General features: G+C 60.6%; 111 protein-coding genes and 2 tRNA genes. 60 read left to right on the top strand and 53 right to left on the bottom strand.

Annotated features, from left to right (window positions below):
• Nucleotides 1–541: 541 nt before the first annotated feature.
• A complete protein-coding gene (locus C8264_RS18375) occupies nt 542–979 on the top strand; it encodes a hypothetical protein (protein WP_108462440.1) in 438 nt (145 codons plus the stop codon).
• Between the two features lie 356 nt (nt 980–1,335).
• On the opposite strand, the gene C8264_RS18370 is transcribed toward C8264_RS18375, so the two are convergent.
• The 6 genes from C8264_RS18370 to C8264_RS18345 all read right to left on the bottom strand — a co-directional run bounded on the left by C8264_RS18370 (nt 1,336) and on the right by C8264_RS18345 (nt 6,312).
• Nucleotides 1,336–1,707, bottom strand: coding sequence for a vWA domain-containing protein (locus tag C8264_RS18370; RefSeq protein WP_108462439.1), 372 nt, complete (start codon nt 1,705–1,707; stop codon nt 1,336–1,338).
• 199 nt (nt 1,708–1,906) lie between these two features.
• Complete coding sequence (locus C8264_RS18365) at nt 1,907–2,548, bottom strand: helix-turn-helix domain-containing protein (protein WP_108462438.1); 642 nt, start codon at nt 2,546–2,548, stop codon at nt 1,907–1,909.
• A gap of 474 nt (nt 2,549–3,022) precedes the next feature.
• Entirely contained in the window at nt 3,023–3,655 is a 633-nt protein-coding gene (fixJ, locus tag C8264_RS18360) for a response regulator FixJ (protein WP_108462437.1), read from the bottom strand.
• A gap of 2 nt (nt 3,656–3,657) precedes the next feature.
• Nucleotides 3,658–5,109 (bottom strand): PAS domain-containing sensor histidine kinase, encoded by a 1,452-nt coding sequence (locus C8264_RS18355; protein WP_162783758.1) that lies wholly within the window; start codon nt 5,107–5,109, stop codon nt 3,658–3,660.
• Nucleotides 5,110–5,173: 64 nt separating this feature from the next.
• Nucleotides 5,174–5,998 carry a universal stress protein gene (locus C8264_RS18350; RefSeq protein WP_108462435.1) on the bottom strand — a complete coding sequence of 275 codons (825 nt, stop codon included), beginning with the start codon at nt 5,996–5,998 and terminating at the stop codon, nt 5,174–5,176.
• A complete protein-coding gene (locus tag C8264_RS18345) occupies nt 5,995–6,312 on the bottom strand; it encodes a DUF4342 domain-containing protein (protein ID WP_108462434.1) in 318 nt (105 codons plus the stop codon). Before C8264_RS18345 ends, C8264_RS18350 begins: the two co-directional genes overlap by 4 nt.
• Nucleotides 6,313–6,522: 210 nt before the next feature.
• Here C8264_RS18345 and C8264_RS18340 point away from each other — a divergent pair, with 210 nt between their 5' ends.
• Nucleotides 6,523–7,278: an SDR family NAD(P)-dependent oxidoreductase gene (locus tag C8264_RS18340; RefSeq protein WP_108462433.1), complete on the top strand. Its 756-nt coding sequence runs from the start codon at nt 6,523–6,525 to the stop codon at nt 7,276–7,278.
• Nucleotides 7,279–7,352: 74 nt separating this feature from the next.
• Here the strand turns inward: C8264_RS18340 and C8264_RS18335 are convergent, their stop codons facing one another.
• Nucleotides 7,353–8,942: an MBL fold metallo-hydrolase gene (locus C8264_RS18335; RefSeq protein ID WP_108462432.1), complete on the bottom strand. Its 1,590-nt coding sequence runs from the start codon at nt 8,940–8,942 to the stop codon at nt 7,353–7,355.
• 365 nt (nt 8,943–9,307) lie between these two features.
• On the opposite strand from C8264_RS18335, the gene C8264_RS18330 reads away from it, so the two are divergent.
• Nucleotides 9,308–10,309 (top strand): universal stress protein, encoded by a 1,002-nt coding sequence (locus C8264_RS18330; protein WP_108462431.1) that lies wholly within the window; start codon nt 9,308–9,310, stop codon nt 10,307–10,309.
• A gap of 30 nt (nt 10,310–10,339) precedes the next feature.
• Here the strand turns inward: C8264_RS18330 and C8264_RS18325 are convergent, their stop codons facing one another.
• Complete coding sequence (locus tag C8264_RS18325; RefSeq protein WP_108462430.1) at nt 10,340–11,176, bottom strand: DUF6544 family protein; 837 nt, start codon at nt 11,174–11,176, stop codon at nt 10,340–10,342.
• Between the two features lie 159 nt (nt 11,177–11,335).
• Between C8264_RS18325 and C8264_RS22990 the strand changes: the two genes are divergently transcribed.
• Nucleotides 11,336–12,157 carry a VIT1/CCC1 transporter family protein gene (locus C8264_RS22990; RefSeq protein WP_425430697.1) on the top strand — a complete coding sequence of 274 codons (822 nt, stop codon included), beginning with the start codon at nt 11,336–11,338 and terminating at the stop codon, nt 12,155–12,157.
• Here the strand turns inward: C8264_RS22990 and C8264_RS18315 are convergent.
• From C8264_RS18315 to C8264_RS18280, 8 genes are all read right to left on the bottom strand, one after another.
• Nucleotides 12,154–14,013 carry a heavy metal translocating P-type ATPase gene (locus C8264_RS18315; protein WP_108462429.1) on the bottom strand — a complete coding sequence of 620 codons (1,860 nt, stop codon included), beginning with the start codon at nt 14,011–14,013 and terminating at the stop codon, nt 12,154–12,156. The two genes, C8264_RS22990 and C8264_RS18315, sit on opposite strands and share 4 nt — an antisense overlap.
• A 109-nt stretch (nt 14,014–14,122) precedes the next feature.
• Nucleotides 14,123–15,169, bottom strand: a complete 1,047-nt coding sequence (locus C8264_RS18310) for an ArsO family NAD(P)H-dependent flavin-containing monooxygenase (protein ID WP_108462428.1) — start codon at nt 15,167–15,169, stop codon at nt 14,123–14,125.
• 19 nt (nt 15,170–15,188) lie between these two features.
• On the bottom strand, nt 15,189–15,914 hold the full coding sequence (arsH, locus tag C8264_RS18305) for an arsenical resistance protein ArsH (protein ID WP_108462427.1): 726 nt from the start codon (nt 15,912–15,914) through the stop codon (nt 15,189–15,191).
• Nucleotides 15,889–16,311, bottom strand: coding sequence for an arsenate reductase (glutaredoxin) (gene arsC / locus C8264_RS18300; RefSeq protein WP_108462426.1), 423 nt, complete (start codon nt 16,309–16,311; stop codon nt 15,889–15,891). The genes arsH and arsC overlap by 26 nt, the downstream gene beginning before the upstream one ends.
• Nucleotides 16,308–17,369 carry an ACR3 family arsenite efflux transporter gene (arsB, locus tag C8264_RS18295; protein ID WP_108462425.1) on the bottom strand — a complete coding sequence of 354 codons (1,062 nt, stop codon included), beginning with the start codon at nt 17,367–17,369 and terminating at the stop codon, nt 16,308–16,310. The genes arsC and arsB overlap by 4 nt, the downstream gene beginning before the upstream one ends.
• Nucleotides 17,370–17,374: 5 nt before the next feature.
• A complete protein-coding gene (locus C8264_RS18290; RefSeq protein WP_108462424.1) occupies nt 17,375–17,902 on the bottom strand; it encodes an arsenate reductase ArsC in 528 nt (175 codons plus the stop codon).
• Nucleotides 17,895–18,251: an ArsR/SmtB family transcription factor gene (locus C8264_RS18285; RefSeq protein WP_108462423.1), complete on the bottom strand. Its 357-nt coding sequence runs from the start codon at nt 18,249–18,251 to the stop codon at nt 17,895–17,897. The genes C8264_RS18290 and C8264_RS18285 overlap by 8 nt, the downstream gene beginning before the upstream one ends.
• A 56-nt stretch (nt 18,252–18,307) precedes the next feature.
• Nucleotides 18,308–18,616, bottom strand: coding sequence for an ArsR/SmtB family transcription factor (locus C8264_RS18280; protein WP_245893366.1), 309 nt, complete (start codon nt 18,614–18,616; stop codon nt 18,308–18,310).
• A 111-nt stretch (nt 18,617–18,727) separates the two neighbouring features.
• Between C8264_RS18280 and C8264_RS18275 the strand changes: the two genes are divergently transcribed.
• The 7 genes from C8264_RS18275 (at nt 18,728) to C8264_RS18245 (ending at nt 25,093) form a co-directional block, all read left to right on the top strand.
• The gene (locus tag C8264_RS18275) at nt 18,728–19,156 is read left to right on the top strand and encodes a YeeE/YedE family protein (protein WP_108462422.1); all 429 of its coding nucleotides are present in this window, start codon (nt 18,728–18,730) and stop codon (nt 19,154–19,156) included.
• Nucleotides 19,156–19,593 carry a DUF6691 family protein gene (locus C8264_RS18270; RefSeq protein WP_108462421.1) on the top strand — a complete coding sequence of 146 codons (438 nt, stop codon included), beginning with the start codon at nt 19,156–19,158 and terminating at the stop codon, nt 19,591–19,593. The genes C8264_RS18275 and C8264_RS18270 overlap by 1 nt, the downstream gene beginning before the upstream one ends.
• A gap of 25 nt (nt 19,594–19,618) precedes the next feature.
• Complete coding sequence (locus C8264_RS18265; protein ID WP_108462420.1) at nt 19,619–20,533, top strand: MBL fold metallo-hydrolase; 915 nt, start codon at nt 19,619–19,621, stop codon at nt 20,531–20,533.
• A gap of 4 nt (nt 20,534–20,537) precedes the next feature.
• Nucleotides 20,538–20,861 (top strand): protein tyrosine phosphatase family protein, encoded by a 324-nt coding sequence (locus C8264_RS18260; RefSeq protein WP_108462419.1) that lies wholly within the window; start codon nt 20,538–20,540, stop codon nt 20,859–20,861.
• Nucleotides 20,862–20,874: 13 nt separating this feature from the next.
• Nucleotides 20,875–21,660 (top strand): sulfite exporter TauE/SafE family protein, encoded by a 786-nt coding sequence (locus C8264_RS18255; protein WP_108462448.1) that lies wholly within the window; start codon nt 20,875–20,877, stop codon nt 21,658–21,660.
• A 14-nt stretch (nt 21,661–21,674) separates the two neighbouring features.
• A complete protein-coding gene (locus tag C8264_RS18250; protein ID WP_108462418.1) occupies nt 21,675–22,061 on the top strand; it encodes a DUF302 domain-containing protein in 387 nt (128 codons plus the stop codon).
• Nucleotides 22,062–22,315: 254 nt separating this feature from the next.
• Nucleotides 22,316–25,093 (top strand): cation-translocating P-type ATPase, encoded by a 2,778-nt coding sequence (locus C8264_RS18245; RefSeq protein ID WP_245893364.1) that lies wholly within the window; start codon nt 22,316–22,318, stop codon nt 25,091–25,093.
• Here C8264_RS18245 and C8264_RS18240 read toward each other — a convergent pair.
• Together C8264_RS18240 and C8264_RS18235 are read right to left on the bottom strand one after the other, a co-directional pair.
• A complete protein-coding gene (locus C8264_RS18240) occupies nt 25,090–26,286 on the bottom strand; it encodes an acetate/propionate family kinase (protein WP_108462416.1) in 1,197 nt (398 codons plus the stop codon). The two genes, C8264_RS18245 and C8264_RS18240, sit on opposite strands and share 4 nt — an antisense overlap.
• On the bottom strand, nt 26,286–28,688 hold the full coding sequence (locus C8264_RS18235) for a phosphoketolase family protein (protein WP_245893363.1): 2,403 nt from the start codon (nt 28,686–28,688) through the stop codon (nt 26,286–26,288). Before C8264_RS18235 ends, C8264_RS18240 begins: the two co-directional genes overlap by 1 nt.
• Before the next feature lie 179 nt (nt 28,689–28,867).
• Between C8264_RS18235 and C8264_RS18230 the strand changes: the two genes are divergently transcribed.
• From C8264_RS18230 to C8264_RS18215, 4 genes are all read left to right on the top strand, one after another.
• The gene (locus C8264_RS18230; RefSeq protein ID WP_245893361.1) at nt 28,868–29,533 is read left to right on the top strand and encodes a CBS domain-containing protein; all 666 of its coding nucleotides are present in this window, start codon (nt 28,868–28,870) and stop codon (nt 29,531–29,533) included.
• Between the two features lie 65 nt (nt 29,534–29,598).
• A complete protein-coding gene (locus C8264_RS18225; protein ID WP_425430696.1) occupies nt 29,599–29,928 on the top strand; it encodes a c-type cytochrome in 330 nt (109 codons plus the stop codon).
• Between the two features lie 150 nt (nt 29,929–30,078).
• On the top strand, nt 30,079–31,257 hold the full coding sequence (locus C8264_RS18220) for a bactofilin family protein (RefSeq protein ID WP_108462413.1): 1,179 nt from the start codon (nt 30,079–30,081) through the stop codon (nt 31,255–31,257).
• Nucleotides 31,258–31,268: 11 nt separating this feature from the next.
• The gene (locus C8264_RS18215; protein ID WP_108462412.1) at nt 31,269–32,123 is read left to right on the top strand and encodes a universal stress protein; all 855 of its coding nucleotides are present in this window, start codon (nt 31,269–31,271) and stop codon (nt 32,121–32,123) included.
• A gap of 376 nt (nt 32,124–32,499) precedes the next feature.
• Here the strand turns inward: C8264_RS18215 and C8264_RS18210 are convergent, their stop codons facing one another.
• Together C8264_RS18210 and C8264_RS18205 are read right to left on the bottom strand one after the other, a co-directional pair.
• Nucleotides 32,500–33,312, bottom strand: a complete 813-nt coding sequence (locus tag C8264_RS18210) for a universal stress protein (protein ID WP_108462411.1) — start codon at nt 33,310–33,312, stop codon at nt 32,500–32,502.
• A gap of 37 nt (nt 33,313–33,349) precedes the next feature.
• Nucleotides 33,350–33,871 carry a GNAT family N-acetyltransferase gene (locus C8264_RS18205; RefSeq protein ID WP_108462410.1) on the bottom strand — a complete coding sequence of 174 codons (522 nt, stop codon included), beginning with the start codon at nt 33,869–33,871 and terminating at the stop codon, nt 33,350–33,352.
• 127 nt (nt 33,872–33,998) lie between these two features.
• Between C8264_RS18205 and scpC the strand changes: the two genes are divergently transcribed.
• Nucleotides 33,999–35,522 (top strand): succinyl-CoA:acetate CoA-transferase ScpC, encoded by a 1,524-nt coding sequence (gene scpC, locus C8264_RS18200; RefSeq protein ID WP_108462409.1) that lies wholly within the window; start codon nt 33,999–34,001, stop codon nt 35,520–35,522.
• 118 nt (nt 35,523–35,640) lie between these two features.
• Here scpC and C8264_RS18195 read toward each other — a convergent pair whose 3' ends face one another.
• Complete coding sequence (locus tag C8264_RS18195) at nt 35,641–36,981, bottom strand: amidohydrolase family protein (protein ID WP_162783757.1); 1,341 nt, start codon at nt 36,979–36,981, stop codon at nt 35,641–35,643.
• A gap of 362 nt (nt 36,982–37,343) precedes the next feature.
• Between C8264_RS18195 and C8264_RS18190 the strand changes: the two genes are divergently transcribed.
• The 3 genes from C8264_RS18190 to C8264_RS18180 all read left to right on the top strand — a co-directional run bounded on the left by C8264_RS18190 (nt 37,344) and on the right by C8264_RS18180 (nt 39,731).
• Nucleotides 37,344–38,249: an alpha/beta fold hydrolase gene (locus C8264_RS18190; protein ID WP_162783756.1), complete on the top strand. Its 906-nt coding sequence runs from the start codon at nt 37,344–37,346 to the stop codon at nt 38,247–38,249.
• 55 nt (nt 38,250–38,304) lie between these two features.
• On the top strand, nt 38,305–39,183 hold the full coding sequence (locus tag C8264_RS18185; protein ID WP_108462406.1) for a hypothetical protein: 879 nt from the start codon (nt 38,305–38,307) through the stop codon (nt 39,181–39,183).
• A gap of 107 nt (nt 39,184–39,290) precedes the next feature.
• The gene (locus C8264_RS18180) at nt 39,291–39,731 is read left to right on the top strand and encodes a potassium channel family protein (protein ID WP_108462405.1); all 441 of its coding nucleotides are present in this window, start codon (nt 39,291–39,293) and stop codon (nt 39,729–39,731) included.
• A 159-nt stretch (nt 39,732–39,890) separates the two neighbouring features.
• Here the strand turns inward: C8264_RS18180 and C8264_RS18175 are convergent, their stop codons facing one another.
• Nucleotides 39,891–40,124 (bottom strand): helix-turn-helix domain-containing protein, encoded by a 234-nt coding sequence (locus C8264_RS18175; RefSeq protein WP_281261465.1) that lies wholly within the window; start codon nt 40,122–40,124, stop codon nt 39,891–39,893.
• Between the two features lie 242 nt (nt 40,125–40,366).
• Here C8264_RS18175 and C8264_RS18170 point away from each other — a divergent pair, with 242 nt between their 5' ends.
• From C8264_RS18170 to C8264_RS18150, 5 genes are all read left to right on the top strand, one after another.
• Complete coding sequence (locus tag C8264_RS18170; RefSeq protein ID WP_108462404.1) at nt 40,367–40,867, top strand: hypothetical protein; 501 nt, start codon at nt 40,367–40,369, stop codon at nt 40,865–40,867.
• A 192-nt stretch (nt 40,868–41,059) separates the two neighbouring features.
• Nucleotides 41,060–41,611 (top strand): hypothetical protein, encoded by a 552-nt coding sequence (locus tag C8264_RS18165; protein WP_162783755.1) that lies wholly within the window; start codon nt 41,060–41,062, stop codon nt 41,609–41,611.
• Between the two features lie 3 nt (nt 41,612–41,614).
• The gene (locus C8264_RS22855) at nt 41,615–41,944 is read left to right on the top strand and encodes a DUF6634 family protein (protein WP_108462402.1); all 330 of its coding nucleotides are present in this window, start codon (nt 41,615–41,617) and stop codon (nt 41,942–41,944) included.
• 80 nt (nt 41,945–42,024) lie between these two features.
• Complete coding sequence (locus C8264_RS18155; RefSeq protein ID WP_162783754.1) at nt 42,025–43,959, top strand: AAA family ATPase; 1,935 nt, start codon at nt 42,025–42,027, stop codon at nt 43,957–43,959.
• Nucleotides 43,952–44,179 carry a hypothetical protein gene (locus C8264_RS18150; protein WP_108462400.1) on the top strand — a complete coding sequence of 76 codons (228 nt, stop codon included), beginning with the start codon at nt 43,952–43,954 and terminating at the stop codon, nt 44,177–44,179. The genes C8264_RS18155 and C8264_RS18150 overlap by 8 nt, the downstream gene beginning before the upstream one ends.
• Nucleotides 44,180–44,353: 174 nt before the next feature.
• Here C8264_RS18150 and C8264_RS18145 read toward each other — a convergent pair whose 3' ends face one another.
• Entirely contained in the window at nt 44,354–45,073 is a 720-nt protein-coding gene (locus C8264_RS18145; RefSeq protein WP_162783753.1) for a hypothetical protein, read from the bottom strand.
• Between the two features lie 100 nt (nt 45,074–45,173).
• Nucleotides 45,174–45,521, bottom strand: coding sequence for a hypothetical protein (locus C8264_RS18140; protein ID WP_162783752.1), 348 nt, complete (start codon nt 45,519–45,521; stop codon nt 45,174–45,176).
• Nucleotides 45,522–45,864: 343 nt separating this feature from the next.
• Here C8264_RS18140 and C8264_RS18135 point away from each other — a divergent pair, with 343 nt between their 5' ends.
• The 11 genes from C8264_RS18135 to C8264_RS18090 all read left to right on the top strand — a co-directional run bounded on the left by C8264_RS18135 (nt 45,865) and on the right by C8264_RS18090 (nt 58,539).
• Nucleotides 45,865–46,491 (top strand): hypothetical protein, encoded by a 627-nt coding sequence (locus tag C8264_RS18135; protein ID WP_108462397.1) that lies wholly within the window; start codon nt 45,865–45,867, stop codon nt 46,489–46,491.
• A gap of 209 nt (nt 46,492–46,700) precedes the next feature.
• Nucleotides 46,701–47,534 carry a hypothetical protein gene (locus tag C8264_RS18130; RefSeq protein ID WP_108462396.1) on the top strand — a complete coding sequence of 278 codons (834 nt, stop codon included), beginning with the start codon at nt 46,701–46,703 and terminating at the stop codon, nt 47,532–47,534.
• Nucleotides 47,531–49,747 (top strand): Mu transposase C-terminal domain-containing protein, encoded by a 2,217-nt coding sequence (locus C8264_RS18125; RefSeq protein WP_108462395.1) that lies wholly within the window; start codon nt 47,531–47,533, stop codon nt 49,745–49,747. Before C8264_RS18130 ends, C8264_RS18125 begins: the two co-directional genes overlap by 4 nt.
• A complete protein-coding gene (locus C8264_RS18120; RefSeq protein WP_108462394.1) occupies nt 49,744–50,778 on the top strand; it encodes an ATP-binding protein in 1,035 nt (344 codons plus the stop codon). Before C8264_RS18125 ends, C8264_RS18120 begins: the two co-directional genes overlap by 4 nt.
• Nucleotides 50,775–52,619, top strand: a complete 1,845-nt coding sequence (locus C8264_RS18115; protein ID WP_162783751.1) for a TniQ family protein — start codon at nt 50,775–50,777, stop codon at nt 52,617–52,619. Before C8264_RS18120 ends, C8264_RS18115 begins: the two co-directional genes overlap by 4 nt.
• Nucleotides 52,620–54,200: 1,581 nt before the next feature.
• Nucleotides 54,201–54,989: a helix-turn-helix transcriptional regulator gene (locus tag C8264_RS18110; protein WP_162783750.1), complete on the top strand. Its 789-nt coding sequence runs from the start codon at nt 54,201–54,203 to the stop codon at nt 54,987–54,989.
• On the top strand, nt 54,986–56,032 hold the full coding sequence (locus C8264_RS18105) for a tyrosine-type recombinase/integrase (RefSeq protein WP_162783749.1): 1,047 nt from the start codon (nt 54,986–54,988) through the stop codon (nt 56,030–56,032). The genes C8264_RS18110 and C8264_RS18105 overlap by 4 nt, the downstream gene beginning before the upstream one ends.
• 192 nt (nt 56,033–56,224) lie before the next feature.
• On the top strand, nt 56,225–56,980 hold the full coding sequence (locus C8264_RS18100) for an adenylate/guanylate cyclase domain-containing protein (protein WP_108462390.1): 756 nt from the start codon (nt 56,225–56,227) through the stop codon (nt 56,978–56,980).
• Complete coding sequence (locus C8264_RS22985) at nt 56,949–57,467, top strand: Pycsar system effector family protein (protein WP_425430695.1); 519 nt, start codon at nt 56,949–56,951, stop codon at nt 57,465–57,467. Before C8264_RS18100 ends, C8264_RS22985 begins: the two co-directional genes overlap by 32 nt.
• Before the next feature lie 97 nt (nt 57,468–57,564).
• The gene (locus tag C8264_RS18095) at nt 57,565–57,849 is read left to right on the top strand and encodes a hypothetical protein (RefSeq protein WP_162783748.1); all 285 of its coding nucleotides are present in this window, start codon (nt 57,565–57,567) and stop codon (nt 57,847–57,849) included.
• Nucleotides 57,850–58,539, top strand: coding sequence for an SOS response-associated peptidase (locus tag C8264_RS18090; RefSeq protein WP_108462388.1), 690 nt, complete (start codon nt 57,850–57,852; stop codon nt 58,537–58,539). It begins immediately after the preceding gene.
• Here the strand turns inward: C8264_RS18090 and C8264_RS18085 are convergent.
• The gene (locus tag C8264_RS18085) at nt 58,526–58,855 is read right to left on the bottom strand and encodes a hypothetical protein (protein WP_108462387.1); all 330 of its coding nucleotides are present in this window, start codon (nt 58,853–58,855) and stop codon (nt 58,526–58,528) included. The genes C8264_RS18090 and C8264_RS18085 overlap by 14 nt on opposite strands.
• Before the next feature lie 70 nt (nt 58,856–58,925).
• Here C8264_RS18085 and C8264_RS18080 point away from each other — a divergent pair, with 70 nt between their 5' ends.
• A complete protein-coding gene (locus C8264_RS18080) occupies nt 58,926–59,396 on the top strand; it encodes a BBE domain-containing protein (RefSeq protein ID WP_108462386.1) in 471 nt (156 codons plus the stop codon).
• Nucleotides 59,397–59,612: 216 nt separating this feature from the next.
• On the opposite strand, the gene C8264_RS18075 is transcribed toward C8264_RS18080, so the two are convergent.
• The 9 genes from C8264_RS18075 to C8264_RS18030 all read right to left on the bottom strand — a co-directional run bounded on the left by C8264_RS18075 (nt 59,613) and on the right by C8264_RS18030 (nt 69,138).
• Nucleotides 59,613–61,361, bottom strand: coding sequence for an ABC transporter substrate-binding protein (locus C8264_RS18075; RefSeq protein WP_108462385.1), 1,749 nt, complete (start codon nt 61,359–61,361; stop codon nt 59,613–59,615).
• Nucleotides 61,362–61,442: 81 nt separating this feature from the next.
• Nucleotides 61,443–61,724, bottom strand: a complete 282-nt coding sequence (locus tag C8264_RS18070; protein ID WP_108462384.1) for a DUF2160 domain-containing protein — start codon at nt 61,722–61,724, stop codon at nt 61,443–61,445.
• 12 nt (nt 61,725–61,736) lie between these two features.
• Nucleotides 61,737–62,606, bottom strand: a complete 870-nt coding sequence (locus C8264_RS18065) for a carbohydrate ABC transporter permease (protein ID WP_245893369.1) — start codon at nt 62,604–62,606, stop codon at nt 61,737–61,739.
• Nucleotides 62,607–62,629: 23 nt separating this feature from the next.
• Nucleotides 62,630–63,502 carry a carbohydrate ABC transporter permease gene (locus C8264_RS18060; RefSeq protein WP_108462383.1) on the bottom strand — a complete coding sequence of 291 codons (873 nt, stop codon included), beginning with the start codon at nt 63,500–63,502 and terminating at the stop codon, nt 62,630–62,632.
• A gap of 2 nt (nt 63,503–63,504) precedes the next feature.
• Nucleotides 63,505–64,575, bottom strand: coding sequence for an ABC transporter ATP-binding protein (locus C8264_RS18055; RefSeq protein WP_108462382.1), 1,071 nt, complete (start codon nt 64,573–64,575; stop codon nt 63,505–63,507).
• 10 nt (nt 64,576–64,585) lie between these two features.
• Complete coding sequence (locus tag C8264_RS18050) at nt 64,586–65,659, bottom strand: ABC transporter ATP-binding protein (RefSeq protein ID WP_108462381.1); 1,074 nt, start codon at nt 65,657–65,659, stop codon at nt 64,586–64,588.
• Nucleotides 65,660–66,256: 597 nt separating this feature from the next.
• Nucleotides 66,257–67,111 (bottom strand): sucrase ferredoxin, encoded by an 855-nt coding sequence (locus C8264_RS18040; protein ID WP_108462379.1) that lies wholly within the window; start codon nt 67,109–67,111, stop codon nt 66,257–66,259.
• A complete protein-coding gene (locus C8264_RS18035) occupies nt 67,108–68,019 on the bottom strand; it encodes an ABC transporter substrate-binding protein (RefSeq protein WP_108462378.1) in 912 nt (303 codons plus the stop codon). The genes C8264_RS18040 and C8264_RS18035 overlap by 4 nt, the downstream gene beginning before the upstream one ends.
• 204 nt (nt 68,020–68,223) lie before the next feature.
• Nucleotides 68,224–69,138: an ABC transporter substrate-binding protein gene (locus tag C8264_RS18030; protein WP_108462377.1), complete on the bottom strand. Its 915-nt coding sequence runs from the start codon at nt 69,136–69,138 to the stop codon at nt 68,224–68,226.
• A gap of 149 nt (nt 69,139–69,287) precedes the next feature.
• On the opposite strand from C8264_RS18030, the gene C8264_RS18025 reads away from it, so the two are divergent.
• The 3 genes from C8264_RS18025 to C8264_RS18015 are packed head-to-tail and all read left to right on the top strand — an operon-like array spanning nt 69,288 to nt 72,083.
• The gene (locus tag C8264_RS18025) at nt 69,288–70,256 is read left to right on the top strand and encodes a FecCD family ABC transporter permease (protein WP_245893351.1); all 969 of its coding nucleotides are present in this window, start codon (nt 69,288–69,290) and stop codon (nt 70,254–70,256) included.
• Nucleotides 70,253–71,287: a FecCD family ABC transporter permease gene (locus C8264_RS18020; RefSeq protein ID WP_108462376.1), complete on the top strand. Its 1,035-nt coding sequence runs from the start codon at nt 70,253–70,255 to the stop codon at nt 71,285–71,287. Before C8264_RS18025 ends, C8264_RS18020 begins: the two co-directional genes overlap by 4 nt.
• Nucleotides 71,277–72,083, top strand: coding sequence for an ABC transporter ATP-binding protein (locus C8264_RS18015; RefSeq protein WP_108462375.1), 807 nt, complete (start codon nt 71,277–71,279; stop codon nt 72,081–72,083). The genes C8264_RS18020 and C8264_RS18015 overlap by 11 nt, the downstream gene beginning before the upstream one ends.
• Here C8264_RS18015 and nadE read toward each other — a convergent pair.
• The gene (gene nadE / locus C8264_RS18010; RefSeq protein WP_108462374.1) at nt 72,080–72,898 is read right to left on the bottom strand and encodes an ammonia-dependent NAD(+) synthetase; all 819 of its coding nucleotides are present in this window, start codon (nt 72,896–72,898) and stop codon (nt 72,080–72,082) included. The genes C8264_RS18015 and nadE overlap by 4 nt on opposite strands.
• A gap of 163 nt (nt 72,899–73,061) precedes the next feature.
• Nucleotides 73,062–73,451: an ArsR/SmtB family transcription factor gene (locus C8264_RS18005; RefSeq protein WP_108462373.1), complete on the bottom strand. Its 390-nt coding sequence runs from the start codon at nt 73,449–73,451 to the stop codon at nt 73,062–73,064.
• Between the two features lie 156 nt (nt 73,452–73,607).
• Between C8264_RS18005 and trhA the strand changes: the two genes are divergently transcribed.
• Entirely contained in the window at nt 73,608–74,291 is a 684-nt protein-coding gene (gene trhA, locus C8264_RS18000; protein WP_245893349.1) for a PAQR family membrane homeostasis protein TrhA, read from the top strand.
• On the opposite strand, the gene C8264_RS17995 is transcribed toward trhA, so the two are convergent.
• On the bottom strand, nt 74,275–74,766 hold the full coding sequence (locus C8264_RS17995) for a DUF192 domain-containing protein (RefSeq protein ID WP_108462371.1): 492 nt from the start codon (nt 74,764–74,766) through the stop codon (nt 74,275–74,277). The two genes, trhA and C8264_RS17995, sit on opposite strands and share 17 nt — an antisense overlap.
• Before the next feature lie 9 nt (nt 74,767–74,775).
• Nucleotides 74,776–75,354, bottom strand: a complete 579-nt coding sequence (locus tag C8264_RS17990) for a cold-shock protein (protein ID WP_425430698.1) — start codon at nt 75,352–75,354, stop codon at nt 74,776–74,778.
• A 213-nt stretch (nt 75,355–75,567) separates the two neighbouring features.
• Between C8264_RS17990 and C8264_RS17985 the strand changes: the two genes are divergently transcribed.
• From C8264_RS17985 to C8264_RS17965, 5 genes are all read left to right on the top strand, one after another.
• Nucleotides 75,568–75,984: a VOC family protein gene (locus C8264_RS17985; protein ID WP_108462369.1), complete on the top strand. Its 417-nt coding sequence runs from the start codon at nt 75,568–75,570 to the stop codon at nt 75,982–75,984.
• 208 nt (nt 75,985–76,192) lie between these two features.
• Nucleotides 76,193–76,600 (top strand): YcbK family protein, encoded by a 408-nt coding sequence (locus C8264_RS17980; protein ID WP_162783746.1) that lies wholly within the window; start codon nt 76,193–76,195, stop codon nt 76,598–76,600.
• 72 nt (nt 76,601–76,672) lie between these two features.
• Nucleotides 76,673–76,747: transfer RNA gene (locus C8264_RS17975), tRNA-Glu, on the top strand.
• Between the two features lie 50 nt (nt 76,748–76,797).
• Nucleotides 76,798–76,872, top strand: a tRNA-Glu gene (locus tag C8264_RS17970).
• Nucleotides 76,873–76,974: 102 nt separating this feature from the next.
• Complete coding sequence (locus C8264_RS17965; RefSeq protein ID WP_108462367.1) at nt 76,975–77,736, top strand: SDR family NAD(P)-dependent oxidoreductase; 762 nt, start codon at nt 76,975–76,977, stop codon at nt 77,734–77,736.
• Nucleotides 77,737–77,742: 6 nt separating this feature from the next.
• On the opposite strand, the gene C8264_RS17960 is transcribed toward C8264_RS17965, so the two are convergent.
• From C8264_RS17960 to C8264_RS17940, 5 genes are all read right to left on the bottom strand, one after another.
• Nucleotides 77,743–78,978 (bottom strand): SAM-dependent methyltransferase, encoded by a 1,236-nt coding sequence (locus C8264_RS17960; RefSeq protein WP_108462366.1) that lies wholly within the window; start codon nt 78,976–78,978, stop codon nt 77,743–77,745.
• Nucleotides 78,975–79,265, bottom strand: a complete 291-nt coding sequence (locus C8264_RS22980; RefSeq protein WP_162783745.1) for a DUF1365 family protein — start codon at nt 79,263–79,265, stop codon at nt 78,975–78,977. The genes C8264_RS17960 and C8264_RS22980 overlap by 4 nt, the downstream gene beginning before the upstream one ends.
• 371 nt (nt 79,266–79,636) lie before the next feature.
• Nucleotides 79,637–81,427, bottom strand: coding sequence for a single-stranded-DNA-specific exonuclease RecJ (gene recJ, locus C8264_RS17950; RefSeq protein ID WP_108462443.1), 1,791 nt, complete (start codon nt 81,425–81,427; stop codon nt 79,637–79,639).
• 180 nt (nt 81,428–81,607) lie between these two features.
• A complete protein-coding gene (gene glpX, locus C8264_RS17945) occupies nt 81,608–82,594 on the bottom strand; it encodes a class II fructose-bisphosphatase (protein ID WP_108462364.1) in 987 nt (328 codons plus the stop codon).
• Nucleotides 82,595–82,631: 37 nt separating this feature from the next.
• Nucleotides 82,632–83,972 (bottom strand): homoserine dehydrogenase, encoded by a 1,341-nt coding sequence (locus tag C8264_RS17940; RefSeq protein ID WP_245893367.1) that lies wholly within the window; start codon nt 83,970–83,972, stop codon nt 82,632–82,634.
• A 311-nt stretch (nt 83,973–84,283) separates the two neighbouring features.
• Here C8264_RS17940 and C8264_RS17935 point away from each other — a divergent pair, with 311 nt between their 5' ends.
• Entirely contained in the window at nt 84,284–84,790 is a 507-nt protein-coding gene (locus tag C8264_RS17935) for an RDD family protein (RefSeq protein WP_108462362.1), read from the top strand.
• Nucleotides 84,791–84,849: 59 nt separating this feature from the next.
• Nucleotides 84,850–85,575: an arginyltransferase gene (locus C8264_RS17930; RefSeq protein ID WP_108462361.1), complete on the top strand. Its 726-nt coding sequence runs from the start codon at nt 84,850–84,852 to the stop codon at nt 85,573–85,575.
• Nucleotides 85,576–86,013: 438 nt separating this feature from the next.
• Here the strand turns inward: C8264_RS17930 and C8264_RS17925 are convergent, their stop codons facing one another.
• On the bottom strand, nt 86,014–86,322 hold the full coding sequence (locus C8264_RS17925; protein WP_108462360.1) for a Dabb family protein: 309 nt from the start codon (nt 86,320–86,322) through the stop codon (nt 86,014–86,016).
• A 10-nt stretch (nt 86,323–86,332) separates the two neighbouring features.
• A complete protein-coding gene (gene parC, locus C8264_RS17920) occupies nt 86,333–88,603 on the bottom strand; it encodes a DNA topoisomerase IV subunit A (RefSeq protein ID WP_108462359.1) in 2,271 nt (756 codons plus the stop codon).
• Nucleotides 88,604–89,084: 481 nt separating this feature from the next.
• On the opposite strand from parC, the gene C8264_RS17915 reads away from it, so the two are divergent.
• From C8264_RS17915 to recO, 7 genes are all read left to right on the top strand, one after another.
• Nucleotides 89,085–91,373, top strand: a complete 2,289-nt coding sequence (locus C8264_RS17915) for a RelA/SpoT family protein (RefSeq protein WP_108462358.1) — start codon at nt 89,085–89,087, stop codon at nt 91,371–91,373.
• The gene (gene pyrE / locus C8264_RS17910) at nt 91,360–91,953 is read left to right on the top strand and encodes an orotate phosphoribosyltransferase (protein ID WP_108462357.1); all 594 of its coding nucleotides are present in this window, start codon (nt 91,360–91,362) and stop codon (nt 91,951–91,953) included. The genes C8264_RS17915 and pyrE overlap by 14 nt, the downstream gene beginning before the upstream one ends.
• The gene (gene acpS, locus C8264_RS17905; protein WP_108462356.1) at nt 91,950–92,369 is read left to right on the top strand and encodes a holo-ACP synthase; all 420 of its coding nucleotides are present in this window, start codon (nt 91,950–91,952) and stop codon (nt 92,367–92,369) included. Before pyrE ends, acpS begins: the two co-directional genes overlap by 4 nt.
• 28 nt (nt 92,370–92,397) lie before the next feature.
• On the top strand, nt 92,398–93,189 hold the full coding sequence (gene lepB, locus C8264_RS17900) for a signal peptidase I (protein WP_108462355.1): 792 nt from the start codon (nt 92,398–92,400) through the stop codon (nt 93,187–93,189).
• Nucleotides 93,189–93,896 (top strand): ribonuclease III, encoded by a 708-nt coding sequence (rnc, locus tag C8264_RS17895; protein ID WP_108462354.1) that lies wholly within the window; start codon nt 93,189–93,191, stop codon nt 93,894–93,896. The genes lepB and rnc overlap by 1 nt, the downstream gene beginning before the upstream one ends.
• Nucleotides 93,893–94,816 carry a GTPase Era gene (gene era, locus C8264_RS17890; RefSeq protein ID WP_108462353.1) on the top strand — a complete coding sequence of 308 codons (924 nt, stop codon included), beginning with the start codon at nt 93,893–93,895 and terminating at the stop codon, nt 94,814–94,816. Before rnc ends, era begins: the two co-directional genes overlap by 4 nt.
• 143 nt (nt 94,817–94,959) lie before the next feature.
• Nucleotides 94,960–95,667: a DNA repair protein RecO gene (recO, locus tag C8264_RS17885; RefSeq protein WP_108462352.1), complete on the top strand. Its 708-nt coding sequence runs from the start codon at nt 94,960–94,962 to the stop codon at nt 95,665–95,667.
• Nucleotides 95,668–95,854: 187 nt separating this feature from the next.
• On the opposite strand, the gene rpoZ is transcribed toward recO, so the two are convergent.
• The 3 genes from rpoZ to dapA all read right to left on the bottom strand — a co-directional run bounded on the left by rpoZ (nt 95,855) and on the right by dapA (nt 97,712).
• Nucleotides 95,855–96,223, bottom strand: coding sequence for a DNA-directed RNA polymerase subunit omega (rpoZ, locus tag C8264_RS17880; RefSeq protein ID WP_108462351.1), 369 nt, complete (start codon nt 96,221–96,223; stop codon nt 95,855–95,857).
• Between the two features lie 110 nt (nt 96,224–96,333).
• Nucleotides 96,334–96,831 (bottom strand): SsrA-binding protein SmpB, encoded by a 498-nt coding sequence (smpB, locus tag C8264_RS17875; RefSeq protein ID WP_108462350.1) that lies wholly within the window; start codon nt 96,829–96,831, stop codon nt 96,334–96,336.
• A 5-nt stretch (nt 96,832–96,836) separates the two neighbouring features.
• Nucleotides 96,837–97,712, bottom strand: a complete 876-nt coding sequence (dapA, locus tag C8264_RS17870) for a 4-hydroxy-tetrahydrodipicolinate synthase (RefSeq protein ID WP_108462349.1) — start codon at nt 97,710–97,712, stop codon at nt 96,837–96,839.
• A 253-nt stretch (nt 97,713–97,965) separates the two neighbouring features.
• Here dapA and C8264_RS17865 point away from each other — a divergent pair, with 253 nt between their 5' ends.
• Together C8264_RS17865 and C8264_RS17860 are read left to right on the top strand one after the other, a co-directional pair.
• Entirely contained in the window at nt 97,966–99,990 is a 2,025-nt protein-coding gene (locus C8264_RS17865) for a lytic transglycosylase domain-containing protein (protein WP_108462348.1), read from the top strand.
• Between the two features lie 39 nt (nt 99,991–100,029).
• A complete protein-coding gene (locus C8264_RS17860; protein ID WP_108462347.1) occupies nt 100,030–100,968 on the top strand; it encodes an alpha/beta fold hydrolase in 939 nt (312 codons plus the stop codon).
• Here C8264_RS17860 and C8264_RS17855 read toward each other — a convergent pair.
• The 5 genes from C8264_RS17855 to C8264_RS17835 all read right to left on the bottom strand — a co-directional run bounded on the left by C8264_RS17855 (nt 100,946) and on the right by C8264_RS17835 (nt 107,758).
• Nucleotides 100,946–102,604, bottom strand: a complete 1,659-nt coding sequence (locus tag C8264_RS17855; protein WP_162783744.1) for an OmpA family protein — start codon at nt 102,602–102,604, stop codon at nt 100,946–100,948. The genes C8264_RS17860 and C8264_RS17855 overlap by 23 nt on opposite strands.
• A 385-nt stretch (nt 102,605–102,989) precedes the next feature.
• Nucleotides 102,990–104,363, bottom strand: coding sequence for a porin family protein (locus C8264_RS17850; RefSeq protein WP_108462345.1), 1,374 nt, complete (start codon nt 104,361–104,363; stop codon nt 102,990–102,992).
• 428 nt (nt 104,364–104,791) lie between these two features.
• A complete protein-coding gene (nagA, locus tag C8264_RS17845; protein ID WP_108462344.1) occupies nt 104,792–105,952 on the bottom strand; it encodes an N-acetylglucosamine-6-phosphate deacetylase in 1,161 nt (386 codons plus the stop codon).
• A complete protein-coding gene (locus C8264_RS17840; RefSeq protein ID WP_108462343.1) occupies nt 105,949–106,977 on the bottom strand; it encodes an SIS domain-containing protein in 1,029 nt (342 codons plus the stop codon). Before C8264_RS17840 ends, nagA begins: the two co-directional genes overlap by 4 nt.
• Entirely contained in the window at nt 106,970–107,758 is a 789-nt protein-coding gene (locus tag C8264_RS17835; RefSeq protein ID WP_162783743.1) for a GntR family transcriptional regulator, read from the bottom strand. The genes C8264_RS17840 and C8264_RS17835 overlap by 8 nt, the downstream gene beginning before the upstream one ends.
• Nucleotides 107,759–107,794: 36 nt before the next feature.
• On the opposite strand from C8264_RS17835, the gene C8264_RS22280 reads away from it, so the two are divergent.
• The 4 genes from C8264_RS22280 to C8264_RS22975 all read left to right on the top strand — a co-directional run.
• Entirely contained in the window at nt 107,795–107,971 is a 177-nt protein-coding gene (locus C8264_RS22280) for a hypothetical protein (RefSeq protein ID WP_162783742.1), read from the top strand.
• Nucleotides 107,972–107,985: 14 nt separating this feature from the next.
• Nucleotides 107,986–108,882 (top strand): N-acetylmuramic acid 6-phosphate etherase, encoded by an 897-nt coding sequence (locus C8264_RS17830; protein WP_108462342.1) that lies wholly within the window; start codon nt 107,986–107,988, stop codon nt 108,880–108,882.
• A 156-nt stretch (nt 108,883–109,038) separates the two neighbouring features.
• Nucleotides 109,039–109,521: an SRPBCC family protein gene (locus C8264_RS17825; RefSeq protein ID WP_108462441.1), complete on the top strand. Its 483-nt coding sequence runs from the start codon at nt 109,039–109,041 to the stop codon at nt 109,519–109,521.
• 115 nt (nt 109,522–109,636) lie between these two features.
• Nucleotides 109,637–109,796, top strand: a 160-nt coding sequence (locus C8264_RS22975; protein WP_162783666.1) for a helix-turn-helix domain-containing protein, incomplete at its 3' end; no start/stop codon positions are given.

The following is a 109,796-nucleotide window of genomic DNA, read 5'->3' as shown; positions in this document are numbered from 1 at the left end:
TTTTTGGCCAAGTCCAACCCAATGATGCTAACCTCGTTCATGGACGCCTCCTCTGTAGCGGTTCTCGACACCGCAACTCTGGCACATAAATGCCGTCGGGGGGCGTCCACCCCATCGGCGTCGGATAGGGCCCCCTATCGGCGTCCAACCTTTTGGAAGCCGGTTACTCCGAAAACCTGGGCCTCATTCCACGCCTAATCACATGCAACAGGGGTCAACGATTTATGCCCTTCGGCCTGAGTTCTCCGAACATGATGATTGTTTGGGACCTACTCGGCTTTGGCATGACCGACATCAGTGCACCAGCAAGCTGGCTGATACGAGCCGAGCTCGAGGGAAGATGCGTTTTCGAGATTGCCGGCGGCACCACCAGCAGCGTTAAGTAATGGCCGCTGCTTTCGGGAACGGCCATCGTAATACCGAGCGGCGGAATGGGGGTCGATCGCAGACCGGCACCTCGGAAGTGGCTGGCGGACTGAACAGCTTCCAAGGAATACGGCTAGATACACAACATTCGTTCGAACGCCGGAAGGAGCTAGAGATGACTATCACAAAAGAGAATGTGGAGGAGTTTTTTTATCGATATGCCATGTCCTTCAAGGATGGCTTGGAGGGCTCGCTGGATATGGAAGCTCTCCGCTCCCTCTACTCTTCCCACTTCATTGCCGCGGGGCCTCAAGGGGTCATGACAGGCGACAACGATCATGCCTTCGGCGAAAAGGTATCGAAAGGGTATGAACAATATCGCCAGATCGGAACAAAGGCGATGACCGTCACCGCGGTCGAGGTGCATCCAATCGACCAGACGCACTGTCTCGCTCACGTAGGCTGGAATAGTGAGTTCGAGAAGGATGGCAGGCGTATCGATGTCCCGTTCACCAACGCCTATCTCCTTGAGCAGAACCACGGCAAGCTGAAGGTGTTTGGCTGGATCACTGGCGATGAAGTCCAAGTGCTCAAGGACAAGGGGCTGATGTGACACCCGGGTGGCCGACTGCGTCGCAAGCTCCGTGCCCCAAGCTCTGGAGTACACGGAACACAGCACCTTGGAGTGCCGCGACATCCAAGAACTCACGCCGTACTTTTGCTGTGACCGAGGAAGCCTACAAAGCCGAGTCGCCGTGTGGCCGCCGCAACCCGGTTCCCATTACGTGGAAGGGCAATGGGTTGCTTGGCTGACGGCCAACACCGCCTAGAGTGGGGGCCGGAGTGAACCAATTGGCACTCCCACTAGCCCAGATCTCATGCCTGCGCAGGCTATTCCGGCCTGTCAGGCAATGAGTCCGGTTTGCCTCGGTTCCCGCACGCGACCCAGAGGGTCCGTCAGTGCGCCATTCAAAGAATACCCAATCCTTGTACCCGATAGGTGTGAGTTTCCTTGGCCGGTCCACGCACCGAAATGTATTCGCCGAGCACGAACGACTCGTCGCCTAGGTGGATGCCCCATTGATCCTTGAAATTAGCATTGTCGTCGTAGTCGAATTCCCATCGGCCTCCGGGTCCGTGCCGGATAAGACCCGTCGTGGTCTCGCCGTTCCGCTTGAACTTGCGAACCACGCATTGGTCGCGACTGCGACGCCAGGCTTTTGGGTCGATGCGCCCGCTTTCGTCCAGCGGGACAAACAGGTCGTAGCCTGTCGCCTGGTCCCCCTCAGGATGCGCGGCCTCGCGAGCGAGTTCGAGTCGGATATGCGTCATCTTCGGCATTGATCGCTCCTTTATGGCCGCCCCACCGGCGCCTTCACTTCAAACGACTGGGGAACATCTGATTTACCCTGACGCCGCCCAGATTTTCCATTTGCGGCAAGCGGCCAAGGGATAAACCAGGCTCTCAACGAGAAGCCTATGTTCTCGTCGCCAGCCTAAGGCTTGCACCAAGCCCCACCTTGACCTCGATCAAGTCCACTCAGCGTCTGCAGACGGCCTCGAGGCCCGGGCGATCCAAGATCTCGATGGAGTGAATGTCCGGCACGTGGACGAACCCTTGGTCCCGAAACCGGCGAAGGATGCGGGAAACGGTTTCAAAGCTCACTCCGAGGTAGTCGGCGATGTCACTGCGAGTCATCGGCAGTTCGACTTGGCTGACGCCCCCTTGCCGGTCCGCCAAGTCGCACAAGAATGCAGCCAGCCGCTCATCGACGATTGTCTTGCCGAGGACGAGCAGATGCTCCTGAAACCGGGTAAGATTCTGGATCACCAAAGGGAAGAGCTTGGCGCAAGCTTCCGCGTCACGCGAGGGCCGTAGCACACGAATCCCGGAGTAGCCTACAGCCTCGGCAAAGAAACGGTGCTCCGATTCGCTTTCCCATCCGAATATGTCGCCGGCGTAGGAAAACCCGCAGACCTGCCGCCTGCCCTCCCTGGTGAAGCGACCGATGCGCACACAACCAAACTCCACCATATAGAGCGAGCCGGCAGGCTCACCCTCGCCGTAGATCTCCGACCCGTCGTGATAGATCGAACGCGCATCCTGTGCCGCACCGACCAGATACATCGGAATGCCGGGCGTCCCGGCGATCGGCCGGTTTAGAGTAGGTTGGAAGGTCATCCGCTTTCTCCCTGAACTCACGGGAGTAGAAATAGCCTACGACCAACCGACGCAAAACTCGGGTCAACGACATTGTAGAACTACTACGTAGCGGGTCCGACAGCTCCCTCCAGCGTGTCGCTCAACCTTTTCCCGAGATGTGATTTTTCCAGCCAGTACCATTGCGAGGGGCAATCTGACGGACGGGATCTGGCCGACAAGACAATTACCGGCATAACAGGAACGCCACGGGTCTGCTTGCACCGGGAGAGGGAATCTTCGTCGACTATTACGGCAGCGGTTTCATGTCGGCGAGAATTGGTGGGATCATCGACAACGGGTTGGTAGCCATGTGCCAACACCAAGAATGCCACTGAACTGTACAGGTCCGTGTCGGGAATTTCGATGAGTATCCGGAGCTTGGGCATTCAACGCTCATCCCGACTACAGTTCGCGACAAGCTAACCGCTGCTCAGGATCACGCTTTGATGACGATCAAGCCGAGGTGTCCCCGTCACCAAGGAGGCCTGCGGACAATGCCATTCGGACCAACTCGGGGAGCGACTTTGCATGCAACTTAGCCATGACGTTCGCCCTGTATACCTCGACGGTACGGGGACTGAGATCCTGCTCGTGAGCGATGGTCTTGTTTGCTTTTCCAGCGACCACGCCATTGAAGACCTGCCGCTCTCTAGCCGACAGGCTGCTTAACCGGTCGAGAATTAGCTCTTGTTCACGGTCATTCTCTCTCGCGTCCCTTGCTCTGGAAGCCAAGTTCTTGAGCGCGTCGAGGAGGACCGCAGCCGCGAACGGCTTTTCGATGAAATCCGAGGCACCCACCTTCATCGCGTTCACGGCCATGGCTACGTCACCATGCCCGGTCACCACGATGGAGGGCAGCATGGTGCCGCTTTCGCTCAACTGCTTCAGCAGCGCAACTCCGTCCATCCTGGGCATGCGCAAGTCCGTGATGAGACAATGCCCTGGGGGGTACGGATGAGATGCGAGGAACGCCTCCGCCGAGTCGTGGACCCGCACCGCGTATCCTGCAGACGAAACCAAGAAGGACATTGATTGCCGGATTGAAGCTTCATCATCGACGATGTGAACGGTTACGCTGCTCGTCATGGTCAGAACCTCTCCTCTTGGATCGGGAGCGTGAAACCGAAGGTGGTGCCACCCGACGGCCTTGCAGTTGCCCAGATCTCCCCACCATGCGCCTCGATGATGCGCTTGGAGATCGACAATCCAATACCCATGCCGCTTGGTTTGCCAGAGACGAAGGGCTGAAAAAGGCGTTCTGAAACTTCCGCGGGGATGCCCACACCCGTATCGCTGATCTCGATCACGGCAGTTGCGCCGACGCGCTTGGTCGAGATGTTCAGCATCTTGTCCTGGCTAGTTCTCATCGCCTCTACGGCATTGCGGATCAAGTTCACCACCACTTGCTGGATCTGAACCCGATTGGCCAGCACCGGTGGAGTTTCACTCACATAGTAGAATATCCTGAGCCCCTTTTCCCGCGTTCCCACCAAGGCTAGCGCGCTTGCCTCCTCCACCAGGCTCCTGAGGTCGGTAAAGTACTTTTCGGTATCCCCTCGGGTCACGAATTCCCGGAGGTGCCGGATGATGTCACCGGCACGAAGTGTCTGCAGGGCTGCCTCCTCCAATGCCTGCTGCACTTCGGCGATCCGCGGCCCCGGGATTTGCTCCAAAATCAGCTGAGAGCCGTAGATATAGTTCGCGATGGTCGCCAGCGGTTGGTTCAACTCGTGTGCAAGGGTCGACGCCATCTCACCTAGTTCGTTGTATCGAGCAAGGCGGGCGACCTCGTCCTGGGATTCTTGTAGGCGCGCGAGGCTGTCCTCGATGGCAGTGAGGTCGCGGACGAAACCAACGAAGTGGCGCCTGCCCTCGATCACCATTTCGCCAACAGCCAGCTTCATAGGAAAGGTGGTACCATCCCTGCGTGCCCCAACGACCACTCGGTCGGTCCCCATGATGCGCCGCTCACCTGTCTTCAGATAGTGATCCAAGTAGCCGTCGTGCTTGTGTCGATAAGGCTCGGGTATGAGCATCGACACGTTGCGGCCCAACACGTCGGCAGCGGAATATCCGAACTGTCGTTCGGCGGCGGGGTTGAAGGCCCTGATGGCTCCATCCGCCTCAATGACCACGACTGCGTCGAGTGCGGTATCGAGCAGGGTTGCCAATTCCCGGCTCCGTTCCAACAGATCGCGTGCGGTTCGTTGCTCCTGCTGGCGCGCCGCGTGCAGTTGCTTTCCTCCCCAGGCCAAGGTCACTCCCAATGCGCCGAACAGCCCCAAGTTCGCGTATAAGGCGCCAACGGGATAATTATCGCGGAGGATCCCGAAAATAAAAGCTAGCGACAGCAGCGTAGCGACTATGCCCGGCGTGAAGCCGCCAAGCACGGCTGCACAGAGCACTGCAGGGATGAAAATCGATGCCACGATGAACACATCGAAAAACACGTCGATGAAGCGTAAAGTCAGATAGGCCAGCAGTACAAGCCCGCCAGCTACGAAGTACCGTTTTGCTTCCGACTGGATACGTACTTGCATTGCCCGGGCCGCCCCGCCCGGCATGAGAGTAGGACCCTTGTCCTTGCTGGGCAAGGTGTCCCCTTCACCTGGACATAAGCACCGGAACTTCGCACTTGCTCAGCAACGCCCTTGTCACGCCACCAAGAAGGCGCTGCTGCAGCCGTGAATGGCCGTAGGCTCCCGCGACAACAAGGTCCGGTCCGGAAGACGCGATCTCGTTAAGCAAGGCGTCTGCAGCAGAATGCCAGCCAGCTAGTTCCTTGATTTCGGCTTTGATGCCGTGGCGGCTGAGGTATCGACCGATGTCGGCACCCGATGCCGTGTTGGATGCCTGTTCAGCTTCATCGGTCACGATGGCGAGGGTGACCCGCTTTGCTTTCTTGAGGAATGGGATGGCGTCCTTGATTGCCCGGGCAGCCTCTCTGCGCGTCTTCCAGGCGACAAGGACGCTTCCGATCTCGGCCAGCGTAGGCTTCTTCGGGGGCAAGAACAGGCATGGTCCCCCGCTGCCGAACAGCACAGCTTCTTCAACCCGGTAATCGCCTCCGGGATCCCCATGGGGCCGGGTTGCGACGAAGAGATCGGATGCCCGGGCCTCCGTGGCGAGAGCATCGCCGATCGTGCCCCTCGTCCCTGAAATGATACGAAGGTCATTGGCAACAGCGAAACGTTCGAACCGAGCGGACAACACACTCTTGTGCTGTCGCGTCATGGATGCAGATTCATCGACCATGCTTTGGAGAACATCGGCGTACATCGGGTCGGGAACGGCGAGCAGCTCCGGTTCCAAGTGCACCAGCAGTCCGGTGAGATGAGCACCGAATATGCCGGCGAGCGCATCTGCAAAGCAGAGCCGCACTTCATCCTCTTGGGAACCGGTCAGGTGAACGACGATATCCTTGATCATGGTGCGTTATTCCCAGGTTGCTGGCGCTCGTCTTGCTCGGGACCGTCGTAGGTCACGTCCACTTGCACTTTTGCGAGCAGACCTGCGAGGGCAGCCAGAAGCACGAGCCAAGGCGCCGTCAGCACGAAGACCCCACCCACGATTGCGCCTGCAGTCAGGGGAATGGATACATAGACTTCGCCGGTTTCGGAGCGGATAGTGAGCGTCCGCACATTGCCTTGCGCCAACAGCTCCCGGATCTTCTCGGGCAGCAGGTGTCCGGGGAGTTGGAGGCTTTCCGTGGGGTCTGCGTCAGGTCGGCGTTCATGTGTCATGTGATGTCTCCTTCTTCGGAAACCTTCGCATAGACAGCAAACCCACGCCTTGATCCGCGTCAAGACTCGACACCAAGTAAGCCGAGTACTCTCGGCTCCTGACCGGGAATGTGATCCTGCCGCAGCTCCGGGCTGGGGGCAGTTGACCGGCATCAAGGAACCGGACGGCGCGCTTCGCTATGAACGTCTCATCGGCAATGGAGAAAAATCATGGATCAGGACTTCAAGGACAAGGTTGCTCTGGTGACCGGTGGAGGCTCCGGCATCGGTGCGGCAATCGCCGAGCGGCTCGCGGAAAGGGGCGCTTCGGTGATGGTTGCGGACCTGAACCTGGAAGCCGCGGAAGAAGTTGTGAGATCGGTTGTTGCAGCGGGCGGCAAGGCGTCGGCCTGTGTCGCTGACGTGAGTTCGGCGATCGAGGTCGAGGCAATGGTCGAAAGTGTTCGTAGCACCTTCGGAGCTCTCCACTTCGCGGTGAACAATGCCGGCATCGCAGGACCGGCAGCGCCGACCGGAGAGTATCCACTGGACGGCTGGACCAAGGTCATCGACACAAACCTCAACAGCGTGTTCTACGGTCTGCGCTACCAACTGCCGGCGATCCAGCAAGCCGGCGGCGGCGCGATCGTGAACATGGCATCGATCCTGGGCACGGTAGGCTTTGCCAGTTCCTCCGCCTACGTGGCGGCCAAGCACGGGGTGGTCGGGCTCACCAAGGCAGCGGCTGTGGAATATGCAAAGCACAGGGTAAGGGTCAACTCGATCGGGCCCGGGTTCATCGACACCCCCCTGCTCTCCAAGAACCTGGACGACCAGACACTTGCCCACATACGCGGCCTTCATCCAATCGGGAGGCTCGGGACATCGGATGAGGTGGCGGCCCTGACCTTGTTCCTCCTGTCACCTGCAGCAAGCTTCATCACCGGCAGCTATCACCTGGTCGATGGCGGCTACACTGCCGTCTGAGAGCGAACACTGGGTCGGCAAGGAGATATGGGCAGGATCGGCGGCCTCCCGACCTTCCCTCCTGCCCCACCCTTTCATTCTTGCTCAAGTGCCCGCTTCAGCTTCCGGACGATAATGCCGCGTGTGCGCTCGTCAGCAGCCTTTGACAAAGCGTCACTGATGTCGAGCAGCAGGTCCGCCTCGTCATTGCTGCTGTCGGGTTGCCCGGCATGTACCTGCACCAGCCGCGGTTCGTCATCGGAATCGATCTCGATCGCTCGGCCATTCTGCAAGAGGAACGCCTGATCCAGTTCGGGAACCATGATCTGGTCGGTTGCGAGCATCCTTCCAAATCGCTCACGCAGGGCAGAGAGGTTGGGAGCTTCCCCATGGACAAGGAATACGGTGCCGTTGACGGGTTTGCGGCTTCGAAGCCATGCTTCCAACTCAGTTGCGTCGGCGTGTCCCGAATACACATCCAGCGATCGTATGGCAGCGGCGACCGAAATCTCTTCGCCATGGATCCTGACGGAAGTAGCGCCATCCAGTAGAACGCGGCCCAGGGTGCCCGCCGCCTGGAATCCAACCAGCAGCACCGTTCCCTCCGGGCGCCACAACCAGTTCTTCAACCTGTGCCTTATTCTGCCGGCATCGCACATCCCGCTGGCCGAAATCACCACGTGAAAGCCGCTACGCTGATCCAACATCTTGCTTTGCTCGACAGTCTCCGTAATCGTGAGATGGGGTGAGTTCAGCGCCCGCAACAGCTCGGCGCCGTGTTCCAGCTCTTCGGCATGGTGTTTGAAGACTTGGGTTGCCCTTGTCGCCAAAGGTGAATCGATCACTATCGGGAAGGCTGGGACCCTGCCCTCCTCCATCAAGCCCACAAGATCGACCAGGACCTCTTGGGTGCGCTCCACGGCGAACGACGGGATCAGCAGTGCCCCACCTCTTGCAGCCGCGTCGACCACCTGTTGTTGCAGGAGATCCCTTCGGCTCCCGGCGTGCTCCAATGGCCGCTCGACAGCCCCGTAGGTGGATTCGCATACGACATAATCCACCCCTTCCGGTCCCTCGGGATCCCACTGCAGCAGCTTCCCCATCGGCCCGATGTCTCCCGAGAACAGTATGCGAGTAGCGGACCGGTCCTCCCCGGACACCTCCATTTCGATCGAAGCAGATCCGAGTAGGTGTCCCGCATTCCAGTATCGAACACGTATTCCGTCGGCGACAGCGACCCATTCCCCGTAGTTCACCCTCGAGAAGCTCTGAAGGCAGGCGTACGCATCTTCGACCGAGTAGACCGGCTCCGGCGGTTGACGGTTCCGGCGACGTTCCCGCTTACTCCGCCGCTCCGCCTCTTGCTCTTGTATGTGACCGGAGTCCGGCAACATGACAGAGCATAGATCCACCGTCGCCTGGGTCGCGTGGATCTTGCCCCTAAACCCCTGCCGCACCAGTTTCGGTAGCAGACCGCTGTGATCGATATGCGCGTGGGTCAGCACAACCGCGTCGATCGTTGCGGGGCCAAAGGGGAAATCCCTCGAGTTCAAGGCTCGCTCGCTGTTCGACCCCTGGAACATGCCGCAATCCACCAGCACGGTGGACCGGCTTGCCTGCACCATGAAGCAAGATCCGGTAACACCTTGTGACGCGCCCAAGAACTTAAGTGTGAGTTGTTCCATTCCGTTCCAACTTCCCTGCAAGAGATGCCACACTGGCTATCAGGAACCGCATCCCGCCTATCGATTAAGATCAAACGGGAGGCGGGCAACAAACGACATCCTCCAGCCAGCACCGAGGATGTCGTTCCGTCGGGCATGTTCCTCCAGGAGACGGCGCCCTGTGCCAGGAATTATTGTCGCTGTCGAAAGCGCGACGCTGACAACGCCATGCTCGCCCAGATTCCTGGTCTATGCCGTCAAGGGCTGAAGTGGCTACCTAGGAAGTAGGGCCATACGATTAGTCCCAGCAAGCCGTGCCAAACCCCCTGGTGAAGATAGCCGATAGTAAACAACCACCCAGCGAACCAGAGTGCACCAAGTGAAGTATGCTGCGTGATCTGGATGCGTTCCAAAGCGAGTTCTCCTGCTTGCCCAACTACATCCTCGCCAAAGGTTCGCAGCCCGCCTTGATCAGCGTCAAAGATCTGATCTTTGATCCCGTTAAAGTGCCGCTGGCTTGCCCCGCTCCTGTTGAGATGGGCCTTGGAGACATCACGATGCTTACCGACGCCTTCGTTCCGATGTTGACCTACCCCGAACAAGCAAGCGCAAAAGAGCTGCCGGCGCTTAGCTCGCTGCTCGACAGCTTCGCTACTCACGTTACCTATTGCGCTGTAGAAATCGATGTGCCCGATCTTGCAGATCGTTGGGGATCGTCCCTCATGGCTTTGCCGCAGATGATGGCGGAAGTGGAGGGTCGCAGCCGCCGATGCGCAGCCGATCTCCTGCACCACGCGTCGATGCTGGAGAGCAGGCTCCAAGCCCATAGTTTCACCATCCGTGCAGCATTCGCCGATCCCGGACCTGCTATCGCCAAGCAGGCTCGACATCATGATCTCTCAGTGTTCGCCATGCGCGATCGCAGCGCCGACCACCAAGGTATTGCCGAGAACCTGATCTTCGGTGCGGGCCGCCCCCTGATCGTCGTGCCCGAACGAGGCGGGTACTCGACCGGAGTTACCAAGATTGCCATAGCCTGGGACGGCAGCCCGACCGCTTACCGCGCCATTTTCGACGCGATACCCTTGATCGCCAATGCCTTGGAAGTAACCGTTCTTACCGCGAGTGAAGACAAGAAGGTGCCTCAGGCGTCTACCGACGCCTTGCTGGGGTATTTGGCCCGCCACGGAGCCAAGCCAAGCCTGCGAGAAGTCGTTTCGAGCAAAGCGGGAATCGGCGAGGACCTGCAGCTGTCCGCAGCGTTGGTCGACGCCGACATGCTGGTGATGGGTGCGTACGGGCACAGCCGCCTGCGAGAGTTTGTCCTAGGCGGCGCGACGGCGGCTGTCTTGTTAAACCCTAAGATGCCTGTTTTTCTGTCACGGTAGTCATTTAAGGCTTCAACTGCCCACAGGGGCTTAACCCCGATCGACGGCAGGCACTCCGAGTGGTTCATAGGAAACCACCGTTCCGTGCCAGTAGGTGAATAGGCCATCTGGTAGAAGCCATCCCACCTCGCCATACGTCGGAATCCTGTATCGTCCGACGTTCTGGTAGTTCCCGTAGAAGCCGTGCCATGGCGTGGGCCTTGTTCCGCCCCCTTCGATCGTCATGGGGCGGTCGTCAGCCTCCATTCGGACAATATCCCCAGCCCCGTCGAAATAGAACCTGACTGTCGCAGATCCACTTACCCCGGTTCCGGTGACTTCAACGGTGTTCTTGTCGAGCTCTCGCCATTCCAGTGAAGCATTGTTCAGGATGGCGTCGGGGTACACGGGAAGCTCTGACAGGTACCGCATCATCTCGCCCTTGTCGAAGTCAGGCCCAGTGCCTCCAGATACCGGCAATGCACCGAACAGGCGGACCGCAAGGATGCCTTTCTCCTGAACATAGGCGTCCAACACTGCCACGGGAAAGACCCCCATTCGCGCCTGTGCATACCAAACGAGTCCCGAGACCGAGGTGTGTGTCCACTGGTCCGCCAGCAACGGCATCTCCTCGCCGTCTGCCTTGGACATGAGCGTAGCCTTGTGTCGAGCATGGATAATCGTCGGAGCACCCAACTGACCGCCAGCTTTCAGAGCAAAGTTGCGAACGGTATCTGGGAGGCTGGGTTTGGCGTCCGATGGGATATGGGCGAATAGCTCAAGCCGAAGCCGCTGAACATCGCCGTCAAAACGCGCCGCCGAGTACCTCAAGTAGACGAAAGCGGCCACAGCTACTGCGACGATGAGTGCCGATAAGACTATCATCATGCTTCATGGATGTTCCAAGTTCCGATGACCGTCTCATGTCACCGAAATGCAGGGAGCGCTTTGACGCGGATCAAGGCACGACCCTGCTATCCGTTACAAGCTGATCACGACGCTCGCTTCTGCTTCGTTTCGTTCGTGTAGGTGATCCGGAAGATCACCGTGGACATATTGCTAGTCTATGACAGCATCTTCGGTTGCACTGCCGAGGTCGCGAACATCATCGCGGATGAGCTCCGGTCGATTGGACACCATGTGGTCATGCAGGAAGTTCACGAGGCACACAGAACTGCGCTGGTTCGCCATGACCTCGCGATAGTGGGCTCTCCCACCCGAGGATTTCTCCCAACGCGGGGAATGCGAGAATTTACAGCCAGTCTGCCGCGTCCTGATCGCCCTATCCCGTGCTGCCCTGGAGCTGTTCTGATTGCGGGTGTGGCCGGGCTTGCCGCCGGCGCCATGTCCATGGCTGCCGGCGAGTATGTCTCGGTCAGTTCCCAGTCCGATGTCGAGCGGGCGGACATGCTGCGGGAAAAGGGGGCATTGATCGATACGCCAGCTGAAGAGGAAACGGAATTGGCTTCTATCTACGAATCGCGTGGGCTTACCCCACCGACGGCAGCATTAGTTGCCAGGGAAATGACCCGGAACAATGCCTTGGAAGCGCATGTCAGGGACGAACTTGGCCTGTTTGAAATCCACAGCGCCAATCCGCTCCAGGCACCAGGCAGCACTGGCCTCAGGTGTGACCTTCTCAGTCGCCGCCGCATTACCGTTGATCGCCTCCGTACTGGCCCCATCCGGCATGATCATACCGGTAGTCGTCGTAACCACCCTTGTCTGCCTTGCTGGATTTGGGGGCTCTTTGGCGCTCAGGCGGGCGGTGCACCCAAACTGCGACCAACCGCACGTGTGTTGTTCTGGGGAGCAGCCGCAATGGCTATCACTGCAGTAATCGGTCGCCTGTTCGGCGTTGATGTCTAGCACGGAGACGAAAGCGCCTGAGGTTGGATGCGCAAGGCCCTCAAGGCGTTCAGAATGACGGCCACGTCGATGGCCTCCTGCAGCAGCGCCCCTTGCACGGGTGTTAGGTAACCCAGGGCCGCGGCCATCATTCCAGCGACTGATAGGCCAATGCCGGCGGCAACGCTCTGGAGCGCAATTCGCCGCGCTCCCTGCGCTATCTCGATCCCTGGCAACAGCCGATCCAGGTGGTCGACCAGCAGAACCACATCCGCGGCCTCCGCAGAAGCAGCCGAACCGCGGGCTCCCATCGCCACCCCCACATCCGCAGCCGCCAGAGCCGGCGCATCGTTGACACCATCGCCCACCATCATCACAGGGGCATGGCTTTCCCGTTCGTCCAAGACCAGTTGCACCTTCTGATCCGGGGTCATCTCGGAGTGGACGGCATCCAGACCCAATCCTACCGTGATGGCTTGGGCCACCGCATGGCGGTCTCCGGTCGCCAGCATGATCCTGTCTATGCCCAGTTTCCGAAGTCCCGCTAGCAGTCGAGCGGCTCCCGAACGCAATGCGTCGGCCATGATGATATGGCCCACGAGCTTTCCGTCGACCGCCACCGACACCAGCGCGGAGCCTGCTTCGAGAATACCGGGCTCCGGAACGGTCGCGCCGAGCATCCCGGCAACGAAGCTCGCGCCTCCCACCACCACATCACGGCCATCGACCACTCCCACGAGGCCTTCTCCGGCAATCTCAACCACCTGCTCCGGGATCTGTAGTGCCCTGCCCCGTTCACGTGCCGAACTGACGATAGCAAGGGCCATCGGGTGTTTTGACGCTTGCTCGAGCGAGGCTGCGAAGAACAGGAGCTGGTCCTGGCTCACGCTGTCGAGGGTTTCGATGGAAACGATCTGCGGGCGTCCGTCGGTCAGGGTCCCGGTCTTGTCCAGCACCAATGTTCGGACTCCGGCTAGTGACTCGAGGGGCCGCGCGCCCTTGATCAGGACGCCGAATTGCGCGGCGCGGGACAAGCCGGCAACGAGGGCGACCGGCACGGCCAAGATCAACGGACAAGGGGTGGCGACCACGAGTACCGCGACGGCGCGAATTGGATCGCCGGTAAACCACCAAGCCGACACCGCCAGCACCATGGTAATGAGGAGGAAGAGCAGCGAATAACGGTCAGCAAGCCGGGCCATGGGCGCCTTTGAGGCCTGCGCCGCTTCAACCAACCGCACGATCCCGGAATAGGTGCTTTCCGAGGCACGTCTGGTGACGCGAAGGTCGAAGGCCTCGCCCGCATTGGTCGATCCGCTCATCACGTCCCGGCCACGGCTAAGCCGTACCGGCATGGACTCCCCCGTTAGCGCCGACTGATCCAGTATAGCCCTCTCGCCCTCCACCGCTCCGTCTACGGGCGCCACATCTCCCTGGCGGATGAGAAGCAGGTCATCAGGTTCGATATCTTCAAGTGGAACATCCTCGAGCTTCCCGTCCCGATGCCGGGTGGCGGTCCGGGGCACGCGGGACAGGAGCTGGCTCATCTCTCGACGGGCTCGGCCCTCGGCGAAACTCTCGAGGAAGGTCCCGCCAGAATACATCAGGGCAACCACTGCCGCCGCCAGGGTCTCACCAAAGAGCAACGCCGCCGACATGGAAAGGGCGGCCACGATGTCGAGCCCAACTTCGCCCTTGGCGAGGCTGCGAACAATTTCGACAATCAGTGCCGCGAGTACGGGAAAGACCCCGATGGACCATGCGAACGTGGCTAGTTCGTTTTCGGCAGCCAACATCAGACCGAGCCCTGCCACCAGTCCCACCAGCGCCACGATCAGAAGGGCGACGTTCAAGCGGGCTTGCAGAGAAGGAGGCATTGCAAGATCGTTCCCTGGTTCAACTGCCGCGTCACGGGGAAACGGACACAGCTATCATTCTCACGCTGCGAGAGCTCGGGGAAGCAATATTGGTGTTACCCGCTCGCCCCTACTGTTCGAGAAATTTCAGAATACCAGGAACCAGCTCTCTGGCCGATCGGCCCGCACCGATCAGAGTAGCTGACGCAGGTGATACCCAGTTTCCGTACCCGGTGAGGAACAGCCCTGGCAGTCGCAGTGATGCACCATTGGTCACAGCCACCTTGCCGTCAGCTTCTGTAACTGCGAGCGGTCGTAAGTGCCCGAGGGCTGGTCCAAAGCCGGTGCACCAGATGATCACATCAACCGGCGTCCGGGTCCCATCGGTCCATTCCACTCCGGTGTGCGTGAACCGCTGGAAAGGCCTAACCGTGTGCAAGTCGCCCCGTGCTCGGGCTTGGCGCACCGGTGGGACCATCACGATGTCACCCAGGCTGCCGACGCTGGCTCCATTCACGATACCGCGGACCCTAGCGCTTGCCCGTTCGAACAGAACCCGCCCATCCACGTCATCCGGCAAGAAGGTCGGCTCTGCCTCGGTCACCCACACGCTCTCGGCAACCTGCGAGACTTCGGCGTGGATCTGAGCCCCGGAATTGCCGCCGCCGACCACCATGACCGACTGCCCCGCTAACCCCTTCGGCGAACTATAGGCCGCCGAGTGCATCCGTGTCCCCACGAACAGCTCCTGTCCTTCCATGTGTGGAGTATAGGGAGCGCTCCAGGTGCCCGTTGCACTGATCACGGCACGTGCAGTCCAAATCCTGTCGGAGGAAGACACATGGAAGAGCTTCCCGTCGTGCGTGACAGCATCTACTTGAATGGGGCGCTGAATGGGAAAGCTGTACCGTTCCTCATAGCGAGACAGGTAGGCAACCACTTCGTCGCGTGCCGGGTATTCCCCAACAGAAGCGCGGGGCATCTGCCACCCGGGCAAAGAGCTGTACTCTGAGGGAGAGAACAGGCGCAGTGAGTCCCAGGCATGTCGCCAGGCCCCGCCCGCTACTGGGGAATTGTCGAGTACGACAAAGCGAGTTCCTGCTCGCTGCAAGTAATAAGCTACGGCGAGGCCGGCTTGTCCGCCACCGACAACCACAACGTCCAGGACTTTTGTCATGCATTCCCCCGTGGGAGCCCTAGATGGATTTCAGGGCGACACGTTCTTCCAGCTTGGCCGCGGCTTTCTTGCGCTCGCTATATCGGGAGGTAAGATAGTTGGAGACCCCTCGGTTGATCATCGTGAACTTGACCAGCTCTTCCATGACGTCGACCACCCGGTCGTAGTAGGTCGAAGGCCTCATCCTTCCCACATCGTCGAACTCCTGAAACGCTTTGGCAACCGAAGACTGGTTCGGAATGGTCACCATGCGCATCCATCGGCCCAGGATACGCATCTGGTTCACAGCGTTGAACGACTGCGATCCCCCTGACACCTGCATGACGGCCAAGGTCCTCCCCTGCGTAGGTCGAATGGCCCCGCCCGGGAGGGGTATCCAATCAATCTGGGACTTCATCACGGCGGACATGGCGCCATGTCGCTCCGGTGAGGTCCAGACCTGCCCTTCCGACCAAAGCATAGCCTCGCGAAGCTCTCGCACCTTGGGATGGGTGTCGGGTGCGTCGTTTGGCAGGGGCAGTCCATTGGCATGGAAGACGCGAACCTCGGCACCGAAGGCTTCCAGCAGACGCCGCGCCTCGAAGGTCAATAGCCGGCTGTAGGAACGCTCCCGTAGGGAGCCGTAAAGCATCAGGATGCGGGGTTTGTGCTGCAGGTCCGGGGCGGTAAGGCGGGAGAAGTCCGCCACCTCGAAGGCCCCGACTGAGATATTTGGCAGATCAGACAAGCCGCTTCCCTTCGGCATCGATAATGACCTCGCCATCCTCCTTGACGAAAGGACCGATATCGGGGTTCTCCAGGATGTCGAGCACCGCCTCGGATGGACGGCACAGGCGCGTGCCGATAGGTGTCTCGACAAATGGACGGTTAAGCAGGATGGGGTGCTGTTCGATAGCGGTAAGCAGCTCGTCATCGGTCTTATTGGGATCGGACAATCCGAGTTCTTCGAAGGGCGTATCCTTCTTCCGCAAGGCCTCGCGCAGCGACATGCCAGCAGCCGAAACGAGCTCGACAATGCGGTGACTGGTCGGCGGGGTCTTGAGGTATTCGATGACGGTCGGTTCGACACCCGACTGGCGGATCATGGCTAGGGTGTTACGGGACGTGCCGCATTCGGGGTTGTGGTAGATCGTGATGCTCATTCGGCAGCCCTCGTTTCCGTGTTGTGACGGACTGCGACACCGCGTTCGTACCAGCTCTTCGATCGGTTCACGATCCAGACCACGGACAGCATGACCGGCACCTCAACGAGGACGCCGACGACCGTCGCCAAAGCAGCCCCGGAGTTGAACCCGAACAGGGCAATGGCGGCGGCCACGGCGAGCTCGAAGAAGTTAGATGCGCCGATCAGCGCGGACGGGCCTGCGACGCAGTGTTGTTCGCCCGAGACCAGGTTCAAGAAGTAGGCCAGGCCGGAGTTGAAGTAGACCTGAATCAGGATCGGGACGGCCAACAGTAGGATGACGGTCGGCTGCGCGATAATCTGCTCGCCCTGGAAGCCGAAGAGCATGATGAGGGTCAGGAGCAACGCTCCGATGGAGATCGGCTGCAGGACTGAGAGTACACGGTTCATTGCATCGATGCCGCCATTGGCGAGGAGCCAGCGTCTGTAGAGCTGGGCGGCGATGACGGGCACGACGATGTAGAGGCCGACCGAGAGCAGCAGTGTGTCCCAGGGTACAGTGATCGCCGACAGGCCCAGCAGCAGCCCCACGATTGGTGCGAATGCAACGACCATGATCGCATCGTTCAGCGCCACCTGGGACAAGGTGAAGTGGGGCTCGCCGCGCACCAGGTTCGACCACACAAAGACCATTGCGGTACACGGGGCTGCGGCAAGGATTATCAGGCCGGCGATATAGCTGTCGATCTGCACCTCAGGAAGCATCGGTCGGAACAGCCAACCTATGAAGAGCCAACCCAAGAGCGCCATTGAGAACGGCTTTATGGCCCAATTGATGAAGACGGTAACGCCGATGCCACGCCAGTAGGAGCCGACTTGACGCAGGCTCATGAAGTCGATGCGGACCAGCATAGGGATGACCATCAACCAAATGAGCAACGCAACGGGGATGTTGACCTGGGCATATTCGAACGAGCCCAGGCCCTGGAACACGGCGGGAAAGAAGTGGCCGGCGGCGATCCCTACGACGATGCAGATCGCGACCCAAAGGGTCAGATAGCGTTCGAAGATGGACATGATGCCTATGCCACCCTGGAAGACTTGGTGGTGGTGCCGTCCATCGCGCCGATACCCTCGAGCCTAGAGTTCAGCGCCATCCGGTCGATGCTGGCGATCGGCAGGTTAATGAAGGCGCCGATGCGATTGCGGAGAAAACGGAGAGCGTCCTCGAAGGCGGCGCGCTGCTTGAACTCCGGACCATCGACCGCTGCGGGATCTTCGATGCCCCAATGCGCGGTCAGCGGTTGACCCGGCCAGATCGGGCAGGTCTCGCCGGCGGCGTTGTCGCAAACCGTGAAGATGAAGTCCATCTTCGGTGCACCCGGTACGGCAAATTCGTCCCATGCCTTAGAGCGCAATCCCTCCGTCGGAATGCCTACCTTAGCCAGGGCTTCCAGCGTCATCAGGTGCACTGCGTTCTTCGGCGTAGAGCCTGCTGAGTAGCCTTTGAAGCGGCTTTGGCCGACATGGTTGAGGATGGCCTCACCCAGGATAGAACGGGCCGAATTGCCGGTGCAGAGGAACAGGACGTTGTAGACGCGGTCAGACATGGCTCGACTCCTTTGGAGAGCAGCACGGGGTGAATTCGGCGACCAAGGGCTCGCATAACTCCGGACGACCGCCACAGCAGTCCTGAACCAGGAAACTCGCGATCTCACGGACGCGCTCGACGACGGCTCGGTAGACTATCGACCGGCTATGGCGCTCGGGCTGAATTAGACCAGCCCGCGTCAGGATACCCAGATGCGAGGACATGGTGTTCTGCGGGACCTCGAGGCGACGTGCGATCTCCCCGGCAGGCAAGCCCTCGGGTTCGTGGTCCATGAGCAGACGGAAGGTGTCCAAGCGGGTAGACTGAGACAGGGCGGAAAAAACTTCGATAGCCCGATATGCTTCCATCTATCTAGAATAGTGGATATATTATTTTCAGTCAAGCATCAACGATCCGGATTACTCTAGGCTTCTTCGACCAGGCAATAGATGTCGTACAGCGTACTCAGCACACGCGTTACCGGCTCGGACGCAAGCCGGTAGAATATCGTTTGCCCGTCCCGACGAGTTTTCACCAAGCCTAGCGCCCGCAGCTTCGACAGGTGCTGAGACAACGGCGACTGCTCCAGGCCGACGATCTTGGACAATTCGCTGACACTGCGTTCCTGCTCCAAAAGGTTGCAGAGGATGAGGAGACGCTTGGGGTTAGCCATGGCGGTCAGCAGCTGGGCAGCCTCTTCGGCCCTAGGTTCAAGTTCAGTAATCTGCATCATGGGAGCTTCGCTGGTTTGCATAGTTGACATATTAGAATATTCGAATATATAAAGCAACAGAATTCGGGCTCTTTTGATCAATCCTTGAACCAGCAACCCACACATAGGCATATGGAAACATCATTTACACCCATCCAAGCGCTCCTTGGCGGCTCCCTGATCGGGCTTGCCGCTGTCGCCCTAATGACTTTCCACGGCAGGATTGCCGGAATGACCGGAATCCTCACTGGCATCATCCTGCCCAAGGGTGATTGGAACTGGCGTCTGGCCTTCCTGCTCGGCGCCATTGCTGCTCCAGCAATGATCTTGCTGCTGACGGGCATGTCCCTGCCGCTGCAGTCAGACATTCCGTCCTGGGCAATCATCTCGGGCGGCCTTCTCGTTGGCGTCGGCGTTGCTTTCGGCGGTGGCTGCACCTCGGGCCACGGCGTTTGTGGCATGGCCCGGCTCTCGACCCGCTCTATTGCTGCGACCCTGACGTTCATGGCGACCACTTTCGTCACCGTCTTCGTGGTTCGTCACGTCCTGGGAGGCTTCTGATGCTCCGGGTTCTCTCCGCTGCAGCTATTGGCCTCGTCTTCGGCACGGGCATTGTCATCGCCGGCATGGCCAACCCGGCGAAGGTGCTCAACTTCTTCGACGTCTTCGGCACCTGGGACCCCAGCCTGTTGCTGGTTATGGGATCGGCCCTGGTCGTGACTTTCATCGGCTACGGGTTCGTACTGCGGCGCCCCGCTCCTCTTTTCGACCGCAAGTTCCACCTGCCGACCAAGCGTGATCTCGACGTGCCGCTCATCGCAGGTTCAGCCCTGTTCGGCATTGGCTGGGGCATAGCCGGGTTCTGCCCCGGCGGCGCCATCCCGGCACTAGGTTCCGGTGAGCCAAGCCCGCTCATCTTCGTGGCCGCAATGATCGGCGGCATCCTCGGCGCCAATGCGCTCAAGGCGGCATTCACCCGCCGGCAAGCCTTGGCTTGATCCTCGAACTGGAAAGGAGATTTCCATGTCCACCCAACCCATCCCATTTACACCGGAGCTGGGCATCAAACCGGAAGTTGTAGCGTTCTTCGACGAGCCGACCAACACCATCAGCTACATCGTCAAGGACCCGAATTCTGACGCTTGCGCCGTGATCGATTCCGTCATGGACTTTGATTATGCCTCCGGGAACATCGCATATGGAGGCGCCGACAAGATCATCGCGCACATCCAGGACAATGGCTGGACACTTGAGTGGCTGATCGAGACCCACGTTCATGCCGACCACCTCTCGGCAGCGCCCTACATCCAGTCCAAGCTGGGCGGCAAGCTCGGCATCGGCGACCAGATCTGCGTGGTGCAGGACACCTTCGGCAAGATCTTCAACGAAGGGACCGAGTTCCAGCGTGACGGGTCGCAGTTCGACCGCCTGTTCAAGGATGGCGACAGCTACCCGATCGGCACCATGACAGCCCACACCCTGTTCACGCCCGGCCATACGCCGGCAGACATGGTGCATGTGATCGGCAACGCTGCCTTTGTCGGTGATACCCTGTTCATGCCTGACGGCGGCTCAGCCCGCGCCGACTTCCCTGGCGGGGATGCTCGCACGCTCTACCAATCGATCCAGCGGTTGTTGACCCTGCCGGGAGAGATGCGGCTCTTCATGTGCCACGATTATGGCCCGAACGGCCGCGACATCCAGTGGGAAACCACAGTCGCAGAGGAACGCGACCATAACATCCACGTCGGTCACGGCACGTCCGAAGACGAATTCGTCAAGATGCGCGAAGAACGCGACAGCACTCTTTCCATGCCCAAGCTCATAATCCCATCCCTGCAGGTCAACATGCGTGCCGGGCAGCTTCCCCCAGCTGATGACGATGGCAAGACCTACCTCAAAGTGCCCATCAACGGGCTCTCCACTTCCAAGGAATAACACCATGGCAATCAACAAGATCGATGACCAGTTTGCCCAGTCTCCCCAGATCCAGCCTGATGATGTCAGGCTCATCGCTGAGGCGGGGTACAAGGGCATCATCTGCGCCCGGCCAGATGACGAAGATCCAGGCCAGCCTCCGTTCGCCCAGATCGCCGAAGTCGCTGAACGGTTCGGCCTCAAGGCCTTCCATATTCCTGTCGCGGGCCAACTGACCGAAGGCCAGCTTATCCGCTTCGAACAGGCCCGTGCCGAAACCGACGGCCCCATCCTTGGCTACTGCCGCTCCGGCGGGCGCGCCGGCAGCCTTTACGCTGCCTCACTCTGACCGAAAGACCATGATGCTTCTGGAACCCCTGCAATATCTGCTCGGCGCCTTTTCTGGTAGCCTCGTGGGCTTCACGCTCGGCCTATTCGGCGGCGGTGGCTCCATTCTCGCCGTGCCGCTCATGGTCTATGTCGTGGGGGTTCCAGTCGCACACGTGGCCATTGGAACGAGTGCCTTTGCGGTGGCGGCCAATGCTGCCGCCAACCTTGTCACCCATGCCCGCAAGGGCAACGTGATTTGGCGCTGCGCCCTCATGTACACCGTCGCTGGCATTGCCGGAGCCTTCCTTGGCTCCACGCTGGGCAAGGCCATGGATGGCGACAAATTGCTGTTCCTGTTCGCCATCCTCATGCTGGTAGTGGGCGTGCTGATGTTCCGCGGGCGAGGGAACCCTGGAGTACCTGGTGCCACCTGCAATCGGGAGAAGGCGCCCAAGGTCCTTGGCTATGGCGGCCTTACCGGCGCGTTCTCGGGCTTCTTTGGCATCGGTGGTGGCTTCCTGATCGTTCCTGGGCTGGTCGCCTCGACTGGCATGCCGATCCTCAATGCCATTGGCTCATCTCTCGTCGCAGTCACTGCCTTTGGGCTGACGACTGCCTTGAGCTACGCCTTTTCTGGCCTGGTGGATTGGCCGCTGGCCGCTGTGTTCATCGGCGGCGGGGTACTCGGTGGGCTGGTTGGCGCACGCATTGCAGGCTTGATGGCCAGCAAGAAGGGACTGCTGAACACCGCTTTTGCCGGTTTGATCGTGGCCGTGGCCATCTACATGGCCGCCCATACCGTTACCGCCTTTATCTGAAGAGGAGACCAACCATGTACACGTTCGACAAACAATTGCCCGGCATGACCTTTGAAGCGGCCATCGCGCGCACCAGGCAGGTGCTTGGCGACAATGGCTTCGGCGTCCTCACCGAAATCGATGTTCAGAAGACCATGAAGGCCAAGCTGGATGTCGACATGCCTGGCTACGTGATCCTGGGAGCCTGCAATCCGAAGATGGCGTTTGAGGCGCTCAAGCTTGAACCACGCGTTGGGGCCATGCTGCCCTGCAACGTGATCGTTCGGGAGCAGGAAAACGGCGTTATTGAGGTCAGTGCCATTGATCCAGTTGCATCCATGCAGGCTATCGACAATGAACAACTGCATGATGTTGCGGGCAAGGTTCAGGCCATGCTCGCCGATGCTGTCAGGGCCATTTAAGGCTTCAAGGGAAAGGCCGGGAATTCCCGGACTTTCCCTTTGGCTATTGCAGCACAACAATAGGGGCGCCCAGGTCACCCGGTCATAGAGATCAATGACATCCTGGATCAGCAGCCGCACAGTACAGTATCGGCACAGAGCTTCGCGATATCCGGAGTTTGGCTCGAACGGGATAACGTTATCCAACAGGTGGCAAATTGCATATCCTATCTACGTCGGCCCAGAAGGACTTGTCGCTTATCGATGCCCTCATCGTGGCGGAACGGTTCGGGAGTGATCCGGAGCGAGGGCTCAGCACCGAAGTTGCTGGCCGGCATCTGGCGACGCATGGGACTAACGAATTGCGTGTCACCAAGCCAACACCAGCATGGCAGCGCGTGTTCGCGCAGTTCCGTGACCCGTTGGTCTACCTGCTGCTGGGGGCCATCGCCATTTCGCTGGCAGCTTGGTTCATCGAGGGCAGCGAAGGCTGGCCGACCGAGGCCACTGTCATAGTGGCGGTGGTTCTTGCGAACGCGGCCCTCGGTTTCGTTCAGGAGGCCAGAGCTGCTGATGCCGTTGCGGCCTTGGCGCAAATGACAAGCGTGACGTCGTCAGTTTTGCGCGATGGCGAGCGGAAGCGCATTCCCAGTTCAGAACTGGTACCCGGCGATATATTGGTCCTGGAAGAAGGGGACGCGATCGGAGCCGACGCCCGACTTTTTGTATCGGCTAGCCTGCTGGTGCAGGAGGCATCGCTTACCGGGGAAAGCGACGCAGTGATGAAGCGCACCGATACGCTTACACATCCGGCTCCGTTGGCTGAACGAACATGCATGGTCTTCAAGGGCACATCGGTCGTGCAAGGTACAGGCCGGGCCATCGTCACATCCACGGGCATGCAGACCGAGATGGGCTCCATTGCCACCTTGCTGGATGCGACAATGGAAGAGCCGACCCCTCTTCAAAAGGAAGTGGCCAGGATCGGGCGCATGCTCGGTACCGCGGTGGTTGCCATCGCCTTTGTCGTGGTAGCAACGGTGCTCCTGCTATCCGACATAAAGGACGCATCCGACGTCATCACCGTCCTGCTACTCGGAGTATCCCTTGCGGTGGCTGCAGTTCCGGAGGGGCTGCCGGCCATTCTCTCCCTGGTGCTGGCGCTCGGTGTGCAGCGAATGGCCAAGCAAAACGCGGTGGTCAAGAAGCTCTCGTCCGTGGAAACGCTCGGCTCCGCCTCGGTGATCTGCACGGACAAAACCGGTACGTTGACCCGCTCGGAGATGACCATCAAGCGTATCCTAACCGCGTCCGGCGGATCGACCGTATCCGGCGTGGGGTACGCACCGGTTGGCAAGGTCACCGGCGCGGACGGCGAGGAACTTCACGACCTGCTAAGGGCGGAGCAGATCGTTGCACTCAGCGGAGGAAGTCTCGCGGGCAACGCGGAACTGGAGGACACGGGGGACGGTTTCTGGGCGATCCAAGGTGATCCGACCGAGGCGGCATTCCTCGTCGCAGAACTGAAGCTTGGTGTGGCGGAACGCCGGGAGCAAAGATTCCAGCGACTGGGCGAACTTCCGTTCACGTCGGAGCGGAAAATGATGTCGACCATCGAGAGCGACAGGGAACATGGATGCGAACGGCTCATTGTCACCAAGGGGGCACCGGACGTGCTGATGAGCCATTGTACTCGCATCCGCGTAGGGATGGATGTCCTTCCCTTCGACGAAGCGCGTCGTGCGAAAGCGGTTGCCGACGTCAACCGCCTGTCGGAGGAGGCGCTCCGCACACTGGCAGTCGCCTACCGTCCGTTGGCCGCAGAAGAAGGCAGGGCACCCACCGAAACTCTCGAGAACGACCTAATATTTGTCGGTACGGTCGGCATCATCGATCCACCTCGCGAGGAAGCCGGCATCGCCATTTCCGAGGCGCATCGTGCGGGTATCCGCGTGATCATGATCACCGGAGATCACCCACGCACGGCATCGAGCATAGCGGCCAAGCTGAACATCCAGAATGCAGAGGTAGGGGCTCTCACCGGAGCGGAGCTCGACCTCATGGATAACGACACCCTCCATGAGGCCGTCCGTACGAATTCGGTTTTCGCCCGGGTAGCACCAGTTCACAAGATGCGAATCGTCGACGCCCTGCAGGCTTCCGGCAACGTCGTCGCGATGACGGGGGACGGGGTCAATGACGCCCCAGCGTTGAAAGCCGCAGACATCGGCATCGCGATGGGCGTGACCGGCACCGAGGTCACCAAGGAAGCGGCCAAGATGATCTTGGTTGACGATAACTTCGCAACCATTGTGGATGCGGTTCGCGAGGGCCGTGGCATATTTGAGAATATCCGGAAATTCCTGCGCTACCTGCTGTCCTCCAACATGGGCGAGGTAATGACGGTGTTCTTCGGCGTTGTCGGCGCCGGCTTCCTTGGGCTTACGGAAGCTGGTGGAGGCAGCGTCGTCCTTCCACTTCTGGCAACACAGATACTATGGATTAATCTCGTCACCGATTCCGGCCCGGCCTTGGCAATGGGCGTGGATCCGGAGACCGACGACCTCATGGCTCGCCCGCCACGTGGGTCTGACGAGCGAGCCATCGATCTTCGCATGTGGGTCGGGGTCCTTCTGAACGGCTTTGTCATGGCCATCGCCACGCTATTCACGATCGACCTCTATTTGCCAGGCGGGCTCTTTCCCGGCGGCACCGGAACACTTGACCAGGCGCGTACTGCCGGTTTCACCGTGTTGGTTTTCGCCCAGCTCTTCAACTGCTTCAATGCTCGCTCGGAGACCACTAGCGCCTTTAGGCACTTTTTCGCCAACGGATGGTTATGGGGAGCGATCGGCCTATCGGTGATGCTGCAGGTTGCTGTCGTGCATCTGGCCCCTCTAAACGTCGCTTTCGGCACCGTCCCGCTCTCGCCGCAACAGTGGCTGGCTTGTTTTGTCATCGCCAGCAGTGTGCTGTGGTTTAGCGAACTGCGAAAAATCGTTTGGCGTAGCCTGGGTCCGTCCATAATGTCGAAGAGGCAGGTCGAAGCCTAGCCTTCTGGTCCATTGGGATGCTGCCGCTCTTCAAGAGCCGCTGAACACGACCTGGCGATGACTTTCTCCTCATCTGTCGCCAATGCCATTACCCTCACTGAGCTTTGCGCTTGCGAAACGATCTGGAGACCCGCTGCATTCGCCTCCGGGTCTACCCTGACCCCAAGCCATCCAAGTCGATCAGAGACCATCTGCCGGATCGTGCTATTGTGCTCTCCGATGCCACCGGTAAATACAATACCGTCGAGCCCACCCAAAGTAGCAGCAAGTGCTGCCGTTTCCCTCGCGCTGCGGAACACGAACAGCTCAACGGCCTCTCGAGCACTCGGGGCATCGCTGGCTAGCAGGTCCCGAATGTCAGATGAAATCCCGGACACCCCGAGAAGACCGGACTCATGATAGAGTAGATGCTCCAGGTCATCGGTCGATAGCCCGCTTCGCAGCAGATGAAGTATCACCCCTGGATCGATGGACCCGGGACGTGTCCCCATGAGTAGTCCATCGAGGGCACTGAAGCCCATTGTGGTGTCCATGCTCTTGCAGTTCGACAACGCGCAAAGGCTGGCGCCGCTTCCCAGATGGGCAACTACCACCCGCCCTGCGGCAAGCTCAGGCCAATGGTCACTAAGCTGGTCGACGATCGACTGGTACGACAGCCCGTGAAACCCATACCGTCGTATACCGGCGAGCTCCCACTCCCGGGGAATTCCATACCGGCTCACCGGCGGCGCAAGACCGTGATGAAACGCCGTATCGAAACAACATACCTGGGTGAGTTCGGGCTCGTCACCGCGGAGTTCGATCAGTGGCGCTAGTCCGAGAGGCTGGTGAAGGGGAGCCAGCGGAGTAATTGCCTGTATCCGGGCAATTATGTCAGCGGTCGCGATCACCGGCTGCGTAAATTTGCCGCCGCCGTGGACGATACGATGTCCGACGGCGGCTATCTCGCCGCCTCCAGCCGTTGTTCGTATCCATTGCAGCAGCCGGAGAACATCGCCCCCCTGCCCGGCACTCCAACTCATCCCCGTCAGCGGACCCCCATGTGTACGGGATGCTTGCAGGTGCACCTCTGTGGTAGATGTCTTCAGCTGCCCGCGGAGCAGCGGCTCCAACGTTCCATTTCCTGCCTGCCGGAACAGGGCGAACTTGAGGCTGGACGAGCCGGCATTCAGGGAAAGCAGGCAATCGCCCATTACTGACATTCCTCCCCAGTGGATCGAGACGGCCAGGACCAATCGAGAATCTCGGGCATGTCCTCCCCGTGCTCCCTCACATAGTGAAAGTGTTCAGACAGCTTGCGGCGGAAGTGCTGCTTGGCTTGAGCAGCCCTGATGCTCAGCCCCGGGGTCCGGTCGATCGCGGCCATGGCCAGATGGAAGCGGTCGAGTTCGTTGAGGACAGCCATGTCGAAGGGAGTGGTTGTTGTCCCTTCCTCGTTAAAGCCGTGCACATGGAAATTGACGTGGTTGGTGCGTTGATATGTCAGTCGGTGAATAAGGTACGGGTAGCCGTGATAGGCGAAGATCACCGGTTTATCCTTGGTGAAGATGCTGTCGAAGTCACGGTCACTCAGCCCGTGCGGATGTACCTTCTGTGGCTGTAGCGCCATGAGGTCCACGACGTTCACGACGCGCACCTTCAGTTGCGGCAGTGTGCTGCGCAAGAGATCGGCGGCAGCAAGGGTTTCAAGGGTAGGTACGTCGCCGGCACAAGCCAGAACGACGTCCGGCTCGCCGTCTGCTGGCTCGGTTCCAGCCCAATCCCAAATCCCTACGCCTGCCTCGCAGTGCGCGATCGCCGCATCCATGTCTAGATACTGGGGCGCAGGCTGCTTGCCTGCCACGATCACGTTGATCCTGTCGTAGGTCCTGAGGCAATGATCTGTCACCCATAGCAGGCAGTTCGCATCGGGCGGGAAATATACCCGCACGATATCGGCCTTCTTGTTCGTGACGAGGTCCACGAAGCCTGGGTCCTGATGGGAGAAACCGTTGTGGTCCTGACGCCACACGTGAGACGTCAACAGATAGTTGAGCGAGGATATAGGGCGGCGCCACGGCAACCCTCTCGACACCTTCAACCATTTCGCGTGTTGGTTGAACATGGAGTCCACGATGTGGATGAATGCCTCGTAACATGAAAACAGACCGTGCCGACCGGTGAGCAGGTACCCCTCCAGCCATCCCTGGCAAAGGTGCTCGCTCAGGATCTCCATCACGCGACCGGATCTATCCAGGTTCGTGTCATATTCCCTTATCGGCTCCATCCACGCTTTTGCGGTCACCTCGAACACGTCATCGAGACGGTTGGAGGCGGTTTCGTCAGGTCCGAAAAGACGGAAATTCTGCCGCTTGTCGTTCAGGGTGAAGGTTTCCCGGAGAAAGGCGCCCATCAATCGAGTGGCTTCGTGCACTCTCGAGCCGGGCTCCCCAACCTTGATCGCGAAATCACGGATGTCGGGCAGCAGCAGCTCGCGCCGCAGTAACCCTCCGTTGGCACTCGGATTGGAACTCATACGGCGATCACCATGTGGGGCAAGGTCCCGCAGCTTGGGAATTAGCCGCCCTGCGTCATCGAACAGCTCTTCGGCCCCATAGCTCCGAAGCCACTCCTCAAGGATAAGCCTGTGGGAAGCATCTCCCCGAGCATTGTTCACGGGAACCTGATGGGACCTCCAGAAGTCTTCTACTTTCTTTCCGTCCACCTCCTTGGGGCCGGTCCAGCCCTTCGGGCTTCGGAGAACGATCATAGGCCAGCGCGGACGATCCAGAGGACCCACGCCCGCCCGCGCGTCCGCCTGGATCGCCCTGATGGAATCCGCGGCACTGTCCATTGCGGCAGCCATGGTCAAATGCATGGCTCGTGGATCACTGCCCTCGACAAAGATCGGATCGTAGCCGAGGCCGACGAGCAGGTTGGTCAGTTCCTCCGGATCGATGCGGGCCAAAACCGTGGGATTGGCGATCTTGTAGCCGTTCAGGTGCAAGATCGGCAGAACAGCCCCGTCCCGGGCGGGGTTCAGGAACTTATTGGAGTGCCAAGAGGCAGCCAACGGACCGGTCTCGGCCTCCCCATCACCAATCACGCACGCGACGATCAGGTCCGGATTGTCAAAGGCGGCTCCAAATGCGTGCGCCAGGGAGTAGCCGAGTTCGCCGCCTTCGTGGATCGAGCCTGGTGTTTCCGCCGAAGCGTGACTTGATACCCCGCCTGGGAACGAGAACTGCCTGAACAGTTCACGCATGCCACTCACCGTTTCGTCTATGCTGGGGTAGACTTCGCTATAGCTGCCCTCCAGCCAAGCATTCGCGATCATGCCAGGCCCCCCATGGCCAGGTCCGCAAACATAGATGACGTTCAGATCGCGGTTGATGATCAGTCGGTTCAGATGGGCGTAGATGAAGTTGAGTCCCGGCGTCGTTCCCCAATGGCCAAGCAGGCGGGGCTTCACGTGATCTGGCAGTAGCGGATCCCGGAGCAACGGATTGTCCATAAGGTAAATCTGTCCTACCGACAGGTAGTTCGCCGCTCGCCAATAGCCGTCAATGAGATCCAGTTCGCTGTCGTCCAGCGCGCCATTGCTGCTCGTGTCCACACGCCTCTCCATAACTGAATTGGAGCAGAGCCGACGGCCCGGTCCAACACTACTGATACCTTCAAGATTGACACCTCGGATCGGTGCGCCGGTTGATCCCCGTCAAATCTCCAGCCGCATTCGCTGCTAACTTCCAAAATGATCTTGGTCGGGGACGAGAAATGCGCGCTAGGGATGTGATGACCACTGACGTGGTGTCGGTGATGCCAGGACATAGCATTCGTCATGCCACCCAGATCATGCTGGATCATGACGTCAGTGGACTGCCCGTCGTGGATGGGGATGGTCTGCTCGTGGGTGTCTTGACCGAAGGCGACCTTATGAGGCGATCCGAGATCGGTACGGACGAACTCCGCGTATCGCCCGACAAAGATCCGTCGGCGGCAAAGGAGCGCCGGTACGTGCAGGGGCACGCCTGGTGCGTCCAAGACGTGATGACTGCGCCGGTCACCAGCATCGGCGAAGAGGAAACCCTTGCTGCGACAGCAGCTATATTCCTCGCGAAAAAGATCAAACGTGTGCCTGTCGTGCGAGATCGACGAGTAGTGGGAATCGTCAGTCGACGGGATTTGCTGCGGGCCGTAACCGACGCGCCGCCTGCGGAATATATTGTTGGTGACAATCGTATTCTGATCAGTGTTCTCGCACGTTTGAGAGAAGTCGATGACTTGATCGGGGATCTACCTGAGGTCACCGTGCATCACGGCGTCATCCATCTTAGCGGGGATGTTCGATCCCAAGCCGTGCGTGACACTATTCGGGTAATCGCCGAAGGCGTCCGAGGATCGTCCGGGGTAGAGGATAACATGACCATCGTTCCGGTGACCGGTCCGATAACTGACTAGTAGACAAGCACCAGCGGAGGATCGCCGTGAGAGCCCATCGCTCCAGCATTGTTAGACTGTCCATCTTGGCGATTGCCGTCGCGGCATCGGGACACTTGGCGGCAGCACAGGAATATGATCCGGCGGAAGATGGCCACCAACTCGTGCAGACATATTGCTCGGATTGCCACGCCACAGAGAAAACCGGGGAGAGTCCCCATGCGACTGCCCCGCGGTTCCGCGATCTGCACTTACGATACGACGTGGATCAGCTTGGCGAAGCCTTGGTGGAAGGAATTGTCACGCATCCTGAAATGCCAGAATTCGAATTTGATCCGGGACAGGCAGAAGCGATCATCGCCTACTTGAAGTCACTAGGTCCACAGCAAGGCAAGGAGACAAGTACCGGCAGGTAAGTAGGAGGTCAAGACGTGCAGGCCGTCCCAGCAGAGTGCTGATGTGCGAGCCCGGCAAGGGCACTTGCAACCGGGCCCCGAGATTTGATCGCGGTCAAAGCGGCAGCCGAACTCTCTGGCATGATGCTTCGGCAGCCGGAGGGTCGAACGATGAAAACCTTAGCACTATGCCTTGCACTCACTGCCTTCGTGGCAGCCTCTCCCGCAAGCCATGCGGATGACGTGGCGCAGCTTACCTTCGCAGGAGACCAGTACGCCGCAGGCAAGATTACGAACATCGAAGCTCCCGTCGAGCGAGATGCATTTGCGGTCGGAAACGATGTGACACTCGCCACGACAGTGTCAGGCGATGCCCATCTCGCCGGGTACGACGTAAATGTCGGATCTGATGTGACCGGTGATCTCTATGCCGCCGGCTTTGCAGTGAATGTCACCGGGGCGGTCGGTGGTGACCTTACGGTATTGGGCAACGCCGTGAACATACGCTCGGCAGGCACCGTCGGCGGAAACGCCAGGTTGGCTGGTTCCAGCGTTATCCTGGCAGCGCCGGTAGCCGGTTCGGCCATTGTCACGGCGCATTCCCTTACGCTCGACACGGCCATAGCGGGCGACTTCAGTTTCTATGGTGAGAACCTTACGTTCGGTCCGGGCGCCCGTGTGGACGGAAAAATCGAGATCCGGGCCCCCGATGCCGTTAGCGTGCCTACGTCCGTGGCCCCTGCCGAACGCGTTAGCTTCGAAGTACTCGACGCTCCCGACTACGTGTCAGAGGCAGGCAAGACGGCTGGTGACGTGGTCGGTCGCTTCTGGCCGGTCTTCTGGACCGTTGTGGTGTTTTGGCTAGGGCTCATCATTATCGGTGCCGGTCTGATCGCCCTGCTTCCCAGCGCCGTTGCAGCACTCCAGTCAGCAGCGGAACGACGTCCTTTCCGAAACCTGGGGCTCGGCATTCTCGCGTTTGCCGCCGTCCTGGGTTTGGTTCCAGTAGTCGCCATGACAGTCGTAGGGCTGCTGCTGGTACCGGTCTTGCTGGTTTTTGCGGTGGTGGCGTCGGGCCTTGCCTACCTTGTCGGGGCCTTCATGGTCGGACTCCGTGTAGCCACCGCTTTTGTCGCCACAAACACCAAAATCAGACGACTGATTGTCTTGGCAGTCTCTCTGCTCGCCGCGGCGCTGTTGGGCATGATTCCGCTGGTAGGTTGGCTCATAACGCTCGGGCTGGTGATCTTCGGCTTCGGCACCGCCACATTGGTTATGCTGACCCGCTGGTCCGGGAAGTCCGCACGTCGCCCCAGTAGCACACGCACGGCTTCGGGCGCCGTGGCTTGAGGAGAAACAGAATGAGCATGAAACTATTGGTGCCTATCGCAACCTATCCGGACGCTTGCCCGAAGTCAGGGCTTGGGAATCTATACGGACTATCGGCCATGCTCGGGTTCCAGATCACGGCCATGATCCATGAGGTAGACATACCCCCCGTTCACAGTGCACTCGGCGAGGTCCTGTTGCGTGTCTCCGAAATGGCCGCCGAGGCGGAGGCCCTCAGTAGGGCACGTGCAGCCGAGCTGGGCTCGTGGAGTTCAAAGCGGTGCGAAAGCCTTGGAGTAGAGATATCCGTCCAATTGGTGCGATGCAGGCCCGAGGAGTTCGCCGACCGCCTATTGCCGACCGCACGCTCACACGACCTCACGGCGATCATATTGGACGGTAGCGATCCTCGGCGCCGGCAAGAGGCAGAGACCTTGATCTTCGCTTCGGGCGGACCGGTACTTGTTTGTCCGGTAGAAAAGGCCTGGGTTCCTGTCGCGGAGGAGCGGGCGGCATCTTTCAAGGTCATGGTGGCATGGGATGGAAGCAGGGGTGCCGCAAGAGCCCTGCGCGATTCCCTGCCCCTTTTAGAGCGTGCCGACACCGTGTGGATCTTCACGGTCGACGACGATAAGCCAATTGCACCTGACGGCGTCGCAGGGGCGCAGGCATTTCTCCAGCATCACGGGGTTCTCTCCCGACACCTCTTACAGACCCGTGGAGCGACCCCCATCGGAGATGCGCTGCAGGCTGCGGCCCTGGAACATGGGGCGGATATGCTGGTGATGGGCGCCTACGGGCGGAGCCGCATACAGGAATTCATCCTGGGGGGAGCCACCCGAAGCATCCTGCGAGATCCGAAACTGCCAGTGCTCTTGTCCCATTGAAGCGGAGACCGGTGTGCCGAAAATGGCTGAGCGTGGCGAGATAACGAGGGATGGGTGACTACAAATCGAGAGTGGCATGCCTTGCACAAGCTCCACAGAAACGCTTCGATCGAGGAGCGTTTGCACTGGCACGTGCAGCATGCGGCGAACTGTGGCTGCCGCGAGATCCCGCCCACCATATGGCGGGAGCTGGAGGCTCGTGGCCTGAATCTCCCGACTCCGCGTAGCCTGAAATAAGTCGTGCCACAGCTGCGGCGCAATGCATCCGTGATCTGTCTGGAAGCACATGCGCAGAGCCCGCTTGTTGCCTTGTTCGTCACCAGGTCTGAAGCGGCACAAGTCGCAGTCAATGAACTGCCGCCAACGCTAAACCAACTCAGCGTGCCATCAAAACCGGGACATGGGAGTGGGTGAGGACGTGCCGGGTTACTCCGCCCAATATCCACTCTCGCAAACGGGAGTGGCCGTACCCGCCCATCACCAGCAGATTGGCTCCGACCCTGCGAACCTCCCCAAGCAATGCCGCTCCCGATCCTTCACCGTCCTCATCCACCCTGCTGATCACGGCCGAGATGCCGTGTCGGCTCAAGTGCCGTGCGATGTCGCCGCCGGTCTCATCGTCGTCGCCTTGAAGAACCGTGACGATGATGACCTGGCTCGCTCGCCTCAGGAATGGCATCGCCTCCGCGACTGCACGGGCAGCTTCGCGGCTTCCGTCCCAAGCGACGACCAGCGTTTTAAAGTCCTTGGCAGGCGAGCCTTTCGGCGGCACGAAGAAACAGGCCCGACCCGACCCGAACAATACCGAAACCTCGGCGTGGCCTTGGTGTGAGGGATCGCCGTACGGGCGCGTCGTTACGAACAGGTCTGCAACCCGGGCTCGGTTGGCAATTGCCGGTCCGGCGGTGCCGGACAAAACATCCAACCGCCGGACATCATGGGGCATTCGCAACCTTTCGAAACGCTGTTTCAATCGCTTGAAGTCGCCCTCGGCTTCCGTGTTGGATTGCTCGTACCACGCATCCATTCCCACCATCGTAACCGCATCCGCACCGACCATTTCTGGCAGCAGGTGAACGTAGAGACCTGCCAGATGGGCATCGAAACACTCGCTTATCGTTTCGGCATAGGCGAGGCGAACCTCGTCTTCCTCCGACCCGGAGAGATGGACGACGATATCCTTGATCATTTGGTTACCCCGTGTTGGTGACGCGTACCCGTCTAGATCAACTCGAGCGTTCGAGGTTCTTTTCAAGCAGGACCACGGAAGGCTCGCCTCCGTATGACTTGGAGGTAAAACCCATCTCTTTTTCCAGGCTGATCGCAGAGACGTTGGATCGATCCTCGAGCGATTGAAGCTTCGCGATTCCTTTAGCCTCCGCGAATCGCGTGAGGTGACGCAACAATTCCCAGCTGATACCGCGGTTCTTGAATTCCGGCCTGATAGAAACTGCGACTTCCGCCGTCTTCATGGACGCGTCACAGGCCAGCATGGCGGCGGCAATGACCGGGGATCCCTCTTGCTCGTAGGCAACGAAGCTTTCGGTCTGCTGGTGGTCGACATTGATCATTCCTGCGAGCCGCTGCTGATCCACGGTCTTCACTGTTCCCAAGAAGCGAAAGCGGAGATCTTCCGGCGTGACGCGGTTGAAGAAGTCCTCTAGGGCGGGTCCGTCCTCAGATCGAACTGGGCGCACGTGAAAGCGGAAGCCCGTGTGCGTGGTCAGATCAGTTTCCCACTCGGACATGGCATTCTCCTTATCGTTCAGAACCTGGGCGGGCGGGCCGCGACGTATCCGACACTATGCCGCGTGGACCCTTGTGCTTTGACGTGGGTCAATTCACGCTCGGGTAATCAGCCATAAGCTGAGAGACATGGAACAGCCCGCCAAGACTTCGTTGTCCGATCGCATCCGGCTCTTTCCGCTGATGGACCGTATTGTGTCGGCAGACAGTGCCGCCGCCCTGATCAAGGACGGCATGGTAGTCGGGATGAGCGGGTTTACCCGGGCGGGCGATGCGAAAGCAGTCCCGCTGGCGATCGCTCGGCGCGCGAATGAGCACCCGATGCAGATCACACTGATCACGGGCGCATCACTTGGCAAGGATGTTGACCGGGTCTTGACGGAGGCCCATGTCCTCAAGAAGCGGATGCCGTTCCAATCCGACCCGACCCTACGTGCCGCCATAAACCTCGGCGAGGTGATGTTTGTCGATCAGCACTTGTCCGAGACAGTCGAACATCTGCGCTCGGGGCAATTGGGTCCTATGGATTACGCAATCATCGAAGCAGCAGCCATAACCAAGGAGGGCGGGATAGTGCCGACCACCTCGGTCGGCAATTCGACTAGCTTCGCTACGCTTGCAAAGAAGCTGATCATCGAGATCAACTTGGCGCAGCCGCTCCAACTCGAAGGCTTACACGACATCTATGTGCCGACGAAGAGACCGACCCGCGATCCAATCCCGATCATTGCCTGCAACGGTCGCATCGGAATGCCTTACATGCGTGTCGATCCGGACAAGATCGCCGCCATTGTGATCACGGAACAGTCCGACAGTGCAGCGACATTGGACGTCCCCGGGCCAGACACCCGAGCTATCGCCGACCACCTGATATCTTTCTTTGTCGAGGAGACGTCGAAGGGCCGTTTGAACCTCATGGCTAACCCGCTGCAGGTCGGCATCGGTAATATCTCTAACGCAGTGTTGTCCGGCCTGGCTGCCGGTCCTTTTGACCATATGCTGATGTACAGCGAGGTTCTGCAAGACAGCACCTTTGCCCTTCTTGATTCCGGCAAACTGGCGTTTGCATCGGCATCATCGATGACGCTCAGCGAAGAGTACGCCCAGCGGGTGTTAGGAAACTTGGCCAAGTACAAGGACCGGCTGGTGCTACGACCGCAGGAAATCAGCAACCACCCGGAGGTGATACGACGCCTCGGCATCATAGCCATCAACACCGCGCTCGAGTTCGATATCTACGGCAATGTGAATTCTACCCACATCAACGGAACCGACATGGTCAATGGAATCGGAGGCTCCGGCGACTTCGCCCGCAACGCTTACCTGTCCATCTTCGTCGCCAAGTCACTCGCGAAGGATGGAGCGATCTCTGCGGTCGTTCCGATGGTCTCCCATGTGGACCATACCGAGCACGATGTGGATGTCCTCGTCACAGAGAATGGGTTGGCGGACCTGCGTGGACTGGCACCGAGGGAGCGTGCGATCACCATCATCGCCAAGTGCGTCCACCCGCTCTACCGCGAGCAACTGGCCGATTATTTCGACCGCGCCCTGCTGCGTGGGGGCCATACACCACATATTCTGGACGAGGCACTATCCTGGCATGTCCGACGCAAAGAGACTGGTACCATGCTGTCGGGCTCTTTGGTGTAGATCTCTTCTGACGATCGCCTACATATTTTAGATGCCCCTGTCGATCGGAACACGGCCCCTGCCCCGTCCGTCAACTGAACCGATCCTCGTCAGCATCCGGCGCTGTTCGGACTATTTGCTAGTCGGGCAGTTGATCCCGCAGCTTCTCCAAGCCGTCGGCATCAAAGACCTGTCCGTTAACTACGACGGCGACTGGCCTACGCAATGTCCGGAGGTCCTCGAGAGGATCGTTTGCGACGATCACCAGGTCGGCGCGCATGCCCTCGTGAACCCTGCCGCTCTCATCAGTGAGCCCGAGGAACTCCGCGGGAGCAATCGTTGCGCTGTAAAGGGCCTCGCGTGGCGTCAGCCCGCTGGCAACATATCGGTCCAGCTCGTCAAGAAGGGAGAACCCATGGAAGATGAAGGGGTTGGCAAAAGACGCGTCGGACCCTGCAAGCATCTTCACTCCAGCCGCGTGCGCCATTTGGAAAGTGAGCACGTCAAGCGCGATGGACTCATCTGCCAGCGCCCGCAGTTCATCGGTCATCGCCGATAGCCGAAAATCCGGCACTGACCAGTTTTGCCGCACGGTTTCCGGCAGCGCCGCCATGCGCTCCTGAAGGTCCGCGGGCCGCTTCCCCGTGTAGAAATCCGCAACTACCAGGGTCGGCACCACGCGGACGTTGGCTTCAGCCATCGACACGAGCAAGCTCTCGCACAGGCCTTCGTCCCAAGTGTCCAGAACAATCTTGTTGTGCCCCGCCATTTCCTCGATCATCGCGGACCGGGGATCCGCCCCTGTGAGGGCTTGACCGACCCGCCCGATCATAACTGCTTCTTCGGTGGAGCACGCCTTGGTGATCCGTCCGAAGTGCTCGACGACGTCGTGACCTGCGTTGATAGCAATGGGAAGCGACACCGACTCCGGAATGTGGCCGACGAGCGGGAGGCCGAGGGCTTCCGCTTCGGATGCCAGTGCGCGATAGACGTCCTCGTGCAGCATCGAATACGACTTCACCGCGACCCAGCCTTCGCCCTCGATCCGCCGCACGACCGATCGGGCCTGCTCGGGCGAGTCCGCCAGGAACATTCCCGGCCAAGATCCGGGCGAGGCATCGACCCAGGCGCCCGATAATATGATGCGGGGCCCCGTCATCTCGTGAGCTTCAACTGTCGCTGCGATCCTCTCGATTTCAACGAGCGGCAACAAGCCGCCCATGTCGCGGATGCCCGTGACCCCGTTGAGGACATAGAGCGGGAAAGCCGTCGCCGGCTCGGCGGGGCTGGAGAAGACATGCACATGACTATCCCACAGCCCAGGGATCACATAGCCACCGCCACCCTCCGTCACCGTCGAATTCGGTGCCTCCATTGGGGTGTTACCGATTCTAGCTATGAGCCCATCGCGGAGCAGGATGTCCTGGGCCTTCAAAGCTGTCCCTGTCTGAACATCGATCACATGAACGTTGCGGATCAACTGGTCTGCTGCCAGGGCGGGTCCATAGGTGACCAGCATAGAAACACCGGTAGCGGCACAGATGGCAATCCGGCGCATGAGTAAACCTCGGAGCTGGTAACGCTGATGCCAAGATGCCTGCCTTGATCCCGACATGCTTTGATCCCGGTCAAGTCAGAGACTTGGTCCACCTCGGAGCAGGACGGGTCACCGCCATCGGCCACTCGCTTGAACATTGACGCAAATCAAGGCTCGACCGCTAGCGTTGTCCTAACAAGGACAGGCCACCGACAGGCTAGGTGGTAGGGAGGTTTGTCATGGTGACACGCAGGGCACTGCTTGGAGCCGGCGCTCTGACAGCCGGCTTGGCGGGCGGAGGCGCTTTGGCGTTTGCATATGGCGGAGCGATCGCCAGAGCTCGGTCGCTCGTTGCACCCGAACTCAGCACAGTGGTCCCCACCCGCTTCGGCGATCTCGAATATGCCGAAGCAGGCAAAGGCGTTCCCTTGCTCATGGTTCATGGGACGGGCGGCGGCTTCGACCAAGCACTGTTTTTTGCTAGACGCTTCAAGGAATCGGGGTACCGCGTGATCGCGCCATCACGCTTTGGCTACCTTCGTTCCGCCATGCCGCCAGATCCATCATCCGAGAACCAAGCCGATGCGTTCGTCGATCTGCTGGACGCCCTCCAGGTCGATAGTGTCGCAGTTGCCGGGGGCTCCGCGGGTGCGTTGTCAGCCATGGCCTTCGCGATCCGTCATCCGGACAGGTGCGCTGCGCTGCTGCCGCTGGTTCCGGCCAGCTATGTTCCTCGCGAGACACCAGTAGAGTCGGTCCCGCCGGTGCAGATGCAAATGGCGATGGCGGTGCTCAGATCGGACTTCCTGTTCTGGCTTGCGATAGCAACCCTGCCCGACTTCCTGACCCGGGCGCTCCTTGCAACCAGCCCCGCTCTGGTGCGGGCGGCGAGCCACGACGAACAAGCTCGGGCCCGCCATATACTCGAGTCCATCCTGCCGGTCAGTCGGCGGGTGGAGGGGCTTCTCAACGACGCCCGGTTATCGGGAAACCCGGCAAAGATGTCGATCGAGACGATCGCGGTGCCGACCCTGGCGGTCTCTTATGAAGATGACGCGTTTGGAACAGCCGCTGCGGCCCGGTACATAGGAGAGCACGTGCGGGACGGCAGGGTGCATATCTTCCCGGACGGCGGTCACATAGGGATAGGGCACGACGCAGAGTCGTTCTTCTTGATTGATCGGTTTCTTGGAGAGATCGGCTACGTTTGATCCCAGTCGCGCAAGCGCGCGCCCCTATACCAAGCATCGTCACCGGGAGCCGAGTATGGCCGTTCCGCGATCCGTCGTTATCGTGATCTTGGTTATTTCCCTTCTGACGATCGTGGCGACCGCGGCGCCCCTGATCTTTACATCAGGTCCCGGTCCATCGGTTCACCTCTCGGTGCGAGGCGAGGTCGTCGAGCTTTACGGGTACGGACCTTATCGGCAGATGCCGGCAGAGGTGGCGATACAGGGGCTCGCACAAGATCTCATCACGCTCTTGGTGGCTGTTCCGATGCTGCTGCTGTCTCTTTGGCGCACGCAGCGGGGTTCGACGGTCGCGTACCTCGTCTTGACCGGATCGGTGGGGTACCTGTTTGTCCAGTATGTGCTTTACCTCGCCATGGCGATGTACAACGAGCTTTTTCTCGTCTGGGTAGTTTTGGTGCTGCTGCTGTTTCAAGCCTTGGTGCGCCTCCTGCTCTATGGGGTCGGCGCTGTGGCTAGCTGGCACCGGCCTTCAGTTGATACCCGGCGCTATGTCGGATGTTTCCTCCTGGTCAACGGGACGATCATCGGGCTGCTTTGGCTAAACGTAGTCCTGCCCCCGTTGTTGCAGGGAACGCTGTATCCGACCGGGCTCGCGCACTTCACGACGATGATCGTACAAGGTTTTGATCTTGCACTGTTCCTTCCGGCCTCGCTGTTCGCAGGCTACTACTACCTTCGCCGTTCCAACGCGGGTGACATCCTGGCACCGGTGTACGCGGTTTTTCTGTCGCTGCAGATGGCCGCCTTACTGGCAAAGATCGGTTGGATGGCGGCGCTGGGCATGAGTGCAGGCCCTGCGCTGCTGATCATTCCGATGCTGCTGCTCGGGGCGGTGATCGCTGCATATCTCGCTCTAAAGCCGCACCAGCGGAGGAGTACCATCGGCGTGTAGACCCGAGCACGCCTCCACGGAAACAGGCGAACTGCAAGCGAACGCCACTGCCCAAGTGTTTAAGTTGCTATAATCTCGCGAGATGACGGCAAAGACCGGAGACCACGATGCCAGCATCCATCTATGCGCTTGCGGTCGGCTCCATGCTGATCGGCCTGACGGTTCTGGTGCACGTTCTTGGCCTTATCTCGATCACGAAGGCTGCTACAGCCTTGGGCAAAAGATTTCGACTCTCCGGGCAATCGCATCGGGTTGGCGTGATGGTAGGTATTGTCATCAGCCTCTTCGCGGTCGCCACGCTGGAGATCTGGATTTGGGCGTTTTGCTATCTGATGCTGGGTGTCGGGCCGGACTTCGACTCTACCCTGTATCTATCCACCATCACCTACTCCACGGTAGGATACGGGGACATCGTGCCCACTCACAGCTGGCGGTTGCTGGCAGCTCTTGAAGGCGTAACGGGATTTCTCATGATCGGTTGGTCTACCGCGTACCTCGTGACTGCGGGCACGAAGTTCGGTCCGTTCAGATCGGGAGAGCATTTCTGACGTAGCAATCCTTCAGAACACAAAGGGTCACGGCGAGCCATGGGCGCTGCGCTAACCCTTTGGCGACCGGGCGGATATGAACGATGCCCCCTTTGGAAGGCCTATTCGCGCTACGAGTCATCGAAGCAAGGGCGGCCTGACAGGTTTTGTTAGCCCCGCTCAACGGTTGATGCGGACGCCCTCCCCTTCCTCGTCAGCGATGAACTCGATGTTGGCTCCCTCCAGGGCCACAACGATGCTAGTGAGGGATTCGGGGCTTACGATTGTGCCGCTTTCGAAAGTTGCGAGTGTTCGGCGGCTCGTACCACTCTTATTTGCCAAATCTGCTTGCGACCAATTCAGCAATGCTCGGGCAGCACGTATCTGGGCAGGACTAGCCAGGTAGTCGGACAAGGTAAGCTCCGAATCGTTGTCGTCTACACCAAGTTAACCATAAGACGAACAGTTGCACAAATTGTGCAAAACAGATTGACATCTGCCCTGACCTGATCTATTGACTAGAGGATCGGAAGCAGTGAGCGACCTCTCGACGTGGCCGCCGCATCTCAGACCTTCCCTCCGCGTCCGTTTCGGACGGCGATCCCAAACCTTGGAAGAACTACTGGGCTTGTCCATTCGGACAGGGAGGAAAATTCGTGCTGTTCAAACAAGATATTGCGCCTGCCCCACTCAAGCTGCCGCGCCGGCGCAAGAAGCGCCAGCGTCAGCGCCTGCTGTCCGCTTTCAAGCTGGTGGCGGAAGGCGAGTCCCGCATCACGCTGCTGGGCGAGGACCCGCTGTTCAAGGCCCTGTTGCTGGATATGGGCGGTGACCCACCCACCACGGCACCATGCCAGCTCTTGCTCGACAACGTTCCCATTACTGTGGTCGGCGTTCCGGATAGGCTTTGGGTCAAGCCCATACCGATGGGCCGCCTCGTTCGGGTCAGGAACCGCATGGAAGAGCTTGGCCGTCGTTGCATATTGCTGCCGCAGTCCGCGCTCGGTCCTGACCGGCTCGACAAACACGCCCTGCACGGCATGCTGCAAGCTCTCCTGGGCGATGTACCGGACCATAGCTGGAATTCCCCGAGCGAGGTTACGCCACGGCGCCCGGCCCATTCATTTCCCGACCTGATCGCGTGCGAACCGGGCTAAGCCCGTAACGTCCCGCGGAATCTGCGCCTCCTCCCTGGCCGGAGGCCGACTGTTCACGTCCATACCCCTTTTTCTCCGCACGCCATCGGCGATGCAGGATCAAACGCGTGCTTCGGCACGAGAGGAGAAGTCATGTCCATGATGCAGCAGCCACTCCAATCAAGCCCCTCACCCGCAGCTCCGGCTGCCGCAGTGCTCAAGAAAGCGGACCGTCTCCGCCGCTCACTGGAAGCGATGTTGCGCAGCAACCGCAACCTGACCGTCCTGGGCCGTAACCGCACCGTTGCCGATCTGGCTGGACAATGTGGTTTCGACGACCATGACTATTGCCAGTTTGAGATCAAGCTCGAGGGCCGCCGCATGTGTCTGGTCTGCGTGCCCAATGTGCATTGGAACCGTCCGCACTCCATGGATCGATTCAATGAAGTGAGGATCGCGGCGGGTTCACTCGGCCATAAGGTTATCCTTGCTCCCGAGTCGCTTGTCCGCAAAGCGCAACCTCTTGATACCGGGCATCGGCCTGGTGGCATGGAATACGACATCAGCGGCGGTGACCGCACGGCCATCTTCCACTTTTTGCTGGAGAACGGCAGCGGCACGCTGGCGCAACTGGCCGGGCTGATCCGCCATCCCGATCCGGTGGGGGCGGTCCTCCACCTGGCCGTTACTGGCGCGATCGACATCGACCTCGATGCCGTCATCGCTCCCGCGACCCAGGTCCGTTTCCCGGCACGGCTGCACTGAGCCATGAAACACACTAGCGACTTCCTGGGGTGCGATCCCCTCGCCACCGCCGAAACACTGGAACGGCTGGCTGCCGATCTGCGCAGGTTGGCGGCGGGAAATCATCCGGCCTCATCCGAACTCCGGGACGCTCCGTTGCTTCGCTCGTGGTCATTCGTGCAGCGGCCTCGACCCTGTCTGGGAGGTACCGTGTTCAATCATCCCGACATCGGCGATGGCCGGTCGGCTGTCACCTCCGAGCTCTTCGCGATCGATCCCGGGCGCCGCTGGGTGCGGACCCTGTCCCGATTCTACGAGCTCGGTCCGGTGACCCTCCAAGGCCTACCCAACTAGCAGGCCGGAAACTCGTGTGGCGGCGAAATCCCCGCCGTCCGAACCCTGAATGGATGGCTTTCAACAATCGGAGCGAGCCAATGGCAAACAACGACGAGTACGAAGACGACGTCGATTACGCGGATATCGGCGTTGAGCCGCTCGGTGACGCCGTGCGGAGCTTGCCGCTCGCTCTTCTGGAGAGCGTCGTGGGTACCCAAGGCATCCGCGAAATCTCGGATCGCAAAGGCTACTGCCTGGTGGTGCAGGCACCCGGGCCCGACTGGGTCGTCCAGATTTACAAGGCGGTGAAGCGGCTTGGCGATTGGGACTACTTCATCCAGCGGAACGCCGTCAAACGCTTCCGCCAGGACGACGACACCTCGGAGAAAGTAGTGGAAGCCCTGGCCACAGGCGGGCGGGTGTTCGGGGTCTCCCACCAGCCTGCGGAATTGCTGCCCGCTGCCATGCTGAGTGCCGCCGACAAGTTGGTTGTTCTGCCGGCAATCAGCGGTGACGTCATCAGCAAGGTAATCAAGGCGGTTACCGGGAACCTGCCGATAGAGATGCCTGCCGATCTGGGCCGCGGGCTGAATTTCGACGAGATCGTTTCATGCATCCGCCGCGGGAGCACCGCTGCGGAATGCGTCGATCGTCTGCGGCGGGCATCCAGGGCCAAGAAGCCGATCGATTTTTCGGGAGACGACATTCCGCATGTCGCCGATCTTCATGGCATGGGACCGGCGAAATCTTGGGCGCTCGAGCTCATCGACGACCTCGAAGCATGGCGCCGCGGCGAGATAAAATTCGGCGATATCAGCAGTGCTTCCTGCGTGATCGCCGGTCCACCGGGGGTCGGAAAAACTGCGCTGATGAGGAGCTTGGCAAAGAGCACCGGCCTGCCGCTCATCGCGACATCTGTCGGGGAGTGGTTCGCCAGCAGCCCCGGCTATCTGGACAGCATCGTCAAGAAGATCGACGAGACGTTCGCCGCCGCCAGATCCGTTTCACCAGCAATAATTTTCCTAGATGAACTCGATTCCGTGCCATCACGGGCAAAAATTTCTCCCAGGGGAGCCGATTGGTGGCTTCCCGTCATAACGCACCTCTTGACGACATTGGATGGTGCCGTTTCCGGCAAGACCGAAAAGCTCATAGTTGTTGGCGCAACTAATCATCCGGAGGCTCTCGATAGCGCTTTGACTCGGCCAGGGAGATTCAGCCGCATCCTCGAGGTAGGTGCACCAGACGAGGAGGCCCTTGCCGGCATCCTTCGGCAACACCTTGGTGAGGACCTTGTTGGAGAGGATCTCGCCAATGCGGCCCGTCTCGCAAACGGGGGAACGGGCGCTACAGTGGTCGAGTGGGTCAGGGCGGCCAGGCGCCGAGCTCGTATAGCTCAGCGACCCATGCTGATGGCGGATCTGCTGGCGGTGATAGCACCGGCAGAGGACCGAGCACCTGACCTTGTCTGGCGGATAGCGGTTCATGAATCCGGTCACGCTGTCGCCGCGCATACTACCGGGCTGGGCCGGGTCAGTGCTGTATCGATCGTGCCGAACGGAGCTATCGGTGGCTACACCGAGATCGAGCACGATGGCCGGGCTCCGACGCGGGCCGAAATGGAACGGATGGTCGTGCAGACATTGGCGGGCCGGGCCGCTGAAGAGGTAATTTTTTCGGGGGAAGTTGGCACCGGTAGCGGCGGGGGTCCGCAGAGCGATCTCGCGTCCGCTACCAGGGCGATCGGCCTCCTTCATCTGGGTACCGGGCTGGGAAGCAGTCTCATTTATCGTGCCTCCCGGGACGAGGTCCCACTCGCTCTGGCGGCCCACCCTGATATCGCAAGGGAAGTGGAGAAGGAATTGCAACGGCTTTACGCCCGGGCAGTCGGACTGATGCGTGACAACAGAGAACGCATCGAGGCACTGGCCGAAGAACTGGTCGAGCGGCGCCACGTCGGTACGGACCGGTTCCTGGAAATAATGGGGCAGAACCCACCCCGAGATATCCAGCGGGAGACAGGCAATGGATGAGCTGTTGCTGGTGCGGGTGCTCACCCGGCTGGTGCAGGTGCGCCTGGAGCTTGGAGACAAGTGCTACGAGGACGCGGCTGCCGGCGCGCTCGTGGCGATCGGGCGTTCCGCAATGCGTGCCGCGGAGATGGAGGCAGGCCTGGCCGAGGTTCACGACGACAACGTTATCCCGTTTCAATCGCACGGTTGGCAGGCCCGGTCAGGTGATGACTGCACCTGATGAAGATTACCGACACCGGCGAACCGGTGGTCACCAGCATCCTGACGCTATTCGCATCTGTGCTGAGTTGAAGGATAGCCCCAGATGCCGCGAAATTACATGCAATCATCTTGCCGCGGTGGATGGGGGCCGCCGAACCGCAACCTGAAACGGACCTGCTTTCCAACGAGCTGGTCACCCTCTGTGCTCGTCCTGGGTCGCCTCGTCCCAATCATACTCTTGCACCAGGTCATCAGGGTCCCAAAGGGGTTCCTCATCGGGAGCGGCCTGGTAACCCGGGACCAGCCGTTCCAAGTGGGACGGCTTGGCATAACGGTTGTTCCGCAGGAAGTCCTCTGCTTGTACGACGAGGTCATGTTGATGCTGTAACCAAATCAGGAACCTGGCTCGGCTTGCTTCGGAAGGACGCACCGGCTGCGGGGTGCGCGCAACTGCCCCAAAGCCCCGCCGCATGGTGAACTGTTTGGTTGCTTCGCTTGATGGCGTTTTCGGGTATGGCGCGGTGGCCCGTTTCGTCAAGGCGTGCAGCCGGAGGACCATGTCCGCGTAGAGGGCCCAAATCTCTCCATCCAGCGTCAACTCGGGGTCAATCCTCCCCTTACCCCGTTCACCGCCATGTCTTGCGGTGTCTTCAGGGTAGTTCGACCGAACCTTGCGGCGATTGACCTTCGGAGCTCCCTTGTCGATGCGTGGGACAAGGTAGGTCTCCAAGGACTTCTCTATTCGAACTAGCGTGTTCTTCACGGTGGTGGAAACAACGTCCATGCTGTCAGCGAAACGCCCCGCCGTAAGTCGGGGCCGTTCCGGTTGACCGTAGTCTCGGGCGTCCAGCTGTTGGGCTTTCACTTCGCGGAGCTGCTGGCCAAGCTGCACCAGAAACTCCAGGTCGCTCATGTCCAGCTTCAACGTCTTCGGTGCAGGTGCGTCTTCCAATTGAACCCCCGTTTCAGGGGGAACATGCAGCAGGAAGCTTGAGGAACGATGAAGCGCTTTGTCAGATGCGAGGGCTGGCAGCCTCGTATGTGTCCTTGAGCTTGGGCGACAGTTCCTCGAACAGTTCGTCGTAAATCGACTGCAGCATTCCGTCCATGATGTAGTCGCGCATCTTGTTGCTGTCCGGTTGTCCAATCGCGGAAGGTGTCATGTCGAGAATGTTCGGCTTCCACACCAGGATAAGCGCCAGTTCCTGATCTGTTGCGTCACGATCGAAACTGTCGATGACGCAATTATGTAGTTCCTGCCAGAACGCATCGGCGTCCTTGAGAATCGTCCTGTCGCGTTTGCATTCCCGCTTGAACCGCTCGCGAGCTTCATCGCGAACACTGATGTATTTTTGCACCATGATGGTCTCCTTTGTCTCGGATTCATCATGCGGGTCGGGGATGAAAGTCACCAGAACCGGAAAAATCAGGGCGTCGCGCCCGACACCGCTTCCAATGTTGATGGAAGTAGTGTCGCGGCAGCTTTCCTGATTTCCACCGTACGTGGAAAAGGCGTCATTCTCCGGAGCTCCCGCTCCAGGTCCATTGGAAAGACTGACCGTTTCACGATTGATGATTGTCGTTGTATATCAATATGTTAACTGAAATTCTCCGCTTGCAATCGACGTCCGATGTGCCTAGGTCGGCAACACTGGAGGACGCCCCGACCGGCCCTTCGCCTTCAGCAACCGAAAGGATCACGACATGTGTGCCGCAGTTATCGACCTCTCCCCTACCTCCATCCTGGTATCCGCCCGCAACCCGACCTCGTCGCTCAAGGGCGGTTGTGCGGAGATCGCGATCGTGCCCGTCGCGCTCGAGTTTACGGATGATCCTGATGCCTGGTCGCTGATCCTGGCTTTCGAACCCGTCAGCGGTCTTGTTCCCAGCTTCAGGGTCTTGCCTCACCCCGTCGATCTCGACGACGCAGCCTGCACGGCGTTGGACGCCTTGGGCGCCTTGCACGTGCCGGAAACTGCAGCGGTCGACATCGCCTGTGGCGAGTTCGAGCCGGAAGCCCTTGCTGCCGAGATCAAGCGCCGCTCCAACCGCCGCAGCGTGTCACCCGATCATGGATGGGCGGACCGGCTCTCATTGGAGCGGGCGGCAAGGGAGATCGGTCGGCAGACCCGTGCGGTCGTCGCCTTCGAAGAGGCCTCAGGATGGGAAGGGATCTATGGCGCTGCTGATAGCCGGCTGGTGCTGGAAAGCGTCATCGACCAGGTTCTCTACTGGTACCACCGTCGCCCGTCGTCCGCGCTCGGGTTGAAGTCGCCGATCGAGCGCTGGGCCGGGCGGAACGGGTCCTTGCCCGTGGCTACCCGCAGCTGACCCCTCAAGGAGCGTGAAAGGACCGTCTTACCGATCCTTCCACGCTCCAGGGAAGCCTACCGCCTCGCCCGAACAGGCCAGGAGACACGCGTCAGACACGTGAATCCTACCCTATTCGGCAGCGACCGCAAAGGGCGTCCCCACCCAAAAACCGATCAAGATTCCCGGTCTGCCTGCCGGGGAACGATCCACCATGTCCGGAGCGCCAGATGAACATCGCAGTACTTAACCAGCCGAAGTCCCGGAGAACCGGGAAGGATGCCCCCAAGACCGATCCGCGCAAGACCCGCGACGTACCCGTGTGGGACCCCGCAAACGGCCCTGACCACTCGACCGTGCGGATGTCAGAGCCTGCCAGACATACCAAGCCGGAGACGCCTGCCGACTACAAGCCTGCCAGGAATATTCCCGAGCCACCGGAGAAGTCGTCCGGACGCTCGACCTGCTACTACATCGACCCGATCGACTTCCTGGCCAAGGAAGCCGAGGGGCAGCTCGAGCTCAACGTTTCGCTTCGCTACCTGTCCGACCCCAACGTCATCCGCATCGAGCCCCAGTACGGCCCCGTCTGGTATCTCAAGCCGGAAGGCAAGCGCACATACACCGTCTTTGACCAGCGCATCCAGTATGCCGACCGGACCAAGACGGTCGTTGCGGTGAAGCCCTTCGCCCGGTCCGTAAAGCTCCGCACCGATGCGCTTAACGCCCTGGTGCTCAACCAGATGCCGGTGGAGGACGCGGATCGTGTGCAGCTCGTCACCGAGCGGGACCTGCCGCAATGGGCCCTTGCCAATTTCCGGCTGTTCCATTCGGTCAGGAACGATCGCCATTGGCATTGCTACGGCGAACTGCTGCGCGCTGCCCGCAGCCTCGTCATCCCTCTCCCGATCGATGATTTCGCCAAGCCCTGGGGCGGATCGAAGGCGGTCTTCCGAACCGTTGCCCTCCTAATTTTCGAGGGCGCGCTTCGCCAGGTGGAACCCGGCGAGATCGACGACACCACCATGATCATCGGTGGGACAACCCAAGGAGAGCAGCAGTGAAGGCCGACAAGAAGAATCCGATCCGTTTCCGCGAGATCACCCCTTACGTTGACGTGGTCATCGACGGCTTCCCCTGGCGCGCCGCGAATCCGTTGCCGGGTATCGGGTGGGAGCTCCAGAGCAAGGACCGGCCTTACAGGAACCGCATCCTCACCTCGGAGGAATACGCCAGCCTCAAGGAAGAGACTCGCGTTGTGCTCGTGTCCGAGATCCAGTCGTTCGCTGCACTGTCGTCGTTGACGCCAGGGCAGCGTGACACTGCATATATCAGGTCGTTCTGGATGGAGGTCGTGGATCAGGCTCTCGAGGACGGAGAGCTTGAAAAGCTCAGCCGCGGCAAGATCCATGACCTGATCAAGACCAAGGCCGACTACGTTGCCGGCCTGTGGCAAAAGCATAATGACGAAACCAACTTCGACCATGGAAAGGTTCGTCGCAAGAAGAAGTTCGCCAGCATCACGCCGGGCAAGAAGGCGCAAAGCGGCGACGTGGATCGCGACCGCCTCCGGCCATGCGCCAAGACGCTGCTCAAGCTCTACCTGGAATGGGTGGAGTCCGGACGCGACTTCTGGAAGCTGGTGCCCAACACCCACGGGCACAGCGACGGAGGCAAGTCGATCGACGAACGCACCTGGACCCAGATCCAACAACGGGTCGAGAGCTATGCCAGCGAGAAGAACCCTACGCTGCGTAGCGTCTGCGAGCGCATCAATATCGACATCATGGCCCTTAACGCGGTGTTGGGCGAGGACCACCACATCCCCCTGGCCACCGAATACGGCGTGGCCAAGGCCATCGACGAGCTGCCGGCCTCGGTCGTCCTTGGTGGGCGATTGGGCAAGAAGCGGATGGTGCAGGAATTAAGGCACGTCGGCAAGGGACCATCCTACAAGCGGATCGGGGAGATGACACTCCACGACTGCTGGAGCACCCATGTCTTCAGCCTGCTTTCCGAAAAGGCGCAGCAGCTCTTCAATAAGAAGGAACTGGAGCAGCGCCTTGTGCTGGCGGCGGTAGTTGAGTCGGCTACGGGCGCAATCGTGGGCCTGAAGCACGGTCTTGTCGAGAATGCGGAACTGACCACCGCCGCTCTTCGCATGGCCATGTCGGACAAGACCGCCATCGCCAAGGCGGCAGGATGCACCGCCCCGTGGGACATGCGCATCGGCATCGAGGAGGTGAAGTCGGACTCGGGCGGGGCTTACCGCAGTTCCATGTTCATGAGTTCGGCATATGCCCTGGTGGATCGCCTGACCTTCACGGCTGCCGGTCGTGCAAACCTGCGCGGCAAGATCGAGCGCATTTTCCGCACGATGGACGTTGACTTCATCACCAGGATCACGGGCAGGACCGGCAGCAGTATCCGTTCCCGCGGCAGGGATGAGCAGGATCCGCAAGACCGCGCCAGCGTCTTCGTGGACCAGTTCATGAAGCTGCTCGTCCGCTATGTGGTCGACGTGCTCCACTATCGTCCCCGCAGCAAGGTCCTGCTGTCCTCTGCCCGGCAGTTCGAGGCGATCAGCGGTCGTCTCCAGTCCAAGGCTGCGCCCACGGACGACGAGATCCGGGTTGCTTTCGGCATCGTGCTTCAGCGCAAGCTCACCCGGGCCGGCATCCGGTTCATGAACATCATCTATCATTCCGGCTGGCTGGATATCGTCATGGCCGCCGGGGGACCCCAGATGGTCGCGATCAAGGTCGATGAGCAGAATCTCGGACGCATCTCGGTTCTGCTGGGTCAGGACTGGACCACTATTCCCGGGCCCCGGGAACTCGAAGGCGTCACGCTTGACGAATGGGTTGCCAAGAATGCGGAACTGGCCCGTCGCTACGGTGACCAAGCCCGCCTCGACTTTGAACGGTTCATCGCGCCGGCGCTGCTCGACATCGAGCGGGCGGCAAAGCGGGCCGAGGACTACTTCAAGCTCGAGAATGTCCAGTGGACCGCCGCCATGATCGACAACATCGAAACGCAGCTGCGGGTGTTCGTCCTTTATGATCGCGACCCCACGGGAGACGAAAAGGCCCTCACCAAGGACTCGTCGTTGCTGGGTTCCGTTCACACGCGCTCGGCCCCTTCCACCCAGGCGATCGCCCCACAGTCGCCGCCGCCCTCGAACACGTCTGCTGCGATGCCGGGCCATGAGCCCGTCGCACGACCGGAAGCCCCGGCGCCCTTGAAGCGCAACCGTCCCAAGAAGGATCGTTCATGATGAGCCACGACCGCAATTCCGATCTGGCAGTTCTCGAGGCCATGGAAGGTCATTTCTTCCCCACGCCCGAACTGGACTCGGTCACCGCTGCGGTGAAGGAGATCGTTCGCTCGGTCGCGGTCCGCCAGGACAATTCGGAATCGTGGGGCGAGGGCAATCGCGCCAAGTGCCGGGCCGTGATGATCACGGCCCCCACCCGTCACGGCAAGACCGAGCTTGCGCAGCAGGTGGCCAACGGCTTGGACGAGCTGACCGCCGTTGACGGGACCGTGATCCGACACCGCCCCTTTTATGTCGAATGCGCCTCCGTGTTCAGCAACGGTCTGCTGTTCAACTCCGTCCTCAAGGCCATGATGGGAGGAACGGGTACCAAGCGCCTTCTGCCGGTGGCGGCAGCGTTCAACCGCATCGACACCCAGCTGCCTGTGCACATGCCCACCCTGTTTACGCTCGACGAGTTCCAGTACGCTTTTGCCCCGAGCGGCGTGGCGGCTGGCCGGCGGGACGACGTGGTGGTTGCCACCTTGGGTTTCGTGCGCCACCTGCTCGATCACGCAGCCTGGCCGGTGCCGGTTATCCTGACAGGATTGCCCGAGCTCGCCCGCAGGATGGACGAACCCGCCCATGCGTTCCTCAACGAGAAGATCACCCCCGTCCGCATCGAGCCCATGGCCCAGGGAAGCGAAGAGGAGTTCACGCGTCTCGCCTCGGCGTTGGACGCCTACTGCAAGGATGCCGGGATCGAGAACGGTGCCGCAGGGGATGAGTTCTTCAAGCGGCTCATCCACGCCACGGACCATGCACGCGGTCTGGCCTTCGAGCTCTGCCAGGCAAGTGTGATGCGTGCCTGGTACGATGGAAAGCGTGCGGTTCAGGAAGCCGATTTCGCCGCCCGATACCGCATCGCCACCGAGGCGCCGGACGACCAGAATCCGTTCATCGTCGGTGGGTGGCACACCACGGACCGAACCCGGCTGATGCAGGTCACGCTCGAAACCGATCTCGCAACATGGAAGGCGGCAAGCCGATGAGCATTTTCACGAGCCCTCTCGCCCCACGCCTTCGTCCGCTCGAACTGGCCGCCAGTTACGTTTCGCGCCTGGCAGCTTGGCTGCGCTACACCAATGCGAGGCAGTTCTGTGCCGACTTCGAGCTGAACTTCGACGGTATCTCCGCCGGCAAGGCAGACCAGCTGCAAGCTCTCGCCGATCTGACGGAGACCCCCATCGAAGACCTCGGACATAGCCCTGTACGATCCGGAGGCCGGTTCCATATCGATGGCCAGGTGTTGTCCACGGCTTACCTCGACCGCGTCGACCTGTGGGTCTGCCCCGCTTGCATCGCCGCGGATCTGGCCGCCGCCCCGCACCTGCCTCCGGAAGCCGCTATTGCGATCTGCCGTGATTCCATCATCAGCGCCATCGCGGGCTGCGTGCACCACCGCAGCAGCCTGGTCTTTGCCGGGCGGGACGAATGGCGATATGGCCGCCACGATACGTCGCTGGTTACCATGGACATCCCCGGTCGGCTGCCCCTGCTGACGGCCATGTCAAAGCCGATGAACCCGTCACCGATCGACGTCTTCGTGCGCGAACGCTTCGATGGACTGCCGCAGTCCATTGATGCGCTCCACGGTGTGCCGCTCAACCAGGTCCTCAAGCTGACCGGCAATTTCGGCAACTGGAGCCTGATGGAGGGCAAGGAGAACCTGCGCAACCTGGACAGACTGGAGCTCAACAAGATCCGCAGCGCGGGTCTGCAGATCCTGGCCGGGGGACAGGACGCCATTGCCGCCGAGATGAACCGGCTGATGGAGGAGACCCATTTCAAGGGGAACGTGCCGGTCAGGAGGGCCATGAGGAAAGTATGGTACATGCTGATGGACAACAGTTCCGAACCCGCCTTCATGCACGTCCGGCAGGCGGTGGTGCAGGCATCCAGGCAGAACCGCTATAGCTCGCGCGCAAACCCTAGCATTGACGGGCAACCTCGATGGCGCCCGGTCCAGCAGGCCGGCCTCAACCTGGGCTTCGGTGGTGCTACTGTCTGCGCATTTGCTACCGAAGCTGGAGCGACCCATCCAAGCAAGCCAAACCTGGTGAACGAGGCACGTCTTTCCGAGTGGATCTCTTTGGATGGCGGCATCGTGCCCGTTTGGCAGGCGGCTCGCGAAGCAGGCATGACCGAACTGCAGATGGCCAACCTTATCGAGCATTCCCGCTTGGTTCCGGTTGTTCGGAAGGTTCAGAAGCAAGGCACTTGGAACTGGCTGCGAAGGGATCATGTGGCTGGCATGCTCGACGCCTGCCTTGCAGACGCAATCGAGTGTAGCGACACCCCTTCCGGCAAGACCACCATCCGGGGAATGGTCCGCAGGTCAACCGGCTCGTTCCTGGCGATCCACGATGCTGTATTCTCGGGGCGTATCTGGGTCGGCAAGCTGGCCGGTGCGAAGCCTTACGCCTCCATCCTTGTCGATATCGCCGAGGTAGCCGCGCTCCTCCAATCTGACCATCGGCGCAATACTGCCGCCGACCGTGAAAGCGAGTCCATGACCAGAAGTGAATTCGCCCGCCACTGCGGCATCGGATCGGTGGCTGCACACCGCCTGGCCTCGCCTGGCGGCTTGGTCCACTATGAAGAACGAGTGGACCCTGCGACCGGGCGTTCACGCGCTACCATCCCCGTCAGCGAACTCGATCGGTTTCAGGCCGAGTTCATCACCGGCACGAAGTTGGCGAGGCTACTCCGCGTTCAACCCCGTGCGATCGTTCAACGGTTGCATGGTGAAGGGATCAGACCGGTCGATCTCAGGGATATCCCCATCACCCTATTCAGAAGATCCGAGGTCGCCGGTTTGCTGCCCGGGTGATGCACCGACAATCTTGAGCTTCCAGGCCGCCCTCCGGGGCGGCTTTTTTCATGCCCGAAAACACGGTAACGTACCGAGATTGGGAAAGTACTGTCGCTCGTTGGGAAGACCGGACATTTTTCAACGCCGAAAAGCTCAATGATTTCAGTGAAAACTGGAAAATCGGTCATCGTTCAACAGCTCGCTAAATTGGAACGCGGCTTCGATTATCAAATGTTCCGGTTCATTGCGAGGTTTTGACGCAAAATCCCACGGAATCCGCCGGTTTAGAGGCATTCGAGCAATCTATTCCGAGTGGTTCTGTTGATTCCGTGTCACACGCCCGGCGCACGGATCGCCTCTGCGAGTGCCAATTCGTTCTCAATACTGCAAACCCTGCCCATGCTCCTCGAGCCAAGCTTCAAGCTCAGCCTTGATTTCGCTCACACGCAGACCAGTATCGGAGTCTAGGTCATCGACATTCTGCCCGAGCCACTGCTCGCAAGCCCACAGCATCGCCTTGATAGTATGGCGAGGTTGTGAGGCGTCTAGCGTCTCAGTGTAGCTGCGCCAGCGAAAGATGGCGGCCGGATAATTTTTGGTGATTGGGGTCGAAGGCTCGGTCTTGGCGTGTGCTTCATTCTGGGGGAATGACAGTTCGAGACCGAACCTTCAATTGACGTTAAGTGCTAGGCGGCCGGCCGACGGGAGGGATTGGGTTGCGCCTCAAGGGTGGCCAGCCGGGCGTACGCTAGGCGGCTACGCTAGCGACCAACCTTGGCGCTGCGCGACCTCTAGCGGCACATATGCGAAAGTCGCGCGGTCGGGCTCGCCGGGGATGCGAAGGATTGCTTTTACGGCGACCAAGGGTGCAGCCGGATCGTTTCTGGTGGTGTTCATTTTGGTTCTTTCGTTGATTGGCTTCTCACAGCCGCGATACCAACCGTAACGTGGCTGACAGACCGGGGGGTGAGAACCAGCCAACGAGACTGGTCGACGGGCTTTAATCTTCTTCGGAGTTACCGAATTGATCTGGACATAACCGTCGCCCCCGGCCTAAATAGCCAGGTTCGCAACGGGCCGCTAAGCTCGTCAGCATGAGTCGCCAATAAGGCGCTCGCTTCGACCGCCTCTCCCCGGCAAGGGAGATGTGACCCCGGCAAGGGTCTAGCGGTCTATCGTGGTCAGGGTTCTCACACCCACTGACCAAAATACGCCCACCAAAGATATCACAAAGCAAGAAACTGCCCCCACGGGCAGCGTCTTTGCGTTTTCGCGTCTTGACTTTGCGGCATTTCATCGACGCAAGTCAGCAGTGGAAGAAACAACAGAATATAACCGCACCGCCATATGATGTATTATGCGAAAAGGCATATTGCAGCGTTATTTGCTGCAACAAAAGCGAATCTATATTGCAAGCGCATCACTGCGATTCTACATCGCGAGCATGACAGTCATTCCATATCCCATTGCAGACACCCCGCCCGCTACATCAACTGCGGCTACCGATGTCATAGCGCTGACGCTCATGGCCAGCCGATGAGCAAGCCCCGTGTTAGCTCCCTGCCCGCTTCGCTTCCACCCATTGGTTTGTCACGAGTTATGGCTGCCGAGGTCGTCGGTGTGTCTCCCACGACGTTCGACCGCATGGTGGCAGACGGAATGATGCCAAATCCGCGCCGAATTTACTCTCGACGCATTTGGCTCAGAACTGAGGTTGAAGCAGCAATGCACGCCCTCGTGGCCGATGGCGAGGAACCTGAAGACGACGAATGGGACTTCGACTTTGAGCCAATCTCTGCCGAGGAGCGGGCTAGAACGGAACTCACAGCTTGGGAGCGCACCCTCTTGCTGTCGCTCTACCGCAGAGGAGGGACTGCGCCGGCTAGCACATTAGAGGGTGCAGGCCCGGTCAGCAGAGAAAGCCTGGCAAGCCGCGAGCTGATTGTGGACGACGGCGAACTACTGACACTCACCGCCGAGGGTGCGTCTCTCGCCAAGTCGGCGAACGGAGGCTACAGTGGGTCAAGGGTCATCACCCTCGCTGAGAGCGCGCCTAGTATGCAGAAGCGCAAAGGGCCTAGGGCACCGAAGGCGCCGCCTCCGAATGAGAACCCCTCGCTGGATTCCCCGCTTCTTCCGTTCCGATTTCTCGAAACCAGCGAGAAGAAACTCAAGTCCAAGCTCGGCATTCTAGAATTGAAAGTTCTGCGGCAGCTGTATCCCTTGGATGGCGCTGAAATCCCGATCTACGACGTCATTGGCGCGGGAGAAAGCACTCGGTGCCTCCTGTACTCACGCGGGTACATCGAGGAACTCGGCACCCGCCGGCATAGCTGGCTCGCGATTACGGATGCGGGCAAAGAGGCATACGAAAGATCCCTGAAGTGACCCGCGTCACCGTCGAGCGACGTGGAGATTTGAAGCTCGTGGCGCGAGGCGGCTACTGGTACGCGCGGGGCACGATGTACGGTGACGAGATCTTTGTGAGCACCAAGACCAAAGATCGCGCTCGCGCTCGGGTGGTGCTGCGGGAGATAGAGCGTCAGGTGGAGCGGGGAATACAGGACCATACGTTCGCCCAAGCCTGTGACGATTACGCGGCCCACGGAGGGCAACGAACCTACCTGGGTGCCCTAACCAGCAAACTGGGCAAGCGGAAGCTGAACGACATCCGTCAGACCGACCTCGATGAAACTGCGCGTGAGCTTTATGGCCACACGAGTAGAGAGACCCAAAACCGACAGGCGTACACCCCATTCATCGCGGTTTGGAACCACGCAGTCGGCAACGAATGGACGGCAGCACGCACTTGGCGCCGGCCTCGGAAGCCGAAGGGCACGCTCGCTATCAAACCCATCACCAGGGCCGGCACACAGGCGGTGACATATGAGCACGCCTGGGCGTTCATTCGGCACATGTCCCCTGCCCCAGCTGAATTGCTGGCAACGCTGTTCTACACCGGCATGCGGCCTATCGAACTCTTCGCACTACGTTCCGAGCACGTCGACATCAGTAACCGATGGATTACCGTTCTCAGTTCTAAAACTGGCGAGCCTCGAGGTGTGCCGATCCACGACTTTTTGGTGCCACTGCTAGAGCGGCTGCGTGGGAATGGTGGGGTGATGTTCCGCACCATTCGTGGTCTGCCCTACCGGCCGCGCGAAGGTGGCGGCGGACAGTTGCGGTCAGCCATTGCGGGCGCACGGGAGAGGTCGGGAATCAAGGACGTCTCGCTCTACACGGCTCGCCACACCGTCTCGACGCAGTTGGTGATCGCAAGTGTCCATCCGCACATCAAGGACCAGATCCTCGGCCACGCCGCGGACAACATGAGCCGGCGCTACACCCATGTGCCGCAATCGGCACTGATCGAAGCAATCAACACGTTGCCCGTAATTGATGAGTGGCGTGAAGCTGTGTGGATGAGGTGAGCTAGTGAAAGTAGGTCCAAATCAAGAGCATGCAGAATCGCCCCTATTCTCGCCGGCCGGCTGAACAGATAGCGGCGCAACACTCACATCGACCCGGCGAGAGTACTTCGATGTTGCTCTTGGCGTGGAATATGGCGATCATGCTGCATCGCGACCGCTGCCCAAAGCTTACGTATTCTAAAGAATCCCTTAATGGCGTTCAATTATGACTTTGGTTACAGCCAAAAACAGAATGCACGCATCTTCGATAATGCAGTCAGAATCGAGAAGCGCGAGGGCGTTCCACCGGAGGCGGACTTTATCCCTGAGGCGGATACATTGCGCATTGGTGCCGGCAAACGGGTCAAAGCAACAGTTATGTTCATCGACATCTGCGGTTCTTCGCAGCGAGCCTCCGAAAGCGAGTTAGAGCAAGACGATAATCTCAGGGTGTTGAGTCTTTATTTTTCTGAGATGATCCGGGTGATTGAAGAGCTAGGCGGGACTATTGAGAAGAATACCGGTGACGGGCTCATGGCCTACTTCGTAACTGAGGGTGACATGAGCGGACCGGTGAGAGGCCTGTGCGCCTCACTGTCGATCTTCAAAGCTAAAATCCTGCTAGACGACATCAGCGCTCGTGTTTGGCGCCTCGTGCCCCTAGATTTCCGCATCTGTCTTGACGATGGCTGGATAACTGTCGCTCGGGTCGGCGCAGCACGGAGGTTCAATGCAGTGGTCGCGATAGGAACAACAGCTAACTTGGCAGCCAAAATGTTATCTTTCGCGGACGAGAACGAGTTGTTGCTCGGTGAGAATGTTCAGCGAGAACTTCCCGCACAAGCGAAGCAATTCACTTGGCTAAAGACGAGTGATACCGGTTGGACATACGAGGCAACGGGCGCCCCCTATCGCTTCTTTCGTTACAGTGCTCGATATGAGACCCCCAAGTTTGAACCAAAATCTTAGAGCAGAACACGCGCAGCTCGCTGAGTTCCAGGCGCCCTACATCGACCACTATATAGCTTTGGCGGACACCAAAGCGTCGGTCGCCTTCGGAGTATGCGCCGCTGTATTAGGCTATCTGGCCACCCATCAAAACGTCAGGGACTCACTACAGCAAGGTGCCCCTCACCATGGATTCTGGCCTACACTCGTAGCATTGATCCTGTTGGTCTCTGCCGGCGCCGCCGCTTTGGTGGTTGTGGTGCCACGAACATGGAAAACCTACCAGGACGGAGTGGTTTCCTGGCCATCCGTTTCGAAGTTTGACTCTGCTGCAGCGTACTTGGCGGCGCTCGCTGCGACATCAGAAAATGACATTCGACAAGCCCGTTCCGCCCACTGCTTTGTTTTAGCCAAGATATGCGCATCCAAGCACAGATGGGTGACCAGGAGCTTTGGACTCACAGCCGCAGCAATCCTGCTGAGTGGGTATGTTGTATTGTTTGTCTAGGCTCGTTTCCAAGATGAACCATAAGCAGCCAAAAGCCCCCGTACACTGCTATTCGATGACACCTTACCAGTGGACGGCCGACGACGACGAGATCGCCTTGGACGCAATCATTGTCGGTATCGGATCAGACGAGAAGGCCTTCGATGCATTGGGCATTGATTACGGCGAGGTGTTAGCATCCATCTACTGGCCAGACTGGATTACTCAGGGCGACAAGGTAAAATCCGCACTTGAGGGCCTATACTCCGTTCCAGAGGCGCTTGAGCGGGCGGAAACGTTGTGCTCACTCTGGGCGTTTAACCGCATCGTTATCTCCATTCAGGATCGTGAGATCTGGCGGGACGAGTGGGGAAAGCTACGGGACGAGGAGGGCTATGATTGAATGTGCGGTCGCTTCACCAACGAGATGACCTGGTCAGAGCTCCACGCGCTGTACAAGCTTAGCGATGAGTTGTTCCCCGTCGCACCGCACAATATGCAGCCGCGATACAACATCGCGCCGACGCAGGACGTGGATTTCGTGCACCTCGACAAAGCCGGGAACATGGAGCTCGACCGGGGCCGCTGGTGGCTGGTGCCGTTCTTCGCCAAGGAACTGCCGAAAGCAGCCATGTTCAACGCCCGCATCGAGACGGTGGACACGTCAGGGGCGTTCCGTGAGGGGTTCAAGTCCCGGCGCTGCCTCATCCCGGCCGATGGCTATTTCGAATGGACCACGAACGAGGATGACGGGAAGAAAGACCCATGGCTGCTGCAGCTGCCGGATGGCGAGGGTTTCAGCTTCGCCGGCATCTGGGCGCGCAACGACAATCTGGGTGTGACTAGTTGCACGATCATCACGGCGCCGGCCGTGCCAGAGATCGAGCAGATCCATACCCGCATGCCGGTGATCATCGGGCCGGATACATACGAACGCTGGCTGTCTGGCGAGGACCAGGGCACCGACGCCAAGGCGCTGCTGCTCGGCGCTCAGATCGATAGCCAGTTGGAGTTTCACCGCGTCGGCCGTGAGGTGAACAACAGCCGGTATGACGGCACCGATACCAAGAAGCCGCTGATCAACTCGCTTTAGCAGGGCCGCGAACATTAGCCAGGCTAAGCTCCGCTTCGCGCATCGCGGCGTATTCGTCGGCGCCTATCGGCTTTGGCGGGCCCTCTTGCTTGCTATCGTTCATCACAAAGGCACCCTGCATCAAAGTTATCCAGCGGTTGGGGTAGAACAATGCAGCGGCGACATAGGCGCCACGGGCGACCATGAGGTTGTTAGCCGTGGCGATCACGTCGAACGCATAGGGAAAGGTCTGGCCATGATCGATGACGCGAAAGTTTGGATTGCTCGGCACGTCCGGCTCTCGCACCACGACCCTGGGGATAAGCCATAGGTTCATACCGCGGCGCTTGCACGATGGGCAGCGCATCTGATCCGAGAAGTGAGGCGAACCCACATCTGGTACGGGATTGGCCTTCCTGGATGGTGGTCAGCCTTTTGGCCGCCGGTATTATTGGAAGTCGGGCGATGCCGAAGAGATATCGGATGGTGTTGCGGAGAAGCTGATCGAGTCGGCGACTGAAATCGCCTCGCCGTTTTCCGCGATATTGTGCATGCATCTCGGAGGTGCCCCGGCGCGGATCGATCCGGAATCAACCGCCGTCGGCATTCGCTCAGCGCAGTATGGAATGGTCTTTCAAGGGGCGTGGACGGATCCGGCTGAGGACGCTTCCCATGTTGGTTGGGCCCGCAGCGCACTTGAGCGCGTTCGCCCCTTTACGTCCGGAAGCGCCTATCTCAACTTCATCACGGAGGACGAGAGCGCAACCGGGGTACGTACTGCCTATCGTGACCGCATCTTCGAGAAGCTCCGCCGCATCAAGAGTACATACGATCCGCGAAATGTCATGGCCGGCTCGCTGAATATTCCACCGGGGTGATTGTCCGAAGGCTAAGACGAAGCAAGATCGCGGCTGAGTGTCGATGGCGTACATCCCGTGAGCGAGCAAGTGGGGTATGGTGCCACCGAGTGCTTCCTACTCCCGTCTACATGCTTTGACGCGAAGCCACCCTTCATTTGTGGCGGGGCGTAAGTCCAACGTGCCCCTGTACGAAGGGGCAGTGCCGGACCTGGGTGATCCGGCACTGTGTCTGGGTTAGTTGCCGGCCGAAGCGTTGGCGTCGGCCCAGCTTTTCACCAGTTCGTCGTAGTTGACGGTCATGGGCTCTTCGTCCTCGTTCTCTATGGCGAGTTGGGGAGCCAGATTTCCCTTGGCGATGGCGTCTTCGTTCCAGAAGGCGAGGTCGTGCTCTTCGGCGAGCTTGGGTCCGATGTCGCCCTGCACTCCGGCGCGTTCAAGGCGTTCCATGACGCTTTCCTGCTCGGCGCAGAGAGAGTCCATGGCCTCCTGTGGGGTCTTGGCACCGGAGGACGCATCGCCAATGGCCTGCCACCAGAGTTGCGCCAGCTTGGGGTAGTCAGGAACGTTGGTGCCGGTGGGTGACCACTGGACGCGGGCTGGCGAGCGGTAGAACTCGACAAGTCCGCCCAATGCCGGGGCGCGCTCGGTGAAGCTATCGTGGCGGATAGTGGATTCGCGCACGAAGGTTAGACCCACATGGGACTTCTTGACGTCCACCGTTTGCGAGGAGACGAACTGGGCGTAGAGCCAGGCCGCCTGGGCGCGATCGACCGGAGTGGATTCCAGAATGGTCCAGGAGCCCACGTCCTGATAGCCCAACTTCATGCCATCTTGCCAGTAAACGCCATGGGGCGAGGGAGCGAAGCGCCATTTTGGCGTGCCGTCCTCGTTCATCACCGGCAGGCCTTCCTTGACCAGATCGGCCGTGAAGGTGGTGTACATGAACATCTGCTGGGCGATCTTGCCCTGGCTCGGCACGGGGCCGGATTCCGAGAAGGTCATGCCCTGGGCTTCGGGCGGTGCGTAGGCGTTGAGCCATTCCAGATATTTGGTGATGGCATAGACGGAAGCCGGTCCATTGGTATCGCCGCCACGGGCAACGCAGGAGCCGACTGGCCGCGAATTCTCATCGACTTTGATGCCCCATTCGTCGACGGGGAGGCCATTGGGAATACCTTTGTCGCCATTGCCGGCCATGGAGAGCCAAGCATCAGTGAAGCGCCAGCCGAGCGATGGGTCCTTTTTGCCATAGTCCATATGGCCGAAGACCGGGCCCTCGCCCATGTCGCGGCCGGTGAAGAATTCGGCGATGTCCTCGTAGGCGCTCCAATTGACCGGCACGCCCAGATCGTAGCCGTATTTCTCCTTGAACTCCGTCTGGATGGCGGGATCGTTGAACCAATCGTAGCGGAACCAGTAAAGGTTGGCGAACTGCTGGTCGGGCAGTTGGTAGAGCTCGCCGTCCGGTGCAGTGGTGAAGTCGATGCCGATGAAATCATCGAGCTTGAGGTTGGGGTTGGTGACGGAAGCGCCCTCGCCGGCCATCCAGTCGGTAAGGCTGCGCGCCTGCTTGTAGCGCCAGTGCGTGCCGATCAGGTCGGAATCGTTGACATAGGCGTCGTAGATGTTTTCGCCCGATTGCATCTGGGTCTGGAGCTTTTCCACCACGTCACCCTCACCGATCAGGTCGTGGGTGACGCGGATGCCGGTGAGCGCGGTAAAGGCAGGGGCGAGTACCTTGGATTCATATTCATGCGTGGTGATGGTTTCGGAGACCACCTTGATGTCCATGCCCACGAACGGGGCCGCGGCATCCATGAACCATTGGAGCTCGGCTTCCTGCTCCTCCCGGCTCAGGGCAGACATGTCGCCGATTTCGGCTTCGAGGAACTTGATACCCTCTTCCATGCTTTGTGCCCCGGCCGGGCTCGCCACCAGCAGCGCGAGCAGCGCCGCTGTCGATGTCAACAATTGCCGTTTCATTCCAATCCTCCCTTGAAATTCAACTTCTCGAAAACGGGATGGAGCAGCTTTCGCGCCACGCCTATCCCGACCTATGTTGCCCTAGACAAAGCGGAACACGCAGATGGCGTAGACCACCGACAGGGCGAGACTCCACCACAGCTGGGGCCCTACCAGACCCAGCCAGGCAAGATTGATGAAGGCGCTGCCGAGCAGCGAGATGAAGAGGCGGTCGCCTCGTGTCGTCTCGAAGCGCAGGATGCCGACCCGAGGGCTGCCGCCGGGCACACGCCACTCCCAGATCGCCATGCCAACAAGCATGAGGAAGATCGTGCCGAAGAAGGCGGCGGTAGGCCAGGTCCATGCCATCCAAGCAAAATCCATGGCGCCCTCCCCTCACACCCGGCCCAGGGCGAAGCCCTTGGCAATATAGTTGCGAACGAAATAGATCACGAGCGCTCCCGGGATGATGGTCAGCACGCCCGCGGCCGCCAGCACGCCCCAGTCGAGTCCAGAAGCTGAAACCGTGCGCGTCATGATGGCCGAAATCGGCTTGGCGTCCGTCGTAGTGAGCGTGCGGGCCAAGAGGAGTTCCACCCAGGAGAACATGAAGCAGAAGAAGGCCGCGACCCCAATGCCCGAGGCAATCAGCGGCATGAAGATGCGCACGAAGAATAGCGGGAAGGAATAGCCATCAATATAGGCCGTTTCATCGACCTCCTTGGGCACGCCGCTCATGAAACCTTCCAGAATCCACACCGCCAGCGGCACGTTGAACAGGCAATGGGCGAGCGCTACCGCAAGGTGCGTGTCAATCAGCCCGAACGCCGAATAGAGTTGGAAGAACGGCAGCGCGAACACGGCCGGCGGCGCCATGCGGTTGGTCAGCAGCCAGAAGAACAGGTGCTTGTCGCCCACGAAGCGGTAGCGCGAAAAGGCATAGGCGGCCGGCAGGGCCACGAGGAGCGAGATGACGGTGTTCATCACCACGTAGATGATGGAATTGATGTAGCCGGAGTACCAGCTTGGGTCGGTGAAGATCACGGTGTAGTTGCGCAGGGTGAAGTCGCGCGGCCAAAGGGTGAAGGCGCCGGTGATTTCCTGATTGGTCTTGAAGCTCATGTTGATGAGCCAGTAGATCGGCAGCAGCAGGAAGATGATGTAAAGCGTGGGTACCAGCCAGCCCAGCCGGACGCTGCTGCGCGTGCGATTGAGGGCGGCGGCCTGGCGGGGTTGTGCGATGGTGGCGGCACCTGGGGTGACCATGCCGGCGGTCATGTCGGGGTCGGTCATCGCTCGTCCCCCTGCCCGTAATTGGTCATCACGGTGTAGAACACCCAGCTCAAGAGCAGCACGATCAGGAAGTAGATCAGCGACATCGCAGCCGCTGGACCGACGTCGAACTGGCCGATTGCCATCTTGACGAGGTCGATCGACAGGAAGGTCGTTTCATTGCCGGGGCCGCCGCCGGTGACGACGAAGGGCTCGGTGTAGATCATGAAGCTGTCCATGAAGCGCAGCAGCACGGCGATCAGCAGCACGCGCTGCATCTTGGGCAATTGGATGAAGCGGAACACGCTCCAGCGGGACGCACCATCGATGCGGGCGGCCTGGTAGTAGGCATCGGGAATGGAGGCGAGCCCGGCGTAGCAAAGCAGCACGACAAGGCTGGTCCAATGCCAAACGTCCATGACCACAACGGTGATCCAGGCGTCGAGCGGGTCCTGCACATAGTTGTAGTCGATGCCCATGGCGGCCAGCGTCCGGCCGAGCAGGCCGATGTCCACGCGGCCGAACACCTGCCAGATGGTGCCGACGACGTTCCACGGGATCAACAGCGGCAAGGCCATCAGGACAAGGCAGACGGGCACGCCCCAGCCGCGTTTGGGCATGTTGAGGGCGATGAATATTCCGAGCGGAATTTGGATGGCGAGGATGATGGCGGAGAACAGAAGGTTACGCCAAAGCGCGGCCCAGAACCGCTCGGAGTGGAGGGTATCCTCGAACCAATCGAGGCCGGCCCAGAAGAACTCGTTGTTGCCGAAGGTATCCTGCACCGAATAGTTGACCACGGTCATCAGCGGAATGATGGCCGAGAACGCCACCAGCACCAGAACGGGGAGCACGAGGAACCAGGCATTGTTATTCCAGGTCTTGTCCATCCTCAGGCCCCCAGGCTCTGGCGCCAGGAATTGGCGTAGATGTTGATCCCCTTGGGGTCGAACTGCACGCGGGGTTCCGAGGGCAATTCATGATGCTCTGGGACAATGGCGGCGATATCGCTTCCCTCCAGGGTGCCACGGACGATGCGGTGGCGGCCGATATCCTCCACGGTGAGCACCCGTATGGGCATGCCTTCGCGGCCGACCCGCACATATTCGGGGCGGACACCAAGCTCGATGCGGGCGCCGGGGCTTGGGCTGGCAGCGCCGGGAAGCGTTATGACCTGGGAGCCCAGGCGGGCCGTAGCGCCGTCGAGATCCACCGGGATGACGTTCATGCCGGGCGAGCCGATGAAGTAGCCGACGAATGTGTGGCTGGGCCGCTCGAACAGTTCGGCGGGGGTGCCGATCTGGACGACCGCGCCCTCGAACATCACGACCACCGTTTGCGCAAAGGTCAGTGCCTCGGTCTGGTCGTGCGTGACATAGACCATGGTGTAACCAAAGCGCTTGTGGAGTTCCTTGAGCTGGCTGCGCAGGACCCATTTCATGTGCGGATCAATAACGGTCAGCGGCTCGTCGAACAGGATGGCGTTGACGTCATGGCGGACAAGGCCGCGGCCGAGCGAGATTTTCTGCTTCTGGTCCGCCGTGAGCCGGCGTGCCCGACGATGCGCCCAGTCGGCCAGACCGATGATCTCCAGGGTTTCAGTGACCCGTCGCTTAACGTCGGCTTCGGCCACTCCGCGGTTGCGCAGGGGAAAGGCGAGATTATCGAACACCGTCATGGTGTCGTAGATCACTGGAAACTGGAATACCTGCGCGATGTTGCGCCGTTCGGTTGAGAGATCGGTTACGTCCTCGCCGCCGAACAGCACGCGTCCACGTGAGGGTGCAACCAGCCCGGAAATGATGTTGAGAAGGCTGGTCTTGCCACAACCGGAAGGGCCAAGAAGCGCATAGGCACCGCCATCGGCGAAACTGTGGTGCACCTCCTTGAGCGCGTAGTCTTCGTCGCGTTGCGGATTGGAAAGGTAGGAGTGGCGGATGTGATCGAGATCGATGCGTGCCATGTCCCCTCCGCTATGCCGCTAGAGCCGGCGTTTGGCCGACAGCTCTTCCGGTGCCGTCGAAGACGAGCAGCAGGCGTGGATCGAGGAAGACTTCGATCTCTTGACCGACGGCAAAATCCTGCACGCCGGGTGTCAACATGATCCAGTCCGCGCCGACAAACCGGAGGTGAACGAAGCTTTCGGAGCCGGTGATTTCGAGTGCTGCCACTACCGTGCGCAGAGCGACGGCCTCGGCGCCCGATGGCGTCAGCGACAGATGGTGGGGCTGAAAGCCGATGGTGTAGATGCCATCAGCAATGGCGTCCACGGCCGGAATGCCGACGCCACTTTCGAGCACGAAGGTATTGCCGGTCTTGTCAGCGGAAATGGTGTTGAGCGGCGGATCGGCGAAGGTGCGTGCCGTCACCAGATCGACGGGGCTACGGAAGACGTCAATGGTCGGCCCGAATTGGGTCACGTGGCCTTGTGCCAGCGTTGCCGTGTTGCCCCCAAGAAGGAGCGCTTCGGATGGTTCGGTAGTGGCGTAGACGAAGATGGTGCCGCTTTCCGCGAAGATGCGCGGCAATTCGGCCCGCAGTTCCTCGCGGAGTTTGTAGTCGAGGTTGGCGAGCGGCTCATCGAGCAGCACTAGGCCGGCATTCTTGACGATGGCGCGCGCAAGGGCGGTGCGCTGCTGTTGGCCACCGGACAGATTGAGCGGCATGCGATCGAGATAGGGTGTCAGCTTCATCAACGCGGCGGCGCGTTGCACGGCATCGTCGATGCTCTTGCGGTCGGCACGGGCCACACGCATGGGCGAGGCAATATTCTCGTAAACCGTCATCGACGGGTAATTGATGAACTGCTGGAATACCATGGCGACGTCGCGCTTCTGGGGGGAAACGCCGGTGACATCGACGCCATCGACATGGATGGTACCGCTCGTCGGGCGGTCGAGCCCCGCCATGATGCGCATCAGGCTGGTCTTGCCGGACAGCGTCGGGCCGAGCAGCACATTGAGGGTGCCGCGTTCAAGGCGCAGGGAAATGTCGCTGAGATGTTTTTCGGCGCCGGACTGCTTGTTGATATTGCGCAGCTCGAGCATCCCAGCCTCCTAGCCGGCAATCATTGAGGAATGCGGCTTGGAAGTCGCCTGGCAGACGCAGAGCAAAGAACTATTGCTGCCGGCTTCAGGCACGAGCGGGCTGCAGCTTCGGCCAATCGCATCGCTGAAGATGCGTTGGCCGTTGAAGCCGGCGCCAATCACCACGGGGTCGTGGATACGCGTACCGCCCAAAGTGTCCTCCCGTCCTTGGCCGGTTTTCCGGTCTTCAAGAACGAGTGAAGGTTAGGGTGAAAGCAAAACGAATGTCAATCGAAGAAGAACCGCAACCAGCCCGCTATGAATGGATCAGCCCAACGCCATGCGAAAGGGGGCAGCCAAAGGAATCAAAATGCCAGCACAAGGACGACCGCCTCAACCGCTAATGCAACAGCCGCTACTAGCCACACCGCCACCAGTACGCTGACCGGGATCACTGCCACGGCTGTAATAACCGAGACACCGAGGAAATAGCCTACTCTTGCCAGCATATTCCAGCACTCCACTAAAGTGGCGGAACCTACCTGAATCACGATCAACCCAAAATAAGCCGATTAACCTAGACTAAAATGTACAAGCTCGGTGCGTCGATCCTGGGCCTTATTTCTCGGCCAACCACCGGCTCACCAGCTTGGGCGGTCCGTCAAGATTTCGGCAATTGGAGTGAATGGCGAAATCGGTGCGTTGCAATCTGACTTCTGTCGGCGCTCCTCGCACCTCAAGTCGAACAACGGCCCCTTCGCCGGCTTCCTCGGTGCCCAGAACAATTACGTCGCTTTGGCTCGCAGAGGAATTCTGGAGATGGGCGGCAAGCTCCGCAGCCTGCTCCACTTCACTGAGCTGGGGGTTGCCACGATAGTTCGGCAGGTAGAGTTCGTCGGACGAAATGGCTTCTAGAAAGGCCGGAACGTCGGTCGGAGACAGCCGTCCGTAGCGATGCCGATTTGGCATTACGATGACGGAGGGGGCAAAATGGCACCCGCCGACATGGGTGCACTGGAGGATGTCGATATCGAACGAAGGGGCAGCACTAGACAGTGCCTTGAAAAGCGGGAAGCCGTAGCGGGCGCAACAGGCATCGGTCCTCGCATCAGTGCAACAGAGGATGGCTCGGCGATTTGAACTTGCTCCTGCAAGCGGTTCGCCCCTGCCCCACGCGAGAATAATTTCGGCCAGATGCGATTGGTCGCGCGCCGTCATGCGGCGATTGTCAGGAAAGGAGCGGAGTTCCAGCTCCGGACCGTCACCTGCAATCAGGCCCACATAGCTTTTCGCGCCGCTGGTTGCCCGCATGGCAGCGGTGAGTTCGGGCGTAAACCCCTCGGATTCGAACCTCGGACGCCGCCATTTGGTTTTCGGCCATACGAGAAACAGATGCCGTTCAGCGATCGCACCTGTGCCCGCCAGCGGTTCACCGCACGCAATGGCGCGGTCGGTGCAGAACTCCCGCGTCACTCAGCTGCCGGCAGCTTGACGCCGTAAATCTCGGCGAGTTGGTCAAGCATCATATGTGCTGAGTAGATGCCACCCCCAAGATTCCAGGCAAGTTCGTTGACGCGCTGAGCCTTGCCGGCCTTGACCGCTTCGAGGCCAAGCCAGAGTGGGTCATTGAGCCATTCGTCAAGATTGCTGAGAGAGTCCTGCGGATCGGCATCGGGAGCGAAGTAGAAGATGCGATCGCCGCGCATTTCAGGAATGCGCTCCTTGCCGATTTCGACAAAGGTCTCCTCGCTGCGCTGCAACGCCGGGCGAGCAAATCCCACAAGGTCAAGCACAATGCCCGGGAAGGAGTGGTCGGAATAGATGCGCGTCCGTCCTGGCGCGAACCGCACCAACGAAATCTCTTCGTTGATGCCCTCTCCGATCTCTTCGCGCAAGGTCCCTGCCCTGGCTTCGAGCGCCGCGATCCCAGCGGCCGCCTCGTCGTCGATACCGATCACGGAGCCATAGAAGCTGTAATTGTCCAGCCAGGCGGCGCCGATCGTTTCTGACATAACCGTTGGCGCGATAGCAGACAGTTGCTCGTATATTTTTTCCTGGCGCATCTTGGTGCCGATGATCAGGTCCGGTTCGAGCGAGGCCAGCACTTCGAGGTTGATCGCCGTTTCGGTGCCCAGCGACACCGCATCGCCGAGCTTATCGGCGAGATGCGGATAGAACGGGTCGCCTTCCCAGGACTGTGCGGCGCCTACGGGCACCACGCCCATGTGGAGCAGTGCCTCAGTCCCCTCGTTGGTCAGAATGGCGATGCGTACCGGATTGTCCGGCACCTCGGTCGTCCCCATCGCATGGGTGATCTCACGCGCTTGTGCGGGGGCGATCACGGCAAGAAAGGCTGCGGCGGCGAAGATGATCTTGTTCATGGCAACCCAAATCGAAGGGTGGATAATTCAGGCGCCCAGGGCGTGTGGACGGTTAAGCGGTATGTCGGTTCCTATTGTGCCCTCAGGGGGCGGGCACATCGGCTCAAGCCCCGAGGCTGAACCCCTCATCCGGCCCTGCGGGCCACCTTCTCCCCTCAGGGGGGAAGGGAAAGAGGCAGCACCGCGCTGAGAGTCCATACAACCCTAGCGGGTGGGTGGCAGTTCGTAGATGCGTTCGATATCGTCGAGGAGGAGGTTCGCGGCAATAATGCCACCTGCAGTGTTCCAGACCGCGTCATCGACCGGGTAGGCCTTGCCCGCCTTCACCACTGGCAAGTCCTGCCACAGGGGATCGCTGGTCCAGTCGCTAGCCTGCTGCTCGGCTGCGCCGTCGCCGGTTTCGTAGACGAAGTAGAACAAGCGGTCGCCATTGAAGTCGGGAATACGTTCCTTGCCGACATCGTCGGCGAACTCAGGCTTGTCCTGCACAGCTGGACGATGAAAACCGATCTGCTCGAGAATAAGGCCGGCGAAGGTGTCCTTGTAATAGATCCGGGTCAGTGCGGGCATGAAACGGCCGAGCGAGACTTCCTCCTCAAGGAGAGGACCGGCTTGTTCGCCCAGCTTGGCAGCCCTGGCATCGAACGCTGTCAGCGCAGCCTTGCCCTCGTCCCCCTTGCCGGCAGCATCGGTATAGAGCGCCATGTTGATCTTCCAGTCGCCGCGCAGGCGCTCCGACATGACCGTCGGCGCGATAGCCGAGAGCTGATCATAGCTCTTTTCCTGGCGCGTCTTGTTGCCCAGGATCAGATCGGGTTCGAGTGCAGCGATCGTTTCTAGGTTTATTGCCGACTCTTCGCCAACCACCGTCACGTCGGCCATGTCGTCGGCGATGTGGGCGTACCATGGATCGCCGAGCCATGAGCGAACAGCGCCGACCGGGGTAATTCCGACCGCAAGCAAAGCTTCCGTGCCTTCATTGGTCAGAACCACGATCCGCTGCGGATTGTCGGGCACATCGGTCACGCCCATCGCGTGGGTGATTTCGCGCGCGAACGCAGGGCTGCCGACGATGGCCGCAACGGCAAAAGCCAGCAGCGTACGACGAAGGATGTTCATGATTCCTCCTCGGAACTTGACAATTTGGGTCCGGAAATGGTTTCGACAAACAGTCAGAAAAAATTCTGACTGTCAACTTCACCTTATTGGACGCACCCCTGTCGGATATCGCACCCACAGCTGTCACTCGCGCCGGTACAGCGAGCCTTGTGCCGATCTACGCGTTGCTCGTCGCGACGCTGATCGCCGCAATGCTGGTGAGCGCGACGGTTGGCTACCGCATCTATGATCTTGGGCAGCTTTGGGACGCGTTGTTTCACTTCGACGGCACTGAGGCCGCAACGGTTCTCACCAATCTACGTCTGCCGCGTGCGGTGATCGCCCCTCTGGTCGGCGCTGCCCTTGGCATTGCAGGCGTTCAGGTGCAGACGCTTTCACGCAACCGCATCGCATCGCCGGACACGCTTGGGCTCAATGCCGGCGCATCGCTCGCTGTCGTAGTGGCGAGCAGTGTATTCGGCATTGGCTCGCTTGCCGGATTGTCGCTGACCGCGGCGCTTGGCGCCCTCGTCACCAGCCTCGTGGTGTTCGCCATCGCTGCCGGCGCCGGCGGCTTATCGCCATTGCGGATCGTCCTCATCGGCGTCACCATCGCGGGGCTCGGGCAATCTTTCGTCCAGATCATTCTCACCACCAACGAAGCGCAGTTGCAGAACCTGCTGTTCTGGCTTGCCGGCTCGTTTGTCGATCGCCCCATGACACTCGTCATCAACTGCGGCCCGTTCGTGCTTGTCGGCGCTGTCATCGCCTTCCTGCTCGCCCGGCCCCTCGACGCTCTACAGGCGGACGATTCCACCGCCACCAGCCTGGGCGTGCCGGTCGGCCTCGTGCGGATCGGCTGCTTCTTTTCCGTTGCCCTCCTGACCGGCGCTGCCGTGGCGATGGCCGGCCCGGTCAGCTTCGTGGGCCTCGTGGTACCTCATGCGGCGCGCCGCCTCGTCGGATTACGTCATGACCGGCAAATCATCGCTGCTGCACTGGTGGGCGCTGTCTACACGACGCTCGCCGATGTGGCGGCGCGGTTTGTTATCTTCCCGCTTGAAGCTCCGGTCGGTGCGGTAACCGCCGTGGTGGGCGGCATTGTCCTTGTCCTGCTTCTCCGCCGGCGGATAGCATGAGCCATCTGTCGACAAATCTTGCTGCGGCGCGCGCGCCAACAAGCCTTGTCGTGCTGACCGTGGCTTGCGTGTTGCTGTGCCTCAGCGGCGTCGCCTTTGGCTCGAGCTGGATACCGATCGACCAGGTGGCTGCAACGATCCTTGGCGCCGGCGAAAAAACGCAGAAGCTTATTGTTCTTCAATTGCGCCTGCCCCGGGTGGTGATAGCCGCCATCGCTGGCGGTGCCATGGCAACTGCCGGGTTCCTGCTCCAGAAGATCACCCGGAACTCCCTGGCGTCACCGGGCATCCTTGGCGTGATCGACGGTGCCGCGCTCGGTGTGGTTATCTTCCTGGCGTTGCTCTCCGATGAGTCGAACGCTCTCGTGACCTCCATCGCCTACCAGCCGGTGGCCGCGATGGTGGGCGCGGCGCTCGGCATTGTCCTGGTTTTTACCCTCAGCGGCCAGCAATCGAATTCTGCGATCCGACTCCTTCTGTTCGGCATTGCCGTTGGCGCCGTATTCAAGGCGCTGGTCATGGTGCTGATGCTGATCGGGCCCATCTACCGCACCAGCCAGGCTGCCCGCTGGATTGCCGGCGCTGTCAATGAGATCAACTGGAGCGAGATACAGGTCACAGCCCTGCTGCTGCTGCCCCTGCTGGTCCTTTCACTGGTCGTTGCCCGCAAGCTGCCGCCTGCCGATCTCGACGAGACCTCCGCTCGCAGCGTCGGGCTCGATCTGCCGGTTTTCCGCATTGTGGTCTTTGCCCTGGCGGCCGCCCTGACCGCCGTTGCTGTGGCTTTCGTGGGCGGGGTGGGCTTCATCGGGTTGATGGCGCCGCACATGGCCCGGCTACTTGTCGGTCGTAGCGTTTATGCTGGGCTCGTCGGCAGCTTCCTGCTTGGTGCGCTGATGCTGGTGGGGGCCGACCTGGTCGTGCGCGTACTCTTTTCTCCGGTCGAAGTGCCGGCCGGCACCGTCACTGCGGTGATCGGCGCCCCCTATTTTCTTTTCCTATTGATGAGCAGGCAGCGCCATGACGGATGATTTAGCCATCGCGGTCGACAGCCTCTCGCTCGGCTATGGCGGCGGCCCGGTGCTCGACGGACTGTCGCTGGACATTCCACGCGGACAAATCACGGTTCTCGCCGGACCCAATGGTTGCGGTAAATCGAGCCTGCTGCGGGCTATCCGCCGCCTCCACAAGCCCAGCGCCGGCAAGGTGCTGATCGAGACCACGGACGTGGCAAGCCTCTCCGAAAAACACCTTGCACGCCAGATCGGGCTGTTATCGCAAAGCCCATCGGCGCCCGGCGACATGACCGTCGAGGAACTCGTCCGCCTCGGTCGCTACCCCCATCAGAGCCTGCTGCGGCCCTGGAGCCGTGAAGACAGCCGCGCCCTCAACGCTGCCATGGCGGGCACGGGTGTCACCCATCTGCGGGAGCGCCCCATCGGCTCGCTATCGGGTGGCCAGTTGCAGCGGGTGTGGATCGCCATGGTCCTGGCGCAGGAAACCGACATCATTTGCCTCGACGAGCCGGTCAACCACCTCGACATGGCTCATCAGATCGACTGCCTCGAACTCGTACGGCAGCTGAACCGTGATTTCGGCCGCACAGTGGTGCTGGTCCTTCATGACCTCAACCTGGCCGCCCGCTATGCCGATCAACTTGTGTTCCTGAACGAGGGCAAGCTTGCCGCCAGCGGGCCGCCGGAAGCGCTGATGACGGAAGCGCTGATCGCCGCCATCTTCGATGTCGAAGCGACGATCATAATCGACCCGGTGCACCAGCGGCCGCTCTGCATTCCGTTGAGGACAACTGCACACAGCGTTGGTTAGATGTTTGCGGCTACCGGCAAGGCACGTTTGTGCGCGGTCGTCCGGTAAGCCTGCATGATCCGGGCCTGTGCTGCGTCGTCGATCTGCTTGCCTTCCAGGAAATCATCGATCTGATCGTAGGTGACGCCATAGGCATCCTCATCGGGCCGAAGTGGAGCATTGTTCTCGAGATCTGCCGTGGGGACCTTGAACACCAGTTCTTCCGGGGCGCCGAGATGCTTGCCAACCGCACGTACCCTGCGTTTGTTGAGGCCGGCCAAGGGAAGGATATCGGCTGCGCCGTCACCGAATTTGGTGAAGAAGCCCATCACCGCTTCGGCCGCGTGATCGGTGCCGATGACGAGGCCCTTGAGACCGCCCGCGAGGGCGAACTGGGCGATCATGCGCTGTCTTGCCTTGACGTTGCCCAGGAGAAAATCCTCCTGTGCCGCATCGGTGGGCTGGAAGCCGGACGATTTCACCTGCTGCCACATAGCATCCGCAGCGGGCTTGATATTGACGGTGAAGGTCTTGTCCGGATTGATCGCCTTCAACGCTGCCTGAGCATCTACTTCGTCGGCCTGATTCCCATAAGGCAAGCGCACGGCGGCGAATTGCGCGTCATATCCCTCGTCACGCAACTCGCGTACCGCACGCTGAGCGAGCAAAGCTGCCGTGGTGGAGTCGATGCCGCCGCTGATGCCGAGTACGTAGCTCCGAAGTCCCGAACGTTGGAGATAATCCTTGAGGAACCCCAGGCGCCGCTCTGCCTCCCGCGAGGCCTCAAATGTCGGTGCGACTCCAAGATCGGTAATGATATCCATCTGGGTTGTCATAGGCTTTTCAGGCTCCGGTAGCGAACGCAGGTAACGATCTTGGCGGTCCGGGTCAGGATGCGCAACGCCAATTCTTTCAAGCCAGCCATCCTCTCAATCGACATGTTCGGGATAGCGTGCGGCTTCGTCAGGAAATTGGGGAACCAGCCGTCGAACCAGCGCTCTAGAAATCAAATCCCATCTGGGACACGGCAGGCGTGCTCGGCGGCTTGACGGTGATCTCGACAATCTTGGGTGCCGGAGCCTTGCGCGGCTTAGGCGGCGTCTTCGCGGTTGCTTCTGCGACTGCAGGAGACGAAATACCGCCAATCCAGTTTTGCGCAGGCTCAAGCTTTTTGGCGTGCAGACGATACAGGTTCTCACGGCCTGTTTTCTTCTCGCTGATCAGCCTCGCCTGCTTGAGAACGCGCAGATGCCGGGAAATTGCCGGACGGCTGATGGCGAAGCGCGACGCGAGAACGTGCACCGGCTGAGGGCCTGTGCGCAGGATTTCCACGATGCGGCAGCGGGTGGGATCGGCGAGAGCAAGAAAGATCGAGATGGGCGGTGGCATAGCGTGTCCAAGGTCCTCCCACCCCAGTAGTAACGGCACAGTTACACGTCAAGCGAGGCGAGACGGCGCAACGAGTTGTCAACCGGAACGTTCAGTCAATGAACCGCCACATGTGTCTGCATGTTGCAGCGACCAGTGGCGAACCAGGAGCCGAGATTGACTGATCTACAGCCGAACTATTCGTGGTGGAGCCGCGAACAGCGTCCATATACCCGAGTGGAGATGATCGTTGATGCTGTCGTTCATGTGCTGGGACTGCTGGTCGCACTTATCGCCGGCTCGATTCTGCTAATTTATGCCGTCCTCGAGACAGCGCCGGAAGCCGTTCCCGCGCTGACGCTTTATCTGATCTCGTTCGTGACGCTATTCAGTATCTCGATGGCTTATAACCTTTGGCCGGTGACGCCGGTCAAAATGCACCTCGCGCGCTTCGACCAGGCCGCCATATTTCTTTTCATAGCAGGGACTTACACGCCATTCCTGGCCATCATTGGCGGTACGGCTATGGGCATGCTGATGACGAGCTTCGTGTGGGGCGCTTCGCTGGTCGGCATCGCGCTGAAGCTGATCGTGCCGGAGCGGTTTGGACGCCTGGCGATCGTGCTGTATCTGGCAATCGGCTGGAGCGGGCTGCTGGTGTTCCAGTCGCTGGCGCAAACCCTGCCTGATACGACGCTGTGGCTGCTGCTTGCCGGCGGGGTCACCTACTCGCTCGGCATTATCTTCCATCTCTGGGAAAGACTAAGGTTCCAGAATGCCCTGTGGCATGTGTTCGTGGTAGGCGGCGCCAGCTTTCATCTATGGGCAGTGATCGACTGTATGGTCATTCATCGGCTTTAGCGGCCGGGGCAACCACACGGTCGTGCTCCATGGTGTCGCCGGGCTTAAGGCCAATTTCGACCGAGCGGCCGCCCGGGATTTCAAGCACGAATTGAACCGGTACTTCGGAGGGAATCGAGGTTGGGTCCTGCGGGCGCGCATTGACGTGGATGGTGTCGATCACTCCGTCGGTCCCGACAAAGATCATGTCCAGCGGAATGAGCGTGTTCTGCATCCAGAACGATACTTCGCGTTCTTCCTTGAAGTCGAACAACATGCCCGCATCGTCTGCCAGTTCGGTGCGGAACATCAAGCCTTGGGCGCGACTTTCCGGCGTATCGACAACCTCGACATTGAAGCGATAGTCACCTGTTGCCGTATGCAGCGTCAGCTCGTTGTCCTGAGCCTGAACAGCGACCGGCAGGGCAACGGCAAGCATAGCAAGCACGGCGCCAGCGCTACGGATGGCTGGAGCGAAAGCTTTGGTCAGGTGCATCGGCTGATCCTAGTGGGAAGACGGGGCATCGCCCCAATCCTCTGGCCTGATTTCGGCGACCATAAGGCCCTTGGGACCGTTACCGTAGCGCACGAGGACAAACTGACCGGGGCGCAGTTCGGTGATGCCGAAGCGACGCAAGGTTTCCATGTGAACAAATACGTCCGGAGTGCCTTCTCCCGCAGACAGAAAGCCGAAGCCACGAATGCGGTTGAACCACTTCACCTCGAGCCGGACCATGCTTGATGTGGGCTCCACCACGACATGCGTGCGCGGCGCGGGCATCTGCGATGGGTGCCGCGCGGTTGATTCGTCCATCGAGATAATACGGAACGCCTGGAGCCCACCGGGGCGGTTCAGCGCCTCAACAACGATGCGGGCGCCCTCATAAGCGGTCTGGTAGCCATCTCGGCGGAGGCAGGTCACATGCAGCAGCACATCGGGCATGCCATTGTCGGGCACGATGAAGCCAAAGCCCTTGCCGGCATCGAACCATTTGATCGCGCCGGTCACCTCAATGGTGTCGAGGCCCTGGTCCTTGCTGGAGTCGGCGCCGGCAATAGGTTCCGTTCGCGTTGCCGGGTTCATCGGCTGATCGTCATCCCCACTGAACTTCGCCCCCATGGACTCCAACGCCTTTTTACTCGACCCGCCGTCGCGAGCTACTCCATACGATTGGAACACTGTGTCCGATTCAGCGCCCATTGTTAAGCATGTCTTAGTAATTTGTTGCTGGCGGGGAAGGTTGCCGGGGCGGAGCGTGCTTGGTAGGCCAATGCACCTGAAGAATGGAGAAGCCCGATGAAATACCTGCACACCATGGTGCGCGTCACCGATGTAGAAGCGAGCCTGCGATTCTACTGCGAGGGGCTGGGGCTGGAGGAAGTGCGCCGGACTGAAAACGAAAAAGGCCGCTATACGCTGATCTTCTTGCGCGCTCCCGGCGATGAAGGCGGCGAAGTCGAGCTGACTTACAACTGGGACCCGGAAACCTATGGCGAAGGCCGCAATTTCGGCCACCTGGCCTATCGGGTGAAGGATATCTATGCGCTGTGCCAGCACCTGAGCGACATGGGCGTGGTTATCAACCGTCCGCCGCGCGATGGACACATGGCCTTCGTGCGATCACCCGACAATGTTTCGATCGAGTTGATCCAGGACGGCACCCTGCCCCCACAGGAGCCTTGGCTATCGATGCCCAATACCGGCAAGTGGTAAGCCACAAACTTCGTAGCTAACGCTTCGCTAACCGTAGCGCTTAGGCTCCGGTTAGCGAAACTGATCGTATTTTAGCGAACTCACGGAATGGCCGAAGGCTGTTGCTAGCGAGCAACACTGGCCGGTCTCGGAGGTCGCGATCATTACTATAGTCCGTACCATCATCGCCGCCATGCTGTGCAGCCTCGTGCTGTCAGCCTGCGTTCCCATGGCCATGTTCGCCAGCTCCAGCGGGTCAGCCTATGCCGGCAAGCGCAATGATTGGGGCACCATCGTCTCCAGCCGCGACGTCAATGCTCTCTGCATCGCACCCAAACTGCGATTCGTGATTTGGGAATTCGAGGGACATTTCGGGCGAAAGGTAATCATGAATTCCGGCTACCGCGACAGGCAGCACAATTCGGCGGCGCAAGGGGCTGATAATTCCTATCATACCAAGTGCATGGCCGCGGATTTCTATATTCCTGGCGTGGACAAGCGGGAGTTGATTGCGTTCGCCATGCGGACCGAAAGCGTTGGCGGGCTTGGCTGTTATCCTGGCCGGAAGTTCATCCATGTGGACGTTCGCGAGCGTCCACGGGGCTATAATCGGCCGGTTACCTTCTCCGGCTGTTAAAAAAAACGAGGTTGCTGACAGAGGGGGGTTGCGTATCTGAAACGGGGCAACTATACGACCACCAGCGCTTAGGCGCCCTTCGTCTATCGGTTAGGACGGCACCCTTTCACGGTGCAGAGAGGGGTTCGATTCCCCTAGGGCGTACCATTCCCTTTCTTTCGGGAATGCAATAAGTTAGGTGCTGTTCTTCTAGGTCCGCGCCCATCGTCTATCGGTTAGGACGGCACCCTCTCACGGTGCAGAGCGGGGTTCGATTCCCCGTGGGCGTACCAGAAGATTGCTTCGATCTTGCTTCGAGATCGCTTCCATTCGGCCTTCGAATAGCTCCTGTGCTGCACCCACTTTTCTGCATTTAGCTGCATGGAAGGTCTGACATGTTCGGAGCACGGCCGGGCGTTGCCTGGATCATTGGCGGGGGATCGGGAATCGGCGCCGCGGTGGCAAGGCTCCTGGCGACGCGTGGCTGGACCGTGGCGATCTCCGGACGTCGTGCCGATAAGCTCGCGATGGTGGCGAAGCATAGTCCTTCCATCCGCCCCTACCCCCTGGATGTAACCGACGCAAACGCCGTGGCTGCGGCGGTGGACCAGATCGTCAGCAATCTGGGCCGGATCGATCTGTTCCTGTTTGGAGCGGCGGCCTGGCAGCCGATGGATGTGGGGGATTACGATTTCGGCAAGTTCCACAGGATAGTGGACACCAACTTCCTCGGCGTACTGCGTGCGGCCAATCCGATGCTGGCGCAGATGGACCGGCAGGGTGGCGGCCAGTTTGCCGTGATCTCCTCCATGGCGGGGTATTTCGGCCTTCCGCGAGCGGCAGCCTATGCGTCCACCAAGGCCGCTTTGATCAACCTGCTGGAGACGATGCGGACCGAGTTGGCGCCGCGCAACATCAAGGTGCGGATGATCGCACCAGGGTTCGTGAAATCGGAGCTGACCGACAGGAACGACTTCCCCATGCCGTTCCTGATGGAGACGGAGGATGCGGCACTGCGAATCGTAGACGCGCTGACCAGATCGGATGCGTTCGAGATCACCTTCCCCAGGCGCATGGTCTGGCTGATGAAGGGAATAAGGCTGCTGCCCTACCCCATCTTCTTCTGGCTGACCAACAAGATGCTGCCTAGAAAATAGCAGCGGCTATGCCGGTTTGCGGTACTGATAGATACCGACATCGATGGTGCCCTCGGCAAAACCGGCTTCGCAATAGCTGAGATAATAGACCCATTTGCGCTTGAAGCGTTCGTCATAGCCCAGCGGGGCTATCATCGGCCAACGCTCGAGGAAGCGCTCGCGCCACAGCTTGAGCGTCTTGGCGTAGGACAGGCGGAAATTGTCGACGTTTTCGAGCACGAGGCCGTAGGTCTCGCCGAATTCGCGCATCACCGTCTTGGTCAGCAACATGCCGCCCGGGAAGATGTAGCGCTGGATGAAATCGGGCCCGCTGCGATAACCATCGAAATCGTCTTCGTGAATAGTGATGGCCTGGATGGCGGCAGTGCCACCGGGCTTCAGGCGGTCATGAATGGTCTGGAAATAGCTGGGCCAGTTGTCTTCACCCACGGCCTCGATCATCTCGATGGAGCCGACATGATCGAACTGGCCCTCTGTGTGGCGATAGTCTTCAAAAACCAGCGTCGCGAGATCATCCAGCCCCTGCCGCGCCAAGCGCTCACGGGCGTATTTGAGCTGTTCCGCCGACAGCGTGATGCCGCGCAGTTTCGCCTTGTAGTCCCGGGCAACTGTTTCGGCAAAGCCGCCCCAGCCGCAACCGATCTCCAGAACACTGGAGCCTTCGGTGACGCCCGCCATATCCGCCACCCGGCGATATTTGGCGCGCTGCGCATCTTCAAGACTTTGGTCACCGGACTGGAACAGGGCCGATGAATAGGTCATCGAGGGGTCGAGCCACTGACCGTAGAAATCATTGCCCAGGTCGTAATGCTCGGCGATGTTCTTCTTGGAGCCCTCCAGCGTGTTCCGCCGGGACAGGTGGTAATGCAGGTCGGCGGCCGCCTTGCGGAAGAAACCGGGATTCGCCTTTTCGAGTGTATCGCGATTCTGCAGGAAGAAACGGAACAGCGCCGTGAGATCATCGACCTCGATATCGCCATCCATATAGGCAGCCGCGAAACCGACGGTGCCGCGCTGCATGGCTTCGCGCACAACGCGAAAATTCTTGAGCCGCAGCACCGAGTGTTCGCCGGTGGACGGATTACCGATGGTGCGCGTGCGGCCGTTGGGAAGAATCACCGTTACGCTGCCGTGGCGCGCCTGGCCGATCATCTTCTGACCGATTATGTCGAGTGCCCAAGAGGCAAAGCGGGTCCACGGCGTGACGCCGGTATTGGTGTCGTCTACTGCGGTTTTACTCATTGGGCTGCAGAATCCAGCTTTTCGCCATGTCTGGCAGCGTCCGCTGCCGCCGATACTTTAAGCGTCGTCGGCACACCCCTGAGCCACAAAAGCAGTGCTTTCCAGCGTATGCCCTCAGCTAGTTTAGCGGTGATAAACGGATATGCAAGCAGCAGTTTCAACAGGGTAGCGGCGGTTAGGGGGCGGTGTTCATCGCGGCCTGAGCGGAAGGGTTTAGTTGGGGGTGCTTGTTTTGGTGAGGTGACAACCACAGCGTCGTTCCCGTGAAAGTGGGAATCTTCCTTCATTGCTCCACGAAAGTGGGATTCCCGCTTTCGCGGGAATGACGCGGTGGATTGGTGATGCAAGGTGCCCCGACCTCGTGGTTCGACGGGCTCACCATGAGGTCTGCTGAGGGAGCGGGCTTGCCGTGAGGTTTGCTGGGTGATTCCCATTCCAGTGAGGTGTGTTCACATCGGACTGGTTTTGACGATGTAGCAACCACAACGTCATTCCCGCGAAAGCGGGAACCTCTGTTTTCCTTGCAACCTTCGCCAACGGAGGTTCCCGCTTTCGCGGGAATGACGCGGTGGATTGGTGTGCATGAGGGTGCCACGACCTCGTGGCGCGGTGAATAAGATGGAACACTTCCTCCAGTGAGGGACAGCTATTTCCTGATTCAGGCCTTGGGTTTGGCCATGTCGGTCAGGCGGAACTGGACTTGCTCGCGGCCCTGGTAGTGGTCGATGGACAGGGCGCCGGCGAAGTGGAAGGTGGAGTCGGGGGAGCGTAGGAGGGCATCGCCGATTGCCGTGTTGGCGGCGCGGAAGGCGATGGCTTTGAGGCGGGCGCCGTCATCGGAGGTCAGCGAGAAGCTGACATGGCCGCCCTTGCCGACGACCTGGGCGAACTTGGCGCGGTGGGCGGGAAAAGCGAATAGCGGGCCGGGATTGCCGGAGCCATAGGGCCCTGCCCGCTCCAGATCGTGCACCAAAGGCAGGCTGGCGCCGCGCGCGGTGAGCGCGGCGTCGATCGGCAAGGCGGTTGCCGCACGGGCCACGCTGACGTCGCGGGAGAGCGCTTGCGCGAGGAAGGAGCGGAAGGGGCCCAGTTGGCCCGGCTTGATGGTGACGCCGGCAGCCATGGCGTGGCCGCCGCCCTTGGCGATGAGGCCAGCTTCAACGGCTTCGATGACGGCGCGGCCGAGGTCAACGCCGGGCATGGAGCGGCCGGAGCCGGTGCCGGTGCCATCGGGCTGGAGGGCGATGGCGAAAGCGGGGCGCTCGAAGCGCTCGCGCAGGCGCGCGGCGATGAGACCGGCAACGCCGGGGTGCCAATTGGCCGAAGCGAGAACGAGGACGGGCGGGCCTTCGCCTGAGCCGATCTCCATTTCGGCGACAGCGGCGGCTTCTTCGACTGCCTCGACTTCGATGCGCTGGCGTTCGCTGTTGAGCTCATCGAGGCGGGCCGCGATGGCGAGGGCATGGTGTTCGTTGTCGACGGTGAGCAGTTCTGTGCCCAAGGCGGCGTTGCCGATGCGGCCCCCGGCATTGATGCGAGGACCGATCAGGAAGCCCAGATGGTAGGGGTTGATCGGGCCGGAGAGGCGGGCGGCGAGCGCCAGGGCCTGAATGCCGTGATTGTCGCCTCGGCGGGCGATTTCGAGGCCGCGCACCACGAAAGCGCGGTTGAGGCCGACCAGGGGAACGACGTCGCAGACGGTGGCGAGGGCGACAAGGTCGAGCAGCTTGAGCAGGTCCGGCAGGCCGGTATCACCGCGCTGGCGCAGGGCGCGGTTGACGGCGACCATGACCATGAAGGTGACGCCGGCAGCGCAGAGGTAGCCGAGGCCCGAAATGTCGTCGGCACGGTTGGGGTTCACCAGGGCATTGGCGTCGGGCAGTTCGTGGTCGGACAAGTGGTGATCGATGACCAGTACGTCCGCACCCCTGCCCCGTGCATGGGCGATGGGAGCGTCGCTGGTGGTGCCGCAATCGAGCGTGATGATGAGGGAAGCGCCGCTGTCGATCAGCTTGTCCATTGCCGCTATATTGGGGCCGTAGCCTTCGTAGATGCGGTCGGGAATGTGGACCTGCGGCTCGATGCCGAAATGGCGGAGATAGCGCACCATCAGGGCACAGGAGCAGGCACCATCCACGTCGTAGTCACCGAACAGCGCGATGGCTTCGTTGTCGGTGATGGCCTTGGCGAGACGGTCGGCCAGCGCGTCCATCGCGGTGAGGGTCGAGGGATCGGGCATCAGGCCACGAATGGTGGGCTCAAGGTATTTTTCGGCGTCCTCCAGCGCTACGCCGCGGGCCGCGATCACGCGGGCGAGGATTTCGGAGATCTCGCTGCGCTGGGCGATGGCGGCGGCAGTGCGCGCGGCAGCGGGGTCGAGCCGGTCGGTCCAGGTGCGGCCGGTTACCGAGCGAGTGACGTCGAGGAATGATCTAGGCGCATCCAGCATGGGTGAGAGGTAGGCGATTTGGGGTGTGGTGGGAAGGGTGGCGGGAGAACCACCCGCCATTTCACACACTCAATCGTCACCCTCGGGCTCGACCCGAGGGCTCTTCACTTACCCAACGCCCTGCAAGTGCAGTGCCCTCGGGTCAAGCCCGAGGGTGACGGCCGGTGGTTGGAATAAGGCTCAGCGCGCGTGCTGCGCCTTGATCCAGCGGACGGTCTGGCTCCAGGAGCGCATGACGATGGTGCTGGTCTGGACGGCGTTGGGGCGCAGGCGGATGCCTTCGAGCAAGGTGCCGTCGGTGACGCCGGTGGCGGCGACAAGTACATCGCCGGCTGCTAGCTCGCTTACGTCGTAGATGCGGGCCGGGTCGGTGATGCCCATGGCGTGGGCGCGTTCGCGCTTGGCCGGAGTATCGAGGATCAGCTTGCCCTGCATCTGCCCACCAATGCAGCGCAGGGCTGCGGCGGCAAGGACGCCTTCGGGTGCGCCGCCGGAGCCGAGGTAGATGTCGACGCCGGTGTCTTCGGTGTTCACGGCGTGGATGACGCCGGCAATGTCGCCGTCGCTGATGAGTTTGACCGCAACACCGGTGGTGCGCAGTTCCTCGATCAGGCCGGCGTGGCGGGGACGATCGAGCACGATGGCGGTGATTTCGGGGAGCGGGACGCCCTTAGCCTTGGCGAGTGCCTTGACGTTTTCTGTGGCGGTCCAATCGATGTGGACAGTGCCAGGTGCGTAGCCGGCCCCGATGGCGATCTTGTGCATATAGACGTTGCGGGCAACGTTAAGCAGGCCGCCGCGCTCGGCCATGGCGAGCACGACGATGGAATCGGGCTGGTTCTTGGCGCAGAGCGTGACGCCTTCAAGGGGGTCGACAGCGATATCGACTTCGGGGCCTTCACCGGCGCCGACGGGTTCGCCGATATAGAGGTGCTCGCACTCGTTCTCTTCGCCTTCGCCGATGACAATGCGACCCGAGATGGCGACGCGGGCGAGTTCGGCTTTCATGGCCTGGACTGCCGCTTCGTCGGCGGCCTGTTCGTTGCCTTTGCCGCGCCATTCCGCAGCGGCGATGGCGGCGCGTTCGGTGACGCGCACCAGTTCCAGCGTCAGGCTGCGGTGCAGATGGGCGGGGCTCTTGGCCTCCTCGACCTTGCTCAGCTTCATTATTCCCCTCCCAGCCTGACGGGCCCGGAGCGGGATATCAGAGCGTTTCGATCCGGATCAGTTGCGGCTCACCAACGATAAACCCGTCAGCGGCGATCTGCGCAAGCGATTCACGCACGGATGATTCCAAAGTCTGTTGGGTAATCATCACCACCGTGCGGGTGGGCGAACCGTCCGCTGCGGTGGCTTTAGCGCCCAAATCGGACCGTTGGATGACAGAGTCGATGGAGATGCCGCGCTCCCCCATGCGGGTTGCAATCGCCGCCAGCGCGCCGGGAACGTCCTTGGCGTTGAGGCGGATATAGTAGCCGCCGTCGTGGGCGCGCATCGGCGCTTCGCGGTAGGGCAGCAGTTCGTCGCTGGGCACGCCCAGGGGTGGCACGCGGGTGCCGCGGGCGATATCGAGAATATCGGACAGCACCGAAGATGCGGTCGGGGGACCGCCAGCGCCGGGACCGGCCAGCAGCAGTTCGTGGACGTGATCGGTTTCGAGGGCGACGGCGTTCATCACGCCATCGACGCCGGCAATGGCCGAGCCCTTGGGCACGAAGGTGGGGTGGACGCGCTGCTCGATGCCGTCTTCAGTGCGCTGGGCGATGCCCAGGAGCTTGATCTTGTAGCCGAGTTCGGCGGCGACCTTGATGTCGTGCTGGCTGATGGAAGAGATGCCCTCGACGCGAATCTTGTCCGGGGCGATCTCGTAGCCGAAGCAGAGGGTGGCGAGGATGGAAAGCTTGTGGGCGGTGTCGTAGCCTTCGACGTCGAAGGTCGGGTCGGCTTCGGCATAGCCCAGCGCCTGCGCGTCCTTGAGGCAATCGGCGAAGCTGATGTCCTCGTTGCCCATGCGGGTGAGGATGTAGTTGCAGGTGCCGTTCATGATGCCGAACACCTTGGCGATGCTGGCGGAGCCCAGGCCTTCGCGCAGGGTCTTGATGACCGGGATGCCACCGGCAACGGCGGCTTCAAAGCCGAGCTGGGCCCCTGATTCTTCGGCGAGCTTGGCGAGAGCGACGCCGTGCTTGGCGAGAAGCGCCTTGTTGGCGGTGACGACGGGGCGGCCCATTTCGAGGGCCGCTTTGACGGCTGCAAACGCCGGGCCGTCTTCGCCGCCGATCAGCTCGACGAAAAGGTCGATGCCGTCGGATTTGGCGAGGGCCACCGGATCATCGAACCAGTCGAGGCCGGAAATGTCGATGCCGCGGTCGCGCGAGCGGGAGCGCGCTGCGACAGCGGTGACCACGAGCTGGCGGCCGAGCTTTTTGGTCAGCTCGTCGCCGTCCTTTTGCAGGATGCGCACCAGGGTGGCGCCGACATTGCCGAGGCCCGCCACCCCAACGCGTAGCGGCGCGCGGGATTCGCCGTCGCCGAAATCCTGCATGGCGCGCAGGATGCGGGTGCGGGTATCCGAGCGGGGTTCGCGGCCCTCGCGCAGGTCGAATACGAACAGCGGATCGCCCGCAACGGTGCGGCCAAAGCGGGTTGGCGTCCAGCCGCGCGCGGAGATGAAGGATTCGACGGCTTGGCGGAAAGACTGGATATCACTCATGGTGGCGCCATGTGCATAGGATTTCGCCTAGTCGTCAATAGGAGTGTGACCTGCAGCCGCAGGAAAGCGCAGGTTTTGCGGGTTGCGTGAAAACTTGGCCGCGGGGTCTTGCGCAGGGGCGGGTGCGTGACAATGTTTTGTCCATGAACCAGACACCTCGCCTGCCCGATCCTGCAAGTTCGCCCGAATTGTTCGAGGGCTTGCTGACGCGCCGCACGATTGCCTTCGTGATCGACCTCATCGCCATGGGCGTGCTGATCCTGGCGTTCACGTTCGTGGGGCTGATTGCCGGGTTCTTGACGTTTGGGCTGGCGTGGCTGGCTCTGCTGGTGGTCGTGCCGGCGAGCGTTGTGTTTTACTATGTGATTACGCTGGGTTCCTCGAGGCGCGCGACGTTGGGGATGCTGATGATGGACCTGGTGCTGACACCGGCGCGCGGGCAGCCACTCGATGGCTGGATAGCGCTGATCCATGCCGGGGTGTTCTGGATCACCGCGTGGATTTCGCTGCCGCTGTCACTGCTGTTCGTGCTGTTCACGCCGCGGCGGCAGATGCTGCATGATCTGGTGACGGGTACGCTGATGGTGCGCCGCTCACCGATGGTGCGGCACTGGCGGGCGCAAAGTGCCCGGACCAGCCAGGCTTTTTGAGGCGTTGCCGCGGGTGACGGCAAGGAGTACATTCGGCTGATTGTACGCAAGGGTTGGGGATGACCGACCAGACGCCAGAGACGACGCAGCTGTTTCTCACGGCAGCCATGCCCTGCCCCTACCTGCCCGATCGGCAGGAGCGGAAGCTGTTTACCCATCTGTCGGGGCGACGCGCTGCCAGCCTGCACCATTTGTTGAGCGAAAACGGGTTTCGGCGCAGCCAGAACCTGATCTATCGGCCGGCCTGTGAGGGGTGCAATGCGTGCCAATCGGTGCGGATCGTTGCGGGCAAGTTCGAGCCGTCGGGACGTTACCGGAGGGTGCAGGCCAAGAACGACGACCTGATGGTTGACGTGCGGCCGACGACGGCAACGGGCGAGCAATACGACCTTTTCAAGCGCTATCTGGAATCACGGCATGCCGGCGGCGGCATGAACCAGATGAGCTTTGTCGACTATGAGTACATGGTCGAGGACACGCCGGTTCAATCGATTCTGGTGGAATACCGGCTGCGGGAGCACCCGGACCAGCCGCTGGTGGCGGTGGCGCTGACCGATGTCATGCCCGATGGGCTGTCGATGGTGTACTCCTTCTATGATCCGGAACTGGCGCACCGCAGCCTGGGCACGTTCTTGATCTTGGACCATATCGCGCAGGTGCGCTCGGCGGGGCTGAGTTATGTCTACCTGGGGTATTGGGTAAAGGATTCGCCCAAGATGGCGTATAAGGCGCAGTTTCAGCCGCTTGAAGTGCAGAAGGGTACTATGGGGTGGTGCCTGCTGTAGTGGTGGGTGTCGCTAGTTCGGCATTATGTTGACCGGGCATCGCCCCCCTCACCCTAGGAAGTGTTGCTTCGTTCCTTCCACCGGGTCATTCCCGCGAAAGCGGGAACCCCTGTTTTGAAACGGAGGTTCCCGCTTTCGCGGGAATGACGCGGTGATAACTGGGAAACCGGTAAGTGCCGGAAATGAACACTTCCTAGCCCTCTCCCCTGAGGGGCGAGGGGACTGATCGAGTTTGGGTGAGATTGTGCGTAGGCCGTCGTTGTGGGTCCGGGTACTTGAAGCACGTCCCACAGAATACTCGCCCAGTAGACCTCATCCTGAGCTTGTCGAAGGACGAGGTCGTGGCACCCGCGCCTCCACTCGCTCGACCTCGTGGTTCGACAAGCTCACCATGAGGTCTGCCGGGCTCTTACCTGAGGCCCACCAAACGAGACGCGCTTAGATTTCCATGTCGAAAACGATCAGGCCGTCGCGGCCGCCCTGGAGGGCGGCGACGAGTTTGCTGCCGGCGGCTTGGTGGGCGGGGTCGGTGAGGTAGCGGTCGCGGGCGGCTTGGTTGGCGAGGTCCATGATGAAGCCGTCGTTGAAGCCTTGGGCGAGGCCTTCGGGTGAGACATTGGCGCCGAAATGGGCGGTGAGCAGGCCGTCGATCTGGCCGACCAGGGCGTTGAGGCCGGCATAGATTTCGGCGCGTTCGCCGGCGCTGATCTCAGGGCGAAATCTAACGAAGACGCAGTGGCGGATCATTTCAGTCGCCCTACCCTACGAACTTGTTGTTGCGCGGGAAGCCGTTAGGCGGCTGGCGACCGGCGGTGGCGCGGTCACTGATCCAGGCGGTTAGTTCTTCCATCGGCTTGGTGAAGGTGCGGCCGGAGGAATCGGTCCAGGTGAGGCCATCGGCGGCATAGAAGGTTTTCAGGTCGGAAATGCCGCCGTCCTTGTAGCGCTGCAGGCGTACGCCCTTGCCGCGGCTCATTTCCGCCAACTGGGTCAGCGGGAAGACGAGGAGCTTGCGGTTTTGCCCGATGACAGCAACGCGGTCGCCGGCGAGTGGCACAAGCAGGCGCGCTTCCTCGGTGGCGGGAACATTGAGGATCTGCTTGCCCTTGCGGGTATTGGCTATCATCTCATCTTCGCCGACGATGAAGCCGTAACCGGCAGATGACGCGATGATACGTTTCTGGCCCGGGCGATAGACGAAGATATCGACGATATCCTGGCCTTCTTCGATATCGACCATGAGGCGGACCGGCTCGCCCTGCCCGCGGCCGCCCGGCAGTTTGTCGCCGGCAAGCGTGTAGACGCGGCCGCCGGTGGTCAGCATCAGCAGCTTGTCGGTGGTTTCGCACTTGATCGAGAATCTGAGCCGGTCGCCGGCCTTGTAGCCCTTGTCGTCATTGACATCGACGGCATGGCCGCGCGGTGCACGTATCCAGCCCTTTTCGGAAAGGATGACAGTGATCGGCTCGCGTTCGATGAAGGCTTCGGTGACTTCCGCCAGGTCGACGGTGGAGGCGGTGCCCAGCACCGTGCGGCGTGCGCCCAGCGCGTGTGGCGTTCCATCGGGGTTGGTCAGCGGATAGGCCTTCTTAAGGGCGTCTATTTCCTTGCTGATGGAGGACCACTGCCGCTTGTCCGAAGCGAGCAGCGTTTGCAGCTTGCCCTGTTCTTCGGTCAGCGTAGCGTGTTCCTTGCGGAGTTCGATTTCCTCGAGCTTGCGCAGGGAGCGCAGGCGCATGTTGAGGATGGCTTCGGCCTGCACATCGGTCAGCTCGAACGTCGCCATCAACGACGCCTTGGCATCGTCCTCCTCGCGGATGATGCGGATCACCTCATCGAGGTTGAGATAGGCGATGATATAGCCGGCCAGCACTTCCAGGCGGTGGGCGATCTGCTCCAGCCGGTGCTCGGAGCGGCGGACCAGCACTTCCTTGCGGTGTTCCAGCCAAGCCTTGAGCGCCTGGGGCAGGCTCATCACCTTGGGCACGGCGCCGCGATCCAGCACGTTGAGGTTGAGCGGAAAGCGCGTTTCAAGATCGGAGAGCTTGAACAGCTGTTCCATCAGGATATTGGCGTCGACCGTGCGGGCGCGCGGTTCGAGAACAAGGCGGATATCGTCGGAGGATTCGTCGCGAACGTCCTTGAGCAAGGGCAGTTTCTTGGCGAGCAGCAGTTCGGCGATTTTCTCGACGAGACGCGACTTCTGGATGCCGTAGGGGATTTCGGTGACGACGATCAGGTAGACGCCGCGGCCAGTCTCCTCGACTTCCCACTTGGCGCGCAGGCGGAACGAGCCGCGCCCGGTGGCGTAGGAGTGGGCAATGGAGGATGGGGATTCCACCATGATGCCGCCGGTGGGGAAATCGGGACCCTTGACGAATTGAGTCAGATCTTCGGCGGAAGCGTTTGGATTTACATTAATAAGATGCAATGCGGCATCGCACAGCTCGCTGAGGTTATGCGGCGGAATGGACGTTGCCATGCCCACGGCAATGCCGGTCGAACCATTGGCGAGCAGGTTCGGGAAATTGGATGGCAGGACGACGGGCTCTTCGTCTTCGCCGTCATAGGTCGGCTTAAAGTCGATGGCGTTTTCGTTCATGCCCTCGAGCAGCCGGGTGGCCACGTCGGTCATGCGCGATTCGGTGTATCGCATAGCGGCGGCACCATCGCCGTCGATGTTGCCGAAATTGCCCTGGCCATCGACTAGTGGATAGCGGAGTGCGAAATCCTGCGCGAGGCGCACCAGCGCGTCATAGATCGACTGGTCGCCATGGGGGTGGAACTTACCGATGACGTCGCCGACGATACGCGCGGATTTCTTGTATCCCTGCCCCGGATCGAGCCGCAGCAGGCGCATGGCATGAATGATGCGGCGGTGAACCGGCTTGAGGCCATCGCGCGCGTCGGGCAGAGCGCGCTGCGTAATGGTGGAGAGCGCATAGCTCAGATACCGCTCCTCAAGCGCCTGCTTGAGATCGACGACGCGCTGGTCATCGGCAGGAGGCAAGGAATCGACGTCTGACATTAGCGGTATTTCCAGGAGAACGAATCAGGAAAGCAGTATACCCGCCGAAGCAGAATTTGCAGGTTAATGGCAGTGGATCATGCGGTTTTGCACGGGTTATCGGCTGCGCTGGTGTCGCGGCTGGTGGTTATGGGTGGGCGTGGATGTGTCGACCAGCCTCGGATTTTAGTTTGGGGCGAGTGAGATGTTCCCCCTTCACCATGCTATCCTCGGGCTTGACCCGAGGATCACCCGTCGCATGTGCCGGATTGCCAGTGGCCCTCGGGTCAAGCCCGAGGGAAACACGGTGAGTGGTGTGGGATGGTGCCAAACAGGGAATTGGCTGCATCCCACAGGTCGTTTCAGCGCAAGCGGTGCTCTCGCGGGAATGACCCTGTGGACGATGAAGCTCCAGAGCGCGTTCAAACCCTCGCCAACCACCCTTTCGCATTGCCTATCAAAACGCTAAGTTTGTTTCTTGTAGCGAGCGGCGACCAATTCCATGATGCGTCAGTACGAGCTTGTCGAACGCGTTCAGGCGTATAACCCGAACGTCGATGAGCAGTTGTTGAACAAGGCCTATGTGTACGCCATGCAAAAGCATGGGTCGCAGAAGCGTGCCTCGGGCGACCCCTATTTCAATCATCCGCTCGAAGTGGCGGCGATTCTGACCGAGCTCAAGCTCGACGATGCCTCGGTTGCGGTCGGGCTGCTGCACGACACCATCGAGGACACGGACGCCACGCGTGCCGAGATCGACCAGATGTTTGGTCCGGAGATCGGGGCCATCGTGGATGGTCTGACCAAGATCGAGCGGCTGAACCTGGTTTCGCGCGAGGAAGCGCAGGCGGAGAACCTGCGCAAGCTGCTGCTGGCGATCAGCCAGGACGTTCGCGTGCTTCTGGTCAAGCTCGCCGACCGCCTGCACAACATGCGCACGCTGCAATATATGCCGCCGGAGAAGCGGACGCGCATCGCGCAGGAGACGATGGATATCTATGCGCCGCTGGCCGGACGCATGGGCATGCAGGACATGCGCAACGAGCTTGAGGACATATCCTTCAAGATCCTGCAGCCCGACCATTACCAGGCCATCGTCGCGCGGCTCGACGAGATGCAGTCCCAGTATCGTGAGACGATTTCCACGATTTCGAGCGAGCTGACGGAGCGGCTGGCTGCGGAAGGCATCACGGCGCGGGTGAAGGCGCGCGTGAAATCGCCCTTCTCGATCTTCAACAAGATCGAGCGCAAATCGATCGCGCTGGAGCAGCTCTCCGACATGATCGGGTTCCGCGTCATCGTCGGCTCGGTCGAGGAATGCTATCGCACGGTGGGCGTGGTCCACACCCAGTGGAAGGTCGTGCCGCTGCGGTTCAAGGACTACATTTCGGTCCCCAAGCATAATGATTATCAGTCGATCCACACCACCATTGTCGGCCCCGGCCGCCAGCGCGTCGAGTTGCAGATCCGTACCGAGGAAATGGACCGCATCGCCGAGTTCGGCATTGCCGCCCATGCGCTATACAAGGATGGCGCGTCGGCCAATCTGGGCCGTATCGAGCAGGAATCGCAGGCTTATGGCTCGCTGCGCCAGACCATCGGGCACCTGACGACAGGCAATTCCACCACCGAGGACTTCCTCGAATATACCAAGCTGGAACTGTTCCAGGACCAGGTGTTCTGCTTCACTCCGCGCGGCCGGCTGATTGCGCTGCCGCGTGGCGCCACGCCCATCGATTTCGCATATGCCCTGCATACCGATATCGGGGACACCTGCGTCGGCGCCAAGATCAACGGGTCCATCCTGCCGCTGGTGACGCAACTGCGCAGCGGCGACGAAGTCGAGATTATCCGCGACCACAACCATGTGCCGCCGATGAATTGGCTGGGTATTGCCGCCACGGGCAAGGCGCGGGCGGCTATCCGCCGTTCGGTGCGCCACGCCGCGGTGCAGCGCGCCCTCGCCCTGGGCGAGAACGTGCTCAACATGATGCTCGAGCGCGAAGGCGTGATGCTCGACGACAGCGAATCCAAGGCGCTGGCGGAGGCACTGGGATATGCGAGCAAGCGCGAGCTGCTGATGGCAGTGGGCGAAGGGAAGGTAAGCTCGGAACCGCTGGGCGAGGAGCTGGCCAAGGTCAAAGGCCTGCGCAAACGCCGCCGCAAGCTTGACCTGCCGGTCGCCGACACGGCTGCGGGCTGGTTCGCGCTGCGCTCCACCGATATCTTCCGTTTCCGCGTGCCGGGCGGCCAGAAATCCGGCCCGCATGCCAAAGCAGCCCTGGCGCAACTCGATTTTCACATGCCGGTTATCATGTCGCCCGAAGGGGTGGTTCCCGGCGACCGGCTGGTGGGCATATTGCAGCCCGACAGCCCCATGCAGGTTTATCCTATCCACTCCGACGCACTGACGGAAATGCACGACAGTGATGTGGCCTGGGTCGACGTGCGCTGGAACATCGAGCAGGGCGACGACAAGCACTATGCCACCGTCATCACCATGGAGAGCGTCAACAAGCCGGGCTCGCTGGCGCAGATCTCCTCGGCCATTGCAGCCTGCGACGCCAACATCAACAATCTGGTGATGCGGATGATTTCGCCCGACTTTCACCAGATGATCTTTGAAATTGAGGTGCGCGACCTTGCGCAACTGACCGATGTTCTGGCAACGCTCAAGCGTAGTCCTGGCCTTTCGGCCGTGCAGCGCGCAGGTATTCGCGAAGCGTCCATGATTTCGACACTGGAGTGGGACGGCCAGGTCGACCGGAGATTTATCGATGACGAAAGATGAAGTGCTGGCCATTTTCCGCGAATGCGGCGCGATGCTCGAAGGCCACTTCATCCTGTCGTCGGGGCTGCGCTCGCCGGTGTTTTTGCAGAAGGCGCGGGTGTTCCAGTATGCTGCGCAGACGGAGAAGCTGTGCCGGGCGCTGGCGGACAAGATCCGGGCCGATGGATTCGGCGATGTGACCAAGGTGGTTTCGCCCGCGATTGGCGGGATCATCCCGGGCTATGAGACGTCTCGCCATCTGGGCGTTCCGGCGCTTTATACCGAGCGGGTAGACGGCAAGTTCGAACTGCGCCGGGGCTTTGAGATCGAGCCGGATGACAAGGTGATCGTGGTCGAGGACATTGTTTCCACGGGGCTGTCGATCCGTGAATGCGTGGAAGCGCTGCGCGGGATTGGCGCCAATGTGGTGGCGGCGGCGTGTCTTATCGATCGGTCCGGCGGCGAATCCGATGTCGGCGTGCCGCTGGTGAGCCTGATCGAATATAAGGTGCCGGCTTATCCGGCGGATCAGTTGCCGCCGGAACTGGCTGCGATCCCGGCGGTGAAGCCGGGCAGTCGCGGCATTCAGGGGGTGAAGTGATTATCGGGCTCGGTTCGGACCTTATCCAGATCGATCGGGTTGCCCATACGGTCGAGCGCTTTGGCGAGCGTTTCACGCATCGGTGTTTTACCGAGATCGAGCGGCGGAAGTCGGACCGGCGGGCGCAGCGGGCAGCGTCCTATGCAAAGCGCTTTGCGGCCAAGGAAGCATGTTCGAAGGCGTTGGGCACCGGCCTTAGTTTTGGCGTTTACTGGCGCGACATGGGCGTGGTGAACCTGCCATCGGGCAAGCCGACCATGAAGCTGACCAATGGCGCCGCTGCTGCACTGGCGCGCATTGTGCCGGCGGGGCACGAGGCCCACATCCATCTGACCATCACCGATGACGCCGGGCTTGCTCAAGCTTTCGTCATCATCGAGGCGCTGCCGATTGACCCCGCCGGGACAAACGCCTAACGCTGCGAAGCCTTTTCCGGGGAAATCAATGAGCCAGCCAGCCCAAAAATCGATCAAGAAGTCCGCTGCCAGCGAATGGTGGGAAACCATCGTCGTCGTCGTCGAGGCGCTGCTGATCGCTATCGTGCTGCGGTCTTTCCTGTACCAGCCATTCTCGATCCCGACGGCATCGATGCAGCAGACCCTGATGATCGGCGACTATTTCGTCGCCAACAAATTCGTCTGGGGCTACGGCAAACACTCGTTCTCGCTCGGGCGTTATGGCAATTTCACGGCGCTGGATTTCGAGCTGCCGATCAATAACCGGATTTTCGGCCGCGATCCGAACCGTGGCGACGTCGCCGTGTTCCGGCCGGTGCCGCAGAACATGGAATATATCAAGCGCGTGGTGGGCATGCCGGGCGACACCATCCAGGTTCGCGAGGGGCGGCTTTACATCAACGGCACCATGGTCGAGCGCGAGGAAATCGGCACTGCCCAGGATACCGACAGCGAAGGCGCGACTCGCGAAGTCACGGTTTATCGCGAGACGTTCCCGGAAGGCACAAGCCACATCATTCAGGAAATCTCGGACCAGGGGCCGCTCGACAACACGCAGGAATATGTCGTTCCGGCCGGGCACTTCTTCATGATGGGCGATAATCGCGACCGCTCGGCCGATAGCCGCGTGCTGAGCCAGGTCGGCTATGTACCGGCCATCAACCTCATCGCCAAGGCCGAGGCGCGGTTCTTCTCCATCAAGGACAATATTCCGCCCTGGCAGATCTGGCAGTGGCCTGCCAATGTTCGCTGGGACCGCATGTTCCAGACCATCGATTGATGAGCCGCGCACCGCGTAACCACGAAAAGCTGCAGTTCCGGCTTGGCTATCGCTTCGCCGACCCGGATCTGCTCAACCGCGCACTGACCCACTCAAGCGCCATTTCGCCCAGCAAGCGCATCGAGCACTCCTATCAGCGGCTTGAATTTCTGGGTGACCGGGTGCTCGGACTGGTGGTGGCAGACATGCTCTATCGCCGCTATCCCAAGGCCAATGAGGGCGAGTTGAGCCGTACGCTCAATACGCTGGTGCGCAAGGAAACCTGCGCCATCATCGCGCGCACGCTCGACCTGGGCAAGGAAATGAACCTGGGTGAGAGCGAAGCGCGGACGGGTGGCTCGGAAAAGGAAGCCATCCTGGGCGATGTGACCGAAGCGGTAATCGGTGCGATTTACTGCGACGGCGGCCTGGGCAAGGCGTATGAATTCGTTGAACGTATGTTCGAGGAATTTTTGGCGGACGGGCAAGCCAACAAGGCCGATGCCAAGACGACATTGCAGGAATGGGCGCAGGCGCGCGGCCTTGAACCACCGAGCTATACGCTGGTCGAGCGTACCGGCCCAGACCATGCACCCGAATTCACGATCGCCGTGGCCCTGGGCAATTTCGAACAGTTAAGCGCGACCGGTCCATCAAAGAAAATCGCCGAGCACAAGGCTGCCGAGATGTTTCTGATCAAGCAGCAGGTGTGGAAGGAAACGCCATGAGCACCCCTCTCGAACCGATCGACACATCCTGCGGCTTTATCGCGCTGGTCGGCGCGCCCAATGCCGGCAAATCAACGCTGCTGAACTCGCTGGTGGGCACCAAGGTTTCCATCGTTACGCATAAGGCGCAGACGACGCGCAGCCAGGTTCGCGGCGTGGTGACGCTGGACAAGGCGCAGCTGGTGTTCATCGATACTCCGGGGATTTTTGCGCCCAAGCGGCGGCTTGACCGCGCCATGGTCGACAGTGCCTGGGGCGGCGCTGGCGATGCGGATCTGGTAGCGCTTATCGTTGATGCGGAGCGCGGCATTACGCCGGAACTCGAGCGGCTGCTTGAGGGGCTGGAGAATATCACCCATCCCAGGATTCTGATCCTCAATAAGATCGACACCATCAAGAACGAGGCACTGCTCGAACTCAGCAAGACGCTGAACGAGCGGCTGCGGTTTGAGTCGACGTTTATGATCTCGGCGCTCAAAGGGTATGGCGTGCAGGATTTCATGGACTGGTGCGTGAAGCACATTCCGCCCGGTCCGTGGCATTTCCCCGAAGACCATCTCACCGACCTGACCATGGCCATCACAGCGGCCGAGATCACGCGCGAGAAGCTGTTTTTGCGAGTGCATGACGAGATCCCGTATAACTCGACGGTGGAGACCGAGAGCTTCAAGATCCAGAAGGATGGCTCCTACAAGATCGACCAGGTGGTTTATGTTTCGAGGGACAGTCACAAGAAGATCGTACTGGGCGCCGGCGGGCAGACCATCAAGGCCATCGGGCAGGAAGCGCGCAAGGAATTGATGGAGATGTACGAGGTGCCCATCCACCTCTTCCTGTTCGTCAAGGTCCGTGAAAAGTGGAGCGAGGACCCGGAACGCTATCGCGAGATGGGTCTGGAATTCCCGCATGGCAAGAGCTGAGTGCTCCGCCCCCGGGTCAAGCTCGGAGCACGCCCTCGTGGTTCGACGGGCTCACCATGAGGCCTACTTCGAAGCTGGTGCCCAAGTAGACCTCATCCTGAGCTTGTCGAACCACGAGGGCGTGCCGCTGCGGCCGTAGCACCATGGAATGGACCGGCGAAGGCCTGCTGATCGGGGTGCGGCGCCACGGCGAAAGCAGTGTCATCGCCGAAACCATGGTGGTCGGCCGGGGCCGTCACCTGGGGTTGGTTCGCGGTGGGCGCACACGGCGCCTGGCGGCAGTGCTGCAGCCGGGCAATTCACTGCAGCTGACCTGGCGCGCGCGGCTCGAAGACCAGTTGGGCATGTTCACGGTCGAGTTGATCGAGGCGCGAGCGGCCCGGCTCATCGATGATCGTACGCAGCTCTATCTCAGTCAGTTGGCTTGCGAGCATCTGCGGCTGTTGCCGGAACGCGATCCGCATGACCGGCTGCTTGGGATGGCGCTGCGGCTGATCGATGATCCGCCCGATGGAGCCGCCCTCGCCCGCTTCGAACTCGCCGTGCTGGAAGATCTTGGCTATGGCCTTGATCTGAGCGCCTGCGCGGTGACGGGCGACACAGATGATCTGACCCATGTGTCGCCGCGGTCCGGGCGGGCAGTTTCGCGGTCTGCGGCGGCGCCATATCTGGATCGGCTGTTACCGCTGCCGAGCTTTTTGACAACGCGGGGTAATGCCAGTCCGCATGATATCGCCGACGCGTTGCGGTTGTCGGGGTATTTCCTGCAGAGCCACGTCTGGGGGCCGCGCGATATCGCGGTGCCGGCAACGCGGGATCTGCTGGTGGGGGTTTTGAGCCGGGAACGGTAGCGAGAGTTACCCAAAAATTCAGTGGCCCTCATCTGAGCTTGTCGAACCACGAGGTCGTGTCACCACGGCCTCCACTCGCTCGACCGCGTGGTTCGACAGGCTCACCATGAGGTCTTCGATAAACTCAGCAAAAACGAAAACGCCCCCGGCTGATGCCGAGGGCGTTTGAATTCACGTCGACGAAAACTTAGTCGTCGCGGCGTTCTGGTGGGGCCAGGCTTTCGATGCCGCGGAGTAGTTCTTCTTCGCTGATGGTGTCGAAATTCATCGAATCGTCGTCGCTGCCGCTTTCGATCAGCGGGGCGGCGTGGCTTTCGGGCTCGTCGACTTCGACGTATTTCTGCAGCGAGTGGATCAGGTCCTCGCGCAGGTCTTCAGGCGAAATAGCACCATCACCAATTTCACGCAGGGCGACAACGGGGTTCTTGTCGTTGTCGCGCGGGACGGTAATCTGGGCGCCAGACGAAATCATGCGCGCACGGTGCGCAGCCATGAGAACGAGATCGAAGCGGTTTTCGATCTTTTCGATGCAGTCTTCAACGGTGACGCGGGCCACAGACGTCTCCAAAAATTATGGAATAAGGGCTTCCCATACACGAGGCAGCATGGGGATACAAGGTTTGCATGGCGTTTAGCTGCCATGCCGCAGGGATAGTCACGGCAATATCAGCCGCGCCCACCCTCTTTCATGATGCGAGATTTATCGCGGTTCCAGTCGCGATTGCGTTCTGTTTCGCGCTTGTCGTAGTTCTTCTTGCCCTTGCCCAGGCCGATCAGCACCTTTGCACGGCCCTGATCGTTGAAGAACAGCTTTAGCGGCACGATGCTGTTGCCGGCGCGGGACACTTCCTGATCCAGTTTCGCCAACTGTTTGCGCGAAACCAGAAGTTTGCGCGGGCGCTTTTCTTCGTGGTTAAAGCGGTTGGCTTGCAGGTACTCAGGGATATGGGCGTTGATCAGCCACAGCTCCCCTTTTTCAGGCGAGGCATAGGATTCGGTGATCTGCGCCTTGCCAAGCCGAAGCGATTTGACCTCGGTGCCGGTGAGCACAAGGCCGGCCTCGAGCGTTTCGCCAATCTCGTAGTCGTAGCGCGCGCGGCGGTTTTCAGCCACGACACCGTGGCTGATCACACCGTTTTTGGATTTATCGTTCTTTGGGGCCATAGGCTCTAGATAAGGCCTGCATGGGCCAATGCAAAGTCCACCGCGTCCTGTGTCGGCTTGGAAATTGGCGTCAGCGGCAGGCGCAGCTCATTGGCACAAAGATTGAGCCGGTTGGCGGCGTATTTCACAGCCGTCGGATTGGGCTCAAGGAACAGGTTTTTGTGCAGGTGCACCAGCTTGTCCTGGACGGCAAGAGCACCCTTGAAATCACCCGCAAGCGAAAGCTCCTGAAGTTGCGAACACAGGCGAGGCGCGATGTTGGACGTCACCGAAATGCAGCCTTGGCCGCCATGGGCGTTGAAGGCCAGGGCGGTGATATCCTCGCCCGAGAGCAGGATGAAGTCGTGGCCCAGCTTGTCGCGCTGCAGGCTGGTACGGCCCAGATCGGCCGTAGCGTCCTTGACGCCGATGATGTTGGGGTGCGCCTCGTGCAGGCGGGCAATGGTATCGATGGTGAGATCGACAACCGTTCGGCCGGGGACGCTGTAGAGGATCACCGGAATGCCGATTGCCTTGGCCACAGCCGAGAAGTGCTGGAACATGCCCTCCTGGTTGGGCTTGTTGTAGTATGGCACGATGGACAGCACGGCATCGGCGCCCGCATCCTCGCCGAACTTGGCCAGGGACACGGCTTCGGCGGTGGAGTTCGAGCCTGCACCGGCGATCACCGGGACGCGCTTGTTGGCGACTTCGATGGCGATTTCCACCACGCGGCGATGTTCTTCGTGGCTGACGGTCGGGCTTTCGCCGGTCGTGCCCACGGGTACGAGACCATGCGTGCCTTCGGCAATCTGCCAGTCAACAAAGCTGGCGAAGGCTTTCTCATCGACGTTCCCATTGAGCATGGGAGTGATGAGTGCCGTAATCGATCCTCGCAGCATTTGTCGCAATGTCCTTGGGCTATTTGCCACAGTTCGGCCGTGGCAGGATGGCATAGGCCGCACGATGCGGCTGTATTTTCGAGCCGCACCATAGATTCAACTGGCGGCCACGACAACGCTTTGTTGCGGGGCAGCGACCAGCCGGGATCATCATGCGGCAACGCAATCTTTACCCTGAAACGGTAAGACTGGGTTAACCGCGAGGATGGGGGCTCCTTGCTGGAAAAGTTGATGCGTACCAGCAGGACGGCAGATGAAAAACGGCTTTCGCCTAGGTTTCGTCGCAGCGGTTTTGGGTCTGGCGGTTGTTGCCCCCTTGTCCTTTGCGGCCAATGAAGCGATCGATCCAACCACCACCGGCGCCATAAAAGGCGAGGGAACGCCTGCCGCTGCGCCAAACAATGGCTCGGCGGAGTTTCGGACGGCGCTTGCCGTGTTGAACAAGGGCGATGCGGCCAAGGCCTATGAACTTGCGGGCAAACTGCCCAATGCAGTTGAGCGGCGCACGCTTGAATGGGCCGCGATCTATTTTGACGATGACGATATCGATTACCAGGCAATCCAGCGCTTCATGGCGGATGCGCCCGGGTTTAGTGCGGCCAGCGTATTCCGCAACAGGCTTGAACAAGCCCTGACAAAGGCGAAGCCGGCGGCCGCCGAAGTGTTGCGCGCGCTGGGCGAAGAGACGCCGAACAGCATCGAGGCGCAAATCCTGCTGGCGAAGGCGTTGCTGGCCGAAGGCCACAAGGACCGTGCCGGTGCGCTGGCGCGGCAGATCTGGACCGACAATTTCCTCAGCCAAGGGCAGGAAAAACGCGTGCTGGATGCGTTCGGCGCCCTGCTCGATCGCGAAGCGCATTGGCAGCGGGCCATGCACCTGATGATGCATGATCGGGCCAAGGGAAGCGAGCGGCTGCTGTCGTTTTTGACCGATGCGCAGAGATCGTTGGTGGTGGCGCGGGCGGCTGTGTCGCGCGACGACGCCGATGCCAAGGCCAGGCTCGATGCCGTCGATGCCAGCATGCAGGCCAATCCGGTGTTCATCTTCTCGCGCGCGCAGCGGGCGCGGCAATTCGAGCTTTGGCAGAGCGCGGTCGAGTGGCTCAACAAGGCCCCCGCGGATCTGCCGGACGCGGCCGAGTGGTGGTATGAGCGGCGCACGCTGATCCGCAAACTATTGGATGTTGGCGAGCCCAAGCTGGCCTTCGAAGTTGCCGATGGCTATCGGAACGGCCCCGAAGGACGGATGGTGGACGCCCATTTCCATGCCGGGTGGATCGCGCTGTCATTCCTCGATGATGCTCAGTCTGCGAAGCGGCATTTCACTGAGATGACCACCCATTCGACGCTGCCGGACAGCATTAGCCAGGCTAATTACTGGCTCGGAAGGGCCAATGCGAAACTTGGTGATGCCATGGCCGCACAGGAGGCATTTGAAGCGGCGGCCAAGTTCAGCACAGTTTATTATGGGCAGCTGGCGCGGGCCGAACTGGGCGAGGCCGGTGTGGACATCAGGCCCCTGCCGGATGTCGTGCAGAGCACTGCGCTGTTTGAGAGCAACCCCGTGGTGCAGGCCATTCGCCTGCTCGCGCATAACGGGGAGACCGCCAAGGCCACTACGCTGCTGCGGCAGTATGGAACGGACTTGCAGAGCGGGGGCGAGCTTCTGCTGGCGGCAAAGCTGGCGCAGGAGATCGGCGCGCAGCATCTGGCAGTGTCCATCGCTACGCTCGCCGATCGGCGGGGAACGCCGCTCGACATGTTCAGCTTTCCGCATGACGCGCTGCCTGAAGGCGCGCGTCTGGCAGCTGATCGCGCCGCCGTTTATGCCGTGGTGCGGCAGGAATCGATGTTCCAGATCGACGCGGTATCGTCGGCGGGTGCACGGGGCTTGATGCAGTTGATGCCCGGCACCGCCAAGGAGGTGGCGCGCGATGTCGGCGTCGACTACTCCCCTGCCCGGCTGGTGAGCGACGCCGGCTATAACGCCCTGCTCGGTTCGACTTATCTGGGTAAGCAATTGGACCGCTATGATGGATCGCTGGTGTTGGCGGCGGCGGCCTACAATGCCGGTCCGGGCAATGCCAACAAATGGATCAAGGCCTATGGCGATCCACGGGCCAGCAATGTGGATCCGGTGATCTGGGTCGAGCTTATCCCGTTCCAGGAAACGCGGACCTATGTGAAGCGGGTATTGGGGAACTACCTGGTTTACCGCGAGCGCCTCGGCGACAGTCGCATGTCGCTGAAACAGGCGCTGCGGACAATCGAGGAATAGGGCTTGAGAGCAGGCCGGGCTTGCCCGTAGATAGGGCCAATGCCCCGCCCTAGAACCATCCCCGCCAACCATCCGCCCTTTGCCGCGCTGCCCGTTACGCCCGTGATGCTGGCCAGCCGGCTACGCGCCATGGTGCATGTGACCGGCCGCTTGTCGCAGCAGCATCTGCCGGTGGTTTGCCTACCCGGCTATCAGCGGAACATGAGCGACTTCACCGGTTTCGTGCAGGGTTTTGGCCGTGCGTGGCCACTGGTGTTGATCGATCTGCCGGGGCGCGGGCGGGCGGATGATCGCGCAAAGGCTGACGATTATAGCTCGATAGCCGATGCGCGTGATGTTGCGTCCATCCTCGCGGCGCTCGGGATTTCCGAGGCGATTATCCTTGGTCAGGGTCATGGCGGGCAGGTCGCGATGGCGTTGGCGGCCGAGCACCCGCTGCTGATCGCGGGGACGATGTTGCTGGATGCCGGGCCCGTTACGGATTCGCGCGGAATTGTTCGGTTGCGCAACAATCTGGCGCATATCGAGGCGCTGCGTGGTGAGGCCGTTGTTGGGAGCTTTCGGCGCATTCTGGGTGGGGACTACCCCGAGTTGTCCAGGGAGCAGTTGGATGCGCTGGTCGGGCGGAGCCATTATTTCGACAAGCGCGGCAGGGCCAGGCCGCTCTACGATGCGCGGTTGATTTCGGCTTTGGCCAGCATCAACTTTGACGATGTGCTGGCGCCGCAATGGCCGTTGTTCGACGCGCTCAAATGCGCCCCGCTGATGTTGTTGCGCACGCAATTGACGGATCAATTGCGCCAGGAGACCTTCCGGGAAATGGTTCGCCGCCGGCCTGACGCCGTGGCGTTGACCATAGCGGGACAAGGGTCTCCTGCCCTGTTTGACCAGAGCGAAGAGATCGCAGCCGTTGCGGACTTCGTTCGATCCATAAGCGAACGGCGTCAGAGACGAGCTATGGTTCGGCGCTTACTTTGACGACGATCCGACGGTTGAGCCGCTTGCCTTCAGGCGTGTCATTGTCGCTGATCGGGCTGCTTTCGCCGTAACCGAGCGCATATAGCCGCTCCGGAACGACGCCGCGCTCCACCAAGGCTGCGACGACCGCTTCTGCACGAGCCACCGATAGCGCAAGGTTGGACTGATCGTCGCCATCAGCATCGGTATGCCCCTCGATGTGGACGATAGCATCGGGACAGGCGGACAGATCCGCTGCGAGTTCATCAAGTGCAGGGGTTGATTCCGGCGTGATAACGGCAGCGCCGGAGCGAAACAGGATGGCGTTGCGAGCGGAGAAGTCAGCGAGCGGCGCGACACAGGCTGCCAGGTCGGCAGCGGCGGTGGGAGGTACCGGTGCACTGGGCGCCGGAGCGGCGGGCTCGGGTATGGCAGCCAAGGCTATTTCAAGGTTCCAGGCGTCACCGGCATCGGTGCGCAGGGATGCAGTTACTGTGTCGCGCGTTTCCTCGTCGCTTGCGGTTCCTGTCAGGGACCAGGTTCCTTGTGAGAAGCTCAGGTTTCCTTCGGGGAGTTGCATGAGCGCACGTATGCCTGTTTCGGCGCGACCGATGAAGTCCGGCGGTGCGCCGGGCGTGATGCTGACCGCATCAGTATTGCCACCGGTGATGGCGCCAAAGAAGCGTAGTGCGGGATCGGCGGGAATCTGGCCGCTCAAAATAATCTCGCCGCTGGAATCCTTTGTAGCGGAGAACGCATAATTTGGATCAACGGCCGGAGCCTCTGGCTCGCTCGCTGCGGGCGCGGCAGTCTGAGCTATCGCCAAGGACCATCCTGCTGCTGCCAACTGCCGCCGGGTGAACTCGGCTTCAATGGCGAGCTTGTCGGCTGGCGAATTTCCGGTGCCGGTCAATGTCCAACCGGTGCCATCGAAGCTGGCCTTTCCCTCACTTAACCTTTTCAGCAATTCGACGCCGAGCTGAGCGGAAGTGACGAAATCATCCGGGCCGCCAGACGCATAAGTGAGTTCGGAGCCTGTTGATGCGCCGCTCGCACGCAACAGCGCCTGCTCCGCTTCGGCGTCAGGCACCATGCCGGTGAGAGCTATCGCGCCATCGGAAGATTTGGTTGCAGTCCATTGGAAGGCTTCGGCTTTAGGCGGCAAAATCTCCGCACGCGCCAATACCAGTCCTTGCGGCAGCCCTTCCGTACGGGCGTCGGTAACCGCCACATAGTCGGCCTGCGATGAGGCGCTTCCAGTCAGCGTCACGACGTTGTCGCGGAGTGCAAAACGCCCCTGCTCCAACTGGTCGAGAATGGTCAGGCCGAATTCCAGTGCAGCGTGATAATGAGTGGGCGATCCACTACCCAATTGCAGCCATTGAACATCTGCATTTGGATCATTGGCGAAGTCTGTGCGTGTCGCTTCGTCGGGGGCATAGCCGTCGAAAACAATTTTGCCACCGGGCTGACGTGTGGCGCTGACCCAGTAGTCGGCTACGCGTGGCAAATCCAGAACTGTTATGGAGCCGGAGGTTCGCGCCGGACCAATCGCACTCTGCGCAAATCCTTGGCCGGGCATAACCAGAAGCAACGTGACGCTAAGGAAGGAGAATGCCACTCGCGGCATGTAGTTTTTCAAGGTGCCAGTGCTCATTCTTATCCTGCGCGTGTCGACTGCCAACAAGCTAGATGATTTGGCGTCTGGACGGAATCGGCGAGGGCGCAAAATACCGCATTTACGCGCGTCGCTTTTGCTGAACCTCAATTGAAGAGTCATGGGAGAACGTCATGGCGCCTCTTCGACTAGCTCATGATGTCGAACCACGAGGTCGCAAGTGGAGGCTTCGTGCCACGACCTCGTCCTTCGACAAGCTCAGGATGAGGTCTGCTGCGTGAATTCCATTCTATGCGAGATGCTTTAGGCAGACATAACTTCTGCTAGCACCCGAACCGCTGTGAGCGATTGACAGACCGGCAGCGGTGTAAAGCAAAAGGCCCGGCTTGCGCCGGGCCTCTCGTATTCAAGATCGTATCGAAGCTTATTCGAACGACTTGGCAGCCTTGAAGGTGACCTTGTAGGCGTCGACGCTGTTGACTTCGCCGCGGACGGACGAAGTGAAACCACCGCCAGGTGCCCAAGCCAGTTCGGCCGCACCGTAGATGATTTCGTCGTCGAGAGGAGTCGCGGTACCTTCAATAACGAAGTGGTCACCAAGGTACACACCGATTTCACCGGTAGCCTTGATGGTCTCAGTCAGAGCCGCAACGACCTGAACGGCAACCTGGGTGGTGTCGAAGTCGTTGAGGTCGTCGTAGAAGTAACGAGCAGCAAGGTTGATTTCAACGCCTTCGGTGACGCCAACGCCAACCGAGCCACCGAAACCGTAGTCGGTGTAGTCATCAGCGCCGCTCACGTCGGCAACTTCGCCGGACAGAGCGATTTTGAACAGGTCGAAGGTACCTTCGACGCTGGCAAGAGCGTTCAGCACGTCACGGCCGGTGTACTTGTGGTTGTCGATATAGGCAACTGCCGCACGGACCTTGAACGCGTCGAAGGTGCCGGTTGCGCCAGCGTGGAGTGCCCACGACTCAACGTCGCCGTCGAGGATACCGTAAGCCATACCGGTCAGGTGAGCGGTGATGTTTTCACCGGCGTAGCCGACAACACCAACCAGGGTGCCGTGGGTCCAAGCCGGGGGAACTTCACCACGAAGCAGATCGCTATCGCCGTTCAGGTTTTCGAGACCAAGACCGACATTAACGCCGTTGCCGAGGTCGGAGACGACCTGAATCGAGTGACCGCCGAGACGACCGTCGTCACCGTCGATGCCAACGCCCTTGCCGTCGATGCCGTCAGAGGTGAAGAGACCGAGAACGTTGAAGGGGGTGTCGTCGCCGAGATTGGCAATCGAACCCTTCTTACCAGCCATGATCACGGTGGTGTCACCGATCGACACATAGGCTTCGTCGATGAACAGGCCGTCTGGCTCGCCATCGGAGTCGAAATCGAACGGATCGACGTCGTCTTCCTGCGTACGGGTGAAGTCAACTTCCTTGAGCGTGATCACAGCCTTGGCTGCGCCGAAATCGCTCGAAGCGGTGCCGACGAAGGTCAGCCAAGCTTCAACCTTGGAAGTCCAGTCGCCGACTTCGTCGCCGTAGGCGGTACGACGGGTGCTGTCAAAGGTGTAAGCAACGTCGGCTTCAGGAGCGCGGTAGTCGCCCCAGTTGAATTCGTAGGAGACGCCGCCCGAGATCTGCAGGCAGTTGGTGTCGGACGAGATCGTCAGACCCGACAGACCCAGCTCGTCGCAAACGTCGAGCGAGGTGAGAACGCCCAGATCGGCAGCGAAGCCAGCGGTCGAGAGACCGGCAGCAGCAACAGAACCGAGGATAAGGCTCTTGAGTTTCATTGGTTGACCTCCAAAGTCAGTCATTCTTAGTGCCGGTTACCCAGCGGTTTGCCGTAACGCGACCACACTATTCGTGGTGCAGTGTGTTGCCGTCGCGTTGCGACCGACAAACGATCCCATGCATGGATTCGCAAGACCCACTCTACGCATAGCGGGGAAGTACGCAATCTCGCAAAAGCCCTTTTGGCGCTGCCACAATATGGTTGCGGGGTGGATGTTGCAGATTCAGCACACAGATTGAAACGACCTGTTTACCTTGGTTAACAACAGGTTAATTTTGCTGCGCTGTGAACAGTTTAGCAGACCCGATCCTGTGGAATACCGCCCCCAATACGGCATTTCGCGCGTGATCGCGAATGTCGCAGGTGTGACGGCATTGTGGTGGCACGTGCCGCAAATTCGACAAGTAGCGCGCGGAAGCGCCTGTCTTATGCGCGGTGAACTTCCTGGCCAGCAACCCATGTCGAGGCGACACGATAATCGTCTGTCAAGTGTACCAGACTGGCTACGGCACCCGGCCGGAGGTGGCCGTACTGGGCCTCTATGCCCATGGCGCTGGCCGGATAAAGTGAAGCCATGCGGGCGGCTTCTTCAAATGGGACGCCGATTGTCGTCACCATGAAACGGACTGCGTCGATCATGTCGAGGTCGGCGCCGGCGAGGGTGCCATCGGCGAGGCGCAGGGCGCCGGCGGAACGGGTGATGGTGCGGCCGTTCAACTCAAGGGTCGTGAGGTCGGTACCAGTTTGCGACATGGCGTCGGTGACGAGGAAGAGGCGGCCATCGCTGGTCTTGGCCCGCATGGCGATCTGGAGGGAAGCTGGGTGGACGTGGATGCCGTCGGCGATGATGCCGGCGTGCACATGGTCAGTCGTCAGCACGGTGCCGACGACGCCCGGCTCGCGATTTCCGAGCTGACTCATGGCGTTGAAGAGGTGCGTGGCCATGGTGGCGCCGGCTGCGAAGGCGGCGGAAACAGTTGCTGTGTCGGCGTCAGAATGGCCGATGCTGACGATGATACCGGCTTGCGCAAGTGCCGAGATTTGCCGGGGACTTACCGTTTCGGCGGCGACGGTGACGAGCAGGTTTGGCAGGTCGGCGCGCAGGGCGACGAGGCGCGCGAGGTCGGCTTCATCCATGGGGCGGATGAGGGAGGGATCGTGCGTGCCCTTGCGGGCCACGGAGAGATGGGGGCCTTCGAGGTGCAGGCCGAGAAAGCCCGGAACGCCTTGCTGTACGGCTTCATGACCGGCCTGCATGGCGGCGAGATTGACTTCCACCGTATCGGTAATCAGCGTGGGCAGGAGTGCCGTGGTGCCGAATTGCCAGTGTGCTGCGCAGATGGTGCGGATGCTCTCAACGGTCGGATCGTTATTGAAAAGCACCCCGCCGCCGCCATTGACCTGCAGGTCGATGAAGCCCGGCACCACCATTCCGCCACTGAGAAGAGCAGTTTCTGAACGCGCTGGAATGGCGGATGAAGGGACGACGGCGGCTACATGGCCGAACTCGACGAGCAGCGCTGCATCATCGTGCCAATCATACCCGTCGAAGATGCGAGCGCCGGTGATGGCGAGCAGATCACTCATAGCGTCTCGGTGACCTTTTTGAGCATGGGAGGCGTATCGGGATTGAGGCCGCGGTGACGCGCCAGTGCTTCGACGAAGCCGTAGAAGGTGACGATCAGCGCCAGCGGGTCGGTCAGTGGGTGACCGGTGGCGGCGAAAGGCAATTGGGTTGCCGCGCCCGGGCGGTCGCTGGTGACGAAAGCCAGAGCGCCCTGCCCGGCCAGCTTGTGCGCCATATCGGCTACCGACGATTCTGCGGCATCGCGCGCGGCGAGGCCGAGGACCGGATAGCCGGGCGTGACGATCGAGACCGGGCCGTGCATGACTTCGGCCGCGCTATAGGCTTCGCCCTGGATGCCGCAGGTCTCCTTGAACTTGAGTGCCGCTTCATTGGCGATGGCAAAGCCGGGGCCACGGCCGAGAACATAGAGCGCGTTTTGACCATCCAGCGAGCCGATCATCGGGGACCAGTCACAGGCAACGGCTTTGTCGAGGCTTTCGGGCAGGCCGGCGATGGCCTGGTTGAGCGCAGTGTCGCCGCTCCAGCGGGAAATCAGGGCGAGACCTGCGACGATGGAGGTCGCGAAGGTCTTGGTCGCGGCGACGCTCTGCTCAAGGCCGGCATGGAGCGGAATGGTGAAATCGGCGGCTTCGTCGAGTGGCGAACCTTCGGTATTGGTGATGGCAATGGCCAGGGCGCCGGCGCGGCGCGCCGACTGGGTCATGCCAACGATGTCCGGACTCTTGCCGGATTGCGAAATGGATATGGAGGCGGCACGGCCGAGCTTGAGATCCTTGCCATAGATCGAGGCAATGGACGGCCCGATGGACGCCACGGGAAGGCCGAGCGTAAGTTCCGCTGCATATTTGAGATAGGAGCAGGCGTGATCGGACGAGCCGCGGGCGATGGTGGCGATCACCGTTGGATCGCGCTCCCGCAATGCGGCGGCGGCGGCATCAAGAACCGGACCCGCCCGCTCGAGGAAGTTCGCGACCACGCTGGGGATCGCCTCAACCTCGCGGCGCATATGGGTCTGGTCAGTCATGGCTTGTCTCCTTGGTTGGAGCATCGCCGAGCCGAAGTTCGGCGACGAAATCATAGGTGTCGCCCCGGTAGATGGAGCGGGTGAATTCGATGGCGCGGCCTGAAGCCAGATAGGAGGTGCGCTCGATGTTGAGGCCGGCGGAGCCGACCGCGACCTGGAGCAATTGGGCGTCTTCCTCGCCCAGATTGGCGGCGCGAATGCGTTGGATGGCGCGGATGGGGCGATTGCCGGATTTGTCGAGATGGCGATAAAGCGAATCGCCGATTGCCTCGGGATCGGGCAGGATGCGCGCCGAAAGGCTGGCGCGCTCTATGGCCAGGGGCGTGTCGCCGGTGAGGCGAAGGCGGGAAATGCGGGCGACGTATTCCCCTTGAGAGAGGCCAAGGGTGACCGTTTCTTCGGGAGACGGAAGGTACAGGCCGCGATCGAGCCATTCGGCGCGCACCGCCATGCCGCGCCGGGCCATGTCTTCCGTGAATGAGGTCAGCTGCGACAATGACTGCTCGACGCGCTGGGTCTGGGGAGCAACGAAGGTGCCGGAGCCATGCCGCTGCACCAGCACGCCATCCTTGACCAATTGCAGCACCGCCTTGCGGACTGTGACGCGGGAAACGTCAACCTTAGCGGCGAGATCGCGCTCGGACGGCAAGGCATCCCCCGGGTTGATATCGCCACGATGAACGGCATCCTCAATCCAACGCTTGAGCTGAAGATAGAGCGGCCCGCCCGACGACAAAACTACGCGCTCGGCGGCGAAAAAACCGCTGGACAGTTCAGCCACTCGATCCCCCTTCTAACGCGCACACCAGCAGCCGCCATGCTGACAGATGCCCAGCCATCGCCGCAAGCCATTGGGCGGTATGATACCAATAAAATACCATTTACCAAGGGCTATTTTGCCACATTCCCAACGAGCCCGCCGCATACGCCGATGGAATCGATGACTGGCGTTGGCGCGCTGGACAAGTGGTATGTTTTTGGCATTATCACCTAACACAGGAGAACACCATGGCAGCACCGCAAACCGAGATGAGTCACGCAAGCGCCAGGGGCTTTGACCTGCTGCCCGCCCAGGACGCCCTGACCATCCTTGCGCAGGCGCAGGCCGAAGCGGCGCAGGCCGTGCAATCCGCCGTGCCGCAGATCGCCGCAGGGGCAGAATTGATGGCGAGGACCATCAACGGCGGGGGCCGATTGATCTACGCTGCTGCAGGTAGTTCTGGTCTTATGGCCTTGGCCGATGCGCTGGAACTGCCGGGCACCTATGGCATAGCGCGCGACCGCATCAAAGTGCTGCTGGCCGGGGGAATGGAGGCACTCACCGCGATGGAGGGCGGACCGGAGGACGACGCCGACGCGGCGCGGGCCGAAATCAGAAATGCGGGCGTTGGGCCTGGCGATTGCGTAATCGCGCTCACGGCCAGCGGTTATACGCCCTATCCGATGGCCGCGGTGGAGACGGCGCGAAACGCTGGAGCAGGGACAATCGGGATATCGAATAACAGGGGAGCCGCGCTGTTCGAGTGGGTGGATGTTGCGGTCTGCCTGCCGACGCCGCCGGAGGTGATCGCAGGGTCCACGCGCATGGGGGCGGGAACGGCGCAGAAAATCGCGCTCAACATGCTCTCGACCATGATGGCGGTGCAGTTGGGCCATGTGCATGACGGTTTCATGGTCAATGTCGTGGCCGACAACATCAAGCTGCGCGGGCGTGCGAGGGGCATCGTCATGGCTATCGCTGGAGTTGACGAGGCCGTGGCGAGTGATGCGCTGGATCGTTCTGGTGGGGCCGTGAAAACGGCGGTCGTGCTTGCTGCGGGCGCGAGGGATGTTGGCGAGGCGACGGCGTTGCTGGTGCAGAGTGGTGGAAGATTGCGGCCGGCGCTGGAGGCGTTGGGGCGGTAGGGTTTAATGCACTGCCTCACCTCGCCGCTCAGGAGGTCGCGGACGGCGGGGTGCGTGCCATGTCACCGTTGCAGCGGAAAATAGTGCGGTTCTGTCGAAGGGGCGCTGCATTGTTCGTCGCTGGGAGGACAGCAATTGATCCATGAGGAGATGATTATGACCACACCCCTGCCCTCCCAAGACACTGAACGCGATCTGGTGCTTAGCCTGGTGCTCGATGCACCGCGGGACGAGGTTTATCGGTGCTGGACGGAACCTGACCTGATAGTGCAATGGTTTGCACCCAAGCCCTGGAGCACGCCCAGGGCGGTTGTGGATGTGCGCCCGGGCGGCGCCAGCGTTATCACCATGGCGGACGAACAGGGCAATGAATACCCAAACCCTGGCCAGTACCTGGAAGTCGTGCCCAATGAGCGGCTGGTTTTCTCGGACGCATATGTGGGTGACTGGAAGCCATCGGAGAAACCGTTCTTCACCGGGTATCTGACCTTTGAAGATGCCGGTGATGGCAAGACCAAATATACGGCGGTGGCACGGCACTGGACGGTGGAAGACGCGGAGAACCACAAGAAGATGGGATTCCACGAGGGCTGGGGAATCTGTTCCAGGCAGTTGGAAACGTTGGCGGCCAGTCTCTGACTGGAGCGGGACGCCCGCATGTTGCGCCGAGTGGCCCTTGCGGCTTGGACTTGATCTCGAGATGGATTCCCTCGACTCACGCCACAAGTGCAACACCTGCTATGGTGTTGGTGCGATGGGAACTTTGTATGAGCAGTTGAGCCTGCGGGAGCGGGTTGAGATCGACATTGGGCGGCGCAAGGGGCTCTCGATGCAGGCGATCGGCCAGATGCTGGGGCGTTCGGCCTCAACCATCAGCCGTGAGTTGGGACGCAATGGCAGCCCCACCAGGCATT

Source organism: Devosia naphthalenivorans (genome assembly GCF_003056355.1).
GTDB lineage: Bacteria > Pseudomonadota > Alphaproteobacteria > Rhizobiales > Devosiaceae > Devosia > Devosia naphthalenivorans.
This window is presented reverse-complemented; position numbering and strand designations above follow the sequence as displayed.

Coding starts and splice junctions, on each gene's coding strand:
- C8264_RS18375 (WP_108462440.1), top strand. CDS start 542: ATGACTATCACAAAAGAGAATGTGGAGGAGTTTTTTTATCGATATGCC.
- C8264_RS18370 (WP_108462439.1), bottom strand. CDS start 1,707: ATGCCGAAGATGACGCATATCCGACTCGAACTCGCTCGCGAGGCCGCG.
- C8264_RS18365 (WP_108462438.1), bottom strand. CDS start 2,548: ATGACCTTCCAACCTACTCTAAACCGGCCGATCGCCGGGACGCCCGGC.
- fixJ (WP_108462437.1), bottom strand. CDS start 3,655: ATGACGAGCAGCGTAACCGTTCACATCGTCGATGATGAAGCTTCAATC.
- C8264_RS18355 (WP_162783758.1), bottom strand. CDS start 5,109: ATGCAAGTACGTATCCAGTCGGAAGCAAAACGGTACTTCGTAGCTGGC.
- C8264_RS18350 (WP_108462435.1), bottom strand. CDS start 5,998: ATGATCAAGGATATCGTCGTTCACCTGACCGGTTCCCAAGAGGATGAA.
- C8264_RS18345 (WP_108462434.1), bottom strand. CDS start 6,312: ATGACACATGAACGCCGACCTGACGCAGACCCCACGGAAAGCCTCCAA.
- C8264_RS18340 (WP_108462433.1), top strand. CDS start 6,523: ATGGATCAGGACTTCAAGGACAAGGTTGCTCTGGTGACCGGTGGAGGC.
- C8264_RS18335 (WP_108462432.1), bottom strand. CDS start 8,942: ATGGAACAACTCACACTTAAGTTCTTGGGCGCGTCACAAGGTGTTACC.
- C8264_RS18330 (WP_108462431.1), top strand. CDS start 9,308: ATGCTGCGTGATCTGGATGCGTTCCAAAGCGAGTTCTCCTGCTTGCCC.
- C8264_RS18325 (WP_108462430.1), bottom strand. CDS start 11,176: ATGATGATAGTCTTATCGGCACTCATCGTCGCAGTAGCTGTGGCCGCT.
- C8264_RS18315 (WP_108462429.1), bottom strand. CDS start 14,013: ATGCCTCCTTCTCTGCAAGCCCGCTTGAACGTCGCCCTTCTGATCGTG.
- C8264_RS18310 (WP_108462428.1), bottom strand. CDS start 15,169: ATGACAAAAGTCCTGGACGTTGTGGTTGTCGGTGGCGGACAAGCCGGC.
- arsH (WP_108462427.1), bottom strand. CDS start 15,914: ATGCCGAAGGGAAGCGGCTTGTCTGATCTGCCAAATATCTCAGTCGGG.
- arsC (WP_108462426.1), bottom strand. CDS start 16,311: ATGAGCATCACGATCTACCACAACCCCGAATGCGGCACGTCCCGTAAC.
- arsB (WP_108462425.1), bottom strand. CDS start 17,369: ATGTCCATCTTCGAACGCTATCTGACCCTTTGGGTCGCGATCTGCATC.
- C8264_RS18290 (WP_108462424.1), bottom strand. CDS start 17,902: ATGTCTGACCGCGTCTACAACGTCCTGTTCCTCTGCACCGGCAATTCG.
- C8264_RS18285 (WP_108462423.1), bottom strand. CDS start 18,251: ATGGAAGCATATCGGGCTATCGAAGTTTTTTCCGCCCTGTCTCAGTCT.
- C8264_RS18280 (WP_245893366.1), bottom strand. CDS start 18,616: ATGATGCAGATTACTGAACTTGAACCTAGGGCCGAAGAGGCTGCCCAG.
- C8264_RS18275 (WP_108462422.1), top strand. CDS start 18,728: ATGGAAACATCATTTACACCCATCCAAGCGCTCCTTGGCGGCTCCCTG.
- C8264_RS18270 (WP_108462421.1), top strand. CDS start 19,156: ATGCTCCGGGTTCTCTCCGCTGCAGCTATTGGCCTCGTCTTCGGCACG.
- C8264_RS18265 (WP_108462420.1), top strand. CDS start 19,619: ATGTCCACCCAACCCATCCCATTTACACCGGAGCTGGGCATCAAACCG.
- C8264_RS18260 (WP_108462419.1), top strand. CDS start 20,538: ATGGCAATCAACAAGATCGATGACCAGTTTGCCCAGTCTCCCCAGATC.
- C8264_RS18255 (WP_108462448.1), top strand. CDS start 20,875: ATGCTTCTGGAACCCCTGCAATATCTGCTCGGCGCCTTTTCTGGTAGC.
- C8264_RS18250 (WP_108462418.1), top strand. CDS start 21,675: ATGTACACGTTCGACAAACAATTGCCCGGCATGACCTTTGAAGCGGCC.
- C8264_RS18240 (WP_108462416.1), bottom strand. CDS start 26,286: ATGGGCGATTGCCTGCTTTCCCTGAATGCCGGCTCGTCCAGCCTCAAG.
- C8264_RS18230 (WP_245893361.1), top strand. CDS start 28,868: ATGACCACTGACGTGGTGTCGGTGATGCCAGGACATAGCATTCGTCAT.
- C8264_RS18220 (WP_108462413.1), top strand. CDS start 30,079: ATGAAAACCTTAGCACTATGCCTTGCACTCACTGCCTTCGTGGCAGCC.
- C8264_RS18215 (WP_108462412.1), top strand. CDS start 31,269: ATGAGCATGAAACTATTGGTGCCTATCGCAACCTATCCGGACGCTTGC.
- C8264_RS18210 (WP_108462411.1), bottom strand. CDS start 33,312: ATGATCAAGGATATCGTCGTCCATCTCTCCGGGTCGGAGGAAGACGAG.
- C8264_RS18205 (WP_108462410.1), bottom strand. CDS start 33,871: ATGTCCGAGTGGGAAACTGATCTGACCACGCACACGGGCTTCCGCTTT.
- scpC (WP_108462409.1), top strand. CDS start 33,999: ATGGAACAGCCCGCCAAGACTTCGTTGTCCGATCGCATCCGGCTCTTT.
- C8264_RS18185 (WP_108462406.1), top strand. CDS start 38,305: ATGGCCGTTCCGCGATCCGTCGTTATCGTGATCTTGGTTATTTCCCTT.
- C8264_RS18180 (WP_108462405.1), top strand. CDS start 39,291: ATGCCAGCATCCATCTATGCGCTTGCGGTCGGCTCCATGCTGATCGGC.
- C8264_RS22855 (WP_108462402.1), top strand. CDS start 41,615: ATGAAACACACTAGCGACTTCCTGGGGTGCGATCCCCTCGCCACCGCC.
- C8264_RS18155 (WP_162783754.1), top strand. CDS start 42,025: ATGGCAAACAACGACGAGTACGAAGACGACGTCGATTACGCGGATATC.
- C8264_RS18150 (WP_108462400.1), top strand. CDS start 43,952: ATGGATGAGCTGTTGCTGGTGCGGGTGCTCACCCGGCTGGTGCAGGTG.
- C8264_RS18145 (WP_162783753.1), bottom strand. CDS start 45,073: ATGAGCGACCTGGAGTTTCTGGTGCAGCTTGGCCAGCAGCTCCGCGAA.
- C8264_RS18140 (WP_162783752.1), bottom strand. CDS start 45,521: ATGGTGCAAAAATACATCAGTGTTCGCGATGAAGCTCGCGAGCGGTTC.
- C8264_RS18135 (WP_108462397.1), top strand. CDS start 45,865: ATGTGTGCCGCAGTTATCGACCTCTCCCCTACCTCCATCCTGGTATCC.
- C8264_RS18130 (WP_108462396.1), top strand. CDS start 46,701: ATGAACATCGCAGTACTTAACCAGCCGAAGTCCCGGAGAACCGGGAAG.
- C8264_RS18120 (WP_108462394.1), top strand. CDS start 49,744: ATGATGAGCCACGACCGCAATTCCGATCTGGCAGTTCTCGAGGCCATG.
- C8264_RS18115 (WP_162783751.1), top strand. CDS start 50,775: ATGAGCATTTTCACGAGCCCTCTCGCCCCACGCCTTCGTCCGCTCGAA.
- C8264_RS18110 (WP_162783750.1), top strand. CDS start 54,201: ATGGCTGCCGAGGTCGTCGGTGTGTCTCCCACGACGTTCGACCGCATG.
- C8264_RS18100 (WP_108462390.1), top strand. CDS start 56,225: ATGGCGTTCAATTATGACTTTGGTTACAGCCAAAAACAGAATGCACGC.
- C8264_RS22985 (WP_425430695.1), top strand. CDS start 56,949: ATGAGACCCCCAAGTTTGAACCAAAATCTTAGAGCAGAACACGCGCAG.
- C8264_RS18090 (WP_108462388.1), top strand. CDS start 57,850: ATGTGCGGTCGCTTCACCAACGAGATGACCTGGTCAGAGCTCCACGCG.
- C8264_RS18085 (WP_108462387.1), bottom strand. CDS start 58,855: ATGAACCTATGGCTTATCCCCAGGGTCGTGGTGCGAGAGCCGGACGTG.
- C8264_RS18075 (WP_108462385.1), bottom strand. CDS start 61,361: ATGAAACGGCAATTGTTGACATCGACAGCGGCGCTGCTCGCGCTGCTG.
- C8264_RS18070 (WP_108462384.1), bottom strand. CDS start 61,724: ATGGATTTTGCTTGGATGGCATGGACCTGGCCTACCGCCGCCTTCTTC.
- C8264_RS18065 (WP_245893369.1), bottom strand. CDS start 62,606: ATGGTCACCCCAGGTGCCGCCACCATCGCACAACCCCGCCAGGCCGCC.
- C8264_RS18060 (WP_108462383.1), bottom strand. CDS start 63,502: ATGGACAAGACCTGGAATAACAATGCCTGGTTCCTCGTGCTCCCCGTT.
- C8264_RS18055 (WP_108462382.1), bottom strand. CDS start 64,575: ATGGCACGCATCGATCTCGATCACATCCGCCACTCCTACCTTTCCAAT.
- C8264_RS18050 (WP_108462381.1), bottom strand. CDS start 65,659: ATGCTCGAGCTGCGCAATATCAACAAGCAGTCCGGCGCCGAAAAACAT.
- C8264_RS18035 (WP_108462378.1), bottom strand. CDS start 68,019: ATGAACAAGATCATCTTCGCCGCCGCAGCCTTTCTTGCCGTGATCGCC.
- C8264_RS18030 (WP_108462377.1), bottom strand. CDS start 69,138: ATGAACATCCTTCGTCGTACGCTGCTGGCTTTTGCCGTTGCGGCCATC.
- C8264_RS18020 (WP_108462376.1), top strand. CDS start 70,253: ATGAGCCATCTGTCGACAAATCTTGCTGCGGCGCGCGCGCCAACAAGC.
- C8264_RS18015 (WP_108462375.1), top strand. CDS start 71,277: ATGACGGATGATTTAGCCATCGCGGTCGACAGCCTCTCGCTCGGCTAT.
- nadE (WP_108462374.1), bottom strand. CDS start 72,898: ATGACAACCCAGATGGATATCATTACCGATCTTGGAGTCGCACCGACA.
- C8264_RS18005 (WP_108462373.1), bottom strand. CDS start 73,451: ATGCCACCGCCCATCTCGATCTTTCTTGCTCTCGCCGATCCCACCCGC.
- C8264_RS17995 (WP_108462371.1), bottom strand. CDS start 74,766: ATGCACCTGACCAAAGCTTTCGCTCCAGCCATCCGTAGCGCTGGCGCC.
- C8264_RS17990 (WP_425430698.1), bottom strand. CDS start 75,354: ATGAACCCGGCAACGCGAACGGAACCTATTGCCGGCGCCGACTCCAGC.
- C8264_RS17985 (WP_108462369.1), top strand. CDS start 75,568: ATGAAATACCTGCACACCATGGTGCGCGTCACCGATGTAGAAGCGAGC.
- C8264_RS17980 (WP_162783746.1), top strand. CDS start 76,193: ATGGCCATGTTCGCCAGCTCCAGCGGGTCAGCCTATGCCGGCAAGCGC.
- C8264_RS17965 (WP_108462367.1), top strand. CDS start 76,975: ATGTTCGGAGCACGGCCGGGCGTTGCCTGGATCATTGGCGGGGGATCG.
- C8264_RS17960 (WP_108462366.1), bottom strand. CDS start 78,978: ATGAGTAAAACCGCAGTAGACGACACCAATACCGGCGTCACGCCGTGG.
- C8264_RS22980 (WP_162783745.1), bottom strand. CDS start 79,265: ATGAAGGAAGATTCCCACTTTCACGGGAACGACGCTGTGGTTGTCACC.
- recJ (WP_108462443.1), bottom strand. CDS start 81,427: ATGCTGGATGCGCCTAGATCATTCCTCGACGTCACTCGCTCGGTAACC.
- glpX (WP_108462364.1), bottom strand. CDS start 82,594: ATGAAGCTGAGCAAGGTCGAGGAGGCCAAGAGCCCCGCCCATCTGCAC.
- C8264_RS17940 (WP_245893367.1), bottom strand. CDS start 83,972: ATGCAGGATTTCGGCGACGGCGAATCCCGCGCGCCGCTACGCGTTGGG.
- C8264_RS17935 (WP_108462362.1), top strand. CDS start 84,284: ATGAACCAGACACCTCGCCTGCCCGATCCTGCAAGTTCGCCCGAATTG.
- C8264_RS17930 (WP_108462361.1), top strand. CDS start 84,850: ATGACCGACCAGACGCCAGAGACGACGCAGCTGTTTCTCACGGCAGCC.
- C8264_RS17925 (WP_108462360.1), bottom strand. CDS start 86,322: ATGATCCGCCACTGCGTCTTCGTTAGATTTCGCCCTGAGATCAGCGCC.
- parC (WP_108462359.1), bottom strand. CDS start 88,603: ATGTCAGACGTCGATTCCTTGCCTCCTGCCGATGACCAGCGCGTCGTC.
- C8264_RS17915 (WP_108462358.1), top strand. CDS start 89,085: ATGATGCGTCAGTACGAGCTTGTCGAACGCGTTCAGGCGTATAACCCG.
- pyrE (WP_108462357.1), top strand. CDS start 91,360: ATGACGAAAGATGAAGTGCTGGCCATTTTCCGCGAATGCGGCGCGATG.
- lepB (WP_108462355.1), top strand. CDS start 92,398: ATGAGCCAGCCAGCCCAAAAATCGATCAAGAAGTCCGCTGCCAGCGAA.
- rnc (WP_108462354.1), top strand. CDS start 93,189: ATGAGCCGCGCACCGCGTAACCACGAAAAGCTGCAGTTCCGGCTTGGC.
- era (WP_108462353.1), top strand. CDS start 93,893: ATGAGCACCCCTCTCGAACCGATCGACACATCCTGCGGCTTTATCGCG.
- recO (WP_108462352.1), top strand. CDS start 94,960: ATGGAATGGACCGGCGAAGGCCTGCTGATCGGGGTGCGGCGCCACGGC.
- smpB (WP_108462350.1), bottom strand. CDS start 96,831: ATGGCCCCAAAGAACGATAAATCCAAAAACGGTGTGATCAGCCACGGT.
- dapA (WP_108462349.1), bottom strand. CDS start 97,712: ATGCTGCGAGGATCGATTACGGCACTCATCACTCCCATGCTCAATGGG.
- C8264_RS17865 (WP_108462348.1), top strand. CDS start 97,966: ATGAAAAACGGCTTTCGCCTAGGTTTCGTCGCAGCGGTTTTGGGTCTG.
- C8264_RS17860 (WP_108462347.1), top strand. CDS start 100,030: ATGCCCCGCCCTAGAACCATCCCCGCCAACCATCCGCCCTTTGCCGCG.
- C8264_RS17855 (WP_162783744.1), bottom strand. CDS start 102,604: ATGAGCACTGGCACCTTGAAAAACTACATGCCGCGAGTGGCATTCTCC.
- C8264_RS17850 (WP_108462345.1), bottom strand. CDS start 104,363: ATGAAACTCAAGAGCCTTATCCTCGGTTCTGTTGCTGCTGCCGGTCTC.
- nagA (WP_108462344.1), bottom strand. CDS start 105,952: ATGAGTGATCTGCTCGCCATCACCGGCGCTCGCATCTTCGACGGGTAT.
- C8264_RS17840 (WP_108462343.1), bottom strand. CDS start 106,977: ATGACTGACCAGACCCATATGCGCCGCGAGGTTGAGGCGATCCCCAGC.
- C8264_RS22280 (WP_162783742.1), top strand. CDS start 107,795: ATGCTGACAGATGCCCAGCCATCGCCGCAAGCCATTGGGCGGTATGAT.
- C8264_RS17830 (WP_108462342.1), top strand. CDS start 107,986: ATGGCAGCACCGCAAACCGAGATGAGTCACGCAAGCGCCAGGGGCTTT.
- C8264_RS17825 (WP_108462441.1), top strand. CDS start 109,039: ATGACCACACCCCTGCCCTCCCAAGACACTGAACGCGATCTGGTGCTT.